Here is a 115343-nt window from a genome sequence, read left to right as displayed (position 1 = left end):
CATTCTCGGCGATGGCGACAAGAGTTCCGCGTCGGTCGTGCTGAGACTCAAACCGGGCCGTACGCTCTCGGCCGAGCAGGTCTCGGCCATCGTAGCCATGGTCGCCGGCAGTGTCGCCAATCTCGACCCGGCGCGCGTGGCGGTGGTGGATCAGGCAGGGCATTACCTGTCGGCATCGGATCAGGGGGGCGGCTCGCCAGCGGAGCAGGAAGTCGGCGCACGCATGCGCGACGACGCGTTGCGCAACATCCAGACGCTTTTGGCGCCAGCCTTGGGCGATGGAAATTTCAGGGCAAGCGTTGCGGTCGAACTCAATCGCGATCGCATCGAAGAAACCCGCGAGCAATATGGCGAAGCGCCCAAGGTGACGCAGGAAGCGACGCGTAAGGAGGACGACGTTGGAGCGCCGGCACTGGGTGTGCCGGGATCGCTGTCGAACCGTCCTGCCGTGGCAAGGCCGGCAAGCGACGCCGGTGAAGGGCCACGCTCGCAGAGAAACGCGACCACGCGTCAATACGCGTACGACCGCAGCGTCGTGCAGACCAGGCGTGCGCCGACGGTCATAAAGCGCATGAGCGTGGCTGTCGTCTTGAACGATGCCATTGCGCCGGCAGGCGGTAAAACGTGGACCCGCGACCAGCTTGCCAACATCGAAAGCATTTTGCGCAACGGGCTTGGTATTGATAGCGAACGAGGCGATCAGCTTCTGGTCTCCGGGTTGAGTTTCCAGCCCGCACCGCCGGTTGAGGAGGTGCCGTGGTGGCGCGAACGCGACAACCTCGTGACGATCGGATCGTATGCCGGCTATGCGTTGCTTGCCCTGTTGGCCTTCCTGCTGGTTCTGCGTCCACTGATCAGGATTTTGCGGCAATGGGTCGCCAAGCAACAGGATCCGCCGCGCCGGGCTGCAGACGAGGCGATGGTGCCTGCGCTGCCCGCACCGGACGACGTGACGGCGATGGCCGGCACAAGTTCTTCCGTGGCACTGCCGCTACTCACAGAAATCAAGCTGCCACCCATAGGTTCAGACGTCGACGTACTCGTCGAGCACCTGAGAGCCATGGTTGGCCAGGACCCGGAACGGGTCGCCGAAGTCATCAAACCCTGGATACGCAAAGATGGACAATCCGATTAGCACGGGCGTGAGCGCGTCGCTGCGCTCGCCGGAGATGACGTCCGTCGAACGAGCGGCGATCGTACTGTTGAGCATGGGCGAGGAGCCGGCGGCGGCCGTGTTGCGCTGTCTGTCGCGCGACGAATTGCTCGACGTCACGCGGGTCATGTCACGCATGACCGGTGTCAAGGCGGACGCGGTGCAGGACACGATCCAGACGTTCTTCGATGCCTACCGCGCGCAAAGCAGCGTGCGAGGCGCCTCGCGCTCGTTCCTGCAGCACTCGCTTGAAAAGGCGCTTGGTGGCGTGATTGCCGGCAGTGTTCTTAACAGCATCTATGGCGATGCAATCGGCCCACGGATGGCCCGCTTGCAATGGGCGCAACCGCAGTGGCTCGCCGAGCGTATCTCGCATGAGCATGTCCAGATGCAAGCCATCTTTCTCGCGTTCCTGCCGCCTGAACAATCGAGCCAGGTGATTCAGGCACTGCCCGACGAGCGCCGGGAACTGGTGTTGCTGCAGATCGCGCGCCTGAAGGAAATCGACTATGAACTGCTGCGCGATCTCGAAGTCGTGGTTGATCTGTGCATCGCGAATCTCGGCATTCAAAGCACGACTGTCGAAGGTGTGCGGCAAGCCGCTGACATCATGACCCGGATGCCGGGCGATCGCGCTCGCATGGTCGAACTGTTGCGCGCGCGCGATCCGGACGTCGTGTCCGAAGTCGAAAACCATATGTACGACTTCTCGATTCTTGCGCAGCAAAGCGACACGGCGATTGCCACGATCATGGAGCAGGTGCCGCTTGAGCAATGGGGGCTTGCGCTCAAGGGCGCAGACGCCAGGCTGGTTGAGACGCTGTTGCGGTCGATGCCGCGGCGCCAGGTGCAGGCCTTCGAAGACATGCGGCGCCGCGTCAGCCCAACGCCGGTGAGCCGCGTCGAGCAGGCCCGGCGCGAGATCATGGAGCAGGTGCGCGAACTGGCTGACGCCGGCGAGATCGAGTTGCAACTCGTCGCCGAGGACGTGATGTGATGAAGCAGTACCGCCGTTATGTCTTCCCTTCGCTCGCACACCGCCTGGGTACTCACGACCCTGCGGACACCGCTGCGGCCGTGCTGCCGTTGTTCGACAGCGCCCCGTCGGAGGCAGCGTTGCAAATAGCGCGCGAGGAGGGTTTTCGCGAAGGCCAGGCGGCGGGCTATGCCGAGAGCAAGGAAGCGGTACGGCTTGAAGCGAAGCGTGCACTCGATGCACTGACCGAGCCGCTTGACGCGATGATCTCGGGTTTTGATTCGCTGCAGGAAGCTTACCGCAGCGAAATGCGTGACGAGATTGCGGGGCTGGTTGAAAAGGTCGCGCGGCAAGTGATTCGTAACGAGCTGGTGCATCGGCCCGAACTGTTGCTCGAGTTCGTCAGCGAAGCCCTGGCCGAGATGCCTAAAGTACCCGCCGTACCCGCGAACGTGGAGGTTCGCCTGAATCCCGGTGAGTATCAGCGCATTCTGGCTGTCGCGCCCGAGCGGGCCGCCGTTTGGCGCCTGGCGCCCGATGCCCGCCTCGAACCCGGTGAATGCCGCGTGAAGGCGGGGGATCGCGAAATGGATGCGGGTTGTAGCCAGCGCCTTGCGTTGTGTATCGAACGGATCAGTGCGCATCTCCAGTCGTCGGCGCCTCCGCGAGACATAACACCGCATCCGACCGGCGAGGCTGTCGACAATGCGTAACGCCGCCATCGACCTCGATCTCGATGTTCCGGTCGCGAGACCTATCGGCCGCCTGAGCGGTGTGTCGGGAATGTTGCTGGAAGCCACCGGCTATGCATTCGAAACCGGCCAGCGCACGCGTATCGAAACCACCTCGGGGGACTGGCTCAATGCACGCGTCGTGGGCTTTCGCGGGGACGTGTCGTACCTGATGCCGCTGCGCAAGCAGACCGGGCTGACCTCGGGTGCGCGCGTGATAGCCGAAGCCGACGAAAAGCCCATCCTGATCGGCCCGGCCTGGCGCGGCCGCATTATCGATGGCCTCGGCGAACCGATCGATGGACGCGGGCCGCTTGCCGGCGAAGTGCCGCTTGAACTGCGCCCTCCGCGCGTCAATCCGATGAAACGCCAGCCCGTGCGTGGCATTCTCGACGTGGGGGTGCGCGCCATCAACGGTGCGCTCACCCTGGGCCGGGGCCAGCGCGTCGGCTTGTTCGCCGGCAGCGGCGTCGGAAAGAGCGTGCTGCTCGGCATGATCACCCGGCAGACGGAGGCCAGCGTGGTGGTCGTGGGTTTGATCGGCGAGCGTGGCCGTGAGGTGCGCGAATTTATCGATCATGCGCTTGGTCCCGATGGGCTGAAGAAAGCGATTGTCGTCGTCGCGCCCGCCGACGAGTCCCCGTTGATGCGGCTGATGGCCACTGAACTTTGTCACTCGATCGCGGCGCATTTTCGTGACGCTGGCGAGAACGTATTGCTGCTGGTCGATTCGCTGACGCGCTACGCCATGGCACAGCGCGAAGTAGCGCTGGCGCTCGGCGAACCGCCCGCGACACGCGGCTATCCGCCATCCGTATTTGGCTTGTTGCCGCAACTTGTCGAAGGCGCCGGAAACGGTGAGGGCAGCGGCAGCATGAGCGCGATTTACACGGTACTCGCGGAGGGTGACGACGAGCAGGACCCGGTCGTCGATACGGCGCGGGCGATTCTCGACGGCCACATCATGCTCTCTCGCGCGCTTGCTGAGCAGGGTCATTACCCGGCGATCGATGTCGCGCGCTCCGTGAGCCGCTGCATGGCGCTGGTGGCCTCCGAGGCGCAGCTCGCCGCAGCGCGCACGCTCAAGGAGATGATCAACCGGCACGCGCAGGTCCGCGACCTGATTCCGCTCGGCGGCTACGTCGCGGGCGCCGATCCGCTGACGGATCGGGCCGTGCATCTCTATCCCCGGATCGAACAGTACTTGCAGCAGGGTGTCGGCGAGGAAGCATCGTTTGCCGACGCGATTTCACAACTCGAGGCGTTGCTCGCATGAACGGCGAACGGACCGTTGTGAGCCTGGCTCGCCTCGTCGAACTGCGCGCGCGGGAGCGCGATCGTCTGAAGGTCGAGCTGGCGAGCAAGGAGGCGCTGCGCGAGCGCTATCGCAGGAGCCTGGAGCGCGTGCAGGACATGGTGACTGGCCTCGGCCAGAGCGGAATGGCGAACCTTGCGCTGTCCATCAATTGCGCCGATTTCAAATCGTCGCTGGTCGAGATGATTCACACGCACCTCAGCGATCTGACCCGGCATGAAGCTGACATGGAAGTGAGTCAACGCGCATTGATGAGGGCTTCGCTGAAACACGAGGCACTCGAGCGCACCCTGTGCAGCAAGCGTCATGCAATCCGGCTCGCTGACGAGAAGCGCGGCCAGAAGCGGCAGGATCAACTGGCGACGCAGGCCTGGTACCGGGCACGCCGCGAAGCCGACAGCATTTATTCGATTCGTTCAAACGAAGGGTCACCATGATCAATCCGAACACTCCTGTTGAAAACGCCCAGGCGCTCGCCGACATGCGTCTCGCTTCGGCGCGCAGCCTCATCAAGATGCAGAGGGCTGACGCGACCAGCGCGAGAGATGCATTGACCAAGTTGCAATCAGCACTCCAGAGCTTTCAGACCGCGCTGGGCAAGCTGCCTTCTTCCGGCGCGGGCGTCGTCAAATACTCCGCCTCTTTATCCGATCCGGCGGTTGGCGGCGCGACAGTCGGCGCGAAGGCGCAGCCGGGCAGTTATACGTTCTTCGTCGAACAGATCGCATCGGCGCACCAGGTGTCGTTCAGCGGCCTCCGGCCAGTGGCTGCGGCCGGTGCCGGCACGCTGACGGTACAGCTTGGCGACGGCGCTGCGTTCGACGTCGACCTGTCCGCCGCCAACGTCGACACCGACGGCAACGTGACGCCCGCCGCACTGGCGCGTGCGATCAACCAGGCCGTTGGCAACGATGGCAAGGTGAGCGCGTCGGTCGTGAGCGTCAACGGCGAACAGCAACTGGTGATGACATCCGGGCAAACGGGTGAGGCAGGGCGAATCACGCTCGATACCACCCAGATAGGCGATGCGGATCTGAAAGGCTCCCTTGATCAGACGAGGGAGCTGAGTGCTGCGCGCGACGCGATTTTCTATCTGGGCGGCCGGGATCAGGGTACGCGCGTCGTGCAGGCAAACAATACGTTTACAGGCGTTGACGGTGTGAGCGTTACGTTTAAACAGGCAATGCGCGACGGTGATAACCCCATCGTGCTGACCGTGGTGATGGACAACGCCGCGACCGCGGACAACGTGCAGCAATTCGTCGATGCATACAACACGCTGACCAAAGTGCTGGGCGATCTGACCGCTAGCGGTGGCAACGGCGCGACGGCCGGGCCGTTTTCAGGCGATGCCGGTATTCGCGCGCTGAAGCAGCAGCTGGACACGATGATGCGACAGACTGTCGACGGCGCGAGCTTGCTCACCTACGGTGTAAGTGCCGATCGAAACGGCAGGCTGTCGGTTGACAAAACCAAGCTCGAAGCGATGCTCGCCAAGAATCCAGCAGGCCTGGAAGCGATGTTCAGCGGCTCCGACATGGCCTTGAGCGGGCGCATGGACAAGTACCTGAAAAGCTGGCTGTCCAGCACCGATGGCCAGATCAAAAAACGTCAGGACTCTGTTCAGTCCGTTCAGAAATCAATTGATAGCAGGAGTTCTTCGCTTGATATCAAGTACGGCCGGATCTACGAACAATATCTTGCGCAGTTCACCAGGGTTCAGAGCCTGAACACCCAGATGGAGCAGACGCTCGCGATGCTCGATGACCTGCCCGTGTTCAGTGGGAGGAAGTAATCATGGATCTGACCGGCTACGCCAGCTACCACTCGGCCAGTCTCGACGCGCGCACCGCGAGTGCGTCGCCGGTGCAACTGGTCATCGTATTGATGGACGGATTGCTGGACGAAATGGCCCGCGCGCGTTCTCACATGGAGAACAGGCGATACGAAGCAAAAGGCAAGAGCATAAACAAATGTATAGGTATCCTGACCGGTCTTAAAAGCGCGCTCGATTCCGAATCCGGCGGCGACGTCGTGACGAATCTCGCGCAGCTCTACGACTACTGCGCGTGGCGTCTGAATGAGGCCGGCTGCACACTGGAGCCGGCGATGATCGATGAGGTCGTGGGTCTGGTGACCACCTTGCACGATGCCTGGCGGGGCGTCGAACAGCGCCACGGATAAAACACATGGACCGGACTGAACATCTGCTGGAACTCGCCGTACGTTTGAGAGAGGCGTCGCTGGAGCGCGACTGGACTGTGCTGACGACGCTCAATAGTGAACTCCGTGAGGTGGTGAGCGACTTGTCCGCAAAGCGGACCTTGAGCGAAACGGAGCGCGATGCACTCGCGCTCGTGAAGCCTACCCACCGCGCGGCGATGGCGGTTCTGAACGCCGAGCTGGAGCGGCTCGCAAGGCAGATGACCGGTCTCAGCGAACACCGCACCGGATGGGACGCCTACATGCGGGACAGCGACGACGGGAGCACGCCCTTATGAGCATGCCTGACGTAATGAGCGCACTGATCGCGCGGACGGGGTTCCATCCCGGCAGTGCGCGTCCGGTCACTGGCTACCCGGCACGCGGCGCAACCGGGCTGGGCAATGGCACAGACCCGCAGGACGTCCTGTTCACGATGGACGGTAACGACCTTGGCGACGCGCCGGACGGAACCGGCGCGCTGTTTGCTGACATCGGCGCGATCGTTTCGGATGCGTCGCATGCGTCGGTGCACCTGATTGCGCAACCGTTGTTGCTGCTACCAGTGGTGCCCGCTGAGGCCTCTGCGACCGAGCCTGATATCGGCATGCCGCTTGTGAATGGGGCGGACCAAGTGATGCCCGCATCCCTCGTCCTGGACACGCCGGCCATGTCTCGGACAGTAGCCCCGCAGCCGCAGGCCGAACCCATGCGTACGCCGTTCGCGACGGCCCTGACGCTGCGCATGGCATCTGCCGACAAGGCAATCGAGGCGCCTGAGATGGCGGGTCAGGATGCAGCCGTCAGCGCTGCAGTGATCCAGCAAGCGGCGCGCGGGGCATCGGGCGCCACGGCGTTGCAGGAGCCGCGCCCAATGTCGGCCACTCGGGCACTGCAGCAACCGGCGGGGGGCGAGCTTGCGCTAGCGGCGATGTCGTCATCACCCACGCCATTCGAAAGCGACGCGCCGCTGAAGCCGTTGCAACCCGCTTCTGTCGAGCCGCAGCAGAAGCTCGTGGCGCTGCTGGGCGAGCGCATCAGCCTGCATGCGGAGCAAGGCGTGCAGCGCGCGGTGATCCGGCTCGACCCATTGATGTCCGGCAACGTGCGGATTGAACTGCGCCATGAGGCGGGAGCCATCCAGATTTACCTGTCGGCCACGAACAGCGATGTCGTGCGGCAGTTACAGGCCATCACCGATGGTCTGCGCCAGGATCTGACCAATCGCCAGTTCACCGACGTGGTGGTGCATGTCTCGGCCACGCGCGCGGGCGAACACGGCGGCGAAGGGCGTCAACAGCGTGACGGCCAGGACCCGCACGCGCAGCGAGAACACCGACCCGGACGCGGCCTGGCCCAGGGGGACCTCACCGACACGGCATTCGAACTTGCCGCTCATCATGCGACGCAACTGGGCCATTGATCTCTCCATGAAGAAACGATACCTCTTGTTAGTGGCGGCGTCAGTGCTGACCCTGTCTGCCGCCGGTGGCCTGATGCTGGCCCGCTCCCATGGCGTCTGGCCGTTCGCCGGCGAAACGCGCGAGAGCGAAAAAGAGAAGCGGCCGAACGCGGCTGATTATCGCTACGTGACGCTCGACAAGCTCATCGTCATGTTGCGCAACCCGGTGGGGGCAACGCGTTCGCGCTATCTGTCGATGGATCTGGTGTTCAGCGTGACGAGCTCCAGCAGCCAGAAGGAGATCCACGAGCAATTGCCGATGCTGCGCAGTGTGGCCTATCGGGCGCTGTCCAAATACACGGTGGAGGATGCCCGCCGCCTGACGGTCGATGATTACGCCGCCGTGCTGATGAGCGCCTATGCGACAGCTTATGGCTCGCCCGCGAACATACCGTTCTCCGACGTGCTGATCGGCAAGTTGATGCTCGAGTGACTGTCATGAACGTTCAGAACCGCACCGAATACGCCAGTGTGCAGCGGACTGCTCATGCCTCCGACGGCGCAGCCGAACAGCGCTGGATGTTCCAGTACGTGCCGCTCGTCAAACGCGTGGTGCGCAACCTGAGTTCGCACGCGGGCGGCGCGATCGATCGCGAAGATCTGGAGCAGATTGGCCTGATTGGTTTGCTCGAGGCGCTGCGCCGATACGGCGAGCCCGATGACGAGTTCCGCCATTTCGCTCAGGTAAGAGTACGTGGCGCGATTCTCGACGAACTGCGGCGCCAGGATTGGCGGCCACGCGGCGCGCGTCAAGGGGCGCATAGGTTGCGTGCCGCGGAACGGGCGTTGCGCCGCGAGCTGGGGCGCGAGCCGACCCGGGCGGAAGTCTGCGCCGCGCTGGACATCGGAGAGCAGGAGTACGAACGACATGTGCAGGATGATGGCGCAGAAGCCTTCGCGAGCTTCGATGCGATGTTCGCGGAGATGGGCGAACGGCTCGACGAACAGCCGGGCCCGGAGGTGCAGGCTCTCAACCGCTGGAGCCTCACGCAGGCGCTGCTCGCACTGGACGCGCGCGAGCAACAAGTGATTCAGCTCTACTACGAATTCGATCTGGGTCACGCCGAGATCGCGGCAACGCTGGGTCTGACGGCCGCAAGGGTGTGTCAGATAAATAAGAGTGCGCTCAACAAGATGAAAGCGCATATGAATCAGGACTGACGCGTCTCGCGCAAAGGAAAACGACTGTGCAACAGATATTTGGCATTTTCGTGGTGCTGGCTTGCGTGCTAGGCGGCTTCATGTTCATGGGCGGGGATTTCTCCATGTTGTGGCAACCGACCGAGCTGGTGATCATCGTCGGTGCGGCAGTCGGTGCAATGGTGGTCGGCAACCCCCGCCACGTGCTGGTGGAACTGGGCAGCCAGATCCGGAAGGTGATGACGTCCGGGAAGGCGAAAACCCACAAGGAATTCCAGCGGCAACTGCTGCTGCTGATGTATGAATTGCTGCAGGTCGGCCGCGATCTGAAGGCGCTCGACGTGCACGTCGAAGCACCGCACGAAAGCGAGCTGTTTCAGCGCTACCCGCTGGTCGTCGCGTCTCCGAGGCTGCTGGCGTTCATCGTGGACAACTTTCGGCTGATGGCGATGGGCAGGATCAGCGCGCACGAACTCGAAGGCGTGCTGGAGCAGGAACTCGAATCCATCCACGACGATCTCGAACAGCCCTCGAAGTCGCTGCGCAAGATTTCCGACGCGATGCCTGGGTTCGGCATCGTGGTGGCTGTGCTTGGCGTCGTGATCGCGATGAGCATTGTGTCCGACGGCGCGACGGCCGGCGAGATCGCCGAGCGGGTCGCGGCGGCCATGGTGGGTACCTTCCTCGGCATATTCTTTTGTTACGGCGTGCTCGATCCGCTGAGTAACGTGATCAAGCAGGTCGTCAAGACCGAGATATCCGAACTGGAATGCGTGAAGGTCGTGCTGGTTTCATTTGCAGGCGGCAAGCCGCCGCTGCTGGCAATCGACAGCGGCCGGCGGCTCGTGCAACTGGTCAGCAAGCCGAGCTTCGCCCAGCTCGAATCCTGGATCAACGAGCTCGACGGAGCGCGCCCGTGAGCAGCGTCCCGGATCGGCCGGATCGGCCGGTGCTGGCGAGGCCGGCGCGGCACAAGGAAGAAACGATCGTCAAGCGGGTCTCGCAGCGCCAGCATGACGATGACCATGGCGGCACATGGAAGGTTGCGTTTGCCGACTTCTGTCTGGCGTTGATGTGCCTTTTTCTCGTGCTATGGGTACTCTCCACGAAGGAGCACGAGACCGCTAAAGGAAAAAGCGCCAGCTCGCGCGGCAGCGTCCTGGATTCGGGTTCAGGCAGCGTGGCTGACGGCAATGGCAGTCCGCAGGCGCCGATGAGCGTGTTCGAGCCGCATCAGCTCGCCGCGCAGGAGGAAGTGATCACCGACGATGAACCAGATGCCGTGGCGAGCGAGAGCGGCACGCAAGAGGCTGAACCAACGCCGCGTGGTGATAGCGAGGCGGAACTGCGTGCCGTCGCCGAGCGGCTGGAGAGGCTGGGTATCGAGGCGAATCTGCTGGGTAACCTGCGGATGGTGATGACGCCGGCGGGCTTGCGCGTGATGCTGCACGACACCGATAGCCAGGGACTCTTCGTACTGGGCAGCGCCGTACCCGACAGGAAATTCGATGCATTGCTGCAGCGGATCGGCGCGCTGCTGGCGAGGGTCGGCAACCCGGTTCTCATCGTGGGTCATACGGACGCCGTGCCGTATCGCGAACAGGGTTACGGGGCGCGCTCGAACTGGCATCTGTCGAGTGAGCGGGCCATGGCCGCGCGCGGCAGCCTGTTGCAAGGCGGTCTGGCCGCCGGCAACGTGCTACAGGTGGTCGGCATGGCCGAGCGCGCACCATTGAACCCGGACGATCCGCGCGGGGCCGTCAATCGCCGGATCGAACTGCTGGTTTTGACGGCGCGGCGCGCGCGCATGATCGAGCAGATGTTCGGCATGCCGCAAGCGGTCGTGCCGCTGATCGACGGTGTGGATGCGGTCTGGTCCGAGCAGACGCCGGAGAACGACGCGCTGCCGGAGAACGACGCGCTGCGCGATCGGATGACACATGAAATTTCGTCAGGGGCGTTTAACTGAATGGCCTCGACGGCCGTCTTGTGGAATTGCCCAAGAGTATTTGTCCATTTTTATGCCGTCTGCAAGCGGAACATCTGACTATGCGAATTACAAACGGCGCGGGCTTACCCGCCATCAACGAAGCACCCGGCGCGCAGATCGCCGAAGGGCCGGCCATAGTGCCGCGCTCCGCATCCGCCGTTCGACCTGCCGGCGATGCCGCGACGCTCAGGCTGAGTCATGCCGAGATGCAGAAGCTGCCCGACGTGGATAGCGAGCGGGTGGCCGACATCAAAGCGGCGTTGCTCGATGGAACGATCGTCTTCGATGCCAGCAGTCTCGCAGCACGAATCGCGCGGTATCACGGAGGTCCGCAATGAGCGTTTCGGCGGCGCTCACGCAGCTTCTTGACGACTTCAACGCGGACCTGCATACCTACCGGCGGCTCGCGCAGATGTTCGACGTCCAGTTCGCAGCGGCCTTGCGTCTCGACGCCGATGCATTGAAGCGGACGGCCGAACAGATCGCGCATGAGGTTGGATTGCTGGACGCGCGCCGGCGCGCTCGCAGCGGCGCCGGCCAGAAACCGCTCAGCATTGCTTACCAACAGACTGGACGGACTCCGGTCACCACAGCCGCTACCGCGCAGCGTGCAACGCTCGATGTATGCCGGGAGGAATGGAAGGCAGCGGTCAAGCACTGCAAGGCACAGGCGGTTCGCAACGGCAATCTGCTGGCGTCCCAATTCGAAATGATGCAAAGACTGCTGCACGGCGAGAAACATACCTATGTTCCCGGCTGAATTCACGGGAAGCCGGTTCGGCGCCGGCTTTGACGACGTAGCGCTGCCGCTTCCACAACCAGCGGCCGGCGGTGGTTTCGCGTCCGCCATCGGCGCGGCGCGGGCGGACATCGTCAATACCATCGAACAGGGATTTGGCTCGACGAGGTCAGCGTCGCAATCGGGCTGGGCCGCAGCGCAACTGACGCAGCATCTTGCGGCGTTCAGCGACGCGCAAGTGATGGCGCGCACCAGCCCCGTGGCCGCCTCCTCGACGGCAACGCTTGATACAACCCGCCAGGCCTTTGTCGATGAGATCGCGCCTTGGGCGGAGCAGGCCGCCAAGGCGCTCGGCACCTCACCGAACGTGATCGCCGCACACGCCGCGCTCGAATCCGGCTGGGGCCAACGGCCGCTCAAGACGCCAGAGGGGACTACGACGCACAATCTGTTCGGCATCAAGGCGGGCGCGGGCTGGAAAGGCGCGACCGTCGATGCATCGACGACGGAATATCTGAACGGAGCCGATATGAAAATCACCGACCGCTTCCGTTCGTATCAGGATTACGGCAGCGCGTTTCGCGACTACACGCGGCTATTGCAGGACAACCCGCGCTACGAGGCCGCATTGAACGCCGGCGACGACGCGGGTGCGTTCGGCCGCGCGCTGTCTCGCGGCGGTTATGCGACGGACGCTGCCTACGCCGAAAAGCTCGCGGGTGTGGCGAACCAGATTCAGTCGATGAACCGTACACGGCCGCAACGAACGGCGCTCGACACGACGGGTGTCGTCTCGGGTAGCGGCGCGCTCCGTTGAGTGTGCGTCGATTGACAGCAAGCGGCTCGGACCTGAGGCTGCGCCCCGTAAAAGCACCTGACGCTTTTGGGCGGTCCGTAGCAACAATATCTGGCGTCGAGCGGGGGACTCAATCAGCGTTGCCCCAGGCAGCGGGCCAGCCCTGCCGGCGCTATTTACTCTTCGGCCGCGCTTGAAGCAGAGGCAACCGGCGTCACGGTGCTCGCGTCGGTCACGCGTGCGGAAATGATCTTGCCCGTCGCGACGTTGCGCACCTGGATCACGTCGTTTTCTCCGCCGTTCTGCATCGCTACGCCGGCAGCGGTGACTTCGATCCGCTGGCTGCGCGCGACGATTCGCACCGGTTGACCTCGCTTGAGCGTTTGCGCGCCGCGCAGGAAGCGTGACTGCACGACCTGTCCGGCGCGCAGCGGGCGACGGCTTGCGCGGCCCGCGATGTCATCGGCATTGTGGATAGCGTCCGGGGTCGCGGCAATGTCGCGCTCCGCCAGCAGCACATCCGCTCTGTCGATCACTTTACCCGCTGGTATCGGAGCGCTTGCGACCAACACCTTGGCTTGCACCTCGGCGCGTACGACGAACAGCGCGGCACGCGCACTGCCGGGACAACGGGCGGCAAAGCGCATTCGTTTTAACCGCGTGGTGTCTGCGGGCGTGATGTCGAATGGTTCTGTACAAACGGGCACGGGCCCTCGGCCCGGCAGGACCGTGACGTCGATGCGAGCGTCCCGCAGTTGCTGCTTTTGCACGAAACCATCAAGCCATGCGCGTGACGCCTGTGTCACCTGTTGCTCCAGGGACGGAGCGGCATGAGCCGACCCGCAAGCGATGATGGCGAGCAGCAATTTGAAGCCGCCAGGAACACGGTAGAGAGACATTGATGTCGGCATCGCAGCGAGTTGGAGTGGATCGCATTATAGGAATGCGCAGCGCCAAACGATAGAGGCGCGTTGCGGAATGCTGGATGTATTTTTTGCCCATTTAGGATCCTTTAAGATTTGTGGCGATCCGAAAACAGGCCCGTTACGCTCGCACCTGTTTTGTCTATAGGCTGCCGCCGTGCCGCACCGCGTCACCACGGCCTCATGGAAAAGGAACCGCACGATGGGACTGAATCTGGAACAGGCGTTGGGCGTTCATCCGGCCGCGCTGAAACTACGGGCGGAGCGCACCGGCATTCTCGCAGCGAATCTCGCCAACGAAAGCACTCCGCGCTATCAGGCCCGCGACATCGATTTTCGCGCGGCGCTGCAGCGAGAGCTCGATACGCCGGGTGATGCCGCTCCGCCGCGCTTTGCGGACAGCGACTCGTTGTATAGGATCCCCAGCCGTCCGTCACAAGATGGCAACACAGTTGAACTGGGCATCGAACAGGCTGCGTTCTCGCAGAACACGGTCGACTTCCAGACGAGCCTCACCTTCCTGAACATCAAGTTCAAGGGCCTCGCCGCCGCGATCAACGGAAATAGCTGACCACCATGAGCTTCAAGGACATTTCACAGATCGCCGGTTCGGCGATGGCCGCACAAACGGTGCGGCTGAACACAGTGGCAAGCAACCTTGCGAATGCGGGCAGCGCAGGCAGTGAAGAGACCGCCTACCGCGCGCGCAAACCGGTCTTTGCGTCGATTCTGGGAGAGGGCGGCGCGCGTGTCCAGGTGCTCGATGTAGTGACCATGAACGATCCGCTGGACAAGCGTTATGAACCCGGCAATCCAATGGCCGATGAACAGGGCATGGTGTTCTATTCGAATGTCAGCCCGGTTGAGGAGATGACCGACATGATGGCCGCGTCGCGGGCGTTCTCGACGAACGCTGAAGTGCTCGCCCGTGTGAAGGGCATGCAGCAGGATCTGCTGAAACTGGGTGAGGGCTGATTATGCAGAGCTATATGGACACCGGTCTTGCACGCAACAACGCACAAGGTGCCGGTGGTTCGCCGCCGGCTGCCAATGCGCCCGCGGACCAGGCTGCAAAACAGGCTTCAGGCGAGTCAGGTTCACTGTCGAACATGTTCACCACACTGCTGGTCGCGCAGATCCAGAACCAGGACCCGCTTGCACCCATGGAAGCAAGCCAGTTCGTCACCCAGTTCGCGCAAATGAGCCAGGTTGAAGCGATGCAGACGCTGGCAAGTTTTTCCGCCGCCAACGCAGCGTCGCAGGAAGGCATGCTGGTGGTAACGCTGGGCTCGCAGGTGGGCTCGACCGTGATGGTCGCGAGCGATTCGATCGAGATGGCCGACACGCCTGTCAAAGGCGGCTTCATGCTCGGTCATGCTGCCGCCGATGCCCAACTCGTGTTGACCGGCCCCGACGGTGCAGAACATCAGATCCCCCTCGGCGCTCAGGCCGCGGGCGAAGTCGGCTTCGAGATCGATCCGGAAAAACTGGGCCTGCCTCCAGGCCACTACACGATGCGCGTGGTGACGGACACGAACGAGAAGCCTCGCATTGAAGTCATGGGCACGCTGCAGAGCGTTCGCCTTGGCGAGGACGGCATCGTCATGTTGAATGTGGCTGGTATCGGCGAGACCGGGACCGGCACTATCACGCGCTTTCTCGGGCGCGCGGAAAGTAACGCCGGGTCGGCAATTTCTCGAAAGGAGCAACAGGCATGAGCTTCAATATCGCACTCTCGGGCATCAACGCCGTCAACAAGCAGTTGAACTCGATCAGCAACAACATCGCGAATACAGCCACATACGGTTACAAGTCGAGCCGGGCCAATTTCACCGCTGCGTACATAGGTACCCAGGCGGGCGGCGTGCAGGTCGGTTCGGTGTCGCAGTCAATGGATCACGGGGGCAACATGCTCCGCACCGAACGCGGCATGGATGCCGCGATCCAGGGCCGCGGCTTCTTCGTGAGTCGCGACATAGATGGCTCGACGCTGTTTTCCCGGGTCGGCATTTTCGACACGGATAAGGAGGGTTTCGTCATCGACACGCTTGGCCGCAAGGTCCAGGGCTTTCCGGCTAATGGGAACGCAATAGCGGGCGACCTGATTGTGCCGACCAGTGCAATCGGGGCCAAGGCGAGCGATTCGCTGCGGTATGCGGGCAACCTGTCGGCCGACTGGAACGAGCCCTCGGTGACGCCGTTCGACAAGGACAAGCCCCTGTCGTACAACGGCTTGTCGGTCTCGACTGCCTACGATTCGCTTGGACGCAAGCACACTCTGACGCAGTACTACATAAAAGGCCCGGGCAACGAGGTGAGCGTGCAATATACGATGGACGGCAACGAGGTCGGCGCAGCGACGACGCTGAGCTTCGATGCCGACGGCAAGTTGACCGCGCCGGCCGACAACGTCCCGCTCGATCTCGGCACGCCCGGCGGAGCCTCGCCCATGAAGCTCTCGCTCAACTACACCGACACCACGATGTTCGCCGGCGAAATGACCACCACCAGGAACACGTCCACCGGCTATGCCGCGGGCAACGTGACGGGTCTGTCGCTTGACGAGAACGGCTCGATCATCGTGCAATACAGCAACGGTGAGAAGGCGAGCGCAGGCAAGCTCGCGATAGCGACGTTTCCTAATGAGAGCGGCCTGGTCGCCGTATCAGGATCAGCCTGGCAAGCCTCTCCCGCAACGGGCGATCCGCTCTATTTCACCGCTGGCAGCAGCATGGCCGGCAAGCTCGCAGTAGGCGCGCTCGAACAGTCGAACGTGGATATGACGTCGGAGCTCGTGAACCTGATGGCTGCGCAGCAGAACTATCAGGCGAACTCGAAGGTGATCACCGCCGAAAACGAAATGATGCGCACGCTGATGCAGGCGTTGTAAGCACCATGGACGCTTTCATCTATACGGCAATGAGCGGCGCGGACCGCGCGCTGCGCGGATTGCAGGTGCGTGCGAACAACCTTGCCAACACGAACACCGGCGGCTTTCGCGCGGACGTGGCGACATCGGAGAGCATGGCGGTGGATGGTTACGGCTACGATTCGCGCCACCTTGCGACGCTGGGCAGCGGCGGGCTCGACAGTACGCCCGGCAAGCTGACCGAGACGGGCCGGCCACTCGATGTCGCCATCCAGGGCGCGGGCTACTTCGCGGTCGAGAGCGGCGACGGGCCGGCGTACACCCGCGCAGGCAGCTTTACGGTGACCGGCGACGGCGCGTTGATGCTGGGCGCGCGCGCGGTGCTGGGCGAAGGCGGTCCGATCATGCTGCCGCCAAACCATGGCGTCACGGTTGGCCAGGACGGCACGATCTCGATCGTGCCCGAAGGGAGTAACGAGACGCAGACGGTTGACCGGCTGATGCTCGTCAACCCCGACCCTACGGATCTCATCAAGAACGAAGCAGGCCTGATCGTGTCGCGCTCGGGAACGAGTTTCGAGCAGGACGACAGCGTCCTGGTGCTGGGCGCGCATCTGGAAAGCAGCAACGTGTCTGCGGTCGAAGAAATGATGCAGACGATGTCGCTGACCCGATCGTTTGAAATTCAGATGCGGCTCTTCAAGGTCGCCGACGAGATGGCGGACGCCGGCAATCGTCTCATTCGCTCATAACCCTCTCGCAGGACAGCAAAGGCAAGGACACGGTCATGAATTACGCCATGTGGATCAGCAAGTCCGGTATTCAGGCGCAGGATGCCCGATTGCAGGCCATCGCCAACAACCTCGCGAACGTCAACACGGTCGGCTACAAGCGCGACCGTGTCGTGTTCGAGGATCTTTTTTATCGCACCGAGCAGCAACCCGGCGGACAGATGAACGACACCGCCAATGCCGCCGGCGCCCAGATGGGCAACGGCACGCGCCTCGTCGGCACGCAGAAGGTCTTTACCGACGGCGCGTTGCAGACGACAGGCCAACCGCTCGACCTTGCGATCATTGGTAACGGCTTTCTGCAGGTCGAGATGGCCAGCGGCGAGACCGGCTACACGCGGGCCGGTCAGTTGCGCCCGAATGAAGAAGGCCGTCTCGTGACCATGCAGGGCCTACCGATCCTGCCGGCCATCACGATTCCGAGAGAAGCAACGGGCATCACGATAGGCGACAACGGCGTGGTCTCGGTGACGACCGCCGGCTCGGCCACCGGCACCGAGGTTGGCCGCCTGCAACTCGCCGGCTTCGTCAACCCTGCGGGCCTGCTCGCCCAGGGAGACAACCTCTACCTGGAGACAGCCGCCAGTGGTGCGCCGACTGAGGGCGATCCGGGCGTCGATTCGCTGGGCAAGATCAAGCAGGGCGCGCTGGAAGGCTCGAACGTCACGGCTGTTGAAGAGATGGTCGAGATGATCGCGGCACAGCGTACCTACGAAATGAATACCAAAGTGTTGAGTGCCGCGGACAACATGATGCAGCAACTGGCGCAGGCGGCCCGCTGATGACCGTGGCGCGCATGGGTGCTTCCATCGCACTGGTATTAAGCGTGCTGGGCCTTGGCGGCTGTGCGGCGATCGGTGTGGGCACATCGGCCGCCGAGCCGGAAGACATGCCGGACATGGCGTTCAATGTCCGCAAGGGCGAGGGCGGCGGCGTGTTCGTGCGAGGCTCCCAATGGTCATTGACGTCCGATAGCCGGGCTTTTCGCGTCGGCGACGTGTTGACCGTGGAACTGCAGGAAGCGACGCAGGCCAGCAAGAAGAGCGATACCAGTATTGGCAAGAGCAGCAGCGCCGTGGTCACGAAGCCGCGCGTATGGGGAGCGGAAGTGCCGATCGATGCCGAACTGGGCGGCAAGCGCGATTTCAGCGGCTCGGGCGCGAGTTCGCAGCAGAACGCGCTGCGCGGCTCGCTCACGGTGATCGTGCAGAACGTGCTTCCGAATGGCTTGTTGCAGGTGCGCGGCGACAAGAAACTGATGCTGAACCAGGGAGAGGAAACCGTACGGCTGTCGGGCTACGTGCGCGCGGCGGATATTGGCACGGACAACCGCGTGTCGTCGCAACGCGTCGCGAATGCGCGCATTCAGTACTCAAGCAAGGGTTCGCTCGCGGATGCGAACGAACCGGGCTGGCTGACGCGGTTCTTCAACAGTCCCTGGTTCCCCTTCTGACAGGAGTTGCCGATGAAACCGAACCGACTGATCGGCATGCTGCTGGGAATGTGGCTCGCGTGTCTTGCCGGGCTCGTCCATGCGCAGGTCGTGGGCAACCTCGTGAACGTCGACGGCGTGCGCGAGAATTCGTTGGTTGGCTACGGTATCGTCGTTGGCCTGAACGGTAGCGGCGACGGGACTCAGGCGAAATACACGGGTCAGTCTGTCACGAATCTGCTCAAGCAATTCGGCGTGCGCTTGCCCGATGGCACCACTATGCGCGCCCGCAATGTTGCAGCGGTGATGGTCAGCGCGACTTTTCCATCGGGTTACCGCAAGGGACAGACGATCGACGTGACGGTTTCATCGCTTGGCGATGCAAAGAGTCTGCGCGGCGGCACGCTGCTGATGACGCCGCTGCTTGCGGCCGATGGCGAAACCTACGCGCTGGCGCAAGGCAACCTGGTGATTCCCGGCCTCGCGGCACAGGGGCGCAGTGGCTCGAGTATCACCATCAATACGCCGACCAGTGGGCGCATCCCGGGCGGCGCGACCATTGAACAGGAGATCAGCACCGGTCTCGACGCGACACCGTCCGTTCACCTGAACCTGAAGCGGCCCAATTTCCAGACGGCGACGAATATCGTAGACGCCATCAACCGCAATTTCAATCGGCCCATTGCAACCACGCTCGATGCAACCTCGGTGCAGGTGGCCGCGCCGGACGAGCCGACGAGCCGCGTGGCTTTTGTCGCCAGGCTGATCGGCATCAAGGTCGAGCAGGGCAGCGATACCCCGCGCATCGTATTTAACTCGCGGACCGGCACGGTCGTTATCAGTCAGGGGGTGACCGTGAAGCCGGCGGTCGTCTCGCATGGCGCGTTGAGGGTGACGATTTCGGAAGGCACGGCGGTCAGCCAGCCGAATCCGTTGGCGGGCGGCACGACGGTTGCCGCGCCGGTCAGCCAGCTCAGCGTTTCGGAGCCCGGTGGACGAGCGTTCCAGTGGCCGGCCGGGGCAAGCCTGCAGGCGATCGTCGACACGATCAACAGCACCGGCGCGACCCCCGACGACCTGATGGCGATCCTGCAGGCCCTGGCTGAAGCCGGCGCGTTGTCCGGCGAACTCGTAGTGATCTGAGGAAGCACGCATGCTTGATATCCCATTCAACCACCCGCTGACGGCACGTGAAGCACCGGCCGCCCGGCCCGGCGAACCTGCTTCGCAGGTGGACGATCCTGCCTACCGTGCAAAGGTCACGGACGCTGCGGTGCGCTTCGAGGGCATGTTCATCGCGCAGATGTTGAACGAGATGCGCAAGGCAACGGCACAGATCAACGCGAACGACGATTCGCCCAAGGATGAGGCCAGCGCCGGCATGCTCGATCACGCGAATCTGCTGGTGGCCGACTCGCTTGCCAACCAGCGAGCGTTCGGCATTGCCGACTGCATCGTCGCGCAGATGCTGCCTGCCAGCGGTCAAACGCCGACCGGGCGCTGACCGGCGTTGCATGCCGCGTCCGCGCAAAGACACACCCGACACTCCCGGCATACCCGTTCCCCCTGGATTTCCTAACCTGACGAGACGCACATGAGCCTCATCCACATTGGCCTGTCCGGCACGCTCGCTGCGCAGGCGGCGTTGAACATGGCTGGCCGCAATACCGCCAACCTGAAAACGCCCGGGTATTCCCGCCAGGGCGTGCTGCTGGCAGCGCATTCGACGGGCGGTGTCGGCGTGCAGTCGCTGCTCCGTTTTTCGGACAACTACAAGACGCAGCAGATGTCGGCCGCGAACGGGCCGTTGGGACAATATAAAACCGCGTCGTCGTATTTCAGCCAGCTGGAAAATGTGATGGACACGGGCGACGGCAGCGTCAAGGCCGGGCTCGATGCGTTCTTCAATGCACTCCAGGAGGTCAGCACCGATCCGACCTCGGGGCCGCTGCGCCAGCAGTTCCTGTCGTCAGCGGATGCGTTGGCCAAGGGCTTTAACAATCTGCAGCAGAGGCTTTCCGGCCAACTTGGCGCCGCGCGGCAGCATGGCGTGGCGGCGGTGGACCAGGTCAACGGACTATCCAGGACCATCGCCGATCTGAACCAGAAGATCGGCGACGGGTATGCAAGCGGCAGCGTGCCGTCCGAGCTGATCGACCAGCGCGATAGCGCAATCGACGCGCTCGCCGGGCTCGTCGAAATTCGCACCTTGCAACAGCCGAGCGGCGCGGTCGACGTGTCGATCGCCGGTGGGCCGCCGCTGGTCGCGGGGTCGCAGGTCGGCACAATGAGCGTGCAAAATCATGCCGACGGGACGTTTTCGTTCTCGCTCAAGTTGGCCGGCACGGCCTATCCGCTGACCGGCGGCACGCTTGGGGGCGAGCTGGGCGCAATTGCGAACTTCGTCGACACGACGCTGCTGCCGCAGATGGAGTCTATCAAGACCCTCGCGGGCGAAATCGCCACGCGCTTTAACGGCACGCTGGCGGCCGGCTACGGCATGAACGGCCAGCCCGGCCAGGCACTGTTCGACTTCGATCCGGCTACGGGCCTGCTCAACGTGCGCGTGGGCCTCACTCAGCAAGACCTTGGTTTCTCGGGCAATCCCGATGAGCCGGGCAACAGCGACAACCTGCTGAAGCTGATCGGCTTGCGCCGCGACAACATCACGTTACCGGGCATTGGCGAGGTGTCGATAGGCGATGCCCTTACGGTGCTGATCGGCAAGGTAGGTTCCGCCAGCCAGCAGAACGAGGCGCTGCTGGGCACGGCCACCAGCATTCGTGACTATGCTGAGGATGCCTGGTTATCGGTGAGCGGCGTGAACATGGATGAGGAGGCCGTGAACATCTCCGAGTATCTGCAGATGTATCAGGCCAACATGAAGGTCATCGCGGTGGCGAACGAACTGTTCGATGCCACGCTGGCGATGTTTTAAGAGGAGCGGCCATGCGTATTGCAAGCAATCATTTCGGCATCAACATGCTCTCGACGCTACGCGCATCGAATTCAAAGATCGCGGACCTGATGGCGCAAACCTCAAGCGGCAACCGGATTCTGCGGCCATCGGACGACCCTATCGGCACGGTGCGGCTCGCGCTGCTCGAACGCGACAGTTCGATGCTGTCGCAGTACCGCGGCAACATCGGTGCGCTGTCGATCCGCCTGCAGCAGAATGAAATTCATCTGGACGGTATGTTGAAGGACGTCATGGAAGGGCACGATCTGATGCTCCGGGCCGCTGACGGGAGTAACAGCCCCAGCGATCTCAACGCGATGGCGGGTCCGCTGCGCACGTTGAAGGACAATCTTTTTCAGTCGGCTAACGCCCGGGATAGTGCCGGCCATTATCTGTTCGCCGGCACGCGCACCGAGACGCCGGCGATGGTCTACGATCCGGCAGCGCCGGTGGGATCGCGCTACCGCTTTGACGGAAACACCGCTCAGCAGCAAGTCGTAATCGGCAACGGCGTGACTCAGGCGGGCAATGTCAGCGTGGAAAATCTCGCCGGGTTGCTGAACCGGATCGACGAAGCGGTGACGGTAATCAGTAATCCGAACGTTGATGCAAACGACCCTGCGACGCGCGCCATCCTGGTTGCAAGTCTCGATGATCTGGACGAGGGCATTGGGTCGATCAGCGCGAAGATCTCGGGCCTCGGGAGCGCGCAGAACACGTTGTCCCTGCTGGACGAGAACCACGCGGCGATGCTTGTTTCCAATGATGAGGCGACGTATATCGTCGGGCAGGTCGATTTCGCCGAGGCGATGGAAGCGCTCAACGGCTATATGACATCGATTCAAGGCACCTACAAAGTGTACGAGCGGGTGACGCAATTGTCGCTGTTCGACTTGCTGTGACGCGAGGCGCGATATGAATGTGCAAGGCGCTTCGGCAAGTATCGTGCGGGGCGAACGCGCGCCCGTCGGAAGCGGCGGCGTAGGCGCTACCGCAGCGATCGCGCACCTGGGCGCAAAGACCGCGTCCGGGCCCGCGCCTTCGTCCAACGTTGCAAGTGCCTCGCGGATCGCATTCGCGGTTAGTCAGACGCGCCTGAACCAGCAGGTCACCGGCTCCCAACGTTCACTGGCGTTCCTCGATAAAGCCGGGCAGCAGTTGCTCGATCTGAAGGGGGCCTTGGCCAGCAGTCTGGCCGGCCGGCCGGCGAGCCGCATGGAAGTCGACCAAGGCTTAAACCGCGTTAACGTGCACTGGAGTGGGCGGCATGCCGCGACGGGCGGCACGCTGGGAAGCGACCTCGCATTTCACGAGGACGGCGCGGCGCCCCAGTTTTTCCGGATTCGCGGGTTCGAGCTGCGCTCGCTGCTGCAGACCGAAAACGCGGAAACGCTTAACTTTTATCCCAAGGGATCAGGCAAGCCGCCGGTGTCTCTGGCGATCAGCGCCGGCCGTCACGACACGGCCACCACGGTCTACCAGCTCGATCGCACGCTTGCGCCGGCCGGCATTCGCGCATCGCTCGATAAAGGCGGCGCGCTGGTGTTCTCGACCGCCGAATACAATTGGCCCGGCTTGCGCGACCATTTGATGATCCGGGGCGGTGGCAGTCGCTTTCCCGGGGGACAGCCCAGCAGAGCTGTTGCCGAAGCGTTGGCGGGCGCCGTCGAGCCGCGGAAGTGGAGCGTCGCCGACCCGATGGCGCAGCGCGCGACGCTGCGCCGTGTGGTGCAGGCACTCGACCAGGTTACGGCAGCCCACACTGCGGTACGCGAGGTGTTCGACAGCGCCAGCGATGCGATTCGGGACGGGGCCCGGGCAGACATGGCCGCGCGGGAGGCTGTGCCGGCCTTTAGCTCGATGCTTGCGCGTAGCGGCGATTTCCAGATGTTCTCGGCGATTGGTTCCGCGTTGCGGCGCGTGACGCGTCAGGGCGTGGTGGCGCTGTTGAAGGCGGGATAGGTGGCCTTCGCGCCTTGATAGGCTGGGGATACCGAATTCATTAGACTGCGCTTCTTTAATAATCAATAACTTGGACTTATCGGATTTATGACGCGAATTTATTAGGCTCGCCGGGGGGAGATTGGCCTGGGTTGCGGTGGTAGTGGAAGGCTGCGTGCGGCCATTCGCCAGCGGCCGCTTTCCGGCAGGCATCCTCTTCACGTCGGTCGGAACTGCATACATGAATGCCATGTGGTTCCGTTGGCCGGAACGCAGTTCCTAACGACGCATGAATTGCCCGGGGCGACAGCCCGTGCGACAATTCGTGCTCGAATACCGCGAAAAACGGCCGTCTGATTGTTTTGCTCTTGAGCTTCGCTATCGGATAGCCGCGTACACGTCACCCAAGCTTCTTCAAGCAAGGTTGGCCAGCGTTTCCCCCGACATATGTCGGACTTCCTATGAACTCTCGCGCGCCCGTGCGCATGTTCGTAGTTACCGGAACGCGCCATGAAAAGCCACCTCGACTCCTTGTATCCTTCGATTCATCCCCGCATCGCCATCATCGGCGCCGGACTTGGCGGATTGACGCTGGCACGTGTCCTGCACGTGAACGGCATCCCCGCGACAATCTACGAAGCCGAAGCATCGCCCGATGCGCGAGCGCAGGGCGGCTTGCTGGACATCCACGAATACAACGGCCAGATTGGGCTGAAGGCCGCTGGTCTGCACGAGGAGTTCCTCTGCCTCGCACTCCCAGGCGAAGATGCCAAGCGTGTCGTCAACAGACACGGCGACGTCCTGCTCGACAAGCCCGGCTCGGGTAGTACAACCAAGCCTGAGGTCGACCGGGGCGCGCTGCGTCGTCTCTTGATCGAGTCCCTGCCTGCAGACGCCATCCGGTGGGGCTGCAAGCTCGCACAGGCGAACCGCCTCGCCGGCGGGCAGCACCACCTGGTATTTGCCGACGGCTCGACGACAACAGATCTGCTGGTTGGGGCCGACGGAGCCTGGTCAAGAGTTCGTCCGCTTGTTTCTACTGCAAAGCCAGCGTACATCGGCACGACCTTCGTGGAGATCAGTCTCTTTGACGGCGATATCCGACACGCAGCCAGCGCGAAGGCAATCGGCAGCGGCACGCTGATGGCGGTCGAGCCGGGCAAAGGCATTCTGGCGCACCGTTACGCGAACGGCACGCTGCACACCTACGTCGCGTTGAACAGGTCTGAAGCGTGGATCGGCGCCATCGACTTCAGTCAGCCCGCGACCGCATTGAAACACCTCGCAAATGAGTTCGAGGGTTGGGCCACCCAACTCCGGGCATTGATCACCGATAGCGACACTGCGCCCGTCGTGAGGCCCATTCATGCCCTGCCGGTCGACCACCGTTGGGAACGCGTTTCCGGCGTTACTCTCGTGGGCGATGCTGCTCATCTGATGTCGCCGTTCGCGGGCGAGGGAGCCAATCTCGCTATTTTTGATGGCGCCGAACTCGGCCAAGCGCTGCGCGACCATCCTGGCGACATAGAGTCCGCGCTGGCGACGTATGAACGGGCGCTCTTTCCTCGCAGCGCCACCTTCGCTGATCAGACGGCTCAGAATCATCGGCGCTTCTTCGGCAACGGCGCTCCTCAAAGCGTGGTGGAGATGTTCTCTGCACGCTAGCCGCATGCCGGGCGGCTGGTCCGGCATAAAGAAGTGGTGCAACTCATCCTTGGTTGAATTCGCTTCTTTGGTGGATCGGGCCAATATCTGCACTTCAGCGAAACCCGTGACAAGTCGGCAGTAACACCAGTCGGCAATGGGACTGAACCTCCGGTTTCCGGCGGTCAACCCCGCGCCCGCGGAAGGCCGCACTGGGTCGGCCAGGGAAGTTCGGCATTCGATCAAGTCCCGTGCTAGTCGGGTCGACCGCGTACTTCCGGGTCCGGCCACATCGGCCCTTCGGGATTGCCCACAATCAGTCGACGTGCAACAGTGAGCCATTGTTGCGGGCAGCGGCGTGACGCCAGTTGACGAAATGAGTGTTGAGTGTTTAGGAATCGAGTGTCCTTGCTACGCCGACACCGGGTCGTGACAGCAAACGCAAATCTTGTTTCCGTCAGGGTCTCGAAAGTATGCACCGTAGTAGTGAGAGTGATATTGGGGTCTCAGGCCAGGTGCCCCTTCACATGAGCCCCCAGTCGCCAGAGCGCTGGCGTGCGCACTAGCAACTGCTCCACGGTCAGGGGCTAGCAGCGCAATCATCTGGCCGTTTCCACAATGAGCCGGATTGCCGTCGTATGGCCGGCCTATCAGGAACAGCGGACGGGGTGCGGACGCTGCCATCCAGCCTGCCCATGGTCTGTCTCTCTCGCAGAACTTCAACTCGAGCCGCAGATCTTCCATAACTGCCGAGTAAAACCTGAAGGCACGATCAAAGTCGGTAACGCCCACAAAAACGTGTGAAATCATTTCCATTTTTCCCGAAGGCGAGCGGTGCTCCCGAGCATCATGATTGCATCAGTTCCTCCGGACCTCAATCATTTGCCCCACGCACCGAACGACTGCTTTCTGTCTGCTCATGGGACCGCTTCGGGTCGCGTACTGCTGGTTGCAGCTTTGTGAAGTTCGGGCCGCATATGCTGGTTGCACGAGGCGCTAACCGGCCATTTTGAGACATTCAATGGCGCGGCTTAAACTGTTGACAATCATTGCTCCCTACGCGCACCGAACAAAAAATGCACGCAATTGAACTATTGAGACCTACGACTGCATTGCTGCCGAGCTACATTTCTGCCCTTGAGGCGGGTTGGTCACCTGACAACGTTCGTAAAGAGGTCGCTGCACGCGAACAATTGCACGCTATCGGAGTGAACGCGGAGGCGTTTGTCGACGGCCTGGATGACCCGACTGCATCGGGCGGCCCGATTCCTTTGCCTGATGGCTCGACTGTCGCCCGCCTGCCAAGCGTTGTCCGATGGGTTTGGGACGGCGAAGTTTGCGGCGCGATCGGATTTCGTTGGCAGGCCGGAACCGCCGAACTGCCGCCGTATGTACTCGGACATATCGGTTTCTCGGTCGTGCCGTGGAAGAGAGGCCACGGCTACGCACGGCAGGCGCTCAATTTGATGCTGGGCGAAGCGAAGCGACAGGGTTTGCCCTATGTCGAGTTAACAGTTGATCCCGAAAACATAGCCTCGCAAAGGGTTATCGCAGCCTGCAACGGTGTCTTGATGGAGCGCTTCAGAAAGACGGCGGCCTATGGGCTCGCTGAGTCTCTTCGCTACCGCATTGAGCTAGACGACTGAGGAACCTGTCGGACTCGGTTCGGCCAAAAACCGCCAATCGACTTTGGCTCGTAGATCGTCAAGAATGCGAGCACCTTTCCATAGGAAGTGAGGATAAATGCGACGGATTCTTGCAATTGGCGGCGGCGGATTTACGACTGAAAAGGAGCCGTCACCCATCGACGCCTATATACAAGAGTTGTTGGGAAAGTCCCGCCCGCGAATCTGTTTTATTCCAACTCCTAGCGGAGATAACGCCGCACAAATCGACAAGTTCCATGCCGCCTATGGAGCGCTAGGCTTCGAAACGTCAAATCTCTCGTTCTTCAACGGATGGGGTTCCAACGTAATTCCCTACACTGACTATAAGCATCGGCTTTTGAGTCAAGACGCAATATTCGTTGGTGGTGGACATCTCCGGTCGGCGCTGGCGGTTTGGCGCGAGTGGAGGTTGGATAGCACTCTTTCCGAAGCGTGGGACCAAGGTATTCTCCTCGCCGGTATGAGCGCAGGCGCCATGTGTTGGTTTGAGACGGGCTTAGGTGGGCCGTTTGAACAGGGGAATTATGGTTTGCAGCGCGGTTTGGGCCTGATTCCAGGAGCTTGCGCAGCCCATTACAGCAACATCAATATTCCAGAGCGACGCGTTAATTTTCTGTCGGAAATGCGCCTTGGAAGGATGCCGCGGACCGTGGCTATCGACGATCGCGCTGCTGTTCTTTTTGCGGATCGCGAGATCGAGAAGGTGGTTTCTTGGGCACCCGGTTCGACTGCTTATCGAGTCGAGAAGATTGACGATGAAATTCTTGAGACGCCGCTAGCCGCTGTTCAATTGCGCGACATCACGGGCCCATGATGCATCGGCCAGTGTGCCAAACCCACGAACTAGATTTCTGGCTTTGGATAGCGTGAAGCGATTTTCAGGGTGGGGTGCCTCCGATCGCGTCAGGCAGACAGCGGCCAGGAGCGAACAGTCAGACCAATGTTGCGAACCGTCAGCAAACGACCTTTGCAATCCTTCGCCTATCTCTCAGCAACAAGTCCTTCAGAATAAATTTTGGTGTAGCGGAACATGCAACATGTTTAAAGCGGCAGGGTACAGCATTGTTAGTACGCTTCCATTCAATTTCCGCATGCGAATCCCAGTGACGAAGCGCTATCACGCGACCCTCCTCAAGGACAAATTCGAACGTGATGTCGGGAAACGCGCTGCTGCGAAATTGCATGCCTACAAATGTTTCGAGTACGTTTGCAGGTTCGCCCGGACTGCATAACAAGATGTCGCCGTCACGACTTAATTTGATGCCGATCTTTACGCCGAAAGGTGTCTCATAGGTACCGACTAGTTTTGCAAGCAACTCCGCATCAGGACGTATCGGCCGACGAACAAACACGGCCTCGGCCTCATCAAGACGCATCGCCGCACGATCGATGTCGCCCAGGGCGCTAGTAAGGAATAAAACCGACCATGCGCCGTCTGCCTCGTCAACTGGGGTGTCGAAACGGTCGTAATGGAAGTGATTCAGGGGCTGGTTGATATGGCGAAAACCGAATCGAAGTTGTGTGCCGTCAGTCGTGATATGCAGCTGTCCGTATGCAGGGTGCTCGTATGAGCCGACATAATCTCCCAAGTCGTGTGATGGGCGCGTATCTGGAACTCCTCGCGGCACCGAGCGTTCCCGCGCCTTGCGCATCGTGTTCTTCTCCTTTACGCCAAACTCGTACAGGCGCGCCGTCCAGTCGGTCGCGTCGAGACCAAGCGCGCGACTATAGAGGTCAAAACCGATCGCATTGCTGAGCGCTGCGCAATGGTCGCCGATCACGAATACGGAGATGCCGATCTTCTCTTTCGGCAAATATGACACCTGCGAATGGAACGCGCGCAAGGCACCGCCATGGCTTGTCAATAGATGCCCGCGAAACACCGCTGTCATCCTCCCCATGCCATAAATGCCATTGAGATCGCACTCGAAGCCTAGAACATCGTTCATTTCGTTTGGCCACGGCAAGCCGGGAGCGAGCGTCGCGTTTAGAACACTCGCAGGGATGAGTTGCTTGCCGTCGATCAGGCCGTCGTTCATCAGCATGATCGACCACCGTGCGATGTCACCCAGGCTCGCGACAATGCTGCCCGCTGGACTGCATTCATCGTCTTTCGGAGCAGGTACTTGCCAAAATTCATCGCTTTCGCGTCGTTCGGAGAAAGGTATCGCGTAGTCCCCTTGGTGATCTGTTTTAGCTTCCCCGTACGTGAACAAGGTCCGGTGCATCCCAAGCGGCGTCAAAATCTCATCCTTGACGAACTGATGCCACGGCTTTCCGCTTATCAACTCGATGATGTGGCCAACCGCCTCGTACATCATGTTGTTGTAGATGATTCGCGATCGCAGCGGAGCGATCGGCTTCATGAACCGGACACGCTCAAAGAGGTCCTTTGTCGAATAGTCCGATCCGTACCAGATCATGTCATAGCGAGGCACGCCGGTTTTGTGCCCGAGCATGTCGCGTAACGTGACAGCGGCGTCGAGTGATTGATCGTAAAATAGCAGACTGGGAACTGCATTGCGAATCGGCTCATCGAAGGTAAGCACTCCACGTTCGACCAGCAACCCTGCGGCGATCGCGGTGAACAGTTTCGTGTTCGACGCAATCGGAAACAGCGTCGAGGCGGTAAACGGCAGCGCATTCGCAGCGTCGCGATGGCCGTAGCCCCGCGCTAGCAATACCTCATCGTTTCTGACAATGCTTACGCCGACCCCCGGTGCGTGCCAGTCGCGCACAAGTGTTTCGGCGTATGCATCGACATCGCCCAAACCTATCTTGCTTGGATCGTTCAGCATCGAACTTCCTTTCAATAGAATGAATCCGTGTAGATCCAGAGCTTCTCGTGAAAACGCGCGACTATCGCTGATGTTAGTGTGACCGCTCTCAGCGGCAGAACTGGACCGGGTCAATCGGGTGCGATCGGCAGCGATAGATTCGCCCCGGGATGGACGCTTCGCTCGCCAACCCATGACCACGGCCGGCCTGGCCGATTTAAGACGATGGGGCGAAGTTCAGCGTTAGTGTCAGAAATTTCGAAAAGGGTCGCACTGAATTGCGGGCCTTTCGTATCGCCTTAAGGACCTGAAGTCACCAATGCTCCGTCTATGATCCCGTTGCTAAGTAAGGCTAACCGCCAGATCGTGAATCCATGTTCAAAGCGAGCCTGGTAGACGTCCCAGCCTTTTCCGCCGACACCTATAAACGTCAGAGTTTGCAGTGTGCCTAGTCGATTTAGCGATTCTCTCAAGCGAGGAAGCTGCTCACGCGTCGCATTCGCCAGTGCCGGGCTCAGTTCCGCATAGTTGGGGTTCCCGGCGACAAGCCCTCCGATCAAGCTCCTAAGGGCCGCTTCGCTGCCCGGCGTAGCCGTCTGGGTTTTGATCTTGTCAGCGACAAAGGCTTCGATCTGCTGTGCGCTCGCCGGATCGATAGGTTGCATGTCGAGCGTGTTTCCAAATTGATGTAGAACCGCCCTCGTCACATGGCCTTGCTGGTCCACGTCGAAGTTGATCGTGCCTTTGACGGATGGAGCGTAGATCTGTGTCGCACTTTCCGGAAAATTCTCGATCGTTCTTTCACCGGTGAACGTGGTCAAGATACGGTCGCCATCCCGCGTAACCCTCAGCACCGAGAATTCGTTTGCCTTATAGGTTCCAACGAAGCGATCAACGATGTCAGGGGCGAGATGGATGTATTGGTGGTCGTCCGATGGCTGGGTCATGTCAGGTGGGCTCACTTGCGCTGCAAAAACTACGAGCGCGGTTGAACTGCATACGAGAAAGGCGGCGGTTATAAATCTGGGCTTAACAGCTTTGTGAGTCATGATGCGCAGCCGTCTTTCCAGGAATGATCGCGATTCCGACATACCTGCGACAGACCCGATATAACGCGACTGGCGCTCGCCGACGGCGATGAGAGTCTCACCGTAGGTCGTGAAATCTTGCCCTCCCTTCAGTACTCGTGCGTCGCAGTCAATCTCGATGGCACATCGAAGCCGTCTTAACTGCCACCAGATCGGGAGATTCCACGGCATAAGCACGATCAGGCACAAGCACATTGCCAGTAGTTGCGGGTCGCCTGCCGCAATGTGTGACTTTTCATGTGAGATAACCGCTGACTGCTGGGCGAGGGATGAGTGTGTCAGCCACGTGGGAACAACGATGCGCGGTCGGATAAGGCCGACGACTGCCGGTCCAACGTTTTCAGAAATATAAACCGCCGTTCCCGCGACCGTACTTGTCTCCCATTTTCTTTTTCTGGAATGCAGGTTTAACGCGCTTACAAAAAGGAGAAACGACAAAGCAAGCGATGCGACACACCATCCGCGCTTAAGTACTGCATCCATTGTTTCCAGCCTGGACGGAGCAATCGTAACGTCGATCCAGGTGAGTGGAGACAAATGTGCGGACGTGACCTGCCTGAGAGCGACTACCTTCTGCGAAACCGTGGGGCTGAAGACTTGGGGTACTTTGATTGATATCGACGACATGGCAGTCGGGATCAACAACGAAGTAATGATTGCAATCAACCAATACCACCGGCTTGCAGCCCTACGTCGGCGGGCTAAGTGCTCGGCGCAAAGAGCGGCTATAGAAAGAACCAATGACACCAAGATCGCATACGCCATCCATGTCAGCATCAAGAGTTCTCCTCGTCGGAGTGTTTGTCCAGCAACTCTCGCATGCGACGAATCTGGTCCGGTTTCAAGTTCCTTTCAGAGACCAGTTGTGCGAATAAAAGCTCAGTCGATCCCTTGAAAAGCTTGCTTGTCAAATGGCGCAGCGCGCTTTTCCGAGCAGCCTGCTGCTTCACTGTAGAGAAGTACCGATGACCACGGCCTTCCTCGGTATGCGAAACGTAACCTTTGGTTTCAAGCGTGCGAAGAATCGTGAGCACGGTTGTGTAGGCAAGCTCATCGTGGAGAGCAACACGGACGTCTGCGACTATCGAAGGTCCCAGCTCCCACAATATCTGCATGACGTCGGCCTCGCGGTCGGTAAGGATGATCTCCAAAAGTACCTCCGTCTACTAAAGGTTTAGTAGATGCTAGCACGCCATTTTTGTATGTCAACTATAAATGTAGTTGACATACCTCAGCAATGCCTCGAAGTCATTCGACCTAGCGCAACGGGATAATTTTGGGCGACGCGTTGGATCCGGTCCGTACACCATGTCGAGGTCAGCTATCGAGAAAGTCGAACGATCGGAGTGGGTCGGACAGCGCCGATCGCCGTCAGCCAGGGTCCGGCCAGACAAAGCAGACAGTCGAACGAAGAATTTCCAACGGATTTGGACGACTGCTCATTTACTTAGAAGCGGTCATCGGCGAATTCAATTCTGAAACAAAGCAATCTCGGAAAGAGATAATCAAGTACATCGATCGCGACAATTTTGTAATACACGGTGTCAATTTCTGCTGAAGCCGGGTTCACTCCAGTTCACGCAAGCTGTCGTGCAGTACTTCGACGCGCTGCAAATGGCTGTTGCTGCGATCGAGCAGCCGCTCCGCGACCAGCGAGCAGATTAGATTGACCACCGCAGTCATACCGGCCTTGCTGTCGAACAGCATCAGGCCGTCCGTGTGACAGCGGATCACCCAGCGCGCCAGTCGCGCGGGTTTGCCTGCAATCACATCCGACATATACACAACCGGCACGCCGGCGTCGGCCAGCGCGGCCGTCGCCAGTCCCACCGCAGGCACACGGCGGCGCAAGCCGATGACGATCGCGAGATCCTTCGCGTTCAGGTCGGCTAGATATTCGCCGATCGTGTCGCCGGGCGCGGGCAGCAACATCACGTCCGAACGGACCTGAATCAGCTCTCGCCGAATCATCGTGGCGACGGTATGGCTATGCCGATAGCCAATGATCGCCACCCGCTGCGCCTGCGCGATGGCGTCGACCACTTCGCTCAGCACTTGCGTATCGAGCGAACGATAGGTGTTCGCCATGTTTTCGACTTCGTGTTGCAGATGCGCCTGGATCACATCGTCGAGTTTCGACCCCGCCGTTTTACGGCCCCTGTTTTGGAGATACAGCGGCGAACCGCCGACCTGTGCCGCGCGCGCAATCGCGCGGGCGTCGTCGTAAGACGCATACCCCAGCTTCTGAAAAAACCGCGTGGCGGTTGCCTTCGACACTTGCGCGCTGGACGCAAGTTCAGTGGCGGTTTGCATCGCCAGTTGCCCTGGCGCACTCAGAATCACGTCCGCAAGCCGTTGATCGATTTCAGACAGTTCGTCGTAACACTCTGCAATCCGGCTTTCGATAGACGCTGGCGGTCGCTTCTCTTTTTTTGTTTGAGCGGTTGGCATTTGGGCTGATGGATAGGGAGTTACGCATCGTGGTGCGGTTTCGGCACCGCAAGCGTGCACGTAGACTTGCCTGCACGGCACGAGTGCAGGGCGGCGCCGTGTGGTATGGGCTTCATTATAGGTCTGCGGGCACGAACGTGAAATGATTGTTTCTCTCAAGGCCATTTAGAAACACATGTTTTCCGATTTAAATTCCTGAAACACGCGTTTCACTGTCTTCACTGGTACGGATCATGCATTACGTCTTGCATCGTCCACCTGTCTACGGGAGTTTTCAAAGATGTCGAAGCGCCGCTTCTCCAGCCTTGCCCTTGCCGCGTTGTTGCCGTTCGCCGCGTTGATCAACACCGTCGCCGCCAGCGCCGATACGCTCGACGACATCAAGAGCCGCGGCACGATGACAGTCGGCATCGATCCAACATTCGCGCCATACGAGTACACCGATGCAAACAACAACATTGTCGGCTTCGATCCCGCGATTCTCGCGGCTGTTGCGAAGCACCTGGGCGTGAAGATCGAATATCAGCGTCTCGCGTTCAGCGGCATCATCCCCGGCCTGCTCGCGCATTCGTTCGATATCGAAGGGTCGGCATTGAACGTGACTGCTGAACGTGCGAAGCGTCTCGCATACGTGGTCCCGACCAGCAAGACCGTCAACGGCGCACTCGTCCGCGCCGATTTCAAGAAGATCCCGGCGAAAGCCACGATTGAATCGCTGGCCGGCCTGACCGCGGCGGTCAAGAGCGCCAGCGCGCCCGAGCAGATTCTCAAACAGTTCAACGAAACGCTGAAGGCCAAGGGCCTCGCGCCGATCACGCTGATCAGCGTGGATAGCGTGGACCAGACGGTCGCCGCCTTGCTGACGCGCCGCGCCGATTTCGTGTTCGACGATATCACCGTGCTGGCCGGCGTGATCAAGCAGAACCCGAGCAAACTCAAGTCGACCGGTGAACTCGGCCCGTCGCAATGGATCGCGCTGGCGACTCGGCCGGACGACACGCGTCTGAACAAGGCGATCAGCGACGAGATCATCGCGATGAAAAAATCCGGCGAACTCGCCCGCCTGCAAAAAGCCAGCCTCGGCGTGAGCTTCGATACGCCGACGTCCGACTTCATTCCCCAGCAGTAACGCCAGCATGCCGAATCAAATGACAGATCCAGTTCAGACTCTCACCGTCAAGGCAGGGCACGGCCGCACTTTCGAAGTGAAGGCCGGCCAACGATTGACGATCATCGATGTCGAAGGGCAGCAAGCCGCCGACTTCGTGGCACTCGTCGCCTCGAACCATACGGAGAAGCTGTCGCCGACACATACGCGCCGACAGCTTCGCACGTTGTTTTTCAATGTCGGCGACGCGCTGTATTCGTCGTTGGGACGGCCGCTGTTGCGGGTCGTCGAGGACACCGTCGGCGTTCACGATGCCAATGTGCCCGCGTGCGACGACACGCGCTTTACGGTCGACTTCAACGTGATCGGGCATCGCAACTGCCTCGACAACATGCACGTGGGTCTCGCGCTGTACGGACTGTCGTCGTTCGATGTGCCCGAGCCGTTCAATCTGTTCCAGAACGGTCCGGTCACCGCCGACTGCCGGATGCAGGTCACCGACCCCACCAGCAAGGCGGGCGACTACATCACCTTTGATGTGCTCGAAGACCTGGTGTGCGCAGTGTCATCGTGTCCGCAGGACATCATTCCCGGCAATGGCCTGAAGGTCACCGACATCGCCATTTCCATCCTGCCCGCGACATTCGTCGCCGCCTGAACGGACTCAATCATGCTGCTTCTCAAAGAACCGCCCGCGCGCGCTGCGCTGCCGCCGCAAATCATCGCCGTGCCAGCCGGCGAAAGCCGCGCCATCGAAGTTAAAGCCGGCCAGATTCTTCGCATCAAGGCCAGGCAACCCGGTGCCGTTGCCTCGATGTTCGCCTTCAGCCGGATTAACGACGACGTCTATATGTCGGTTCATCACACACGCGTTTTCAGCAATTCCTATGTGTTGCAGGCAGGCATGCGAATCGTCAGCAACCGTCGCCGCGCGCTGATGGTCCTCGGCAAGGACACGAGCGGCAAGCACGACTTGTTGCTGCCTGCCTCCACGACCGCCTATCTCGCCGAACACGGTTACGCCGGCCAAACCGGTTGCGTCGAATCGGTTGGCGCGGTGATTGCCACGCTCGGCCTCAAGCCGCCGAAAATCCCCGATCCGATCAACCTGTTCATGCACGTCGCACTGCATCGCGATGGCTGTATCGAGCCGCTGCCGAACACCACACGGGCTGGCGATTTCATCGCCTGCCGCGTCGTCACGGACATGGTATTCATCGTGTCGGCGTGTTGCACAGGCATTGCGGGAAACGACACTCCCGGTGCGCTCGAACTGTCGACCGCAGAAGAACTCGACGAACTCTGATTCCGGGAAAATGCCGCAATGGGCTTCGACCCACAAGTGATCCACAGCCTGCCGGCCTTAATCGACGGCTGGTTGCTGACCGTGGAACTGACGCTGCTCGGCGCGATCGGCAGCGTTGTGTTCGGCCATCTCGCATTGGCGCTGCAACTGACGCGTTGTGCGCCGTTACGCTGGCTTGCGCGCCTCTACATCAGTTTCATGCGAGGCACGCCGGCGCTCGTGCAACTGTTCATGCTGTTTTTCACACTACCGTTGATTGGGCTGGGCGGTCGGCCGATGCTGGCGGCAGCGCTGACTCTGGGCCTGAACAGCGGCGCCTACACGGCGGAAATCCTGCGCGGCAACTTGCGGGTCGTGACGACCGGTCAGTATGAAGCCGCGATCGCGCTCGGCATGTCGCCAATCCGTATTGCGCTGCGCATTGCGTTGCCGCAGATGCTCAAAGCGAGCCTGCCCGCGCTCATCAACGAATTCACGATTCTGCTGAAGACCACGCCGCTCGCGTCGGTCGTTGCCGTCACCGAACTGACGTATGCGGGGCAGATCGTGATCGCTCGCACCTATACATCGACGCAAGTGATGCTGTTGGTCAGCGTCGGCTACCTGGCAGTCGCGCTGCCGGTCATCTACGCCGCACGACGTGTGCAGCGCAAGCCGCGCGAAGCACATGCTCCACGCATCGCAACCGGAGGCAATCGATGACGTTCGACCTCGGGGTTCTGTCGGGCTACTGGCCCGAACTCGTGCAAGGGCTGGGGGGCACGATCTGGCTCTGTGCGGCTGGCGCGGTCATGTCGGGCGTACTCGGCGTGTTGCTGACGATCGGTCAACGTCGCGGCGCAGTGTGGCTGGTCGCGCTGATTCGCGGCTACACCGCCTTGACGCTCGGTTTGCCTTTGCTCGTATTGCTATATGTGACGTTCTTCGTGCTGCCGGAGTTCGGCGTGCTGCTGCCGGCTCCGCTGATCGGCACCGTGACGCTCGCGATCTACTACGGCCCGTACGTCGCCGAGGTGATTCAGGCGGCCATCGCTGCCGTGCCTGCGGGCACGATCGAAGCGGGTGTGGCCATAGGCATGTCGCCGGCGCGAATCGCGCGACGCATCATCGCCCCACAAGCGATGCCGCTGTTGCTACCCACGCTGACCGGCCTGTCGATCGGTCTGGTCAAGGATTCAGCGCTGCTCTCCATGATCTCGGTGCACGAGTTCATGTTTGCCGCGAAGGCCGTCGTGTCTGAGACTTACGCGCCACTGGAAGTCTATTTCGTCGTCGCACTGGTCTACTGGGCCGCGACGTCTGTTATCCATCTGTCGACCCGTCATTGGGAGCGCCGTCTTGGCCGCGCCCAACGGGTCGCTTCGCCCCGGTGAATTACATGAACCCGTCCGGCAACACGACGCCCGTTGCACTGAAGGCCAGCGCCATCGTCAAGTCGTTTGGTCAGAATCGCATTCTCGACGGCGTCGACCTGAGCGTCGCGCGCGGCGAAACGGTCTGCGTACTCGGCCCTTCCGGGTCCGGCAAATCGACTCTGTTGCGCTGCCTCAACTGGCTTTCTCCGCCCGATGATGGGGCGATCTGGATCGGCGACGAGCGTATTGGCATGCGCGAAAATGCGAACGGCTCGATCAGCCCGCGGCCCGACCGCGAAATACGCACGCAGCGCAGCCGGATAGGAATGGTGTTTCAGAGCTTCAACTTGTGGCCGCACATGACAGTGCTCGAAAACGTGATGGAGGGCCTTTTGTCGGTCAAGCGGATGAGCCGCCTTGCCGCGAGCGATCTTGCGGTAGAGGCGCTGCGCCAGGTTGGTTTGAGCGGCAAGCACACGGCGATGCCGGCGAACCTGTCGGGCGGACAGCAGCAACGTGTGGGCATCGCACGCACGCTGGCGATGACGCCGGAAGTGATCCTCTTCGACGAGCCGACCAGCGCGCTCGATCCGGAACTGGTCGGGGAAGTGCTCGGCGTAATGCGAGGTCTCGCCGCAAAGGACACGACGATGATCGTCGTCACGCACGAGATCGGCTTCGCCCGCGATGTTGCCGACCACGTGATCTTCATGGACGGCGGACGCATCGTCGAACAGGGGCCGCCCAAAACGGTGCTGGATACGCCATCGTCGCCCCGTCTCCAGCAATTCCTTTACCGCTTCAACCCGGAAACCAAATGATCATGAGCTACACGAATCAACCCACGTCGACTGTTCCCGCCGGCCACGGCAAAGCCGTCCGGCTGAAAGCAGGCGAAGCCGTACGCGTCATCAATACGCATGGTACCCAGGTGGTGGATTGCTGGGCCTGGAATGCGTACGACCTGAACGAATACATGTGCATGGAAACCACGCGAGTGTGGAACCAGCGGCTCAACCCGGTGGTCGGCGACAGCTTCGTGACCAATCAGCGTCATCCGGTGCTGACTGTCGTCGAGGATACAACGCCGGGTGTCCACGACACTTTTATGGCGGCCTGCGATCGCAAGCGCTACGAACTCCTGGGCGTGCGTGGCTATCATCGCAACTGTTGCGACAACATGTTCGAAGGCATGTTCGAACTCGGCGTCACACCGCCTCGCCAAAATCTTGCGTCGTTCAACATCTTCATGAACATCCGCGTGCAGCCCGACGGCATCACACTGCATACGTTACCCACGGTGACGAAGCCCGGCGAGTTCATCACATTGCGTGCGGAAATGGATTGTTTCGTCGCGTTCTCAGCCTGCCCGCAGGACATTGTCAAGATCCAGGGGCAGGGCGACAACACGCCGAAGCCTGTGGACATTGTCGTGCTCGACGATTTCGAGTCGGATCTGCAGGGCACGCACTCGTGGGTTCCGCTCGCCTGAGCGTCCCCGTTCATCAACCGATCATCTGGCTCAACGATACATGGCTCTACCCACTCTCGATCCCGGCGCCCCTGCCTTTACGCGCACCGGCATCAACCTCGCGGACCCGCGCCTCGGTGCCGAGGCCGTGCTCACCAGCGACGACTTCTTTGCGCCGATGGCGCGCATGCTCGATCCCAATCCGGCCGTTTTCATCGCCGGCAAATACGACGACAACGGCAAATGGATGGACGGTTGGGAATCGCGCCGCAAGCGCGTGGCGGGCTACGATTTTTGTATCGTCAAGTTAAGCGTGGCAGGGGAACTGATGGGCGTCGATATCGACACCAGTCATTTCACCGGCAACTTTCCGCCGGCCGCGTCTATCGATGCTTGCCGTTGCGACGACGATATTCCGCCCGCCCATGCGCCATGGACTGAGGTGCTGGCGGCGACCGCGCTGAACGGCAACGCGCATCACTATCGTGCGATCGATGCAGCCACTCGCGACATCTATACACACGTGCGCCTGAACATCTATCCGGATGGCGGTGTTGCCCGCTTGCGCGTGTACGGCCAGCCTCACCGGGACTTGTCGCCAGGCGTCGAACTCGATCTCGCGTCCGCCATGAACGGTGCGCGAATCGTCGCCGCGAACAATCAGCATTACGGGTCGGCATCGAACCTGCTGTTGCCGACGCGTGCCGCCAACATGGGCGAAGGCTGGGAAACCCGCCGACGCCGCCAACCAGGCTGCGACTGGTGCATCATCGAATTGGCGACGCCCGGCGAAATTAGTCAGATCAGCGTCGACACGGCGCATTTCAAGGGGAATTTTGCAGACCGATGCTCGCTACAAGGCGCGTTCGTCAGAGCCGGAACGGACGAGTCCCTGATTACGCAATCGATGTTCTGGCCGGTGTTGCTCGGCGAGCAAAAGCTGGAGATGGACAGAGTTCATACCTTTGTGTCGACCCAAAGCATGCCTGTTACACATGTGCGCTTCAATATATTGCCGGATGGTGGCGTTTCGCGGCTGAGGCTGATGGGTCGGTCCTCGACCTTATCCAAAGCAAGCCTTCACCGCCATTAATCCGCAATCTACTCGAGACAACTCACGACTCATGCTTAGCGATCGAGTGGCCGCTTTCTTCCAAAGCGGTCTTTGGCCCAAATCCCAGTCTGAGCGACGGCAATGGGTCGAATAGCGCCGATCGCCGTCAGCCAGGGTCCGGCCAGAAACGGCCAGTCGACATCGTGATCTGCTTCGTCGACAATTCCTCACGAGAGGGACGATCCAGAGTCCAGGCGTAGAACCAAGAATTGAACAATCGGGTAACGCAAGAATGACATCCCAAGCAGAAATCTATTTAAAAGATTTTCATCGACGCCGGGCAGGAGCAACGCGCCGGGCCTATGGCAACCACCCTGCGCGATCCACGCATGCAGAATACCCGTCTTCCTATCATGCGCTGGCAGAGCGGGTGCCGAATGATGGGATGTCGCGCACCGTGCTCGATCTGGCATGCGGTGATGGACCACTGCTGCAAATTCTGAACGACAGGGGCAACGCAGGAACGAAGTTGATCGCCCTCGACATGAGCGACGGCGAGTTGAGCGCTGCCCGGGCGGTGCTGCCGCAGGATGTTCGCTTAATCAATGAGCGCGCACAAGAGTTGTCGCTTGATACTGGCTCGGTCGACTACGTTCTGTCGCACATGGCTTTGATGTTGATGGACGACATAGAGCAAGTCATCCGTGAAATTCGTCGGGTATTGCGTGAAGGCGGTAGTCTTTCCGCTGTCGTCGGGCGGGCCTTTCTGACCGGGGAAGTTGGTGAAGTCTTTTTAGACATATTCAGGCCGATTGCGAAGGCGAACCTGACACACCTGCCACTCGGTGACGCGCGCACACGCAGCGAAACCGGTTGGAGCGAACTACTCCAGCATGGTTTCGTTAATGTCGTCTTCGAAGACATCGAAGTTGACTGGACGCCTACGCCCGAGCAGTTATGGTTGGACATGCTGGACACTTACGATGCAGACAGGATGTCGGAAACAGCGCGCGCACAGTTCAAGAGCGAACTATTGTCGGCGTTTGCGCCCATGCAACGCGAAGACGGAACGTTAAAGACGGGATGGGGCCTGCGTCTTATCCAGGCTAGTGCTGCCTAACGGCCAATTTCGGTCACTCGACTCCCGCACGTACATCGGTGACAATCGACAAAAAGGTAAAATCTGGGAGCCGGCAGATGCCCGACATCGTTTTACGCCCCGCTGTCGAACAAGACCGAGACTTCGTAGCATTTGTCACCGAAACATGCATGCGTAGATATGTCGAGCAGACATGGGGGCAATGGCGACCGGATAGTCCCGACGATTTCAACGCGGGCATCCATGAAATCATCCGGGGCAACGGCGAGGAGATCGGATGCGTTGCCTTAATCGATGAACCTGGCGTTCTGGTTTTGAAGACACTTTGCATCTTGCCTGGTCACCAGAATCGCGGCATTGGCGCGGCGTTGATACAGCGGATTATCAAACGCGCCGGTGCCAGCGAAAAGCCGATTCAATTGCGCGTTCTCCGCGTCAATCCTGCTCGACGCTTCTACGAGCGACATGGCTTTGCGGTTACTCATTCCACTGCCGAGCGACATTTCACGGCTTGGTCGCCGCTCTGAGTTCGCCTTGCTGCGGCTAAGTGGTTGGCGGGGGAGCGACACGGCACCGCGAGCTTCAGGGTTCGGCCACGACCGACCGTTCGACGCACCTCGGAAAATCGTTAACGATCTTGATGCGTCGGCGCGCTTAAAGCGACCCGAAAGCAACAGCTTGTAGACTGCGTAACCCTCATGTGGAATTCTGATATGACCAGCCGACGACGAGGCATTTGTTCGAGACCAGTATCGCTTGCTGTTCTGGCGATTTCGACCTTGTTCAGTCAGATCTCCGCTGACGCGGCCCAGCCGACTCTATACCCAGGTGCTGAATGGAGCCGCACTATTCCTGAAGCGGCCGGATGGGATCCGAAGATCTTGACGGAAGCACACGACTACTCGAAACAGATAGGCACGACAAGTTTCATTGCGATCCAACACGGTAGTATCGTCGCGAGTTGGGGTGACATTGACCATCGATACAAGATCTACTCCGCACGAAAGAGCTTGTTGAGCGCGCTCACTGGCATCGCCGTCAATGCCCATCAGCTCCATCTGGACGACACGCTTGGGACGCTGGGAATAGACGACGTGTCTCCGACGCTCACCGATAGCGAGAAGCGAGCTACCGTACGAGACCTACTCGAATCAAAGTCCGGCGTTTACCACGTCGCACTCTATGAAACCGATCGCGAGCGGCGCGTGAGACCGACGCGGGGATCGCATGCGCCCGGCACCTTCTGGTATTACAACAATTGGGATTTCAATGCCCTCGGGTCCATTTACGAAAAGGCCGTTGGGAAATCAATCTTCGAAGCATTCGAAAGTCAGATAGCTGGTCCGTTGGAAATGCAAGACTATCGTGTGAGCGACGGAAGCTACGAGCGAGGTTCGGACTCGTTGCATGCTGCATACCTATTCAAGATGAGCGCGCGCGACCTCGCGCGGTTTGGCTTGTTATATCTTAACGATGGTCGATGGAAAGATCAGCAGGTCGTACCCGCGTCATGGGTCGCAGAGAGTACGACGCCTCACTCCGACGCGATAATGCACGCTGGCTACGGTTATCTATGGTGGACGAGTAGACGTGGTCAACATCTAGACACGCAAGACTTGCCAGCAGCCAGTTTTTGGGCGGATGGTTTAGATGGTCAATTTGTTATCGTAGATCCCGTAGACGACCTCGTCGTTGTTCATCAGACCAACACCCGCGCTCTGTTTGGTCTTTTAGGAAACGGCAACAAAGTCACCGAACAGCAGATGGGACACTTAATGTGGCTAATTCTGACTGCCGCTCACGCGAAAGATCCTGGGCGAGACCCAGTTCTCAGCGGCAGCTAGAAGCCGAGTTTTCAGGCGATGGCTTTGGGCGCTTCTGTGGCATCCGCATACGAAGGGGATTCACTGCATAAGCCAATACCGCAAAAATGAATGGCCGCTTTTGAGGATTTCGAATGACGGCAAGTGGATCGTGAAGTGCCGATCACCTTCCCAGAACGACCACCCAACGGCCACCGCCTTTTTAGACTGTCGCTGCCGATTCCGGGAAGTCCAATCAATTCCGTACTTTCGTGTCTAACCAACTGCGCACTAGTCCAAGTAATTCCGTTTCCCGACAATAGCCTGTGCTGCGCCCGTCAGCGCGGCAACATGTACGGCAGACCGAACCAAGTTAGCGACGGCGTCACCTGCACCCCTTTTCCCTCTACCCCAAGCTTCCAACAATACTCACATCGCGCGCCTCAGGCACCTCGTTATACGAGAGCACGTTCAGCCCCGGCGCGAAAATACGTGCGTAACGCGCAAGAATCGGCCGGATGCGGGGGATCACCAGCAGGAGCGGGGGCGTGCCCATCTGCTTCATCTGATCGCGTATGCCGGGCATGTTGGCCTGAAACTGCGCGAGGACGTTCGGATCGATCGGGAAGTTGTCGAGCGGCACCCTGGTGGCCGCCTGCTCGGCGCGGCTGAGCGCGCCGAGCAGCATGTTCTCCAGCTCGCCCGCCAGACTGTAGCCCTTGATTTCCGACTTGTGTCCCATCAGCGCAGCCACGATCTGCCGGCGCAGCGCGCAACGAACCTCGGCAGCAAGGAGGATCGGATCCTTGGTGGTTTCGCAGGCTTCGACCAGCGTTGTCGCGATGGTCTCGATGTCGCCAAGCGAAACGTTTTCGGTCAGCAGAATACGGAACACGCGGCGCAGCTGGCTGTGCGTCAAGGCTTTGCCAAGCGCGTCCCCAAGCGCCGGCGCGACAGCGCTCAGCCGATCGAGCATCGCCGTCACGTTTTCATAGCTGAACAACTCAGGCAGATGGTCGCGCACGACCTTTGACAAGTGTGTCGCAATGACCGTCGGGGCGTCGACGACCTGATAACCGAGCCCCAGCGCGTGTGCCTTCTGCGACGGAGCAATCCAGGTGACAGGCATGTCGTAGGCGGGATCGGCGCCGGGAATGCCGTCGAGTTCGCTGTAGACGGCAGGCGACGCAATCGCCATCAATTTGTCGTCATACACCTGCGCTTGTGCCACCGTGGCGCCGCTCAGGATGATGGCGTACTGCGACGGCGGCAGGCTGAGGTCGTCACGCACGCCAATGCGAGGTATCAGGAAACCCAACGACTCGGACAGGCTTTGACGGGTCCCGCCAATCCGCTTGATGAGCAGCGCACCTTGCCCTTCATCGACCATGCCCAAAAGCCGGTAGCCGAGCGAGACCGACAGCGTCTCCACGTACGGGATGCTGTTCCAGTCGAGCGCCGCCGGCGCGGTCGCAAGCAGGGCAGCCTGAACCTGCCCGACGTCCTCGCCCGCTTCGGCCGCGGTGATACGGCGTGCCATCCTTCGCCCGACAAACGCCAGCAAAGCGGCAAAGACGAGAAAGATTAACGTGGGCATGCCGGGGATCACGGCCAGCGCGGCCATCAGCGCGGCGCCGCTGTACAGCACCGAGGGTGATGCCAGCAATTGCCTGCCGACCTGCTGTTCGAAATCACCGGCGTCGCTGATCCGCGTGACGATGATTGCGGCGGCGGACGAGAGCAGCAGTGCGGGGATCTGTGCAACGAGACCGTCGCCGATCGTCAGCAGACCATATTGACGGAACGCGTCCGCGACGCTCAGATCATGCATCAACGTGCCGATCGCAAGGCCGCCGATCATGTTGATGATCAGCACCAGGATGCCCGCAATCGCATCGCCGCGCACGAACTTCGAAGCACCGTCCATCGCACCGTAGAAATCGGCTTCGGAGGTGACTTCGGCGCGTCGTTGTTGCGCCTTTTCCTGAGTGATGAGCCCGGCGTTCAGGTCGGCATCGATAGCCATCTGCTTGCCGGGCAGCGCATCAAGCGTGAAGCGCGCCGATACCTCTGAAATCCGCTCGGCGCCCTTCGTGACCACAACGAAGTTGATGATCATCAGGATCACGAAGACGACGAGGCCCACCACGAAGTTGCTGCCTATCACAACGTTGCCGAAGGCCTCGACCACTTGGCCCGCCGCATGCGTGCCGGTATGGCCGTTGAGCAGGACGACGCGTGTCGACGCGACATTCAGCGTGAGCCGCATGAGCGTCGCGGTGAGGATGATGGTCGGGAAAGCGGAAAACTCGAGCGGCCGCTTGACGGAGACGCTCACCAGAATAACCACGATCGCCAGTACGATATTGAACGTGAACAGTACGTCCAGCACGAACGGCGGCAAGGGCAGGATGATCATCCCGAGCAGGATGAGCAGGGCGAGCGGAGCGGCGAACCTGGCGCGGCGCAGGCTTTTCAGAAAAGGAAACGACGCTTTCATGACTCGTGTGTCCTGGTGAGATGGTCTGGAATATCGAAGCCGGCCGGCGGACCGGGGCGGGCGGAGCGCTGGCCGTTACGAAAGGCCTTGATCTGCAATACATAGGTCAACACCTGTGCGACCGCGCGGTATAACGCGGCGGGAATCTGCTGATTGACCTGGCTCGTGTTGTAGATCGCGCGGGCAAGCGGTGGTGCTTCCAGCACCTCGATGCGGCATTCTTTCGCCACCTGACGAATGAACAGAGCCGTCTCGTCGATACCCTTTGCAACGACGTACGGCGCTTGCGCTTTCGAATCGTCGTATTTGATCGCTACTGCGTAGTGGTTCGGGTTGACGATCACCACATCCGCCGTGGGTACCGTCTTGCGGATACCTGCCTGGGCCAGTTGCCGTTGTAACTGACGGATGCGGTTCTTGACCTCAGGTTTGCCTTCGGTGGTCTTGTATTCGTCCTTGAGGTCTTTCTTGCTCATGCGCTGACCGCGCATGAAGATCCATTGCTGCACGGGTGCGTCGATCAGCGAGAACGCGATCAACACGCCGGACAGGGCCAGCACCGAATTCAGCAGCAGATCCGCGCCGCCGAGCAATGCGTCGGCAAGCGGTGTACCTTGCAGGCGCACGAAACTGATCAGGTTCGCCCGGCAGGTCCACCACAACACGACGCCGAGCGCGAGCGCTTTGAGAATCGTCGTGGCAACCTGGATGTAGTGCTTGGCCGATACCAGCCGTTTGAGGTTGCCCAACGGACTGAGCCGATTGGCCTTGGGCGCGAAATGACCAGGCGTGAAACTCCAGCCGCCGGGAAAGAGCGAACCCGCGACAATGCACAGCGGTACCGCGGCGAGCGGCAACGTCATCTTGCCAATCATCATCAGGACGCTGAAAAACAGCATGGAGGCGACGTTGTCCGTGGCGTTCTCGCCGCTCAGGTCCGCGAACGACAGCGCAAATAGCCTGCGGCAGTCTTCGAGCCAACCGGGAACCATGATCACCAGCAGCTTGAGGCTGACGAACACGCCGATCGCGGTCGCCATGTCTCGCGAGCGGGCGATCTGACCTTTTTGCCTGGCGTCGCGCAGCTTCTTCGCGCTTGGTTTCTCTGTCTTGTCAGCCGCGCCTGCTTCGCTCATGACAGCTCCGTGCGCGGCGGCAGCGCGAGTTGGTCCAGCAGATTGAGCACATGGCTGATCATCTGGTTGAAATGGTCCGGCAGCGAAGGCATCAGTAGCGTGAGAAGGAGCAGGCCGAACATCGTCGTGACTGAAAAGCCGAGCGCGAACAGGTTGAGGGTCGGTGCCACGCGGTTCAGGAAACCGAGGCCGATCTGCATGACCATCGTGGCGAATACCACCGGCAGCGAGAGCGCAAGTGCCGCCGAGAACATCCACGCGAGCGCCAATGCGAGCCGTTTGAGCGCGCCTGTGTCGAAGGCGAGACTGCCCACCGGCCAGATATGAAAGCTCTTGACCAGTATTTGCGTGATGAGGAGATGCCCGTCCACTGCAAAGAACAACAGGATGAACACCACGTACATCAGGCTCGACACGACATCGGATGACTGCCCATTCAACGGGTCGTTGATCTGGGCCATCGACAGGCCCATCTGCGACGAAACCGTTGCGCCGAATATCATTAGCGCGGCCAGCACGAGATGAAACACGAAACCGAGCATTCCGCCGATCAGGATTTGCTCGGCCATGGCGATACTGCCTTGCAACGAAAGTGGCTCGACCGCCGGCATTGCCGGCAACCCGGGCACGATCACGACGGCCAGCAGCAGCGCCAGCATGATCCTCGCTCGCATCGGGACCATGACCTCGCCGAGTACCGGAGCGCTGAGGAGGGCCACCACGATTCTGCAGAACGGCCACATGATCGTGGCTACGAGCGGCTGCAACTCCCGGAAAACCTGCTCCATATCAGCCGGCGATGTGCGCCGCACGCTGAAAAATATCGACGCAATAATGCATCAGGCGGTCGGCGATCCACGGTCCAGCCACGCCCAATGCGACCAGCGTGACAAGCAGACGCGGCAGGAAACTCATGGTCTGCTCATTGATCTGCGTAGCGGCCTGGAACATGCTGACAAGCAGACCGGTGATGAGCCCCGGCGTGATCAGCACGATCACGATCAGCATCACGAGGCGCAATGCGTCGTTCGCAATATCCGCGGCCAGGTCCGGCGTCAACATCAGTAGCTCCGCACGCTGGTGATCAGCGTGTTGACCGTGAGCGACCAGCCGTCGACGAGGACGAACAGAAGCAGTTTCAACGGTAACGAGACAACCAGCGGCGACAACATCATCATGCCCATTGCCATCAGAATGCACGCGACGATGATGTCGATCACGAGAAACGGAATGAACAGCATGCAACCAATCTGGAAGGCCGTTTTTAATTCGCTAAGAACGAACGCCGATAGTTTCACGAGGAAAGCGTGATCTTCCGGCTTCTCGACGGGCTGCGCGCCGGAGAGCTTCGCCATATGGGCCAACGTGGCTTTGCTGGTTTGCGCGAGCATGAACCGCGACAGCGGTGCGCCGGCCGTGCGCAGCGCCTCCTGCATGCCGATCTTGTCCTGGTCGTAGGGCAGGAACGCCTTGGTCCAGATTTCCTCGCCGACCGGGCGCATGGTAAGCAGCGTGAGCACCAGCGCGACGCCGGTAACTATGCGGCTCGGCAGACCTTGTTGCAGTCCGAGCGCCTGGCGCAGCAGCGACAACACGATCACATAGCGCAGGAAGCTCGTCATGGTCATCAGCAGCGCGGGTAGCAGCCCGAGCAGCGTCATCAGCACGAGGATCTGGGTCTTGACCGTGAACGGCGCCTCGCCGCCCGTGCCGCTCGATAGCGTAAGCGAATCGGCATACGCCGGCAGCGACAGCGCGAGACCCGCGCCTAGAACCAGCAGGCTCGGAAAGTAGCCGCGGCGGGTGCGAAGCGTCATTGCGCGAGTGTCTTGAGGTCGTCCAGCGCGACGATCTTCAAACCGTAGTTCTCGCCCGACACAACCACTTCCGCCGTGCCGATGGCCGTGCCGTTGACCTTGATCACGAGGGGTTCGCCCGCCAGCCGGTCGAGCTCAAGCACCGATCCGTGTTCGAGTCCGATCAGCTCGGATAGCGGCAGTGTGGCGGAACCTACTTCCAGGGTAAGGCGCACCGGAATCTTGTCCAGCATGCGCTGCACACGGGGCACGCGCGCCCCGGAACCTGCCGGATGGCCGGAGTCCGGCGTCATGCCGTCGGAGGTGTCAGAGGTGTCATTCGGGCCCAGATGGATATCGTCGTCAGGATTCATGTCATTCGACATCTTCGAAAGAGGTGAGCCAAAGCGATCCGCCTTGTTCGGCGATCACAGCCCGGTACAGACGCGATCCTTCCACGAGCACTTCCGCTGTGTCGGAAACACGCACCGGAAGAATGTCGCCTGGCGCCAGATTGAACAGTTCGTCGAGCCGCAGGTCGCGAGACAGCATGCGCACGCTTACCGTGATGGGGATGCGTTCGGCGAGGGGTGAATGACGCATCGCGTTAAACGATGAAGCCGGCGACGCAGAAGCGCGCGCCGGTGCGACGCTCGCGAACAGCCGGCTTAGCCAGGCATCGTCGAGCGTGAATTCGAGCGCGTCGGCGAGGCCGATAGCCGGCTCCCGTATCTCGACGCGGATCACACGGCGGCCGCGCTCGGGCGGAGCCACCGGCTTGGTCAGCAGCGTCAGGTCGGGCGACGGCTCGATGCACGTGATCAGCGCATCGAGCAGCGCCGTGCTGATCAACGCGCCGAATCGATGTTCGGTTTCGGTTTCCGGGGTGGCATCGTCGAATAGCGTCGAGCCTTTGTTGCCGTAGTGGCAATCGAGCATCGCGAGCAGCATGCGCCTCGCGATCTTGACGGCGACGCCTCCGGTCGGCGACTCAATGCCACGCCAAACGGCTCCGCCCGACGGTGCAGCGCAAGACGCAGTGCTCACGCCGCTGACAGCGAATGCCGCGCCACGCCGCCGGTTGAAGCGGCTGCTCAGGACACGGTCGACTTGCCTGCCCAGGCGGCCATTGAAATCATCGAGCAGGTGAAATGGCCTGCCGAGCGTGCACGGGTCCAGCACAACCGGTTGGCTGGATGTGAAAGATCCGATGGAAAGTTGATTTGATCTCGACACGGATGGGCTTCTCGATGAACTCGACGAAGCCGTGATTCTCAGGGTCGCGCCGTGGACGCGCGAAGAGTCTTAACAAAATCTAAAAAAGGGGGAGTGGCCTCGACAGGCATTCGCGAGAAGACACAAGAACAGGGCCGATCCGCGCGGGACGGATCGGCCCTGTTCAGTAACGCCGTGGAGACGTTATTGGAGGAGCGACAGAACCATCTGGCTCATGCTGCCGCTTTGCTTGAGCATCGACGTGCTTGCCTGCATGAGGATCTGCTTCGAGGTCATGTTGGCGCTTTCGGCCGCATAGTCGACGTCCATGATGCGGCCTTGCGCGTCGGTTGTATTGCTCGACATATTCGCAAGGTTGTTACTGATGTGATCGAGGCGGTTTTGCGACGCGCCGAGCGCCGAGCGCATCTCGCCGACGGCCTCGAGCGCATCGTTGATGGTGTCAATCATCGCGTTTGCGCCGTTGGCCAGTTCCGTGCCTGCGTTGCCGGGGGCGCCATAGTTCGCACTGACTTCCCCAAAGCTTTCGGCGAGCGCCGTCAGCAGCTCGCCGACGTCCACTTCCATCGTTTCCCCGGCGCTTGCGCCGATCTGGAACGTCATTGCCCCGCTCAGCTTGCCAGTTTCATCCAGCAGCTTTTCACCGCCGTAGGCCGTGTTCGTCATGATGTTCGCGAGTTCGGCGCCGAGCGCGTCGAATTCGGCCTGCATCGCGTCCTTGTCCTTGGCGGTCGACGAGGCATCGGCGGCCTGCGTGGCCAGGTCCTTCATTCGCAGCAGGATGTTGCCGGTTTCATTGAACGCGCCATCGGCCGTTTGCAGCATGGACATGCCATTTTGCGTGTTCTGCATCGCGACGGCCATGCCGCGTGTCTGCGCGGCGAGCCGTGTAGCGATCTGCAGGCCGGCGGCGTCGTCCTTTGCCGAGTTGATGCGATAGCCCGTGCCGAGGCGGGTCATCGAGGTGTCCAGCGCCGAGCGCGTATTCGCCAGAGTGTTCTGGATGGAAAGGGAAGCCGAGTTCGTGTGAAGGCTCAACATGAGCGGGTGACTCCTTGAAGGTCTGTCGGGAAAAGGATTGCCGCCTGATGCGAAAGTAAAGATGACGACGCCTTCACAGAACGACCCTCGGGAGGAAAACATTAAATGCGCGTGATGACAGACCCTGTTTGTTGCCGCGAATAGTTGCCGCCAATTCAAGCATGTAATTATTATGTAATGTATATTTCATTTTGCTTGTGTAGAGTTTGCCGGTCGCCGCGATGATTCCGAGAGCATGGCGTGCGACATGCGCAGTCACTATGCGTCCTGAGAGGACGACAGAAAAATGAGCGCCGCGGAATTGATGCGGCGACGAGTAACAGACCAAATATCAAAGATTCGCTCACCGGCAAGCATTGCGGTTCGGGCGAACCGGGGTGTGATTCATGAACAAACAGAAAAATAAGCAGAAAAGGCTCGCAGGCGTGCGGGCAGAGTCCAACGTTGTGCTGCGCACGTGGTCAGCCGTGCGGATGCGACTTCGCTCGCCGGATACGTCCCCGTATCCGGCTGCGTCGCTATCGCTACTTCTTTAAACACGAATCCCCGAATTCAGCGTGGTTGCAGAATTTCTGCCAGGACACTGTGCTCCGCACAGTTCGTCCCTATTTTTCGTTTTCCGATTTATTTAACGCATCACGCGACTACATTGGGAGAGTCATGCGCATTGGCATACTCGAAGACTCGGTCGGACAGGCCCAGACCGTGGCGACCTGGCTCAAGGCAGCCGGCCACGACAGTGTTATCCGGCACGACGGCGACAGTTTTATCGACTTGATCCGGTCCGAACCCCTGGACATGCTCGTGCTCGACTGGGATGTACCCGGCACGTCAGGCATCGGCGTTCTGCGGTGGACGAGAAAAACGCTGTCGAACACCTTGCCGGTTATTGTGCTGACCCAGCATGACGGCGAGGAGGATATTGTTCATGGCCTGAACTGCGGGGCGGACGACTATCTCGTCAAGCCGGCCCGGGAACGCGAGCTGGTGGCACGCGTCAACGCTCAGGCACGCAAATACTACCCCGACGCTGATCGGCTCAAACAGATGAGGGTGGGGAACTACACGTTCGATGTCGACGCGCGTAGCGTGCAGATTGACGAGGCCAGCGGGACCCGCGACATAGCCCTGTCAGTGCGGGAATTCGATCTTGCGCTGCAGCTCTTCCACAATCTGGGGCGCATCGTCACAAAAGACGCACTCATCAAGCAAATCTGGGGAGCCATTGACAGGAAATACGATGCGTCACTGGCCACCTATATCAGCAAACTGCGCAATGTACTCGGGTTGTGTTCGAGGAACGGCCTTGTGATCTCGACCGTCTACAGTTTCGGTTACAGGCTGGAGCGCGTGCGAACAATCTGATCCTTTAGCCAACGACACGCCGGCCGCCGGCGTGTCGTTGGCATCGCGGGAAAAAGCATCTCCCATCTCGTTTCGCCCGAACGTCGCTCACCAATCAGCCACCAATTACGCGGTACCGTTATGGCCCTCACGCGATTTTCCACCAGCGGTTCGTCCAAGCGGCGGATCCGCAAAATTGTCTTCACCGCAGTGATGCTGGTGCTCGCCGCCCTGAGCTGGTATCCCGGCGGCGCCACGATGTCCGGCGCGCTTGACCGGGTTTTGTTCGATACCGTGACGCGCTTGTTCGCTCATCCGGCTTCGAACAAGGTCGTGGTCGTCAACATTGACGAACCCTCGATGCGAGAGATCGGCGCCGCGGGCCTGGCTGATTCCTACGCACCACTGATCACCCGATTGCACGATGCGGGTAGCGTCGCGCTGGATCTGATGATCACGCCGCGCACGGACACCATCGACCTGACAGACGCGATGGCGAAACACGGCAGGGTCGTATTGCTGGCGTCGGCGGGAACGGATGGGGTAGGCATCGATCTTAAAACGCCATTGCAGGCGGAACTGAAGAAGAACGCGGCAGCGGTGGGTCACGGCGAAGTGACGATGGGCCATTACGGCGTCGTGAGCGGCTTCATTCCGAATCACGCCAACGGTTCGACCCTGGAACGGCACATCGCTTTGGAAGCGGTCCGTGTAGGGGGCGAGGTCTTGCCGTCCGGCATGCTCGAAAGTTATCTGCGACCTTATGCCCAGTCGGTCAGCCAACACATGACGAACGCCGTGTTGCTGATGCTGCGGGGCGTGGCGGACATTCCGCAATATTCCTATGCCGATGTCGTGCGGGGCCGGATTCCCTCGTCGAGCCTTGCCGGCAAGATTGTGTTCGTCGGTCATTCTGTCTGGCGCGGCCAAGGCGTCTTCCAGACGTCATCACTTGACGCGCAGACCGTGTCGCGCGCGCAACTCGACGCGTTGATTGCTGAATCCCTTGTCAGCGGGAACCTGGCCCGGGAAGTGCCGGGGATTGTAGCGGTACCGTTTTACGTCGCCATGGCATTGGTCATGGTGCTGATCTGCAGCTTCACTCAGGGCCGGCGAATGCATGCCGCGGCGGTTGCCTGGGGCGCGCTGCTGTTCGCCATCCCGATCGGGCTGCTCGCTCTGTTCCACTATTGCTTAAGTATCGGCCTTTTGCCAATCGTTTGCGTGCTGATTTATGCGTTCCACGCGTGGGATCGGCTTGCCAGGATGGTCGACGTGTTGCGGCGCGAGATCCGCAAATTACGCGCGATCTCGACAGCGATCGGCGCGACGGAGCCCGCTGCGTCGGACTGGATCTCGGGTCTGGAGACCGGCGATTCGCTCAACGATGTCAAAACCGCCATGCGCGAGATCCGGTCGTGGCAGAAGATGTACGTGAACCTGATCAACCGCCTGCCGTGTCCCGTTTTTCTCGCGGTGAATGACCGCGTGACGGTCTGCAATGCGAAAGCGGCCGCGTTGATGGCTGGGTGGGATTCGTCCGCCGGAGCCGACTCGCCCAATCCGGTTGCGTCGCCGATGCTGAGAATCGAGCGATTGGTCAGCGAGTATTCCGTGGCGACGGAATCGACCAGTCACGAGGTCGATCTGGATGGCCGTGAACACATACTGCTATGCGTACCGTACATGTCATTCAGTCCGGCCGCTGCGGAAGAGCGCGTGCTCCGCTTGATTTGCCTCGTCGATATTTCAGACGTCAAGGACGGCGTGATGCATGACCGGTTGATGTTAAGGCACGTCGCGCACGATCTGCGTAGTCCGCTGACAACCATGCTGGCGCTCATCGAAGAACGCGCGGCGGAAAGCCAGGAAAGCGTGCCGCAAAGCGATCAGCAATTCCTGGCCGATCTACGCCGGCAAGCCGATTATTCGCTGCGGGTGGCGAAAGATTTCATGCAGTTGTCGCGTGCGGAGCAGCTTGACCGGGACGCGTTCTCGCCTATTACACTCTACGACGTGGCCGTTGAAGCGATGGATCAGGTCTGGTCGACGGCGGAGCGCAAGTCGGTCCAGTTGATTGGACCGATTGGGCAGATTGCCGACACGCTCGTGATGGCCAGCAGCGACATGTTGATCCGGGCGGTGGTCAACGTGCTGGACAACGCTGTCAAGTATTCGCCGTCACATACATCGATTCGGATCGGGATATCCAGGGCAGGGCCAGCCTCGTTCGAACTGTATGTGATCGACGAGGGAATCGGCATCTCGGGCGAAGCCATGACGCGAATATTCGAGCCGTTTTTTCAGGTGGAGACCCATCGCGATGTCGCAGACGGCCTGGGACTCGGCCTGGCATTCGTCAAGGCCGTTATCCAGCGACATGGCGGATCTTTGAGCGTGACGAGCGAATCAGGGATGGGCACGGAGTTTCGTATCGTGCTGCCGGCATTCACCGCTGGAGTGTTCGGGGTGGAACCTGACGCAGGAATCGTTGCAAGCCAGGCGGTTCCATGCCTATGAGTCCGGCGCGGCCTCCCCGGGGCCGAGTGTGCGAAGATCGCTCGTCATAGTCAATCGGGGGCCGATATGGATCGTCTGCAAACGATGCAGGTTTATGTGCACATCGTTGAAGGGGGCAGCTTTACGCACGCGGCGCAAGCGTTGCAATTGCATCGTCCCGCCGTTTCGAAGGCGGTCCAGCAACTCGAACAGGAACTAGGGATCAGGTTGCTTAATCGCAGCACCCGCAAAGTCAGCACGACGGCCGAGGGAGAGGAGTTCTACAAGCGTTGCCTTGAGGTTCTGGCAAGCGTCAATGATACTTTTGCGAGCTTTTCCCAGCAGAGGGTTCTACCGAAGGGACGTCTGCGCTTCGACGTAGCCGTGACCCTGGCCAAGGCGATCATCATCCCCGCCTTGCCGGCATTTCAGCAGAAGTACCCCCAAATCGATCTCGTGCTCGGCGCGAGCGACCACCCGGTCGATCTGATCAGCGGCGGTGTCGACTGTGCCGTGCGGCTCGGCGAGCACAAAGATTCCAGTATCGTGGCACGCAAAATAGGCGCGATCCCAATGGTCACGTGCGGCTCGCCGGCCTATCTTTCCCGCCACGGCGTGCCGCACACGCTCGACGATCTTCGCAGGCACAAGGCGGTGAATTTTTTCAGCGGACGTAATCGCAGGGTGATGGAATGGGCGTTCTGTCCTGGCGGGGAAAGCGTCACGTTGAAACTCGACAGCGGCATCCAGACCGACGACTCCGAAGCGTTCCTGTCGTGCGGTCTGGCAGGTTTCGGTTTGCTGCAGGGGCTTCGACCGTCCCTTCAGCCCTATATCAGTTCAGGTCAATTGATCGAGGTCCTGCAGAATGTTGCCACCGTTCCGAAGCCGGTCTCGATCATGTATCCGAGCAGAACGCATCTGCCAACCAAGGTCCGGGTGTTTATCGATTGGTTATCCGAACTAATAGGGCGTCAATATCCTGCCTGAATTGATTGTTATCATTTCAATAACAATCAGTAACGGCTATAGCCGTATATCGTAAGCAATCCACGGTCTACAGTACCTCATCGTCAGATGCCGGCCTCGGGTGACTCCTGCATGAGTTGATTGCATGAGTGGATCGCCCGAGCCGGTCATCCCGTCTCGATTCGATGAAGGAGTGCCACGATGGATCTGCAACTTAGCGGTAAGACCGCGCTCGTAACAGGCGCAAGCCAGGGTCTCGGCCGGGCAATTGCCAAAACACTTGCCGCCGAAGGCGTGAAAATATTGGTCACGGCTCGCAATGAAGCGTTGCTCGCGAGCTTGAGTCATGAAATTGTCGAGGCCGGGGGCGTCAAGCCCGAAGTCCTGCTTCAGGACTTTATGGCTGCCGATGCGCCGGAGCGTATTGCCGCCGCGGCGATGTCCCGGTTGGGTCATGTCGATATCCTGGTCAACAACGCGGGCGGCAGCAGACCCATGGACATCGATGCGCCCGAAGAACAATGGGTCGAAGGCATGACGCTGAATTTCGATCGTCATCGGCAGTTGACGCAGAAGTTGCTGCCGCAATTCATCGAGCGTCGTAGCGGCTCGATCCTTAACCTCTCGGGCAATCTCGAACCCGAGGTGGTCAACGCCGCGATGGTGGCCAAGGCAGGGCTGGTTGTATGGGCCAAGGGGCTTTCCGAGCAACTGGGGCAGTACGGCGTCACGGTCAACTGTGTGCAACCGGGCTTGATCGATACTGCGCAGATCCGCCGGCTTTATCCCGGAGATGAGCGCCGCAAGTTCGCCGAGCGCGAGATTGCACTGGGAGACTTTGGCGAACCCCAGGACGTCGCCAATGCGGTGACGTTTCTCGTCTCGCCCCGCGCCCGGTACATTACCGGCACGGTGTTGCTCGTAGACGGCGGTATGCGCCGCTACTCATTCTGAACGGGAGACGAACCACTATGTCCAGAGCGATCCGTTTTCATCGTATTGGCGGTCCTGAAGTGCTTCAGATTGACGATGTCGAGGTATCGGCACCGAAGGCACACGAGGTCCAGATCCGCGTCAAGGCCATTGGTATCAATCGCGCCGAGGTCATGTACCGAACCGGTCAGTATGTCATCGAGCCGCGTTTCCCAGCGGCTTTGGGATACGAAGCGGCCGGCGTGGTCGAATCGGTGGGCGAGGGCGTTACCAACGTTGCGGTTGGGGATCCGGTGAGTGTGATTCCTGCCTTCTCTTTCGCGGAATATGGCCTGTATGGCGAGTTGGTGAATGCGCCGATGCACGCGGTGGTGAAGAATCCCGCCGGCCTGTCCTTCAAGGAAGCCGCTGCAACCTGGATGATGTTCACCACAGCTTACGGCGCGCTGATCGAAATGGGCGACCTGCAGGCAGGGGAGACCGTACTTATCGGGGCGGCGTCCAGCAGCGTTGGACAGGCGGCGATTCAAATCGCCAACATGGTCGGCGCTACGCCGGTTGCACTGACCCGGAGCACTCAGAAACGTCAGGCGTTGTTGGACGCGGGAGCGGCGTATGTGCTTGCAGGCAACGATCAGGACCTGCAGGGACAGGTGATGGAAATCAGCCACGGGAAAGGTGCGCGTATCGCCTTTGATCCAGTGGGCGGGCCGGATGTGGCGAACCTTCTCAGGGCTCTCTCCAGGCAAGGTATATTTTTCCAGTATGGCGCCCTCGACTCGCGCGACATTTCAGTTCCGGTGATGGACTTGCTGGGCAAGCACTTGACGTTGCGCGGTTACGAATTGTTCGAAATTACCGGTGATCCGCAGAAGCTGGAACGGGCAAAGGAGTTCATCACTCGTGGCTTGTCTGTTGGCGCATTGAGACCCAACATCGACCGCACGTTTGCATTTGAAGAGATCGCCGAGGCGCATCGTTACATGGAGTCGGGCAGCCAGGTCGGGAAGATCGTCGTGACGCTGTAGCCGGTCTGCGGACCAGGATCACGGCGCCGCTGATTCGTATCAGGACCGGCGCGGCCTGCCGCCTCATTTCCAGTTGGCCCGGAAATTTGGAGGGAACCTTCGGGTCAATGCACAGATCGGGTACGAGACGTTCGGCAAGTACCGTTGAACGATGGACATGGGTTGATCAGTGCCATTCGACACGCTCGCCAGGACGCCAGGCCTACGGAAAAGTCCAGATATTGAGGACACCCTTACGTCTAAATCGAGTCCCCTATATTTTTTTAGTCTCTCAGGTTCGGTTTCCCCCCGGGCACCGAACCTTTTACGCCGGAGTTCGCTCCGGCGTCTTTTTCACGTCACGATCACCTCACGATACCCAGGCAGTTCCAGCATGCTGGACGGGACGTTCACCTCGAACGGTCTTTCTACGTCGCCGTGACGTGCATGAAATCGCTGATGATTTTGGCGATCAAGAAGAATTACTCGTCTCGCTTTATGCTTAGTCGAGCTAAAGCGCGCAGACACAACCGGACAGGCCCAATTCAATGCCACGTTTGGCCCTCAAGTTTGCAGGGCGACATACCGTTAACCCTGATGAGTTGTTCGCGCCAAGGGGGAGCCACCTGGCGGCCGCAGCGTAATTCAACGGGGATCCATAGACATGTCCATAGTGCCGGAAAAACGCCCTCAACCGTCGGAAGGCGCGGTCATCGCTGAGTTGACCAGCGAAGTGCGCAGGATATCCAGCGATAAAATCGCGGATATCGACTTGATTAACCGGGAGGCGACTTATCTCGCGATCAATGCGCTGATCGAAGCAGCCCGCGCCGGAGAAGCGGGCCGGGGTTTTGCCGTTGTGGCGAATCAGGTGAAGAACGTGTCCGCCCGGATCGGACAACTAACCGGCGAACTCGGCAAGGAATTGACCACGCTCAGCGAGCGCATGGTGACCGAGCTGGAGCGACAGCAAGGCCAGCGGCTCACTGACCTTGCACTGAATATGATCGACGTGATTGACCGGAACCTCTACGAGCGGTCGTGCGATGTGCGCTGGTGGGCAACCGATGCAGCGATTGTCGATTGCATGACGGCCGACTCTGCGGCCGCCGCCGAGCATGCATCCAAGCGACTGTCGGTCATCCTCGACAGTTATACCGTCTACCTCGACATCTGGGCGCTGGACCTCCAGGGCCGTGTCATTGCGAACGGGCGATCTTCGCAATTTCCAGTCGCCGGCACAACGAACGCAGCCCAGCACGAGTGGTTCACCGCGGCGCTTCGTACCCGCTCGGGCGATGATTACGCGGCGGCTAATATCGACACGGTCACGGAGTTGAACGGCGCGCAGGTGGCCACCTATGCGACGGCGGTTCGGCAGGGCGGTGCGAGTGATGGAAAGGTAGTCGGCGTGCTGGCCGTATTTTTCGACTGGGCCAAGCAGGCGTCGGCTGTGGTGAATGGCGTCAGGTTGATCGGCGAAGAACGGGCGCGAACCCGTTGCATGATCGTCGACGGCAGTGGCCGGGTGATTGCCGACTCCGCCAAAGCGGGTCGCGAGGGTGTCCGTTTCGACCTGCCGACGGGTGCCGCAGACACGGGAACCTACCGTACGGCTCGCGGTGCGCTGGTCGGATACGCGCTGACACCCGGCTATGAAACCTATCGCGGCATGGGATGGTTCGGGGTGATTGAGCAACAGCCAAGTCACGCATCGTAATCGGGAGTCGAGGGAATTGAGCGAGTTGAGCGGTTGAGTGCGCGTTGTCAGATTGCTCGGCCGGTTAGTCAAGGTTAGAAAAGGTTAGAAACGCGGTCAGGAACGCGGCAGCATCCGGCATTGTTGAAAAACAGCATAATCCGCAAGATAATTTTGTTTGTCAGGCCCATGTCCCCCCCTTAATCTTGCTCGCATAGCGGATGCGAACAAGGCAAGCAGACATGACCGACGATTCATTGAACGGCTGGATCGGGAACACCGAAGTACTGACCGATACGCTGGACCCAGTTCGTTTCAATGCGGCGGCGGCCACGCTTTCAGCCGACATTTCCGGCACACTGCGCGACAGGATCTTGCCGCCGCTGTGGCACTGGATGTACTTCTGGTCGCCCGCGGCGCAGGATGCTCTAGGCGACGACGGCCATCCGCGCAAGGGAGGGTTCTTGCCGCCGGTCAAGTTGCCGCGCCGCATGTGGGCGGGCGGAAAACTGATCTTCCGGGACTCGCCCGTGATCGGAGACACGCTGACGCGGACCTCGACCGTGAGCGCTATTCGCGAAGCGGTCGGCACGTCCGGGCCGCTCGTATTCGTCACGGTAAAGCACCGGCATACACGCGAAAACGTGCTGCTGATCGAAGAGCAGCAGGATATTGTGTACCGCGGCTCAGGGGGGGGATCGCTCGCGGCCTCTCAACCGAAGAAGGCGCCGGCCAACCACGACTGGACCCGCAGTTTCACTCCCGACCCCCGCTTACTGTTCCGCTATAGCGCGCTGACGTTCAACGGCCATCGTATTCATTACGATCGCGACTACGCGATCCGCCAGGAAGGTTATGCGGGTCTGGTCGTGCAAGGCCCACTGGTTGCGACCTTGCTCGCCGGTTTCGCGCAACACCATCTTCGACAGCCCCTATCCAGCTTTGAGTTTCGGGGCATCCGGCCACTCATGGATGGCGCTCCCGTCATGCTGTGCGGAAAGCCCGCGACTGACGGCACGGGCGCGCATCTCTGGACCCGGGACGCCGAGGGGTTCGTCACAATGGAAGCGACCGCGACGGTCGGGACGGCAGACTTCCGATCATGAGCTATCCCTTTCTCGACAAAGTCCGGGTAATCGAAAGTTCTGCATTTATTGCAGCGCCGCTTGCAGGGCTGACGCTGTCGCAGTTCGGCGCGGACGTGATCAGGATCGACATGATCGGCGGCGGTATCGACTATGCGCGCATGCCGTTGGCGCCCTCGGGACGCAGCCTCTACTGGACCGGTCTCAACAAGGAAAAGAGGTCCATTGCAATCGATATCCACCAACCTCGCGGCCGCGAACTCGTTCAGCAACTGGTCACGGCGCCCGGCGACGGGGGCGGAATCCTGCTGACCAACGTGGGTGTCCCATGGCTCAGTCATGCAAATCTCGCGGCGCTTCGCGAAGATTTGATCAGTTGTACCATACAAGGTAACTTCGACGGTTCAACGGCGGTGGACTATACGGTGAACTGCGCAACGGGCTATCCGTTCGTGCAGGGTCTGGGTGAAGCTCCGGTGTCCAGCACGCACGAGACGCCGGTGAACAGCGCGTTCCCCGCCTGGGATGCGTGCTGCGCGTATCAGGCGGCGTTGGCGGTGACGTGTGCCGTGATGGCGCGCCGCGCGACGGGCACCGGTGCGGAGCTCAAGCTCGCCCTCTCTGACGTTGCATTCTCGATGCTTTCTCATCTCGGCATCATGACCGAAGCCGAAGTGCTGGAGCGCGAGCGCGAGCCTATCGGTAACTTCATCTACGGTGCCTTCGGGCGGGACTTCGTAACGCGCGACGGCAAGCGCGTGATGGTTGCCGGGATCTCGGCGGGACAGTGGAAAGCCCTTGTGGGCGCATGCGAACTCGGCGAGGCGATCGCAGAACTTTCCGCGCGGCTGGGCCATGACCTGACCGACGAGTCGCATCGATACGAAGCGCGCGAAGCTATCGCGGCACTCATGGAGCCGTGGTTCGCCGCGCGTTCCTATGAGGAGATCGCGCAGCGTTTCGATGCGCAGCGCGTCTGCTGGGGGCCCTATCGCAACGTGCGGGAACTGTTGCGGGAGGACGGGCGCGTTGGCGCAAACAACCCGTTATATCAGCGCATACGCACGGAGGGCGTGGGTGATCATTGGGCCACCGGCACGCCGGTGCGCGCCGAAGGGCTGACGCGTGGTGAACTGCGGCCCGCGGCTCTGCTTGGGCAGCATACCGACGAGGTGCTGAGCAGCGTGCTAGGCCTGGATGGCGCCGCCGTTGGCAAGCTTCACGATGCCGGCATTGTCGCCGGTCCGCAGGCGGACCCGACGGTTCGCCGTTGATTGCGTTCTGATGTCTTCATTCTATTTTCGAGCCGCCAGACCATGGACGCCGCGTTGACCCGCTCCTATCTCTTCGTTCCCGCGACTCATCCAGCGCGTTTTGCCAAGGCGGTTGCGTCCGGCGCGGATGCGGTCATCATCGATCTGGAAGATGCCGTGTCCGCCGAGGCGAAGGACGATGCTCGCGACGCTGCCCGTCTGTTCTTCGATGCGGGGGGCCAGGCGCTATTACGAGTGAACGCCGTGGACACCGCATGGTTCACGCAGGACATGGCGTTATGCGCGTCGACGGGCGTGACCGGTATCGTATTGCCGAAAGCCGAGGGCAGGCAGGAACTCGATGCCGTACAAAGCGCCTTGCATGCACCCAAACCGCTCTTGCCGATCATCGAAACCGCTGCGGGTATTGCGAATGCAAAGAGCATAGCCGGCCATCCTCAGACAGCGCGGCTGCTCTTCGGGACGGTCGATTTTTGTCTCGACCTGAACTTGCAAGGCGATGGTGAGGAACTATTGTTCTATCGATCTCAGCTCGTGCTTGCCTCGCGGCTTGCGAATATCGGCACGCCCGTTGACGGTCCGGCACTCTCCATTCACGAGCCCGATGCCTTGCAGCGCGCCTGCGAACACGCGAGGCGCGTCGGCTTTGGCGGCAAGCTCTGCATTCATCCCGCGCAAGTGGCCGATGTGAACCGCTGGTTTTCTCCCTCGGACGCCGAGGTGGAGTGGGCGTCGCGCATCGTGGATCGAGCAGAGAGCGGCGCGGGCGCATTTTCACTCGACGGCAAGATGGTCGATGCACCGGTTATCGAACGGGCCGCGAGGATTCTCAGCCGTGCACGCGCCGCATAAAAAAAACGTCTGGACCACTGCGAGGACTACATGCAGCAATTTCGGCTGGACGGCAAAGTGGCGCTCGTGACGGGCGCGGGTGAGGGGATAGGCGCCGCGATTGCAGTGGCGTTCGCGGGTGCGGGCGCGGACGTGATACTCGTGGCGCGGACACGCTCGAAGCTCGAATACGTCGCTGAACAGGCACGCAAGGCTGGATCGGGGCGCATGGTCGTGGCGCCATGCGACGTCACCAGCAGCCAGGCGATGCGCGCATTGATCGGCGGCCTGCCGGCGCTCGATATCGCGGTCAACAACGCTGGTACCAATTTTCCGGGGCCCTTCGTCGATGTCTCCGCGGACAACCTCGAGACCATGCTCACGCTGAACGTACGCTCGTATTTCGTCGTTGCGCAGGCGGCGGTCAGAAAGATGCTGGAGAGCGACTCGACCCGCTCCGCAGGACGCAGCGTCATCAATATCTCGTCGCAGATGGGGCATGTCGGCGCGCCCGAGCGCAGCGCTTACTGTATGACCAAGCATGCGGTCGAAGGCTTGACGAAAGCCATGGCCGTCGAGCTTGCGCACTGCAACATCCGCGTCAACAGCATTGCACCGACCTTTATCGATACCCCTTTGATACGCCGTATCGTGGACACGCGCGAGAAGCATGCGGCGCTTGTCTCGCGCATACCGCTCGGGCGTCTGGGCTGCGTGGAAGACGTGGCGAGCGCAGCAATTTATCTGGCGTCTCCGGCTGCCGCGATGATCACCGGCACGTGTCTTTTGACCGATGGAGGCTGGACCGCGCAATGAATCCATGCTGCACGATTGATCGGCTAAGCCGAAGAATCGTCAAGACTAATGCGATAGTAGGCGCACGTGTCCGTGCGTAAAGTACGGACATTCGGGTGAACATTCCGTTTGATCGATAAAGAAGGGGCGCGGCAGGCGAGATGGCTACGACTACACAATACGATTACATCGTTGTCGGTGCGGGGTCTGCGGGATGTGTGCTGGCGAACCGGTTATCCGCCGATCCCGCTACCCGCGTGCTGCTGCTGGAGGCAGGTCCCGCCGACGACAAATTATGGATACGGATTCCCGCCGGCATGACGCGACTGATCTCCGACCCGAAGGTGAACTGGCGATATTCCACCTGCAAGGAACCGGGCCTTAATAATCGCGTGCTTGCTTGCCCACGCGGCAAAACACTCGGCGGTTCAAGCTCCATCAACGGCCTTGTCTACATGCGTGGCCACCCGGACGACTACGACCACTGGCGCGATCTGGGCAATCGCGGCTGGGGCTGGTCCGACGTGCTGCCGCTCTACAAGAAAAGCGAAAGTTACGAAGGCGGCAGCAGTGCTTTTCACGGCAGCACCGGCGAGCTGAGCGTGGAAAACCTGAAATCGCCGCATGCGGCGTCGCGGGCGTTCGTGGAATCCGGGCAACGGATCGGCATTGAGCTGAATCGCGACTTCAGTGGCGCGACGCACGAAGGTATCGGTTATCTGCAATTGAACCTTCGCTCGGGCGTGCGTGAATCCGCAGCCACCGCGTTCCTCAATCCGGTCAAGAAGCGCCCTAATCTTGAGATCTGCGTGAACGCACGCGTGCAGTGTGTGCTTACCGAGGGACGCCGCGCGACCGGGGTCCGCTTCATGGCCGATGGCGCCGTCAGGGAAGCGAGCGCACGCGAAGTCATTTTGTCGGGCGGAGCGATCAACTCGCCTCAGCTTCTCATGCTCTCCGGTATCGGACCGGCCGAGCAATTGCGCTCGCTGGGTATCAACGTTGTGCACGACCTGCCCGGTGTGGGTGAAAACCTTCATGACCACACCTATGTGCATTACCTCGCGCAGGTGTCGCCTGAGTTTTCAATCAACCGGAAAATCTCGTCGAACCTGCGGCTCCTGCCCCACGTGCTGCACTACATGGCGACGCGTCAGGGCTTATTGACAAGCGCTGCAGCGCAGGTCGGCGCGTATCTTCGCTCGGACCCTCGCCAGGGCCGTCCTGACCTGCAGATGCAGTTTCGCCCTTTCAGCATTCTCGTGCGCAAGGACGGCACGATTTCGGCCGAGAACATACCTGCGGTCACGGCGTCGTGCAGTCAGAGCAGGCCGGAATCGCGCGGGCGTCTCTGGCTCGATTCGCCGGACCCGATGGCGCCGCCGCAAATATTGTTCAACTACCTGACGGCGCAGACCGATTGCTGGGTCCTGATGGCCGGCGTGCGGTGGATGCGCAAGGTATTTGCAGCCGAGCCGTTTTCCAGTCATGTCGTGAGGGAGACGGTGCCAGGTCCCGGCGTCAGTTCGGATGAGCAGCTGATGGCGTATCTGCGTGCCAATGCGCAGCCCATGTACCACCCGGTCGGAAGCTGCAAGATGGGAAGCGACCCCATGGCCGTGGTGGACGACCGCTTGCGCGTGCATGGCATTGACAACCTCCGCGTGGTCGACGCCTCGATCATGCCCAGCATCACGTCCGGCAACACCAACGCGCCCACCATCATGATTGCGGAAAAGGCGTCGCAAATGATTCTGGAAGACGGGCGGCGCGGTCCGTCCGAGATTCGCGTTAACGTGTCCGAGCATGCCTGAGCTTAGCCGGGCGTTCTGAAAGCCACACCATCAAAGTATTTATTCGATCGATTTAAATATGCTTAGTACTACCTATAGGAGATGTAAATCATGTTTGTCGAGGAAAGAATCTATACGATCATCCCGGGGAAAACGCCTGATTTCCTGAAGCTTTACGAGGAAGAGGGCATGGCAATCCAGGCGCGCCATCTTCCCGCCATGGTGGGGTATTACTCATCGGATATCGGCACGTTGAACCTGATCGTGCACTTGTGGGCATTCGACGACATCAACCAGCGGGTGGCGCTGCGCGCCCAGATGGTCGCCGACCCTGACTGGCAGGACTATCTGAAGAAACTGATGCCTTTGATCCTGCATCAGGAATCACGCATGCTGCGTCCCGCACCGTTCTTCGAGGGCAGGTTGCAGACGATCATCGATGCAGGCAAGAAGAGGATCAACACGCAGGCTGCCTGAATGGCGCAAGCGCGACTGCCCGCTCACGTTTTTACTCCATACTCCTTATGAATACGCTGAAAAACAAGGTTGCAATCGTGACGGGCTCGACCAGTGGAATTGGTCTGGGCATCGCGCGATGCCTGGCTCAAGCCGGTGCCGATGTCATGCTCAACGGCTTTGGCGACGCCCGGGACGTCGAGTCTCAACGTGCGGCCCTTGCCGCGGAGTTTGGTTGCCGCGTCGCTTATAGCGCGGCCAATATGGCCAGGCCCGCGGAGGTCCGCGAACTGATCGCGCAATGCACGCGTGAGCTGGGACAGGTGGATATCCTGGTGAACAATGCGGGCATCCAGTTCACGGCGCCTGTCGACGACTTTCCCGACGAGAAGTGGGACGCCATTCTCGCGACCAATCTATCGTCGAATTTTCATTCGATCAAGGCCGTACTGCCGCAGATGAAAGCGCGCAACTGGGGCCGCATAGTGAATATTGCATCGGCGCATGCGCTGGTGGCGTCGGTGACCAAGTCTGCGTATGCAGCGGCAAAACATGGCGTGATCGGGCTGACAAAAGTGGTGGCGCTCGAGACCGCGCGAACCGGCATCACGTGTAATGCAATCTGTCCCGGCATGATCCTGACGCCGCTGGTGCAGAAACAAATCGACGACTGGGCCGAGCGCGACGGGATATCGAAGGAACGGGCGCAGGAGCTCATGATCGCGGAGAAGATCCCCACGGGCCAATTCCAGACGGCTGCGCAAATTGGCGCGTTGGTCGTGTTCCTGTGCTCCGAAGCAGCGGGGCAGATTCGAGGCGCGGCCATGCCGGTGGATGGTGGATGGACGGTGCAGTAAAGCCAGGCACATCGTCCCAGGCCGTTGACCGGGGCGATGTCTCAAAGATGGCGTGCGCGCGCAGCTTGCCCGCGTGGCAGCAGCACGGTGTAGTCCAGATCCAGGACCACGCTGGGGTGATAAACCGGCACGCCGTCGACTTCCAGAAGCGCTCGCTCGACGCTCGAAGGCGTTGTGTTCTTCAGACCGATCAGGCGCAGGCGAAGCGCAGCAACGTCGGTGCGTCCGGGCAGCTTCCATTTGTCGATGACTTCAGAATAGGCGTACAACGTATCGCCGGCGACGGTCGCCGCGACGTGGGTGCCGGCGTTGATCGCGAGAATGGACAGTACGTTTTCGAGCCCGTCGTAAGCGAGCGCGCGGCAAACGGAGATGACGTGGCCGCCATAGACCAGCCGGCGACCCACACGTGTGTCCGTCATGGCCAGGGCGTCGAAGTGAGGGCGTGCATTGTTCTGATACAGCCGCGTGGCAAGCATGTGCTCCGCCTCCTCGACGGTCGCACCCGACGGATGATTGATGCGTTCACCTACCGCGTAGTCCTCCCAGAAGTCGAGAGACCCGGTCGTCTCGCCGAGTTCCTGCAGCGCCTCGCTTGAGCGCAGGCGCGCATGCGGCAGCAGTTTGTCAGTGGGAACAAATGCCGACAGCGCCGGTACGTGACGCTCTTTTGCAGATGTCTCGCGGGTCGGCTTACGCGACGTGCCGTCGGGGGGGGAGCGAGTTTCCGGGTGCAACCCCTTGTGCACCCGCTTATGCACCATCACCCATCGCACCCAGCTTATGACCGGATGATCGTCCTCGCGGTATGCAGTGGAGCGGACATACACCACCCCGCTCTTGCCGCTCGCATTCTCTTTCAAACCGATCACCACGCTCTCGCAGTGGAGCGTATTGCCGGCATACACCGGGCACAAAAAACGTGTTTCCGCATAACCCAGGTTCGCGATTGCGTTCATCGAAATGTCGGGAACGGTTTTGCCGAAAGCGATGTTGAACACGAGCAGGTCGTCGATAGGACGGCTGGTGAAACCGAGCTTTTGCGCGGCCGTTGCCGATGAGTGCGTGATGGCGCGGCTGCCTGTGAGCGCGATGTATATGGACGCGTCACCCTCGGTGATGGTGCGCGGCGTGCCATGCCGGATGACTTGGTCGAGATGGAAGTCTTCGAAGAAATTGCCGCGGCGTTCCTTGCCTGCCATGGTGCCGTTCCTCGCTTATGAAAGTCGCGTACCCGCCGGATGCGAGCCGAATCGTGTCGGGTGACTTTAAGCTGAGAGCAGCCTGCGGACAAACGAGGTTATTGCGTTGATTATGCGGTTTATCCGCTTAATCCCCATCAGATTCAATCAAGTGCATAAGCGGGCTTTGCCGTGACCGGGCCGCCAATCAGTTGCTTGAGCAGTTGAACGAGCCGCTCTGAAGCGGGCGACAAGCTTCGGCCGCGCGTGGTGATGACAGCGATCTGCCGCGCTAGCGGCGGGTTGACGATGCGCAGCACATAGGTGGTGGGATCAAGTTCGGCAGGCAGTGCGATCTCCGGCAGGATCGCGGCGCCGAGGCCCGCATTGGCCATCGAAATCAGGGTCTGCGCCTGAGTGAACTGATAACGGGTGGTGAACGAAAGATGGCGCTCGGACATGATCTCTTCGAGCATCGAGCGTAAGGCCGTGGCACGGTTGAGCACCAGCAGCGGCATGTTGGTGAGCGTGGCGAGGTCGATGGTTTTGCGGCTCGTCGTGATGAAGCGTTTGGGTACGAGCGCATAGAACGCGTCGGTCAGCACGGGCTCGAAATGAAATTCAGGAACATTTACAACGGGGCCGATGCCGAAGTCGACCTCCCGCTTGCGGACGCTGTCAAAGAGCGCTTCCGAGGTCAGCTCGCGCACAAAGATATCGACCCCCGGATACTCCCGCTCGAACTCGGCGAGCACCAGGGCAAGGCGCGTTTCGGCGATGGTCGGTGAACACGAAAGCGATACACGTCCGCGCCGGATGTCGGCGAGTTCCTGAATCTTGCGCAAGCCCGAATCGACTTCCAGCAGCGCTCGTTGTGCGCACTGCAGCAATTCCTCGCCTTCGTCGGTCAGACGCACGCTGCGCGTCGTCCGGTGAAACAGGTCGACGCCGAGCTGAAGTTCCAGTTGTCGGATCTGAGAGCTGATTGCGGACTGTGACTTGAAGGATTTTTCCGCTGCGATACGAAAGCTGCCATGCTCGCCGACCAGGATAAAAGTCTGCAGCAGTTTCAGGTTGATGTTCTTGAGCGGCTTGATGGAGGGCTTCATTCGACACCGGAGGGAGGGTCGGGAAAACCGCATAATAAGCGCGATTGCCCAGAAAGTGTGGGCCTCTGCGCACACTACAGATTTACCCTTATTCCTCGCACGCCAACGGCTTGCGCCACCCGTTTGCTTTGGATCACTGAAAGCCGAATGTTACATCAAGCACGCTTCTTCATCTCTCGGGAAGCCGCTTGCAGTCTGGGTTTGAAACGCATTCCAGCTCCTTGGGAAAGCCATTTCATTATGCGGTTGGAACGCATAATAATGAAGATAAATGCGTTTGTCGGGCCCAAATCCCGGTCGTAAAGTCTGTGTCCATTGGAGTGGCAAGTCTTCGAACCGTTAAAGGACAAGGACAAACGATGGCATTGGACAAGTCAGCAGCAGCGCATCCCGTGGACGATCGCACCAGCGCGCCGGCAGCGCTTCGCGACCTCAAGGTCCTGGACATAGCGACCTTCGTTGCGGCTCCTTTTTGCGGCACCATTCTTGCGGATTTCGGTGCTGAGGTCATCAAGATCGAACAGCCGAAGACGGGGGACGCGCTGCGTCAGTTCGGCACCATCACCGAATGCGGCGACAGCCTCGTATGGTTGAGCGAGTCGAGGAACAAGAAGACCATCACACTCGATCTTCGTAAGCCCGAAGGTGCCGATGTATTCCGCAAGCTCGTCGCGCAGTCGGATATCGTGCTTGAGAATTTTCGTCCCGGAACACTGGAACGCTGGGGACTCGGCTTCGAGGCGCTACGCGAAATCAATCCCGGCCTGATCATGCTGCGCATCAGTGCGTATGGACAGACAGGCCCGAAACGGGAAGAGCCGGGTTTTGCGCGCATTGCTCACGCATTCGCGGGACTTTCCTATCTCGCCGGAGAGTCCGACGGACCGCCAGTCGTCCCCGGCTCGACCTCGATGGCCGACTATATCTCGGGCATGTGGGGCGCCATCGGCGTGCTGACCGCGTTGCGTGCCCGTGACCAGAGCGGCAGGGGGCAATTCATCGATATCGGTCTGTATGAATCGGTGTTCCGCCTGCTCGACGAGATCGCGCCTGCGTTCGCCAAATACGGTTCCGTGCGCGGTCGCATGGGGGCGGACACGGTCAACGTCGTACCGCATAGCCACTATCAGACGGGCACGGGAGAATGGGTTGCCCTTGCCTGTACCAACGACAAGATGTTCGAGCGGTTGACCGTCGTCATGGGCCGTCCTGAACTGTACGAAGAGCTCAGGACAAGCGTTATCCGCGTGGCGAATCGCGACCGGGTCAATGCGCTTGTCGCCGAGTGGATGGCGGGATGCACGTTGCAAGAAGTGATCGACAGGACACGTGGAGGCGGCGTGCCGTGCGCGCAGATTTACTCGATTCGCGAGATATTCGAGGATCCGCAGTATGCGGCGCGCGGCAATCTGCTGAAGGTAGACGATCCGCGCGTGGGTCCGCTGACCGTGCCCGCCGCCGTACCGCGGATGTCCGAAACCCCGGCCACGTTCAGGCACGCCGGTCGTGCACTGGGCGCTGACAACGCCGAGATCTATGCAAAGTACCTCAATCTGACCGATGAAGATTTGCAGGTGCTGACCGATCTGGGCGTGATCTGACAATGGCCTTCCAGTCAGGAGTAGCGAGCATGACCATGACAACAACAGCAGTGGCGGGACTCGAGCGTTACCGGATGTATATCGGTGGAGAGTGGGTGGATGCAGCAAGCGGCGAGACCTTCGACACGGTCGATCCCTACACGATGCAAGCCTGGGCCACGCTGCCACGCGGCGGCAAGGTTGACGCGCAGCGGGCGGTGGAAGCGGCCGACGAGGCATTCAATTCAGGGGCGTGGCCGGCCATGAAAGCGAGTGCGCGCGGCTTGCTGCTGCATCGGCTGGCGGATCTCATTGCGCGAGACGCCGACAAGCTGGCGCGGATCGAAGTACGCGACAACGGCAAACTGATCACGGAGATGCGGGCGCAAACCGGCTATCTGCCCGAATACTTCCGCTACTTCGGCGGCCTGGCCGACAAGATAGAAGGTGCTGTTCTGCCGATCGACAAGTCCGACACATTCAACTACACGTCGCACGAACCGCTTGGCGTGTGCGTGGCGATCACGGCCTGGAATTCTCCGCTGCTGCTGGCGGTCAACAAACTTGCACCGGGCCTCGCGGCAGGCAATACCTTCGTTCTGAAGCCGTCCGAGTACACGTCGGCGTCGGCGCTTGAAATGGCGAAGCTCTTTGAAGAAGCCGGCTTTCCCCCGGGCGTGCTCAACGTGGTGACAGGCTACGGCGCGGAAGTCGGGGCGCCGCTCGTCGAGCATAGGAAAGTGGCGAAGATCGCTTTCACCGGCAGCGAGTTCGGCGGCCAGAAGATCTACGAAGCGGCGGCCCGGGACTTCAAGCATGTCACGCTGGAACTGGGCGGCAAGTCGGCGAACATTGTCTTCGCAGATGCGAATCTCGACGACGCCGTGAAGGGCGCCATCTCGGGCATATTCGCGGCCACGGGCCAGACCTGTGTGGCGGGTTCGCGCTTGCTGGTGCACGACAGCATCTATGACGAATTCGTCGAGCGGCTTGTTGCATTTGCCAGCAGCGCGCGCATGGGCGATCCGTCGGATCGTGCGACACAGGTGGGGCCGGTCACCACTCCGCCGCAATACAAGAAGATCCTGGAATACATCGATATTGCCCGCAGCGAGGGCGCTCAATGCCGGCTGGGCGGCAATGCGTCCACGCGCCCGGAATGCGGTGCGGGACTCTTCGTTGAACCGACCATTTTCTCGGAGGTGCGAAACGACATGCGCATCGCGCAGGAAGAGGTATTCGGGCCGGTACTCAGCTGCATTCGTTTCAAGGATGACGACGAGGCCGCGGCAATCGCCAACGACAGTCTTTACGGACTTGCCGCTGGTGTCTGGACCTCGGACCTGCGCCGTGCACTCGAATTTCCCAAGCGGCTGAAGGTCGGCATGGTGTGGGTGAACATGTACCGCGCGGTCAGCTACATGTCGCCATTCGGCGGCTACAAGCGTTCTGGCATCGGCCGTGAAAACGGCATGGACGCAATCCGCGAATACCTGCAGACGAAGAGCGTATGGATCAGCACTGCCAAGGAAACACCCGATCCCTTCGTGATCCGATAAAGCCTGATCATTCTTCTACTCAGCCAGAGATTTTCATGACAACTCGACCAGCCGAAAACCCGACCATGCAGCAGTTCAGGATCGACCAGCGTGTCGCGCTCGTGACCGGTGCGGGGCGCGGCATTGGTGCGGCAATTGCGCAGGCGCTCGCCGATGCCGGTGCCGAAGTCGTACTGGTGGCGCGCACGCGCGGCCAACTCGAAGAAGTCGCCGCGCAGATCGCGAGCCGCGGCGGACGCGCCCATGTACACGTCTGCGACGTCACCGACTCCGCCGCGATCCGCGCGGTGATCGATGCACTGCCTGCCCTGGACATCCTCGTGAATAACGCGGGCACCAACATTCCGGAGCCGTTTGTCGATGTCACCGACGACCACCTCGACGTGGTCCTCGACCTGAATGTGAAGGCGTACTTCGTTGTCGCTCAGGCCGCGGTGCGGCGCATGTTGCGCGATGAAGGGCGAAGCGTTCGGGGTGGCGCTGTCATCAATATCTCTTCGCAGATGGGACATATAGGCTCGCCCAACCGCACGGCCTACTGCATGACGAAGCACGCGGTGGAAGGCTTGACCAAAGCCATGGCGATCGAGCTTGCACCGCAGCGCATTCGTGTCAACAGCATCGGGCCGACCTTTGTCGATACGGCGTTGGTGCGCAGCATCGTGGATACGCCGGAGAAACGTGAGTTCCTGGTGTCGAAAATTCCGCTGGGGCACATGGCGGACGTACGCGATATCGCGGCGGCGGCAGTCTATCTCGCATCGCCCGCCGCAGCGATGGTCACGGGCGCGTCGCTGCTGGTGGATGGCGGCTGGACCGCTCAATAAGCAACCCGTTAAACCGTAGTCATACCGTCTGGAGTGCATGAATGAGCAGAACATACGGACGATTCGTCGTCGAGCAAACCGGTGCGCCCGATGTCATGCGCTGGGTTCAGGAACCGGCGCAGGCAGTGGGAGCCGATGAAGTGCGCGTGCGCCATGAAGCGATCGGCGTGGATTACATCGATACCCAGATCCGTGCGGGCGAGATGCCTGCCACCTTGCCGACCGGCCTGGGTTTTGCAGCCGTCGGCATTGTGGAGGAGACGGGCTTGAACGTGAAGCATGTGAAACAAGGCGATCGGGTCGCTTACATGTATTTCACGGCGGGCAGTTATGGCGAAGAACGCGTGGTGCCGGGCGAGCGTATTTTCCGCCTGCCGGATCAAACGCTCGCGCCTGATCTTGCCGCCGGCGCATTGTTTCGCGGCCTGACGGCGTGGTACTTGTCGACGCGGCTGCGCACCATCAAACGAGGAGATGCGGTGCTCGTGCACGCGGCAGCCGGAGGTGTTGGCCTGATGCTGACGCAGTGGCTGACCCATCTCGGCGCGACGGTGATCGGTACGGTCAACTCGCAGGAAAAGGCCGATGTGCTGCGTGAATTCGGTTGTCCTCACGCGGTGGTGATCCCGCAGGAAAGTTTCGTCGACAAGGTGCGCGAGGTGACCGGCGGCAAGGGCGTTGCGGTCGTTTATGAAAGCATCGGCCGGGAAACCTTCGAGGGTTCGCTCGATTGTGCCAGCCGTTTCGGCCTGATCGCGTCGTTTGGCTGGCCATCCGGCGATCCGGGACCGGTCTCGCTGATGCATCTGCGCAGCAAGGGTTCGCTCTTCATCACGCGACCGACCGTGACCCAGTACACCGCGGACGCCGCCGATTTTCGCGAGGGCGCCACCGCGTTGTTCGGATTGATCCAGGACGGCACGCTGCGCGTGAAGGTCGGCAATGCGTATCCGTTGAAGGACGCGGCCAAGGCGCATACGGACATTGTGGCGGGCAGGACGGTCGGCTCCGTCGTGCTGACGGTGTAGGACCCAGGCAGTTCTTCATTACCGGAGACAGGCAATGCTATTAAAAGACAAGGTGGCCATTGTGACGGGCTGCGCTTCCATGAAAGGAATCGGCTTTGCCACGGCGAAGCTGTTCTCCGAGCAAGGCGCGCGCGTGGCCATGATCGACCTGAACGAGGATGCCGCCAGTGCGGCGGCCACGGCTGTTGGCAAGCAGCATCGGGGCTTTGCATGCGATGTGCGCGACGCGGCGCGTTGCGAGCAAGTGGTGAAGGACATCCTCGAAACGTTCGGGACAGTCGACATCCTCGTGAACAACGCCGGCGTCAGCCAGGCGAACCGGCTCATGGACAGCACCATGGACGACTACAACCTCGTGATGGACGTAAGTGCGCGGGGCACCTTCAATATGTCGCGCGCGATCGTGCCGCATTTCCGCACGCGTAAGAGCGGCGCGATCGTGTGCATGGGGTCGCTTGCCGCGCAGCGAGGCGGCGGCGTGCTGGGGGGCCCGCACTACGCGGCGGCGAAGGGCGCGGTGCAGACGCTCGCCAAATCAATGGCGCGTGAACTCGCCCCCGACGGCATTCGTGCCAATGCAATAGCCCCGGGGTTGATCGACACGGAATTGCTGCTGGGAAAGATCACCGAAGAAGGCAAGCAAGCCGTTGCCGCCAGCACACCGCTCGGAAGACTCGGTACCGCGCAGGATGTCGCAAACGTCTGCCTGTTCCTTGCTTCCGATCTATCAGGTTATGTGACGGGTGTCGTACTGGACGTCAACGGTGGCTTTCACATTCACTGACGCCCGCATTTCAGAAGAGATTCAGAAGAGATACACGCAGCTTGAAATAGAGGTAGTTGATTTAATAATAAGGATAACGATTTGTTTGGCAAGCCGTGGAAACCCGGGTCTCGCCGGACTATCGAACAGGACGTGGCGAAGCGCCGGCATCCCCGTCGTCATGGCCGGGGTAAAGAGCGCGCCAACCGGGATAGACAGAGGCTCTCGAATCAGCCGCGGCGCCAATATCAGGCGCAATGCGGCGAGAAGATGGCTCACGCATCCGCTGGAACCCATGCAGTTACAGGAGACAAAATCATGCTGATCAACACAAAATTGCGTTTGCTTACCGCTGCTCTCGCAGCGAGCCTGACCGTCGCGGCGCACGCGGCCGACCCGATCAAGATCGGCGTATCCGGGCCGTTTACCGGCGGCTCGGCGCCCATGGGCCTTTCAATGCGAAACGGCATCAAGCTCGCGGTCGATGAAATCAACGCGGCGGGCGGCGTGCTGGGGCGGCCGCTCCAGATGGTCGAGCGGGACGACGAAGCCAATAATGCGCGCGGCTTGCAGGTCGCGCAGGAACTGGTCTACAAGGAGCACATAGCGGCGGGCGTCGGCATCATTTCGACCGGGGTGATCCTCGCGAGCCAGAAGGTCTACCAGGACGCGCAGATTCCGTTGCTGACGCCCGGCCCGAGCGGCACGTCGGTGACCAAGGTCTTCATGACCCCGGCCTATCCGAAGAGCTACATTTTCCGGGTTTCGCTGGTAGACCGGATCCAGTCCGCAATGATCGCCAACGAGGCCGTGGTGAAGGACCACTACAAGCAGGTCGCCATTTTCGCGGATTCGTCGAACTACGGTCAGCTTGGACGGCAGGACATGACGGCAGCGCTCGCAAAGCTTGGCGTCACACCGGTCGATGTCGAGAAGTGGAATCAGGGTGACGTCGACATGACCTCGCAAGTGCTGCGCGCGAAATCGGCGGGTGCGCAAGCCATCCTGACCTACGGCGAGGGACCTGAACTGGCGCAGATCGTGAACGAGATGGCGAAGCTCGGATGGAAGGCGCCGATTATCGGTAGCTGGACCTTGTCCATGCCTAACTATATCCAGCTCGCCGGGGCGAACGCGGACGGTACGCGCTTCCCGCAGACTTTCGTGGCGAATACGTCGCCGCGCCGCAAGGAGTTCGTCGAGAAATACAAGAAGGCCTATCACACGGACTACATTCCGGGCGCGGTGTGGGCGGCCCAGGGCTATGACGTGACGTATCTGATGGCGGCCGCCATGAAGCAGGCGGGTACGACCGACGGTCCGAAAGTGCGCGACGCGCTCGAGGATCTGCACGAGAAGATGGACGGCCTGATCATGACCTATGACCATCCGTTTTCGAAGACCGATCATGACGCTATCCGGGATGCGTCCGTGGCGGTCATGGCGCAGATCAAGAACGGCGTGGTCGTGAAGATAGACGACAGCCAGGCACAGGCCGCGCGCTGATCCGCAGAGGTGCTTCTCTTCAGGACTCAGGTTGCAGGCAATGCGTCCTGCCGGCGCGGCGAATCTCCGGACGCCGCCGCGCCAGTCATTCCCAGTCGCAGCTTTCGAGGTAACGAGGCATGAACGTCATCCTGCAAATCATTGTCAGCGGATGTGCCGTCGGAATGATCTACGCGGTCACCGCGTTTGGTTACCAGCTCACGTTCGCTACGTCCGGCACCATGAACTTCGCCCAGGGGCAGGCGCTTGCCATCGGCGCGTTGATGGGGCTCACGATCCTGCAGCATGTCGGCAACTACTGGCTGATGATCCCGATCGTGCTCGTGATGGGTGCGATTGTCGGCGTGATCACCGAGCGTGTCAGCGTACGCGCGGCTATCACGGCAAAAAGCGAAGGCTGGATCATGGCGACCATCGCGCTGGGCATCATCATGACAAACCTGGCCGAGAACATCTGGGGCACCGACGACCTGAAGTTTCCATCGCCGCTGCCGGATACCCGCATCACAATCTGGGGCGCGAGCATCCTGCCGATGGAACTCCTGGTGATCGCCGGCGCGCTCGCCCTGATGGCCGCGGTAGAAGTGTTCAACCGCAAGACCATTTATGGCCGCGCGGTGGTGGCCACCGCGAGCGACGCCGATGCAGCGGGCCTGATGGGTATCAATACGCGCCTGGTCGTGACGTTCTCGTATGCGCTGTCGTGCATGAGCGCAGCCTTTGCCGGCATCCTGATCGCCCCGCTGACGGTTGCCGGCGCGGACATGGGGGCCACGCTCGGACTCAAGGCGTTTGCGGTCGCCATCATCGGCGGCCTGACGTCGGGCATGGGAATCATTGCCGGCGGCGTGATTCTCGGCGTCGCCGAAACGTTCACAGGCTACTACGTGTCGAGCGGCTATAAGGACGTGCCCGGCCTGCTGTTGCTGCTCGCGGTTCTGGCGATCAAGCCCGCCGGCCTCTTCGGCAGAACTTCAATCAAGAAGGTGTAAACATGGGGCAATCGAAGAAGCTTGCAGCATGGCTTGTGCTCATTGGTCTCGCGGCATTCCCGTTGATTAGCCAGAACCCGTATTACACGCACTTGCTCGTGATCATCGGCATTTACTGCGTGGTGGTTTTCGGACTCGATATTGTGGTGGGCTATACGGGCGAAGTATCGCTCGGGCATGCGGGCCTTTTTGGTATCGGCGCTTACGCCACCGGCATCCTGCTCACCACGGCGGGCCTGTCCTTCTGGATCGCGATTCCCTGCACCATTGCGATTACCGCGCTCTCCGGCGTCGTCCTCGCTGTACCGGCACTGCGGTTGACCGGTCCCTATCTGGCGATGGTGACGCTGGCGTTCGGCACGATCGTCCAGATCCTGCTCAATGAAATGGACTTCCTGACCAATGGCGCGCAAGGTCTCGCGATCAGCAAGCCGGTCGTCTTCGGCCATCTGGTGAGCGCCACGGACTTCTACTACGTAGTGCTGGCCGTTGCCGTACTCGCGATGCTGGTGGTGTCGCGGATCATGTCCTCGCACTATGGCCGCGCGTTTCTCGCGCTGCGCGGCAGTCCGGTCGCGGCTGACTGCATGGGTGTCTCAGTCTACCGCTACAAAGTGATCGCATTCGTGATCAGCGCGGCGTTTGCCGGACTGGCCGGTTCACTGTACGGATTGTCCGAGGAATACATCGCGCCGAACACCTTCTCCATGGAGCTGTCCACGCTGTTCCTGCTCGCCGTTACGCTTGGCGGAAAACGCTCGCGGGTGGGCACGGTGATCGGTGCGTCGACCATTGTGATCCTGCCTAACCTGCTGTCGGATATCGGTCTGTTTCGCGGCTTGACCGTGGTGATTGCCGTCGTGGTCGCCGTGCTCGCACTTCACGCCTATCGCAGCAAACGGGCCACCACGCGCGCGCTTCTCGCGCCGGTAGTCGCGGTCGCCGCTTTTGTCTGCTTCGCCTTCACCGTCAGCGATATCGTCAGCCAGCGCCTGACGATCTTCGGGCTGATGATTCTGGGCGTGGTGTATTACCTGCCGGAGGGTATAGCGGGCTACTTCAGGGTACTGACACACAGCCGGGTTGTGGCCAGGCCACTGCGGGCAGCGGCGGCGGATAGCGGCGTGGCGCGCGAGGTGCCGCAGGAAGAGCTGTGGGGAAGCGCGGCGCCGCGCTCGGGGTCTCCCGCGGATTGCCTGCTCGACCTGTCAGGCATTGTGATGCAGTTCGGTGGCCTGCGCGCGCTGAACGACATCTCTCTCAAGGTGATGCGAGGCACGGTGCATGGGCTGATCGGGCCGAACGGCTCAGGCAAGAGCACGATGATGAACGTGCTCACCGGCGTGTACGCGGCGACCGGCGGCAATATCGACTTCAACGGCGAACGCTCGAACGGGCTGACGCCTTCGAGAATCGCGCGTAGAGGCATTGCGCGCACCTTCCAGAACGTCCAGTTGTTCGGCGAGATGAGCGCGCTCGAGAACGTGCTGGTCGGACTGCACCAGACATTTCATTCCAATCTGCTCGACGTGATAGTCGGCACGCCGCGTTTTCGCCGCGAGGAACAGGCGGCGCGTGCTCGCGCGGTAGCGTTGCTCGGCTTTGTCGGCATGCAGGACCTGGCGGCCGAGCAGGCGCGCAATCTTCCATACGGCAAGCAGCGCCTGCTCGAGATAGCCCGGGCGCTCGGTACGTCGCCGTCGTTGCTGCTCCTCGACGAACCCGCCGCCGGCCTGCGCCCTGCCGACTTGCCGGAACTGCGGCAGATGATTGAAAAGATTCGCGGACGAGGCATTACCGTGATCCTGATCGAACATCACATGGACCTGGTAATGGCCATTTGCGACCGCGTTTCCGTACTTGATTTTGGCCAGAAGATTGCGGAGGGCGCGCCCGCCGATATATCCGGCGACCGCCGCGTGATCGAAGCGTATCTCGGCGCACCGGCGACGCCGCCCGGCGCGGCCATCGCCAGCCCGACTGCTGCTTAGGAGACACGCAATCATGCTCAGGATCGATTCCATCCATGCGGGATACGGCACCACAGAAGTGCTGCACGGGATTTCACTCGAAGTAGGCAAGGGGCGCGTGGTCAGCCTGATCGGTTCGAATGGCGCGGGTAAGACAACGACCATGCGCGTGATCTCGGGCATGTTGCGCGCGCGTGCGGGCAGCGTCGCGCTCAACGGGCAGGACATCACGCATTTCGAATCCTTCAAGGTCGCCCGGCTCGGGCTCGCTCACTGTCCCGAAGGCCGCCGTGTCTTCCCTACCTTGTCGGTCAGGGACAACCTCGAACTGGGCGCGTTCGCGCGGTTCGTGGGCAAGCGCAGGAAGGGCGACATCAAACGCGATCTGGAGCGCGCGATGGATCTGTTCCCCATCTTGAGAAAACGGGCGGCGCAGCAGGCGGGCACCCTATCCGGTGGTGAACAGCAAATGCTTGCAATGGCGCGCGCCATCATGCTCGATCCTGAAGTGGTGCTGCTCGACGAGCCGTCGATGGGGCTCGCGCCCTTGCTCGTGGACGAAGTGTTCAGGACCATTGAGCGTCTCAAGCAGGACGGCGTGACGATGCTGGTCGTAGAGCAGTTTGCGGCCGCGGCGCTACAGGTGAGCGATTACGGTTATGTGCTCGAGAACGGCAAGGTTGCCATAGAAGGGCCGGCTGTCACCTTGCGTGACAACAAGGCGGTGCAGGCCGCGTATCTGGGCGGCATGCATTGAAGCAGGGATCAGTATCCAGGGATCAAACCACGCATGCGAATGCGATCAAGGAGAGGGACGTGAACCAGCATCAGTTGCAGGAAGCCGCCAGCACGCTTTTGAAGCATGCCCGCAACCGCACGCGGCTCGCCGCGTTACCCGACGCTGTCAGGCCCGCCACCCGGGCCGAAGCGTACGCGGTTCAGGGAGAGGTCGCGCGCCTGTCCGGGCGCCTCGTGGCCGGGTGGAAGATCGCCGCGACGAGCAAGGCGGGGCAGGAGCACATTGGCGTGGAGGGTCCCATCGCGGCGCGGCTTTTATCCGAACATGTGATTGCCGGCGAACTGACGGTGCCGATGAAATCGAATGTGATGAACGTCGCTGAAGCGGAATTTGCCTTTCGCATGAAGTTCGCGTTGCCGCCGCGCGGCCGGCCGTACGAGATCGACGAAGTGATGGACGCGGTCGATACGCTTCACCTCGCCATCGAAGTACCCGACTCGCGTTATGAGGACTTTGCGCGAGTCGGCGCGCAGCAGTTGATCGCCGATGCCGCGTGCGCGCTGTGGCTTGTCGTCAGTCCCGCGGTTGCAGATGGCTGGCGCGCCACCGATCTCGTGTCGCACAAGGTCGTGGCGTATCGCAACGGCTCGCTTGCGGGCGAGGGAAGCGGCGCGAACGTGCTGGGCGACCCGCGCATCGCGATGGCGTGGCTCGCCAACGAACTGAACAGCATCGGCGAAGGCCTGCAACCCGGGCAGCTCATCACCACGGGCGCGTGCGTAGCCCCCATGGCAGTCGCGCCCGGCGACACGATGAACGTTGACTTCGGCACGTTCGGCTCAGTCGAGGTGTCGTTTTCATAGATGCACAGCGTCATGATCAACGCCGCGGATGGTTCGGCCGGCAAGGCCACGCCAAGCCGCCACGAGACAGGGCGAATTCACAGGAGACAGGCGACATGGACCTCACGCTTACGGAAAGCCGCGCGCGGCTGTCGGGCAAGGATAAACGGGCGATTGCCGGCGCGGTTGCCGGCACGGTGTTCGAGTGGTACGACTTCGTGCTGTACGGTTCGCTTGCAGATGTCATCGCGGCGAATTTCTTTACCGGGATTGAACCGGGTACCGCCTTCATCTTCGCGTTGATGACGTTCTCGGTCGGCTTTGTCGTGCGGCCGCTGGGCGCTGTGATCTTCGGGCGTCTCGGCGACATGATCGGACGCAAGAAGACGTTCATGACCACGGTCATGCTGATGGGACTGGCCACCTGCGCGGTCGCGCTTACGCCCGGCTACGCTTCCATTGGCGTGGCTGCGCCGATCATCCTCGTGCTTTCGCGCATCCTGCAGGGGTTCGCCGTCGGCGGCGAATTCGGCGGCGCGGCGACTTACGTGGCCGAACATTCGCCGCAGAACCGCCGTGGCCGCAATACGTCCCTGATCCAGGCGACGGCTTCAACCGGCTTGCTCGGGGCGCTGATCGTCACCATCGCTACGCGCATTCTCACCGGACCCGACTTCGCGGTCTGGGGCTGGCGCATTCCGTTCTCGATATCGATTCTTCTGCTGATCGTGTCGCTCGCGCTGCGCAGAAAAATGGACGAGTCGCCCGCGTTCGAGCGTGCCCGTGCCGCGGGCGTGCTGTCCAGAAGGCCCGTGCGGGACTCGCTGCGCGGCAAGAACCTGGCCAAGGTCATGGTGGCGCTGTTCGGAATCTGCGGCGGCATGACGGTGGTCTGGTACGTCGTGGTGATCTATCCGCTGTTCTTTCTCACGCGCGTGCTCAAGGTCGACGCCAACGTGTCGAATCTGCTGGTTGCAATCGCCATGCTGGCTGCCATTCCCATGCTTTACGGCTGCGGCGCGCTGTCCGACCGCTTTGGACGCAAGCCTGTCCTGCTGATCGGCTATCTGCTCGCGGCGCTCACGATCTTCCCCGTGTTCCGCGCCATCACGCATTATGCGAATCCCGCACTGGAGCAGGCGCAGATAGCGAACCCGGCCGTAGTCCATGCCGATCCGCACGCGTGCGCATTCATGTTCGACCCGGCGGGGGTGCGAAGTTTCAGCAATGCCTGCGATATCGCGAAGAAGACATTGAGCGCCGCGTCGGTCAATTATTCGGTTGTCGGAGGAGGCGCCAGTGAGTTGACCACGGTCACGATCGGCAACGACGTGATCCGGGGATTTGATGCCACCGGTCTTGACGCCGCCGGCCTGAAGGCGAAGGCGACCGACTTCAGCCACGCGCTGTCAGCGGCATTGATCAAGGCGGGCTATCCGCAGAAAGCCGCGCCGCAGCAGTTCCATTTTGGCGCGGTTTTGCTGCTGATGCTGCTCCTGATCTTCGTCATGAGCCTGACTTACGCGCCAATTGCCGCCATTCTGGTCGAGATGTTCCCGACCGAGTTGCGATATACCTCGATGTCCATTCCATTTCACGTGGCGAGCGGGTGGATCGGCGGGCTGCTGCCCGCGTTGTCGTTCGCCATTGCCGCCGCCCAGGGAAATATCTATGCGGGCCTGTGGTATCCCATGTTCTGGGTGGGACTGGCGCTGGTGGTAACGGCGTTTGCCTACCGCGAGTCGCGCGGCGTCGATATCTTCAGCACGAAGGCCCCTGGATCGTAGGCGCCTTCGTGCAAAGATGATTTCGACGCAGGGCGCTGTTGCCGCAAAGGGCGCAGACCTGGAATCGGATCCAGGCCCGTCCGCGCTGAGAGAGGCTGGTCATCGAACGCGGGCTGGCGGGCCTGGAAATATCCTAGTCAAATGGACCCATCTTATGAAAATCCGCGCTGCTGTCCTTGAACAGTCCGGCCTGCGTACTCCGTACGCCGAAACCAAACCGTTGCGGGTCCAGCAAGTCGATCTGGCTCCGCCAGGGCCGGGCGAAGTACTGGTAAGGATCGTCGCTGCAGGTATATGTCACTCGGATCTTTCCGTGGTAGACGGGGTACGTCCACGGCCTCTCCCGATGGCGCGGGCATTGTTGAGGAAGTCGGACCGCAGGTGCATGACCTCGCGAAGGGGGATCACGTCGTATCCGTTTTTGTTGCGAGTTGCGGTCACTGCCTGCCATGTGCCGAAGGACGGCCAGCCCTGTGCGAGCCGGGTGCGCTCGCCGGTACAGCGGGCACATTGTTAGGCGCGGCGAGAAGGCTTTCCAGGAATGGCGAGCCCATCAACCACCACTCCGGCATATCCAGCTTTGCCGAATACGCCACGGTGTCCCGACGTTCGCTCATCAAGGTGACGCCTGACATCGAGCTTGAAGACGCGGCTTTGTTCGGTTGTGCAGTCTTGACCGGTGTGGGGGCCGCCGTTAATTCGGCGCGGGTTCAGCTTGGCTCTACCGTGGCGGTGATCGGCATGGGCGGGGTGGGTCTGGCCTCGCTTCTGGGTGCGTTAGCGGCCGGAGCACAACGGGTCATAGCGATCGACACAGTCGACAGCAAACTCGTGAGCGCTCGTGCGCTCGGTGCTACCGATACCTTTAACGCGAACAGCGAGGGTGTCGTCGAAGCGATCCGCGATCTCACGAACGGAGGGGTTGAAATCGTGCTGGAGATGGCGGGCGCCGCGAGCGCGCTGGAGCTTGGTTACCGCATCACCCGGAGGGGCGGACAACTCGTCACAGCGGGGCTGCCATCGCCGCGGGCCATCTTTCCGATTCCCGCGACCTCGCTCGTGGCCGAAGAGAAAACCATTCGAGGGTCCTACATGGGTAGCGGCGTACCGCTACGTGACTTGCCCAGATACATCGAGCTGTACCGCCGCGGCCGGCTTCCTGTGGACCGCCTGGTCACCCACCGGCTGCCGCTGGACGATATCAACCTCGGCATGGACCGCCTCAGGGAAGGAACGGCAATACGCCAGATCGTGACGATGTAGTTCGTCGTGCCGAAGTGCGTATCCCCAATCAGCTTCGCCGGATCAATGCCGACATGCATTGCATGAGCCGGCGAGCGAGTGATTTGCACCCGCGCCAGCAGCGCGATTGGGCGCTTCAATACTGCGGCGAGCGCCGGACTCAGCAAACGTGCTTCTCCAAAGGGTAAACGAGATGGCGACAAGAAAATGATTGCGATAACATCTCAATACCGTACCCAGCACCGAATCCCCGTTATTTTTGACCCAGAATGATAGCGATAACATTCATAAATAAAAACTCGTGGAGACATTGATGAAGACGATAGGAGCCGTTGCGGTTGCCGAAAAATCGGCCGTCGGACGATACAGATGGACCATTTGCGCGCTCATGTTTTTTGCGACGACGATCAATTACATGGATCGTCAGATGCTGGGGCTGCTCGCGCCTTTGCTGCAAAAAGACATTGGCTGGAACCAGATCCAGTACGCGCAGACCGTGATGGTATTCACGGTCGCCTATGCGGTGGGCCTCGCCACGTTCGGCCGGATCGCGGACCGCCTCAGCACCAAGAAGGTCTACGGCAGCGCGATGGCCATGTGGAGCCTGGCCGCCATGCTGCACGCGGTGGCAACGACCGTCCCGGGCTTCGCGGCCGTGCGCGGTTTGCTCGGCTTCGGCGAGGCGGCCAACTTCCCGGTCGCCATCCGTACCACGGCTATCTGGTTTCCGAAAAAGGAGCGCGCGCTGGCCACCGGCCTGTGGAACATGGGCGCCACCATCGGTGGGATCGTTGCGCCGGCGTTCGTGCCGATCGCCGCCGTGATGTGGGGCTGGCGCGCGACGTTTGTCGGGGCGGGGGCGGCGGGTTTGGTCTGGCTGGCGGTGTGGCTGCTGGTGTACCGTCCTCCCTCGGAGCATCCGTCGGTATCGAGCGGCGAGCTGGAATACATCAACTCGGATCGGGACGAAGACAGTGTGCAGTCCGTGAGCTGGCTTTCGGTGCTGAAATACCGCGAAACATGGGCGTTCATTCTCGGTAAGTTGCTGACCGATCCGGTGTGGTGGTTCTATTTGTTCTGGCTGCCCAAATGGCTCAATGAATCACGGCATATCGACATCGGCCATCTTGGACTGCCATTGATCGTCATTTACGCGATGGCATCCGGTGGCAGTGTTGCGGGCGGATGGTTGTCGTCGCGCCTGATGAGCCGATCCAATAAGCCCAACGTCGCGCGCAAGGTCACGATGGGCATCTGCGCGGTGTGCGTCTTGCCGATCGCCACGCTCTCGCACTTTCAAAGCCTGTGGTACGCGGTGTTTGCTGTCGGTCTTGCCGCAGCGGCGCATCAGGGGTGGTCCGCGAATCTGGTCACCCTGGTGGGCGACGTGTTTCCGCGCCGGCTGGTGGGCACCGTGATTGGCATTGGCGGCGTGGCGGGCATGATCGGCTCGTTCTTCTACTCGGGCGTGATTGGCGAGACGTTGCAGCGCACCGGCCAGTATTGGGCGCTCTTCGCTGTCGGTGCATCGGCGTATCTGGTCGCGCTCGGCATCATTCATCTGCTGATGCCACGCATGACGCCCGTGAAATTGAGTGAGCAACACGCGAGCGCTGCATGAAAGCTGGCCTCACGGCAGGCGTTCGCGAATAATCGCGAACCCGTAACGTAACCAGGGAATCACGACATGGCAGACACCCCGCCCGAACAGGGCTCGACCGGCAAACCTTTCCACCGCCTGTTGCTCACCGGCGCCGCAGGCAATCTTGGCCGGCAATTGCGCGGTGCGCTCGCCGCGTGGGCCGACATCGTGCGCGTCAGCGACATCGCGCCGCTTGGCGAGGTAGCGGCGCATGAGGAGGCGTCGGTCGTCGATCTCGCCGATGAGCACGCGGTTCATGCCCTGCTCGAAGGCGTCGATGCAGTAATTCACCTCGGCGGCATTTCCGTGGACGCGCCGTTCGACGATCTGCTCGAAGCCAATATTCGCGGCCTGTACAACCTGTACTCGGTGGCGCAGAAGCAGGGCGTGAAGCGTATCGTGTACGCCAGCTCGAATCATGCGGTGGGGTTTCATCCGGTGACATCGGTGGTCGATATCGACGCGCCGTTGCGCCCCGACAGCCTGTACGGCGTGACGAAGTGCTTTGGCGAATCGCTGTCGCGTTATTACTTCGATCGCTTCGGTCTTGAGACGGTGTGCCTGCGGATCGGCTCGTCGTTCGAGCAGCCGAAAAATCCGCGCATGCTCGTCACGTATCTGAGCTATCGCGACTTTATCGAACTGGTGCGTTGCTCGCTGTTCACGAACCGGGTTGGGCACGCGATTGTCTATGGCGTGTCCGACAACCCCAGAAAGTGGGTGGATAACACGAAGGTGGCGTTTCTCGGTTTTCGTCCACAGGACAGTTCGGCGCAGTTCGAGCATCTGTTCCCGGTCACGGCACCGGACTCGAACCTCGATGACCCGGCCCAGCGTTTCCAGGGCGGCCCGTTCGCGCTCGCCCGTCCGATGGAGCCGCAACGATGAGCGCGGCAGCGGTCGTGCGTGCGGAGCGGATCGAGGGCGCCGGGTCCGCGCTGGTCGGCGAAAGTCCGGTATGGCGGAGCGCGGAACAGGCGCTTTATTGGGTCGACATTCCTGCGCGGAAGATCCTGCGTTGGCGTGTTGAGGCGGGTGAGCGGTCGGAATGGCGGTTGCCGGAGCAAGTCGCCTGTATCGCGTTCGACAGGCACGGCACCGTGCTGGCCGGCTGCGAAACCGGACTCTTCGCGGTGGCGCTGACTGAAAGTACTATAGGCGACGAGGCCGGAGAAAACGCGCCCGGTGTTGAACCGCTGCCGGTCACACAGCGTAAGCTTGCTGCACCGGTTTTCCCGTTAGCGGGCATGCGTTTTAACGACGGACGCTGTGATCGCCAGGGGCGCTTCTGGTCCGGCACGATGCTACAGGACACGGCGGCGGCGAATCCCGCTGGTGCGTTGTATCGATTCGATGAACGAGGCGTACTGTCGGCGCCGGTCGTCAATGAACTGATCGTACAGAATGGCCTTGCATGGTCGCCCGACGGCAGGACGATGTACCTGTCCGATTCGCATTCGTCGCGCCGCGTGATCTGGGCATTCGATTACGACGTCGAGACGGGCGAGCCCCGCAACCGGCGGGTATTCGCCGACTTGCACCATTACACCGGCCGCCCTGATAGCGCCGCGGTGGATGCGCAGGGTTGCTACTGGATTTGCGCGAACGACGCCGGGCTGCTGTTGCGCTTCACGCCGCAAGGCAGGCTCGACCGGCAGATTGCTGTGCCGGCGTCGAAGCCGTCGATGTGCGCATTCGGCGGACGCAATCTGGATACGCTGTTCGTGACTTCGATCCGTCCGGCGCAGGGCGCCACGGAGCACGACGGCCAGTTGTTTGCGGTGCGTCCTGGCGTGAGTGGTTGTCCGGAACCCGACTATGCTGGCGAGCTATGAAACGATGTGCGGCCGGGCAACGCGCCGCACCGCTATGCGAAGCTTCGACGTCGCTTGTACGGCGTCTCGCGTGCGTTGCCGGAGGGCGCGTGGCGTGAGGTAGACTCTGGTTCGCGCACAAATCGGAAGAATGGCCCGAGAAGGATGTGTTGTCCTTCTGGCTATTCCTGCGTAACCGCTGTGCAGCCTGTGAATCAGACTATCAATGCCCAACCCAAAAGAGAAAATGGTCCCGCTTGCCGGCAAGCGCTCGCGTGGCGGGCCACGGGATATTCGTTTAACCGAAGTCGCGACGCTGGCGCGCGTATCGCCGATGACGGTATCGCGCGCGCTGAACAATCCTGAGGTTGTCGCGTCCGAAACGCTCAAACGTATCCAGCTTGCGGTCCAGCAACTCGGCTATGTGCCGAACCGGCTGGCCGGCAGCCTGTCGTCGTCCAGATCGCGGCTTATCGCGGCCATTGTGCCGACCGTGACGCATTCGCTGTTCGCCACCTCGATTCAAATGTTCAGCACCGCGATGTCGCGCGCGGGCTACCAGGTGTTGTTGGGCCTGAGCGGATACAGCGACGTTGACGAGTGCCAGGTGCTCGATGCATTGCTGAGCCGGCGCCCGGAAGGATTGCTGCTGATCGGCGTGGCGCGGGGGTCGGCGCTGCGGGCACGGCTGCTGGACGTCGATATTCCAACGGTCGAAACGTGGGGCATGACCGACATGCCAATCGACATGCTGGTCGGCTTCTCGCACTACGACGTCGGTGTCGCCGTGGCGGAGCGTTTTCTGGCGCGCGGCAAGCTTCACCCTGCGATCATCTCGGCCAATGACGAGCGCGCGACGGCCCGTCGCGAGGGCTTCATTCAGACCATGGCGCGTCAAGGTATCGACAACGTCGCGCAGGTCCTCGTCAAGCCACCCAGCTCGGTGGCGGAGGGGCGCAGTTCGCTCGCCACGATTCTCGCGGAGCGCCCGGATGTGGACGCGGTGTTCTGTGGCTCCGATCTCCTTGCGCTGGGTGTGCTGAGCGAGGCGAGAACTCGGGGCCTGGACGTGCCGTCGCGGCTCGCCGTCTGCGGTTTCGGCGATCTGGAGTTCTCGGCCGACCTGGTGCCGGCGCTGACTACGGTCCAGATGGACGGTGGCCGTATCGGCATGACGGCGGCGCGTTGTCTGATCGACCGGCTCGACGGCTCGCCGGCGCGGCCGAAGATCGATATCGGCTTCACGCTGGTCGGACGCGAGACAGCCTGAGGGCGGTCGTGCACAACACGCGGTTCGGATGAGGTAGAGGGTCTACCCTTAATTCTTCGCAGAAATGTTTGCGCTATCATTCGACGTCGACGAGGAGCGTAACCAAAGAGTGTTATTTGATCCCAAAAATGTTATCGCTATCATTCGATGCTGATTTTCTGGGGTAACAGGAATCCTTCGGGCAGCCCGGGAAGTTATCAGCGCGGCGCAGCGTGAAGTGGTGGCGCGCCGCGTACACAAAGATTCGATCGATGAACAGATCGTGATTGCGTGGACCACGCGTATCTCGTGGGCCACGCGTTGGCATTTACAAAAACAGGATGAAGGAGACTCGTAATGAAAAAGCACGCAAACATGAAGGCATTTCTGGTCGCTGGCGCGGCGCTCGGTGCAGGCGCGGTCCATGCGCAAAGCAGCATGACCTTGTATGGTGCGTTGGACGACGCGTTCGTCTACTCCAATAACCAGAAGGGCCATTCGAACGTGTATCTGCGCCAGGGCAATCTGTATGCGTCGAAGTGGGGTCTGCGCGGCGTGGAGGACCTTGGTGGCGGCACCAGCGTGATCTTCGACTTGCAGAACGGTTTCGATCCGAATTCAGGCGCGCTGTCGTCGTCCACACAGATCTTCAACCGTGAAGCGTTCGTCGGGCTGCAAAACCAGCATTACGGGACGTTCACGATGGGCCGTCAGTACACGCCGTACTACCTGTTCGTCGGGCCGCTTGCGTCGAGCAACTGGTTGACCGGGGCAACCGGCGCGCATCCGGGCGATATCGACGGTCTCGACACGACGATTCGCATCAACAACGCGCTGGTCTATACGACGCCGATCTGGTACGGCGTGCAGGCGAGCGGCATGTACGCCCTCGGCGGGATTGCGGGCAGCACCGGCCGGGGCCAGACAATCAGCGCCGGCATCAAATATGCGTCCGGCCCGATCGGCCTTGCCGCTGGCTACCTGCGCATGGACAACGCGCAACAGACCACGGGCTTCGACCCTGCATCGACCGGCAGTTTCGGCACGTCTTCGCTGAACGCAGGCTATGTGTCGGCGAAGGCGGTCCAGCACGTTGCGGCCGCGGCCAGCTACACGATCGGCGACCTGATGATGGGCGTGACGTACACGAATGTGGAATACGTGGCAGCCAGCCAGTCGATTTTCCGCGACACCGCCGTCTTCAATACCTATGCGGCGGTTGCGGCGTATCGCTTCACGCCGGCCATCGATGTGGCGGGCGCGTACTCGTACACAATGGCGTCGAAGGCGAACGGCATCACCAGCGCGGCGCGCTATCAGCAGTATTCGCTCAAGGAGGCTTATCACTTGTCGAAGCGCACTTCGCTGTACGCGCTGCAGGCGTATCAGCGCGCGAACGGCCAGACGCTCGGTGCGAATGGCGCGGGCAACATTGTCGACGCTACGCCGTCTGTCGGCGATTCGCAGAACGCCACACCGTCGTCGACGAATTCACAGTTTGTCGGCATGGTGGGGATCGCAGTCCTGTTTTAGCCGGGTGAGGCCGACGAGGATGCGTTCGCGTTCCTCGTCGGCACCGGCACTCAATGTCTTATGGGCAGCAACGACGGGTGCACATCGCGACTTATTCATCGCATTCCTTATTAATGTATCCGATACCCCTGTCAGTGCCGTCGCGCTGGAATTGTTGCGCCACGTTGCTCGACGGCATGACGGGTCGTCCATTGGAGTGACCGATAACGATGCGTAATCGTTGGTGCGACAAACGTATGATGTTTTTGCCAGATGACAACACCCGCGCGAAAAATTGCGGATAGAAGCCATCTGGCGACTAGTCAATCAAAGCTGAGAATGACGCAAACGGACAACCGGCGACCTCTCAAGCGGGGCCGACCGGGCGGCGTTGCGCGGCTTGAGCGAACATTTCGCTGAATTGATCGAGCACGGTGAGCTCACCCCGGCCGGCGCGCGTGATGCGATAGAACGAGAACTCGACTGCGGGACGCATCTGATCGACGCGCACCCGATAGTGCTGGCAGATGTGTTCGCAGAACGAGGGCATGACGGCGACGCCGAGCCCCGCATGGGCCATGGCGATCGCCGTCTGCATATGAGCGACCACGATGCGTTTTCCAGAGGTCACTTCTTCCTTGGCAAGCGTCGCCTCGATCAGTCTTTGCAAAGGGTTGTCCTTCGGCAACGTAATCAGCGGCACACCGTCCAGCGCACGCCAGTTACCTTCCGTGGCATGTCCTACCCTGGAGTTATCCAGCGCCGAAACGGCCACCAACTGCACGGGAAACAGCGGAACGCGGTCGATTCCCGAGAGCTGGGAGAAGAAGATGCCAAACGCGGCATCCAGATCGCCTTCCTCCACCATTCGGTGCAACTCTGACGGTGGCCGGTCGACGAGTTCGATCTGCGATTGCGGATGCGCTTGTGCGAAGCGGGCAAGAACAGGCGGCATCAAGCTCGCGGCGATCATCGGCGTGCATCCGAGCAGCAGAGAAGCCTGCTTCTGGCGGCCAAGTTCGTTCAACTCGATGACCGACTTTTCCAGGGTCTCCACGATCTTGACCGCGGTTGGAAAAAACATCCGGCCCGCATCGGTCAGCGCCACCGTGCGCGTGGTCCGCTCGAGCAAGCGGCATTGCAATTGCGTTTCGAGTTCGCGGATGATGGCACTGAGCGCGGCCTGGCTCAGGTGCATGCTCTGCGCGGTCTTGGTGAAGCTGGATGCGTTTGCAACGCCGAGAAAAACCTTGAGCTGCTTGAGGGACAAATTCATCTGAGACGTTTCCTTCGTGTATCGGACGATCCGAGCGTGTGTGAATTCTACTCGTCCCGCCGGCACACGAACCGCTCAGGCGAGGCGCAGCCAATGCGCCTCAGCCCTGATCTCAACTCTTTACTGGCGCATCGCCTTCACGCAAACCCGTAACGCCCTTCTTCATCGCGGTTGAGCGGGCGCTTCGCTGCGACATCTTCCAGCCAGCGCACTATTTCACGGCCATCCCGCGTGCCGGTTGCCGCCATCAAATCGACGAAGCGCTTCGGCCCGTCGTCGAGCGCTGCTTCCAGCGATTCAAAACGCGCGCCCGCATAGGCCGGCGGCGTTGGCACGCGATGTTCGAGCGAACGTTGCGTGCCGGGCTTGAGCAACGGCAAGGTGAGATCGAAGCCGGCCTTCGCGGTCTGCGTGGCGCCGTTGAGCGAAGGATCGAGCGGCATGGCTCGCAGGCCGCTTTGCAACACCAGGTCACGGTCCGCCTGGAAGCGGGTAGCGAGCGCCCAGTCCATTTGTTCGTCGGAGAAGATATCAATATCCGGGTCCACGACGAACACATGCTTCACGTTGGCGAGCGACGCGAACACGGCGGCGATCGCGTTGCGTGCTTCGCCCGGCACACGCTGCTGCATGGCGACGCGCACGTTGAACATGCCGCCGGTCGCGGGTCCGGCATAGACCGCCGTGACTTCGCGCACGGCGGTTTCGAGTGCGCGCCAGACGGTGACTTCGGTTCGCAACGCCGCGAGCTGGGCGGTATCGGTGCGCGCCATGCTGCGGCCACCGATGGTGCAGGTCTGAAATATCGCGTTGCGACGATGCGTGATGGCGGTGAGGTGAAACACCGGATTCGTCTTGATGCCGCCGTAGTAGCCGAGAAATTCGCCGTAGGGGCCTTCGGGGTCTGAATGGCCGCGTTCGTCGAGATAGCCTTCGAGGATGAACTCGGCATCGGCGGGCACGCGCAGGTCGCTGGTCACGCATTTGACGACGCCCATCGGCGCGCCCCGCAGCGCGGCAACGAGTTCCAGTTCATCGGCGGGGATTCGCATGGTGGCGCCAACGTGATCGATCGGATGCGTGCCGACGGCAAATGCGATCGGCAAGCGTTCGCCGCGTTTGGCGTGCGCGATGGCAATGGCGCGCAGGTCCGACGGCGCCACCAGATCGATCCCTGCGGTGCGGCGACCGCGCAGCATCAGGCGCCGCACGCCGACGTTGGTCCATCCGGACTCCGGATCAACGACAAAATCAATCGATGCCGATACATACGGTGCGCCATCGAGATCGTGTTGAAGATGAATGGGCAGCTTGGTGAAATCACATTCATCGCCGGTGAGCACGACTTGTTGAACGGGCGCTTCCTCGCGACTCACTTCCACGAGTTGCCCCTTGGAACGCAAACGCTCGCGCACGACGTCGAGCAACTTGTCCGGCGTGGTGTCGAAGGCCTTGGCGAGGCGCGACCGGCTCGCGGTCACATTGCCGGCGAGCGAGATGCTGTCGCCCGATGGCCGGCTGATCCAGACCGCGCGCGCGTTGCCTTCCATCAGCGCTGCTATGTCGGCTAGTTCCACCGGATTGTCGTGACGCTCGAGTTCGTCCCCATCGAGTGATTCGAGAAAGCGGCGCAGCCCGAACCGTTCCAGATCGGGCGCGCTCGCGCCGGTTGCGGTGTGTGGAATCTCAGCGCGGGGTTTCAATGTCGTAGTCCTTTAGTTCAACTCGGGTTCAACTTTGGTTCAATGTCGAGTACGTGACCCGCCATTCAGAAACGTGCCGATAAAGCCGTGGCGGCCAGATGCGCTGCAAAACCGCTGGCGCTCGCGGCCGGCATTTCCGGCGCCAGATGCAGGAACTGCTTCACGGCGCGCAGCGTGACGGCGCTGCATGTCAAAAGGGTCGCCGTGAGCGCGTCGGCTTCGGCATCCAGTTCACCCGACGCCACCACGTGGCTGATCAACCCCGCTTGCAGCGCTTGCGTTGCGCTCAGCGAGGCGCGGCTAAGCACCATGTGCGCAACCGTTTTCAACGGCACGCGGCCAATCAAGGCGGACATGACGAGCGTCGGCGGAATGTCGCGTTCCATTTCGGGAATCTGGTAGATCGCGTCGTCGGCGCTCAGCGTGAGATCGCACACGCCGGCCAGCGCGCAGCCTACACCAATCGCCCGGCCGCGCACGATGGCCAGCACCGGCACGCGCACGGCCTTGAGTGCATCGTAGAGTTCGAGCGGCGGCGCGGCCACGATCCGCCGCAGCGTTTCGGCGGAGGGCCTGGAGTCGGCAGCGGGCATGGGCGACTCCCTGCCCGTGCAGAAATCAGCGCCACTGCTGCGGATGCGCACGAGCTTCACGGCGTCGTCGAGATGGCTGATAGCGTCTATGATTGCCGTGCTCATGGTGGCGTTGAGCCGGTTGCCGTTGTCCGGACGATCGAGCACGACGTCGAGCACGTCGCCATGGCGCTGGATTGAAACGAGTTCAGATGACATGAGCGCTTCCTTGCTTGCGATGAATGAATTCCCACACCACGACAGGCGTGGCGGGCATGGCGAGTTCGTCGTTGCCGAAGGGTCTAAGGGCATCGGCGAGCGCGTTGAAGATGGTCGCCGTGGCGGGCGTGATGCCGCTCTCGCCGCCACCTTTGACCCGTAGCGGATTACCGCTCGTCGGGTCTTCCGTGAGCTCGACGCGCAGCGGCGGGACGCTGCCGGCGCGCGGCATGCCGTAGTCCATGTATGAACCGGTCAGCACTTGCCCGCTGTCGCGATCGAGATAGCAGCCTTCCGACAACGCCTGGCCAATGCCTTGCGCAAGTCCGCCATGCACCTGGCCTTCGACGATAAGCGGATTGATCGGCTGGCCGACATCGTCGACCGATGTGTAGTTGAGCAACGCGACAATGCCGGTATCCGGGTCCACCTCGAGTTCGCAGATCGCCGCGCCCGTGGGGTGCGCGGGTACACGTCCGTTGAATTCGGCTTCGGCGTAGAGCTTCTTGATCGACGGATCGCCGGGCATGCCGTCGGACGCCACGTGGCCCGCGAGCGCGAAGAGACTCGCTTGCTGACCCGAAGCGGGGTGGCTGAACCTGCCCTCGGCGAAGTCGATGCATTCCGGCGTCGTATGGAAGAGCGCAGCCGCTATACGCTTGCCGTGGGCGACAATCTGCGAGGAGGTATCGACGAGCAACATGCCGCCCAGCCGCATGGTCCGGTCCGAATGACTGCCGCCGCCGATGCTCACGAATGCCGTGTCGCCGGTGCGCAATCGCACGGCCGACATGGGTACGCCGAGATATTGCGCGACCACTTGTGCGAAGGTGGTTTCGTGACCTTGCCCGGTGGATTGCGTGCCTGACACGAGATCCACCATGCCTTCCGGCAAGACCGTCATCTCGATGCGTTCACGCGGCGCGCCCACCGGCGACTCGATGTAATTCGCCATGCCGATTCCCCGTAAGCGCCCATTCGCGCTGGACGCGTCGCGTCGCGCGGGGAAACCGTTCCAGTCGGCGAGTTCGAGCGCGCGTTCCATGTTGCGCATGAAATCGCCGCTGTCATAGGTGAGGCCCATCGGACTCCGATACGGCAGCTTGTCGTGCGTGACAAGATTGCGCCGGCGCAACTCGGCGCGTTCAATGCCTAATTCAAGCGCCGCCAGATCGAGCATGCGCTCGATCACATGCGTGGCTTCAGGCCGGCCGGCGCCGCGATACGGCGCCGTGGGCACCGTATTGGTCAGGACGGCGCTGACATGTACAGCGGCCACGGGCACGTCGTAGACAGTTGTCATGATGCGTGTGCCGTTGGACATCGGCACATAGGAGACGGTGTGTGCGCCGACATTGCCGATCCATTCGTTGTCGATGGCGAGAATGCGTCCCTCCTTCGAGAAGCCGATCGCAGAACGAATGATCTGGTCGCGTCCCTGATAGTCGGACAGAAACGCTTCGCTGCGATCGCTCGTCCATTTGACGGGACGCGCGACGTGACGCGCCGCCCAGACCACCGCAATCTGCTCGACGTAGACAAACGAGCGCGGCCCGAAGCCGCCGCCGGTGTCCGGACACACCACGCGCAAGCTGGCGGGCGGCACGTTGAGCGCGGCCGCAATGCACAGCTTCTGGCGCACCGCGCCCTGACTGCCCGAGATCAGCGTGTACGTTTCGGCAGTTGCGTCGTAGCAGCCGATAGCACTGCGCGGCTCCATCTGGCAGTTGACGAGGCGGCTGTTATGAAACTCGCGCCGCACGACGAGAAATGCTTTAGCGATAATTTTTTGCGCGGCTTCGCGGTCGCCGATCTGGGTCTGGAAGCACAGGTTTCCCGGCGCTCCGTCCCAAAGCTGTGGCGCCTGCGGTTGCATTGCATCGGCGCCGTGCACGACTGCGTCGATCACGTCGTAATCCACGTCGATCAACTCGGTCGCGTTGCGTGCCTGAAGCGGCGTCTCGGCGATGACCATGGCGATTGCCTCGCCGACATAGCGCACCTTGTCGATCGGCAGCGGGATGTGGCGCTGGTTGAAGATCGCGCCCGTGCTGGACGTGAGGAAGGCGGGCTGCGACGAGATCACGGCATCGGCCGGATTGGGGATGTGATCCACGCCTCTAAAGCCCGCGTCCAGATAATCCTGGCCGAGCAGCACGGCGAGAACGCCGGGCGCCTCGACGGCCGCCGTGATGTCGATCGAGCGCAAATGTGCATGGGCATGCGGCGAGCGCAGAAACGCGGCGTGTGCCTGGCCGTCGACGTTGATATCGTCGGTGTAGTTGCCCTGGCCTGTTACGAAGCGCCGGTCTTCCACGCGTGGAATAGGTTTGCCGATCATGACTTGCCGCTCCCCGCTGCTTCGAGTTCCGGGTACATCTCCCGCGCGGCGTGCCGCACCGATTCGATGATGTTCACATAGCCCGTACAGCGGCAGATATTGCCTTCCAGCGCGTGGCAAATATTGGCTTCACTGAGCGAAGGCGGCTTTCGGAGGTAGAAGTCCACCGCCATGATCATGCCGGGTGTGCAGAACCCGCACTGCAACCCGTGACACTGTACGAACGCGTCTTGCACAGGATGAAGCGTCTTGCCCTCCGGCGCGGCGAGCCCCTCGACCGTGACCACGCTGCCGCCGCTCGCCTGCGCCGCGAGGATGGTGCAGGACTTCACCGCGACGCCATCGAGATTGACCGTGCACGCGCCGCACTGGCTCGTGTCGCAGCCAACGTGGGTGCCAGTCAGCCGGCAATTCTGGCGTAGAAACTCGACGAGCAAGGTATGGTCAGGCACCTTGTAGCGAACGTCGGCGCCGTTCACCTGCAGTTGAACTTCGATCATGATTTGTTTGTGTTCCTTGAACGAACGCAGTGAGCCGACCACATGCACCGGCTTATGCACCGCAACGCGTTACTTGACGACGGCTTCACTTATGTTGGCGTTGAACCGCTTGAAGAACTCGGCGGCGAGTTTGTTGGCGACCGACGTCACGAGGCGCGAGCCGATCTGGGCCAGCTTGCCGCCAACTTGCGCGTCGGCAACATAGGTGAGCAGGGTGCCTTCGGCTGCATCCGCGAGCGTGACCGTGGCAGTCATCTTGCCGAAGCCGGCGATCCCGCCTTCGCCGCCGCCGACGATCTTGTAGCCCTCGAGTTCGACTCGTTCCGACAACACCAGCGTGCCCTTGAAGCGCGCCTTGACGGGACCGACCGATGCCACCACGACCGCCGCATATTCGTCGTCGCTGACCGGCGTGAATGCCTCGCATCCGGGTACGCACGCCTGTAAGACGGCGGGGTCGTTCAAGCCTTTCCACACCAGTTCGCGCGGCGCCGCAATAGTCTGCGATCCGGTAAATTCCATGTTCGTCTCCTGATTAGTTTGACTGGACGCCGCGCGGTTGCAAAAGTGCGTGAAGCGCGCGGCGTGTGTAGGTTTTTATAAGGTGCGCACGATACGCGGCAGAGCCGTTCGCATCGTCGGGAAGATTCGACGGATCGACTTCAAGCGCGTCGATGGCCGCATCGGAGCAGTCCGTTTCCAGCGCGCTTTCCGCGTCGGACCAGCGAAATACCGACGCCCCCGCGCCCGTCACTGCAACGCGAATGCCCGTGGGAAACTGCGCGATAAACACGCCGACCACCGCATAACCCGACGCCGGATGCCGGTACTTCGCATACGCTGCACGCTCGGGAACAGGGAACTCGATTGCGGTGATCAGCTCACCTGCGTCGAGCGCGGTATCGAAGGTATCGATAAAGAAGTCATCGGCGGCGATCCGCCTTGCCGATGTCACGACGATCGCGTTGAGCGCGAGCACGGCGCTCGGATAATCGGCCGCCGGATCGTTATTCGCGACGGAGCCGCCCAGCGTGCCGCGATTGCGCACTTGCGGATCGGCGATGATTCCCGCCAATTGCGCCAGCGCCGGTATCGCCTGGCGTACCTCAGGCGATGCAGCGACGTTCGCGTGAGTGGTACTTGCGCCGATGCGCAGCACACCGTTCGCTGTCTGCACGCCGCGCAGTTCCGGCAGCCGCACGAGATCCAGCAGATGCGTCGGCGCGGCAAGGCGCTGCTTCAGCGTGGGAATCAGGGTCATGCCTCCGGACAACGGCCGCGCTTCCTCGTGCTCGCCTAGAAGCGCAATGGCCTCGGTCAGGGATTCCGGCCGGATATAGATAGTCTCGTACATGCTTGTCTCCTGCGGATTGCGGCGCCGGACTATTGACGCGCTGTCCGGTCTTACGCCCGCTTCAAATAAATTTCCAGCGCCGTTGCAAGGGCGACCGGTACTTCGTGCATGGGATAGTGTGCCGCATTCGGCAGGATTTCCATCTCGGCGTTGCGGTACCACGTAAGCCACGTGCTGCGCATCAGCTCAGGAGTCAAAGTCGGATCATGCTCTCCTATGAACACTTTCACCGGTACGGCGTTGCCCGCCACCTCCGCCGACATGTCGCTTGCCGCCCATTGCGGCAGATAACCCGCGAAGGCTTCGGGTCGCGACAGGCGAGCCGATTCCTGTGCGAGGCGGGTGCTCCACGCCGGCGACAAACGCCTGGCCGTAGAAAAGTCGATAATGCCCGCGCGCACGGTGATGTCATCGACCGCGCGTTCGAACCCAGCCAGCCGCGCAGCATCCATTCGTGATCCACATGCAGGCACCGCCGCGATGCCCACCATCCGCTCAATCCGTTCAGGCGCGGCGAGCAGCACTTTCTGCATCGCCATGCCGCCCATCGAATGGCCTAGCAGGCTGAAACGCTGCCAGTCCAGGTGATCGGCCAGTGCGACTACATCGGCGGCCGCTTCAGCGAACGTGTACTCGCCGTCGCGCTCGATGGAACGGCCATAGCCGCGATAGTCGAAGAAAACGTAGGTGAACGCGTCCAGGTCGAGCGCCGGCAGTATCGGCGCCCAGTCGGCGGAACTGCCGAACCAGCCGTTCATCGCGAGCACTTTGCGCGGGCCATCGCCTACTTTCAAAAATCCGTTGAGTGCAGTCATTTTTCGCCTGTATGCAGGGCGTGCGCTGCGACAATGCGGCCGCGGCATTCGCCGAATCCGATCGATACCGCGCCCGGATGGCTGGCACGCGCGGTCAGCGTGATTTCATCGCCGTCTTCGAGTGCAATGCGGGTCTCGCCGCCAGGCAGTTGCAATGGGTCCTTGCCGGCGTTCGTCAGCTCGGTGAGGCAGGCCCGCGAGACATCTTCCGCGCCTGAAATGGTGCCGCTGCCGAGCAGGTCGCCGGTGCGCAGGTTGCAGCCGTTGCTGGTGTGATGCGCGATCATTTGCGCGAACGTCCAGTAGAGGTTGCCCAGATGCGTGAGCGTGATGCGTGCCGGCGCTGTACCCGCTGAGCGCATGCGCGCAGTGCTCAGATACGCTTCCAGTTCAATATCGATACCGCCCGCACGGCGGTCCGCTTCGCCGTCGAGATGCGGCAGCGCGGCGGGGTCGCCGGCCGCGCGCGCCGGTGCCGCAATACGAAACGGCGCAAGCGCCTCTTCTGTCACGATCCACGGCGACACGCTGGAATGAAAGCTCTTACCAAGGAAGGGCCCCAATACCTGTTCGAACCATTGAATGCTTTTCGCGGACCAGTCGTTGAGCAGGCAGTAGCCGAACACGTGGTCGAGGGCGCGCTCGATATTGATCGGTTGTTCGGGATCGTTGCCGCGCCCGATGAGCGCCGCCAGTTCCAGTTCGAAGTCGAGCGCCGGCGCGGGACCGAAGCGCACTTGACCTTCCGCGTCGCGATATTGGCCGTACGGGCGCCGCACATTGCCGCCGCTCACGCGAATCGACGAAGCCCGGCCATGATAGGCGATAGGCAGCGACTTGAACGCAGCCGGCAGCGGATCAGCCAGACCCTTGAAGCGTCCATGCCGCTCGGTGTGATGCAGCGACGTCAGAAAGTCGGTGTAATCGCCGATATCGCATGCGAGCCGCATCTCGACATCGGACATGCGTGGCAGGATGAGGGTTTCAAGCTCGCGCAGACGGCCAGGCAGCGGCGTATCGCGGCTCAGCAGGCCAGACAGCGCGTGGCGCAGCGCCGACGCGTAGCGGGGCTCGAGCGCCATCAGATCGTTGAGCGTGCCGTTCCCCGATGCTGATGCCGCCGTGCAGGCGATCAGCGCATCGCCGTCCACGAGCCGGGCTTCTGCCAGCGCGTGCAGGTCGACAATCTGCTCGCCGATGGCCACGCCCGTGCGCGCGCGGCCATCGCGGGTAAATGCGCCGAAGGGCAGATTCTGAATCGGGAAGTGGCTGCCGGGCGCGTTGGCTGATTCGATCCAGCTGCGGCGCTCGGGATCATGTGTCGGATTCAATGAAATCATGCCGGCCGCTTCTGCAGGTTTGCGGTTTCCTCGGTCCATGCGTCGAGCGTGAGACGGGCGTCGGCTCTAAAGCCCGCCAGTTGCTCCGCGGGCGCAGTCGGTACGGTCAGTTCGAGGCGGATGCCGTTGGGATCGAAGAAATAGATGGACTGTACAAAATGATGATCCGTCGCACCCAGCACCTCTACACCGGCGTCCAGGAGCCGCTTCTTCATGAACTCGAGTTCGTCGAGCGCGCCGAGCCGCAACGCGATGTGGTTGACCCAGGGCGGCGTATTCGACGACGGCAACGCGGCGGTGTTGTCACCGAGATCGAAGAACGCGATGTTCGAACCGTCCGCCATTTCAAAGAAGAGATGCACGTACGGGCAGTATTCGCCGGTGCTCGGCACGTGGTCCAGACGAATGACGTGGACCAGCGGCAGACCGAGCAGGTCTTCGTAAAACTTGCGCGTCTCTTCAGCGTTACGGCAACGCCACGCGAAATGATGCAGGCCTAGAACGGGCGGAAGCTTGGACATTGTTTGTCTCCTTGATGACCGGGAAAGCGGGTTAGATTTCGACCGTGTCCACGTTGTATTCGAACAGCCAGTTGTACCGTTCCTTCACGCGTTCCTCGGTCCATTCCCGATCGACATACGCGGCGGCACCCTCAGCGTCGGCGAGTTGAGGATTATGAAAGCGAGTGGCATTGGCGGCCGATCCGCGCACGACACGTGCTGTTCGCTCCAGGCGCAACTCCGCATAACGCGCAAGCGCCCGTGCAAGATCTGCACCGTAGCGTTCGAGGCATCTTGCAAGCAGGTAGCCATCTTCTATGGCCATGCCCGCGCCTTGCGCGAGGAACGGCAGCGTCGGATGGCACGCGTCGCCGAGCAGCGTCATGTTGCCGGAGGTCCAGTTGTTCATCGGCTCGCGGACCATGAGCGCCCACTTGTAGGGAATATCGATAGCGGAAATCAGCGTGTGAACGTCCTCATGCCATCCTGCGAAGTCGCCGTGACATTCTTCGAGCGTGCCTTGTTCGGACCACGATTCGACTTCCCAGCCGGACTTTTCCACTGCACCGACGAAGTTGATCAGCGTGCTGCCGCGCAACGGATAGTGGATGACGTGGGCACCCGGGCCAACCCAGTTCGCGCCGTAGGGCACGCGCAGATGGTCCGGCAAGCGGCTTGCGTCAATCACGCCGCGCCATGCCATGACGCCGGAGAACACGGGCTCGTCCGGGCCGAACAGCGCGCGCCGCACGGTGGAGTGAACGCCGTCCGCACCGATCAGGAGGTCCGCTTCGTAGATCGCACCGCTCACGGTATGCACGGCCACCTTGCCTGAGCCTGCCTCCTGATGCACCGATGCCACTTTCTCGCCCAGCTTGATGGTGTCCGGGCTCAACGCGGCAACGCCCTCGGCGAGCGCCCGGTGCAGATCTGCGCGATGCAGCGTGAAGTAGGGGTAGCCGTAGATTTCCCGCGACTGCGTGCCAAGGTCGAACAGCCGCCATGTCTGTCCGGTGTTCCAGAGCCTCACCCGCTTGCCGAGGGGTTCGCATGCATCGTGCTCTAGCGTTTCGCCTATGCCGAGCTGATACAAAACCCGCGTTGCATTCGGACTCAATTGAACGCCTGCGCCTATTTCCTTGAGTGCCTGCGCCTGTTCGAGAATCGTGACGTCAAAGCCCTTCTTTAACAACGCGAGCGCAGCCGTCAATCCGCCAATACCCGCTCCAGCAATAATTATTTTCATTCGTCTACCGATTTGTTTATCGTGAAAGTCGGTGTAATCGAGATTATTTATGAATCAATCGATAATTCTGATTAATCGTTCACTCACTCGATGCCTGATTCAGTTACTTTAAAACAACCGTCCGTCGGGATGAAGCAAATTAAACCGAATGAGTTATCACCGAAATTTGATAATCGTGGAATCGGCGTGATTGAATTCGGCATGGCGATGGCGTCCGCGGATAAACCCGGATTACCGGAATGAAAACAAAATGTAATTCGGGATCTGGAAGCCTGGAAGTCCGGGCGCGGCGTTTAAACGCCCCAGCGACGCACGGTATTTGCCTCCAGGCCGAACAGATCGAGCACGCGGCCGAGCGTGTGGTCGACCATATCCTCGATCGATTCCGGGTTCGCATAGAAAGCCGGCACGGGCGGATAAACAATCGCGCCGGCTTCCGTGACCGAGGCCATGCTGCGGATGTGGCCGAGGTGCAAGGGCGTCTCACGTACCATCAGGACGAGCCGCCTGCGCTCCTTGAGCATGACGTCAGCGGCTCGCGGGAGAAGGGCTCCCGTAATGCCCGTCGCGATTTCGGAGAGCGTCTTGACCGAACACGGAGCGACGATCATGCCCATCACCGGATATGATCCGCTCGAAATCGCGGCTCCGATGTCGGCGTTCGTGTATGCGACGCTGGCCATTGCGCGCACGTCGGCCACGCTGTAGTCCGACTCGTGCGCGAGCGTGACCTGCGCCGACCGGCTCATGACGAGATGCGATTCGATTTCCAGTTGTCTTAGCAACTGGAGCAAACGCACGCCGTACACGACGCCTGACGCACCGCTGATACCGACGACCATGCGCCGCGGAGGGATTGTTTTGGATTGCATTACGTTCTCCGATTCCACTGTCAATGCTTTTTCGATCCGCATTCACATTTGCGGCGGATAGTAGCACGCTGGCGCTAAAGCAAAACATGCTTAATCTCTTTAAAACGGTTAATCGGTAAAAACCCTTGTCAAGTAATCGGATTCTTCGATGAATCCATCGATAATTCGTGATTCAAATGCGGATCTGTCTTCGCTACACTCCGAGCTGCGTACAAAACCGCCTTGCCCGAAATTGCAAAGGTCTTGTGCGCTCAGGTTCATCCGACATCAGAGCGGAATAACGTAAATAATAATTGGAGACGTCTTTGAAAAAGCGATTTTTGATCGGCTGCAGCGTCGCCGTGTTTAGCGCGCCCGTATGGGCGCAGTCTTCGGCCACGCTCTATGGGAGCGTCGACGTCGGGGTGGACTATGTATCGAACTCTCGCGGCACCCACCTGTTCCAGGAGTCGGCGGGCAAGCGCACGCCGGATCGTTTCGGGTTTCGTGTCGTCGAAGATCTGGGCGGCGGCAATTCGGTGATTGCGCGGTTGGAGTCGGGCTTCCTGACCAACACGGGCGCGCAGATCAACCCCACCAGTTTCTTCAACCGGATCGCGCTGGTGGGCCTCACGAACAACAGCTTTGGGACGGTAAGTGCAGGCAACATTCCCGACTACATCTATGAGTACATTGGTGCGATCAACAACTCGGTTCCCGGCATTTCATCGTTCTACACCGTGGGGAACCTGGATGGCCTCGCGAACACGCACGCGCTGGTCAACTCGGTGAAATACGATACCCCGAACTTCTATGGCTTCCAGGCCGGTGCGATGAACAGCTTCGGCGGCCAGGCGGGCAACTTCAGCTCGGGGCGGCAGTACAGCATCGGTGCGAAATACGCGCAAGGGAGCCTGAAGTTCGGCGCGGCCTACACCATGTCGCACAACCGTACCGCGGACGTGTTCGGTACCTTCGGCCTTACGTCGCTACTGGGACAGCAGTTGCAGCAGGGAACCCTGTTCAACGCGGCACGCTATAGCACGATCGCTGTGGCGGGCTCCTACGTGATCGGCCCGTTCACGCCGCATCTGACGTTCACCGACGTCAAGCTACAGAATGCGAAGGGAAGTGCCTCGGAGCGCAACTATCAGGCGGGCGTGAACATCGACCTGACCGGCGAACGGATTTACGTGCTGGGCCTGTCTTATAACCGCTCGCTCTTTGAGGACCTGACGTTCAACCAGTACAACCTATTCCTCACCTACTACCTGTCGAAGAGTACGCAGGTGTACGCGGGTGCGGGGTTGCAGCGTGCCTCGGGACCGAACGCTCAAGCGGAACAGTTTGGCTACCAGCCCTCCAGCACTGGCAGCCAGACCGTGGCGCGCATCGGTATCAATCACTTGTTCTGAGAGCGCCCAGGCCGGATGTGGCGTCCGGCTCGACGGGATAGGCGGTTTCGTTCGCGGCTTTGTTCACTGTTTTCGATTGCATGATCACAAATTTTTGATTCTGTCGTAACGCAAGGCGCTTTATATTCACCTCGGCCCGATGGTCGAGCCCCGGAGAAGAAAAACGAGTGAATGCCGGGGCAGCCGAGGCGCATCTGACAACGAGGTCCATGGAAGACATGCAAGCAGATCGAACTTTCAATATCGCGGATTTGGTGGAAGAACAGAAGATCGGCCGTTTTGCCGTCGGTCTTTTGTTCTGGTGCTTTCTTGTCATGCTGATGGACGGCTACGACCAGACCGCCGTTTCATTCGCGGCGCCCGCGCTCATCAAGGAATGGCATGTCAGCCGCGGCGGATTCGGGCCCGTGTTCGGCGCCGGCCTGTTCGGTACGCTCATCGGTTCGTTCTTGTTTGGGTACCTCGGCGATCGTCTCGGACGCAAGAAGGCCATCGTGACCGGCACCCTGTTTTTCGGGGTGCTGACGGTGGCGTCGGTATGGAGTACTTCGCTCGACCAGTTAATGCTGCTGCGTTTTCTCGCGGGACTCGGGATGGGCGGCGTCATCCCGAACTCGGTGGCGCTGGTGGCGGAATATGCGCCCAAGCGGTTGCGCGCGACGTGGGTCACGCTGATGTTCTCGGGGTTCTCGATCGGCGCTGGATCGGGGGGGCTGGTGTCGTCGGCGTTGATCGGGCGCTTCGGCTGGCCGGTCATGTTCGTGGTCGGTGGCGTCGGCTCTCTGCTTGTCGGCACGTTGTTGATGTTCGTGCTGCCGGAGTCCGCAAAACTGCTGGTGGTCAAGAGGCGCAGCCCGGAGATCGTGGCGCGGCTCGTTGTCCGTCTGCGACCGGAGCTGACCATCCCGGCCGACGCGCGTTTTGTCGCCGATGAAGTGGCGCAAACCAAAAAGCGCTTCGTATTGAAGCTGATTTTCTCCGACGGCTTGCGCGCCATCACGCCGTTGCTGTGGATTGTATTCATCGCCAATTCGATGGCGCTCTATTTTCTCCAGAACTGGCTGCCGATCCTGATGGAAGGCGTCGGTGTCGGTGCCCAGCATGCCAGCTTGATTACCGCGATGTTTTCGGTTGGCGGCGTGCTCGGCGGCCTGATTCTTTGCCGCTATGTCGATCGTCACGGCGTGTTGGCGGTGATCGCGCTGCCCGCCATCGGCTGCCCGATTGTCGCGTTGCTGGGCACGGGAATGTCCGAGACGTGGCTCACTATCGCCGTGTTTTTCACGGGCTTTTGCGTGGTCGGCGCGCAGTACGGGCTCTATGCGGTGGCCGGGATGATCTATCCCACGTCGTTTCGTTCGGCGGGTGTCGGCAGCGCGATTTCGATCGGGAAGATCGGCTCGGTGTCGGGGCCGGTTATCGGCGGAATGCTGCTCTCCATGCATTTGCCTATATCGGACCTGTTCTATGCGGCGACGGTTCCATTCGTCATCGTCGCGGGTTTTTCGGCCGTGCTGGCGATCCTGTATCGCGCCCGTTTCGGCGCCGATCACGCAGCGGGCGTCGTGTCGTCCGAGCCGGTCGAGCACTCAGTCAAGCCGTCGTGAGCGCCTGCCGGTAACGGCTTTTGTTAATTGACCGAGAAGGGAAGTTGATGGGCCGTACTCTCTATGACAAGATCTTCGAGGCCCACACGATCCGTACCCAAGCGGACGGCATGTGCCTGCTGTACATCGACCGGCATCTGATCAACGAGGTGACGAGCCCGCAGGCGTTCGAGTCGTTGCGCCTTGAACGGCGCATGGTGTGGCGGCCGCGCGCGAACTTTGCGGTCGCCGATCACAACGTGCCGACAATCGGCCGCAAGGAAGGTATCACCGACGAAATCTCGCGGATCCAGGTCGATGCCTTGCGCGCGAACTGCGCGGCGAGTGAGATCGTGCATCTCGGCATGGATGACGAACAGCAGGGCATCGTCCATGTCGTCGGTCCCGAATTAGGCATCACCTTGCCCGGTATGACGATCGTGTGTGGCGATTCGCATACCAGCACTCATGGAGCGCTCGGTGCACTCGCCTTCGGAATAGGGACCTCGGAGATCGAGCACGTCCTCAGTACGCAAGCGCTGCTGGTCCGGCGCAGCAAGAATCTGCGGGTGACAATCGATGGCCGTTTACCGGCAGGCTGCAGCGCGAAAGATCTCGCGCTGGCGGTGATCGGCCGTATCGGCACGGCTGGCGCGACAGGCCATGCGATCGAGTATGCCGGCGCGGTGGTGCGAGATCTGTCGATGGAAGGGCGCATGACACTCTGCAATATGTCGATAGAAGCGGGCGCCGTGGCCGGGCTGATCGCCGTTGATGCGACCACTCTGCAGTACTGCCGGGAACGTCTCTACGCGCCGCAAGGTAGTGACTGGGATCGCGCGGCGTTCGAATGGACGGCGTTGCAGTCGGACCCGGATGCTCGATTCGATGCCGAAGTCACGATGAATGTGTCTGGGCTGTCGCCCCAGGTTACGTGGGGCACGTCGCCGGACATGGTTGCGGATATCACCGGTGCGGTCCCCGATCCTGCTCTTGTCGACGAGCCGGGCCGGCGCGCGTCCTGTATGCGAGCGCTCGACTACATGGGGCTGACGGCAGGCACTCCTATCGAAAGCATTGCGCTTGACAAGGTGTTTATCGGCTCATGCACGAATGGACGGATAGAGGACCTGAGGGCTGCGGCGAGCGTGTTGCGCGCGATGGGCGGTCGTGTTGCTTCCACCATCAGACTGGCGCTCGCGGTCCCGGGTTCAGGCGCGGTCAAGCGTCAGGCGGAAGCCGAGGGATTGCACGCCGTCTTCATGGCGGCCGGCTTCGAGTGGCGCGACCCCGGTTGTTCGATGTGTCTCGCGATGAACGCCGACCGGCTTGAGCCGGGCGAACGGGTTGCGTCGACGTCGAACCGTAACTTCGAAGGTCGCCAGGGTGCGGGCGGGCGCTCGCACCTCGTCAGCCCCGCGATGGCAGCCGCCGCCGCGCTACGCGGGCATTTCACCGATATCCGTACGCTTGCCGTGAATGGGACGCTGCAATGATCGAACCTTTTTCTCACCACACCGGGGTGGTGGTGCCGCTGGATCGCGATAACGTCGACACCGACGCGATCATGCCCAAGCAATACATGAAGTCCATCGCACGGTTGGGATTCGGTCCGTATCTCTTCGACGAATGGCGTCATGAGGATGTCGGCTATTACGGCAAACCAGCGAGCGAGCGTGTCGTCACGGCTGGTTTTGTCATGAATCAACCGCGTTACGCCGGCGCGTCGGTCCTGCTGACACGACGCAACTTTGGTTGTGGCAGTTCACGCGAGCATGCGCCGTGGGCGTTGTTTCAATACGGCTTTCGCGTGCTGATAGCCGAAAGTTTTGCCGATATTTTCTATAACAACTGCTGCAAGAACAAGATGCTGCCCGTTGTGTTGAATGCTAAGGACATAGAAATGTTACTGGCACAAGTCGACGCGGTTCCGGGTTACGCACTGAAGGTCGACCTGCCGGCTCAGACGGTGACCACGCCAATTGGTACCAACCTGCATTTCGATATTGCGGCCTCGGTCAAGACGCGGCTTCTGGAAGGCGTCGACGACGTGGACGCCACTTTGTTGCTGGCGTCGGAAATCAAGGCGTTCGAGGACCGGCGACTAAACGAGAGGCCCTGGTTGTGACGCTTTAAAGTGACTCTGGTCATAACGTTGCTCAGGTGGTGCGCCGACACGCGCTCCATGTTCTAGTCGCCGGATTTTGATGTGCCGCTCGTTGACGCGCCGTAAGCCGCGGACTCGGTTTGGCTTTGCGTGGCCAGTTTCTGTTGAGCCCGCTGCAAGCTTTCCGGGTAATCAAGCTGGTCGTTCGCGGCTGGATCGAATCCTGCCTGCTTGAACTGGATAAACTCGGCCTTCACGTCAGCGCGCGTGGGCGTGCCGTTGTCTTGAGCTATGGCGAAAGCGGGGAATACTAATGCGATGGCAAGTGCTACTGATGAAAAAAATAACTTGGTCATTTTATGTTCCTGCGAGCGGTGGTAGTAGTAGCAACATCGTTTTCGATGCAGCATTCTATTAGTATAACTACCAATTGCCTTTTTTTAAAATTAAATAATTGCAGGAAATTACATTTTGACCAGCGCCGTGCGACGACGCTTGACTGGCTTTAGATGCCATCGCCTTGATCCGTGAGCCTTGCTCCGGATTCGGCCAGTACGACTCCCGTGTGTTCTCCTAGCGCCGGAATCCGAAGGTCGGGTTGGCCGGGTTCGCGCAAGAAGCGGATGGGCGTATTAAGGTGCAGATCGCCGTTTTTGTCGGCGAGCAGCATGCCCCGTTCATGCACATGCGGATGCCGCAGGGCCTGGGCGTAATCGACAACAGGCGCAACGCCAATGGATCGTGCTTCCAGCCATTCCATCCACGCCGCCAGAGGTTTGCGTCTGAACGTTTCTGCCAACACCTTTCGCAGCGGATCTTGTGCCGTTCCCGGCTCGCCCAGCGCTACGCTCATCAGCTCGGGGTGCTCGAGCGCACCAAGCAGGGCCTTGGCAAAACGCGGCTCGCCGGCGCCAAGACAGAGCCATTCACCGTCAGCGGTCTCATAGGGCTCGAGCATCGCATGGCCAAGTCCGGGCGTGGACTCATGTCGTCCTGCCACGAGTGCACCGAATAGGGCGCCTGGACGCGCGCTTAGAGCGACATCGTGCATGGACACGTCCAGATAGTCACCGAGACCCGTTGTCCGTGCTGAAAGCAATGCCATCAGAATGCCGGCGAGTGCACTGTGGGCGCTGCACCAGGACGCCACGGAGACTGGCGGGATGACCGGCTTATGGTTGTCATCGCGGGGCAAGATACCCGCCAGCGCCTGCACGGCGGGATCGTGGCCTGCCATGTCGCGCAATGGACCGTCCTGACCAAATGCGGTGACCGAGCAATACACAAGCCGCGGATTGATCTGTCGCGCGATGGCTTGGCCGATGCCAAGCCGCTCGGCTACACCGGGGCTGAATGATTCGATCAAGACGTCCGCGTCACGAATCAATTGCTGTGCCAACTCCCGGCCGTGCACTTGCTTCAAGTCGAGCACGACGCTGCGCTTGCCGCGGTTCAACACTGAAAAAGAGTCACCAGTGTTTTGCGTCGTGCGGCTGCGGCGGCCGCCGCGCGTGGGGTCACCCTCCGGCGCTTCGATCTTCGTCACCTCCGCGCCGTGGTCCGCCATGATCGCGGAAATCAACGGGCCGGCCATAAACCGGGAAAAGTCCAGTACGCGGATGCCTGATAGTTTCAAACCGAACCCTGTCGTGAAAATATGGAAAAGCGCACCATCGGTCCGCGTTGTGTTGTGCGGACCGAGGGTGCACCGGCTGCAAGCGATGCTCAGCGGCCCGTGAACTTGGGCGGACGCTTGTCGAGGAAAGAACGGATGCCTTCGGTGGAGTCACTCGATCCGACCAGCGACGACTGCGCGAGGCGCTCGAACAGCCGTCCTGTTTCGGTATCGACGTTCTGGCAGGTATTGGTCACATGCTTGGCGATGCCCACCGCGAGCGGCGCGCCGCGCATCAGCAGCCGCGCGAATTCGAATGTCTTTGCTTCGAGCTCTTCGTGCTCGACTACGGAGCGCACGAAACCCATGCCGCGGATTTCATCCGCGTCGACGGTGCGGCCGGTCATCACCAGGTCCTTGACGTTTTCAATTCCAATCATCTGGATCATGCGCGAGCACGCGCCAGACGCCGGAATCACGCCGATAAAAATTTCCGGCAGCAGGAAAGTCGCGCGATTGGACGCGAACCGGAAATCGCACGATGCCGCAAGTTCAATCCCCCCGCCCGCGCAAACACCATTGATGGCCGCGATGACCGGCTTCTCGATCGCTTCGAGATCGTCGAGCATGTCGTGGTTGGCGCGCACATAAGCGCGATAGTGCGGCAGCGGCATGCCACGTTCGCCTTGCAGTTCCTTGACGTCGCGGCCAGCGCTGAAGCCGCGGCCCGAGCCGGTAATCACGATGACCCGCACGCTCTCGTCGTAGTTCAGCCGCCACATCGCGGCGCGGATTTCTCCGATCATCGCGGAGTTGAAGGCGTTGAGTTTATCCGGGCGGTTCAGCGCGAGTTTCGCGACGCCTTCCACCGGCATTGTCACTTCGATGGTTTTGAATTCATCGTTTTCCACCAGATATCCGCGCGGCCCTGCGGCCCGGTTCAATGTCCAATCCATGTGTGTCTCCTTCAGGGTAGTTTAAGAAAAACTGCTTCGTTTATCGGACTGCTGCAAACTGATCGCGGAGTTCGCGCTTGAGAATCTTGCCGACGCTGTTCATCGGAAAGGTGGTGACGAAATGGACGGCTTTCGGGGACTTGTAGCCGGCAAGCTGCTTGCGAGCGAATCCGATTAATTCGCTCTCCGATATATCCTGTCCTTCGTGCAGAACGACTACGGCAGTCACGGTTTCGCCCCATTCGTCACTGGGCAAGCCGATCACGGCGACGGCCTTGACGCACGGATGCTCCGACAACACCGCTTCGACTTCCGCTGACGAAACGTTCATGCCGCCCGTCACGACCATGTCCTTGGCGCGGTCTACCGCGAAGAGAAAGCCGTCGTCGTCGAGATAACCAATGTCACCGGTGTAGACCCATTCGCCCCGCAGCGTTTTCGCGGTGTCTTCCGGGCGGTTCAGATAACCGGAAAAATTGCTGGGTGAACGCACGGTGATCTCGCCGGGTTCATTGCGCGGCAGCGGCGTGCCGTCCTGCAGGTTTCGAATACAGATTTCCGCATACTTCGCGGGGCGGCCGACCGACGCCAGCAACCGCGCCGGGTTCTCCAGCAGCAGTGCCTCACGATGATGTTCCGGCATCAGGTAGGACACGAGACCTCCCATCTCGCCACCGCCGAAGCCCTGGTAAAAGCCGCAAGGGAAGATGTCGAGCGCGCGCCGGATAGTGCCCGGCGGCATTTTCGAGCCGGTATAACCGAACAGTTGCAACGAGTCGATGTTGTAGGTGCCTTTTCTGAGTTCATCGCCGAGCCGGCTCATCATGGTCGGCACGCCGCAGGTATGGGTTACACCGTGCGTCTCGATCTTTTGGAGCGCATCCCGCGGGTCGAAATCGCGCGTCAGCACGTTGGCGACGCCGTGATAAGCCGCAGCGATTGCCATCCAGATGCCGGCGCCCGAAAAGAGCGGCAGCATCTGCAGGAACGGGCCTGTGCTCGAGACGGGAATTTGCGAGAAAAAATTGTCTATGCTGGAGAGGATCTGGCGATGCGTGCCGAGACATCCTTTGGGCGCGGCGGTCGTGCCGCTGGTATAGCGGATCGTGCGGATTTCGTCGGGATCAATATTGACGGTGACCGTATTCTCGTCGCCGCGTTCCTCAATACCCTGGTAACTCAGCCATCCTGGCGACACGGCCGCCTCGCCGCGGACAATCACGGTAACGCCGGGGCGCGTCAGAATATCCCGTAACCTGTCGACGAATTCCGCATCGACAATAATGGCGTTCGGCTTGGAATCGTCGAGCAGGACCTCGATCTCACCCGTCGTCAATCCGTAGTTGACCGGCACAGCCAGCATGCCCGCCTTGGCGATGGAAAATATCATCTGAACCGCTGCCGCGCCGTTGCGGATAACCGTCGCGATCCGGTCGTTCTTGGCAAGTTTGATGGCCGCCAGCCCGTTGGCCGTGCGGTTAGTGCTTCGATCGAACTCGCTCCAGGTAAGCGCGCGGTCATCTTCAATGAGCGCTACCGCGTCGGGTGAGATCTTCGCGTTGCGAACGACAAGATCCCCGACTCGCAGATTAATCATCTTACGTCTCCTTCTCAGTATTGGCATGTAATTCGGCAAGGCAGATCGTCATGTTATATCCGGTCGTATATAACGAGAATCAAATTATTCGCGTTAGTCCATAGCGATCACCGAATAGTTGTACTGCATTGGGCAGCCAGGACGGGGCCGGTCCTGGCCGCCTGACGTACCCACTTATCAGCTTGTTCGATGGTTTGATAAAAAAATGGTGATTCAGTGTGCGGATTGCATCGGCTACACTCGAACCGCATTCTTGCAGGCGGCCCGCGCCCCGCCGGGGCAGGCGTGACTAAATAAAATATTCAGTAAAATATTCAGGAGACGAAATGCCGTTAATCCACGCGCGTCCGCTTTGGGCGGTGAGTTCATGTTGAACGTTTCCCAACTCGTACAGGAACAGAAAGTCGGGCGTTTTGTGATTGCGCTACTGGCGTGGTGCTTTCTGATCGTACTGCTGGACGGATACGACCAGATCGCGATTGCGTTTGCAGCACCCGCTATTGCCCAGGCGTGGCATGTCAAGGCAAGCAGCTTCGCGCAGGTATTCGGCGCGGGACTGTTCGGCGTGCTGATCGGCTCGTTGTTGTTGGGATTCGTTGGCGACCGGTCGGGCCGCAAGCGGGCCATTATCTACGGTTCCTTATGCTTTGGAATACTAACCATGGCATGTGCGTGGGCTCAATCGATCGATCAGCTTATCGTATTGCGGTTTCTCGCCGGTATCGGGATGGGTGGCGTCGTGCCGAACGCGGTCGCGCTGGTGGCCGAATACGCACCGAAGCAGCGTCGTGCCACCTGGGTGACATTGATGTTCTCGGGATTTTCAGTCGGAGCGGGAGGAGGGGGCGCCGTCTCATCGTGGCTGTTGCCTCATTTCGGGTGGAGCGTCATTTTTTTGTTCGGCGGCGCGGCCGCGGTACTGGTCGCGCTGGCGTCGATCTTCGCGCTGCCCGAGTCGATTCGGTTTCTGGTGCTCAACCAGCGAGACCCGGCGCTGATCAAGCGGCTCGTGCGCCGCATGGACCCGAATCTCGACGTGTCGAAGGTCACAACCTTCGTCCTGGACGATGAACCTGTGGCGCGTGCCGGACCGCGCGCTCTGTTCGGCGGACCGCTGCGTTATGTGACGCCGCTGCTGTGGGTGGTTTTCATCCTTAACTCGCTGGCGTTGCATTTTCTGCAGAACTGGCTGCCGCTGATTTTCGGTATTGCGGGGATTGCACCTCGACAGGCGGCAATCGTCGCGATGATGTTTCCGGTGGGCGGGACCATTGGCGCGCTCGTCCTCAGCCGTTTTGTCGACCGTCACGGCATGGCGGCTATCGTGGCGCTGGCCGCGCTAGGTTGCCCGATCGCTGCATCGCTCGGGCACTCCATGCCGCAACCGTTGTTGATGGCTGCCGTGTTCATGAGCGGCGTGTGTGTGATCGGCACTCAATTCGGTCTGTATGCGCTCTCGGGCATCATCTATCCGACTTCGCTGCGTTCGGCCGGGGTAGGAACGGCGATAGGCATTGGCAAGCTGGGCTCCGTCGCGGGCTCAATGCTCGGTGGCGTGCTGCTCGCGATGCATCTGCCCATCGACCGGCTGTTCATCAACGTGTCGATCGTGTTCGTGTTCATCGCGGGATTTTCAGTGATACTTGGCTGGTCGCACCGGGTCAGCAAGGACTTGGCCGCCGCAGCCATACATCCTTCCATATGATGACGCGCAACCAGGGCGGCCGGCGCCCTGAGGCCCAGCGGGTGTCCTGATCGACTCGGCGGCATGGAAGCGCGCGTGGCGTTTTTTTGCGAGGCCGCGATAGCGCACCTTGCTGAACCGCCACAGCCGCTTGAGCACCGCAAAGACGTGCTCGACCCGGGCACGTAGCTTCGGTTTGTCGTGGTTCTTCGTGCGGTTCTTCGTGCGTTTGGCGTCATGGACTTCACCACGGCGTTTGCGCACACGCCAGTGAGTGAAATCCTTCGCTTTCGAGACCTTGCCGGGCGCACCGATGATGGTGGCAGCCCCAATGATGCTATGCCGGGTGATGCTGACCGGCAGGCCTCCCCAAACCCGCGAATGCCGTGGCGCCCGGCTCTCATTGGTATTGCCTGTTAAATCAGGAACAAACCTATGCGATTTGGCGGCGGGGACCATTTTGCACAGTCGTCCGAACCCAATACGAATGCAGCCATTAATTTGATAGACAATCTGCTTAATAAATAATTAAATATGGCTTACTGACATTTGCGTCAGTTTCGAGCCATTAATGGCTGGCCGATATCTGCTGATAAAAAGAGCAAAAAAAAGCGCGACTAAAAAGTCGCGCTATCAAGAGTACATGCCTGCTCTCGGAAAGCAGCGAATTGATTTTAGCCTCCCAATATCGATTCGCAGTCGCCATTTTCAACAATCAGTTATTTCTGTTTCATCAAGAATTGATTTTGTAATTATTTTGTAGTGTTTTTAACGCAACGGTTATTGTCGCAGATGTACAACATATAAAGATTGACTCTCACTCGAAAGTCCGATTTCCGGAAAAGCAGCCTTGCTGGCAAAGGATTTGACGCATTTAGTCCACTATTTATAATATAGAAATTGATTATTGCGCCGTTCTGAAACTTAATGGGACAACAGCATCTTTTACACTGTGCTCGCTTCTCACACGTGTATCTGGTTGTTGATACCTGAATCATTCGCAAGTGTCTCTCGCGGCACGGCGGACTGAAAGGATCCTTAAAGCTTGGGCCGAGAGGCCCGAATTGCTCGGAGTTACTGAAATGAAAAAGACCCTCATGGTCGCGGCCCTGACAGGCATATTCGCAACCGCCGCTCACGCCCAAAGCAGCGTAACGCTATATGGCTTGCTCGACGCGGGGCTGACATACACGAATAACCAGGGCGGCGCGCACAATTTCAAGGAATCGAGCGGCTCCATCAACGGCAGCCGGTGGGGCTTGCGTGGTTCTGAAGACCTCGGTGGTGGCCTGAAGGCAATCTTCACGTTGGAAGACGGCTTCAACATCGCGAACGGTACGCTGGGTCAAAACAGCCGCATGTTCGGCCGCCAGGCGTACGTCGGTTTGTCGAGTAACCAATACGGCACGGTCACGTTGGGCCGTCAGTATGACTCCGTGGTTGACTATCTCGGCCCGTTGGCTCTGACCGGCACGCAGTACGGTGGTACGCAGTTCGCCCACCCGTTCGATAACGATAACCTCGACAACTCGTTCCGTATCGACAACTCGATCAAGTACCAAAGCATGAACTACGCAGGCTTCAAGTTCAGCGGCTTGTACGGCTTTTCGAACGACGCAGGCGGCTTCTCGAACAATCGTGCCTACAGCTTTGGCGCATCGTATAACTATGGCCCGTTGAACGTTGCCGCCGGTTACATGCAGATCAACAACAGCTTGACGGGCAACGTGCTGTCCAACCCGACGAATGGTGCTTTGGGCGGCGATTCGGCCTTCATAGCAGGGCTGCAACGCACGTTCGGCGCTGGCTTGAACTACGCGTTTGGTCCCGCGACGGTTGGCTTCGTATTCACGCAAACGAAGCTGCAAGATGCGTCCTCGATCACCTCGCAACAGACCGGCGGCAGCGCCAACACCCAGATCGGCAACTATGCACGCTTCAACAACTATGAGTTGAACGCCCGTTACAACCTGACGCCGACGTTGGTTCTGGCTGGTGAAGATACGTGGACGGACGCGGTCATCGATGGTCAGAAGCCGTCGTTCAATTCGCTCGGCCTGGGGACGTACTACTATTTGTCCAAGCGTACGGACGTCTACCTGCAAGGCGAATATGTCCACGCGATCGATCTGGGCGGCGTAGCGGGTATCGGCGCACCGATCAACGGTGTCGGCATGTCATCGACTCCGAATCAGCTCTCGGCAACGATCGGCATTCAACACCGCTTCTAAGAGCAGTGCTTCCAGGCGGCGGCTCGAGCTTTAAAAAAGCCGTACTGTTGTAGAAGGCGCCGCCTGGCGGCTCATGCTGTTCGTTGGGGCTACGTGAACGTCGCGTAGAGGGTTGTCCAGGCACATACCTGCTGTGGGTGGCCTGGATTTCGTTGTGCGTGACTACACGGGAAAAGCAAGAGCATCTACAGGTCCACGACCTGCCATGCATTGATCGACCTGCTGTGCGATCCGATACGTTCGAGGCGTCCCCGAACGAGACCTCCCGAATCGTGGTGACACGTGCTGCTGCATCAATGGTGTGGCCGAGAAGCAGTCCAGACGCATCACTAAGGTACTGGGCGGAAATCCGCTGCCCGTGGCGACTTGCCAGCGCGACAAGAGCCTGAAATAACCCCATCAGATTGCGTACTCATGCTGCGCAACATGGCCAGACACCCTGGTTGACGATGTCCAATTCTTTGGCGTTATCACCGCCACCGCCGTCACGACCAGTTCGGTCCGCTCTCAACCTACGAAGTTCTCCGTATTCCGCGATGCCCCTTCATTGGCAGAAGAGTGGGACCGTGGTCTTAATCCATTTCTTTCATTATGCTGTCAT

General features: G+C 60.7%; 109 protein-coding genes and 2 pseudogenes (1 of these 111 running past the window's edge). 78 read left to right on the top strand and 33 right to left on the bottom strand.

The window, feature by feature from the left end; all coding sequences use genetic code 11:
- The 16 genes from fliF to HB376_RS07230 all read left to right on the top strand — a co-directional run.
- On the top strand, positions 1–1135 hold the 3' portion of the coding sequence (fliF, locus tag HB376_RS07305) for a flagellar basal-body MS-ring/collar protein FliF (RefSeq protein ID WP_346730454.1). 506 nt of this gene lie to the left of the window's left edge; 1135 of the gene's 1641 nt are visible here — the last part of the coding sequence; its start codon lies beyond the left edge, outside the window; the stop codon is at positions 1133–1135.
- Complete coding sequence (locus HB376_RS07300; RefSeq protein WP_213762761.1) at positions 1119–2150, top strand: FliG C-terminal domain-containing protein; 1032 nt, start codon at positions 1119–1121, stop codon at positions 2148–2150. The genes fliF and HB376_RS07300 overlap by 17 nt, the downstream gene beginning before the upstream one ends.
- Positions 2150–2842: a FliH/SctL family protein gene (locus HB376_RS07295; RefSeq protein ID WP_213762760.1), complete on the top strand. Its 693-nt coding sequence runs from the start codon at positions 2150–2152 to the stop codon at positions 2840–2842. Before HB376_RS07300 ends, HB376_RS07295 begins: the two co-directional genes overlap by 1 nt.
- Complete coding sequence (gene fliI / locus HB376_RS07290; RefSeq protein ID WP_213762759.1) at positions 2835–4136, top strand: flagellar protein export ATPase FliI; 1302 nt, start codon at positions 2835–2837, stop codon at positions 4134–4136. Before HB376_RS07295 ends, fliI begins: the two co-directional genes overlap by 8 nt.
- Positions 4133–4612: a flagellar FliJ family protein gene (locus HB376_RS07285; RefSeq protein WP_213762758.1), complete on the top strand. Its 480-nt coding sequence runs from the start codon at positions 4133–4135 to the stop codon at positions 4610–4612. The genes fliI and HB376_RS07285 overlap by 4 nt, the downstream gene beginning before the upstream one ends.
- Positions 4609–5970: a flagellar filament capping protein FliD gene (gene fliD, locus HB376_RS07280; protein WP_213762757.1), complete on the top strand. Its 1362-nt coding sequence runs from the start codon at positions 4609–4611 to the stop codon at positions 5968–5970. Before HB376_RS07285 ends, fliD begins: the two co-directional genes overlap by 4 nt.
- Positions 5971–5972: 2 nt before the next feature.
- Entirely contained in the window at positions 5973–6359 is a 387-nt protein-coding gene (gene fliS, locus HB376_RS07275) for a flagellar export chaperone FliS (protein WP_213762756.1), read from the top strand.
- A gap of 5 nt (positions 6360–6364) precedes the next feature.
- Positions 6365–6676 (top strand): hypothetical protein, encoded by a 312-nt coding sequence (locus HB376_RS07270; RefSeq protein ID WP_213762755.1) that lies wholly within the window; start codon positions 6365–6367, stop codon positions 6674–6676.
- On the top strand, positions 6673–7800 hold the full coding sequence (locus HB376_RS07265; RefSeq protein ID WP_213762754.1) for a flagellar hook-length control protein FliK: 1128 nt from the start codon (positions 6673–6675) through the stop codon (positions 7798–7800). The genes HB376_RS07270 and HB376_RS07265 overlap by 4 nt, the downstream gene beginning before the upstream one ends.
- Entirely contained in the window at positions 7778–8272 is a 495-nt protein-coding gene (locus HB376_RS07260; protein WP_213762753.1) for a flagellar basal body-associated FliL family protein, read from the top strand. The genes HB376_RS07265 and HB376_RS07260 overlap by 23 nt, the downstream gene beginning before the upstream one ends.
- Before the next feature lie 5 nt (positions 8273–8277).
- The gene (locus HB376_RS07255) at positions 8278–9000 is read left to right on the top strand and encodes a FliA/WhiG family RNA polymerase sigma factor (RefSeq protein WP_213762752.1); all 723 of its coding nucleotides are present in this window, start codon (positions 8278–8280) and stop codon (positions 8998–9000) included.
- A gap of 26 nt (positions 9001–9026) precedes the next feature.
- Positions 9027–9899 carry a flagellar motor stator protein MotA gene (motA, locus tag HB376_RS07250; RefSeq protein ID WP_213762751.1) on the top strand — a complete coding sequence of 291 codons (873 nt, stop codon included), beginning with the start codon at positions 9027–9029 and terminating at the stop codon, positions 9897–9899.
- The gene (locus HB376_RS07245) at positions 9896–10948 is read left to right on the top strand and encodes a flagellar motor protein MotB (RefSeq protein ID WP_213762750.1); all 1053 of its coding nucleotides are present in this window, start codon (positions 9896–9898) and stop codon (positions 10946–10948) included. The genes motA and HB376_RS07245 overlap by 4 nt, the downstream gene beginning before the upstream one ends.
- A gap of 80 nt (positions 10949–11028) precedes the next feature.
- Positions 11029–11307 (top strand): flagellar biosynthesis anti-sigma factor FlgM, encoded by a 279-nt coding sequence (flgM, locus tag HB376_RS07240; RefSeq protein WP_213762749.1) that lies wholly within the window; start codon positions 11029–11031, stop codon positions 11305–11307.
- Positions 11304–11729 (top strand): flagellar export chaperone FlgN, encoded by a 426-nt coding sequence (locus tag HB376_RS07235; RefSeq protein WP_213762748.1) that lies wholly within the window; start codon positions 11304–11306, stop codon positions 11727–11729. The genes flgM and HB376_RS07235 overlap by 4 nt, the downstream gene beginning before the upstream one ends.
- Positions 11716–12525, top strand: a complete 810-nt coding sequence (locus HB376_RS07230; RefSeq protein ID WP_213762747.1) for a glucosaminidase domain-containing protein — start codon at positions 11716–11718, stop codon at positions 12523–12525. Before HB376_RS07235 ends, HB376_RS07230 begins: the two co-directional genes overlap by 14 nt.
- A 155-nt stretch (positions 12526–12680) precedes the next feature.
- Here the strand turns inward: HB376_RS07230 and flgA are convergent, their stop codons facing one another.
- Positions 12681–13403, bottom strand: coding sequence for a flagellar basal body P-ring formation chaperone FlgA (flgA, locus tag HB376_RS07225; protein ID WP_213762746.1), 723 nt, complete (start codon positions 13401–13403; stop codon positions 12681–12683).
- Between the two features lie 226 nt (positions 13404–13629).
- Between flgA and flgB the strand changes: the two genes are divergently transcribed.
- From flgB to HB376_RS07160, 13 genes are all read left to right on the top strand, one after another.
- Positions 13630–13998, top strand: a complete 369-nt coding sequence (gene flgB, locus HB376_RS07220; RefSeq protein ID WP_213762745.1) for a flagellar basal body rod protein FlgB — start codon at positions 13630–13632, stop codon at positions 13996–13998.
- Positions 13999–14003: 5 nt separating this feature from the next.
- Entirely contained in the window at positions 14004–14402 is a 399-nt protein-coding gene (gene flgC, locus HB376_RS07215; RefSeq protein WP_213762744.1) for a flagellar basal body rod protein FlgC, read from the top strand.
- A 14-nt stretch (positions 14403–14416) separates the two neighbouring features.
- Positions 14417–15145, top strand: coding sequence for a flagellar hook capping FlgD N-terminal domain-containing protein (locus HB376_RS07210; RefSeq protein ID WP_213762743.1), 729 nt, complete (start codon positions 14417–14419; stop codon positions 15143–15145).
- Positions 15142–16317: a flagellar hook-basal body complex protein gene (locus HB376_RS07205; RefSeq protein WP_213762742.1), complete on the top strand. Its 1176-nt coding sequence runs from the start codon at positions 15142–15144 to the stop codon at positions 16315–16317. The genes HB376_RS07210 and HB376_RS07205 overlap by 4 nt, the downstream gene beginning before the upstream one ends.
- A 5-nt stretch (positions 16318–16322) precedes the next feature.
- Positions 16323–17048 (top strand): flagellar basal body rod protein FlgF, encoded by a 726-nt coding sequence (gene flgF, locus HB376_RS07200; protein ID WP_213762741.1) that lies wholly within the window; start codon positions 16323–16325, stop codon positions 17046–17048.
- A gap of 35 nt (positions 17049–17083) precedes the next feature.
- Positions 17084–17869: a flagellar basal-body rod protein FlgG gene (flgG, locus tag HB376_RS07195; RefSeq protein WP_213762740.1), complete on the top strand. Its 786-nt coding sequence runs from the start codon at positions 17084–17086 to the stop codon at positions 17867–17869.
- Positions 17869–18540 carry a flagellar basal body L-ring protein FlgH gene (gene flgH, locus HB376_RS07190; protein WP_213762739.1) on the top strand — a complete coding sequence of 224 codons (672 nt, stop codon included), beginning with the start codon at positions 17869–17871 and terminating at the stop codon, positions 18538–18540. The genes flgG and flgH overlap by 1 nt, the downstream gene beginning before the upstream one ends.
- A 36-nt stretch (positions 18541–18576) precedes the next feature.
- The gene (locus HB376_RS07185; protein WP_276572807.1) at positions 18577–19662 is read left to right on the top strand and encodes a flagellar basal body P-ring protein FlgI; all 1086 of its coding nucleotides are present in this window, start codon (positions 18577–18579) and stop codon (positions 19660–19662) included.
- A 10-nt stretch (positions 19663–19672) separates the two neighbouring features.
- On the top strand, positions 19673–20023 hold the full coding sequence (locus HB376_RS07180; protein ID WP_213762737.1) for a hypothetical protein: 351 nt from the start codon (positions 19673–19675) through the stop codon (positions 20021–20023).
- A gap of 90 nt (positions 20024–20113) precedes the next feature.
- Complete coding sequence (flgK, locus tag HB376_RS07175) at positions 20114–21457, top strand: flagellar hook-associated protein FlgK (RefSeq protein ID WP_213762736.1); 1344 nt, start codon at positions 20114–20116, stop codon at positions 21455–21457.
- Between the two features lie 11 nt (positions 21458–21468).
- Positions 21469–22380: a flagellar hook-associated protein FlgL gene (flgL, locus tag HB376_RS07170; protein ID WP_213762735.1), complete on the top strand. Its 912-nt coding sequence runs from the start codon at positions 21469–21471 to the stop codon at positions 22378–22380.
- Positions 22381–22393: 13 nt separating this feature from the next.
- Positions 22394–23440, top strand: a complete 1047-nt coding sequence (locus HB376_RS07165; protein WP_213762734.1) for a hypothetical protein — start codon at positions 22394–22396, stop codon at positions 23438–23440.
- 489 nt (positions 23441–23929) lie between these two features.
- Positions 23930–25084, top strand: a complete 1155-nt coding sequence (locus HB376_RS07160) for an NAD(P)/FAD-dependent oxidoreductase (RefSeq protein ID WP_213762733.1) — start codon at positions 23930–23932, stop codon at positions 25082–25084.
- 390 nt (positions 25085–25474) lie between these two features.
- Here the strand turns inward: HB376_RS07160 and HB376_RS07155 are convergent, their stop codons facing one another.
- On the bottom strand, positions 25475–25873 hold the full coding sequence (locus HB376_RS07155) for a VOC family protein (RefSeq protein ID WP_213763029.1): 399 nt from the start codon (positions 25871–25873) through the stop codon (positions 25475–25477).
- A gap of 266 nt (positions 25874–26139) precedes the next feature.
- Here HB376_RS07155 and HB376_RS07150 point away from each other — a divergent pair, with 266 nt between their 5' ends.
- On the top strand, positions 26140–26709 hold the full coding sequence (locus HB376_RS07150) for a GNAT family N-acetyltransferase (protein WP_213762732.1): 570 nt from the start codon (positions 26140–26142) through the stop codon (positions 26707–26709).
- A gap of 97 nt (positions 26710–26806) precedes the next feature.
- Positions 26807–27544, top strand: coding sequence for a peptidase E (locus tag HB376_RS07145; RefSeq protein ID WP_213762731.1), 738 nt, complete (start codon positions 26807–26809; stop codon positions 27542–27544).
- A gap of 139 nt (positions 27545–27683) precedes the next feature.
- Here HB376_RS07145 and HB376_RS07140 read toward each other — a convergent pair whose 3' ends face one another.
- From HB376_RS07140 to HB376_RS07125, 4 genes are all read right to left on the bottom strand, one after another.
- Positions 27684–29528, bottom strand: a complete 1845-nt coding sequence (locus tag HB376_RS07140; RefSeq protein ID WP_213762730.1) for a serine hydrolase — start codon at positions 29526–29528, stop codon at positions 27684–27686.
- A gap of 278 nt (positions 29529–29806) precedes the next feature.
- Complete coding sequence (locus HB376_RS07135) at positions 29807–31372, bottom strand: M56 family metallopeptidase (protein ID WP_213762729.1); 1566 nt, start codon at positions 31370–31372, stop codon at positions 29807–29809.
- On the bottom strand, positions 31372–31746 hold the full coding sequence (locus HB376_RS07130) for a BlaI/MecI/CopY family transcriptional regulator (protein WP_047895418.1): 375 nt from the start codon (positions 31744–31746) through the stop codon (positions 31372–31374). Before HB376_RS07130 ends, HB376_RS07135 begins: the two co-directional genes overlap by 1 nt.
- Positions 31747–32161: 415 nt before the next feature.
- The gene (locus tag HB376_RS07125; protein ID WP_213762728.1) at positions 32162–33046 is read right to left on the bottom strand and encodes a MurR/RpiR family transcriptional regulator; all 885 of its coding nucleotides are present in this window, start codon (positions 33044–33046) and stop codon (positions 32162–32164) included.
- 280 nt (positions 33047–33326) lie between these two features.
- Between HB376_RS07125 and HB376_RS07120 the strand changes: the two genes are divergently transcribed.
- The 11 genes from HB376_RS07120 to HB376_RS07070 all read left to right on the top strand — a co-directional run bounded on the left by HB376_RS07120 (position 33327) and on the right by HB376_RS07070 (position 42283).
- Positions 33327–34175 carry a transporter substrate-binding domain-containing protein gene (locus HB376_RS07120; protein WP_011494413.1) on the top strand — a complete coding sequence of 283 codons (849 nt, stop codon included), beginning with the start codon at positions 33327–33329 and terminating at the stop codon, positions 34173–34175.
- A 19-nt stretch (positions 34176–34194) separates the two neighbouring features.
- Positions 34195–34812 carry an urea carboxylase-associated family protein gene (locus HB376_RS07115; protein ID WP_213762727.1) on the top strand — a complete coding sequence of 206 codons (618 nt, stop codon included), beginning with the start codon at positions 34195–34197 and terminating at the stop codon, positions 34810–34812.
- Positions 34813–34824: 12 nt separating this feature from the next.
- On the top strand, positions 34825–35460 hold the full coding sequence (locus HB376_RS07110; protein WP_213762726.1) for an urea carboxylase-associated family protein: 636 nt from the start codon (positions 34825–34827) through the stop codon (positions 35458–35460).
- Between the two features lie 18 nt (positions 35461–35478).
- Positions 35479–36162 (top strand): amino acid ABC transporter permease, encoded by a 684-nt coding sequence (locus HB376_RS07105; RefSeq protein ID WP_213762725.1) that lies wholly within the window; start codon positions 35479–35481, stop codon positions 36160–36162.
- A complete protein-coding gene (locus tag HB376_RS07100) occupies positions 36159–36833 on the top strand; it encodes an ABC transporter permease subunit (protein WP_213762724.1) in 675 nt (224 codons plus the stop codon). The genes HB376_RS07105 and HB376_RS07100 overlap by 4 nt, the downstream gene beginning before the upstream one ends.
- A gap of 5 nt (positions 36834–36838) precedes the next feature.
- The gene (locus tag HB376_RS07095) at positions 36839–37636 is read left to right on the top strand and encodes an amino acid ABC transporter ATP-binding protein (protein ID WP_213762723.1); all 798 of its coding nucleotides are present in this window, start codon (positions 36839–36841) and stop codon (positions 37634–37636) included.
- A 2-nt stretch (positions 37637–37638) separates the two neighbouring features.
- Complete coding sequence (locus HB376_RS07090; protein WP_148223132.1) at positions 37639–38307, top strand: urea carboxylase-associated family protein; 669 nt, start codon at positions 37639–37641, stop codon at positions 38305–38307.
- Positions 38308–38347: 40 nt separating this feature from the next.
- Complete coding sequence (gene alc / locus HB376_RS07085; RefSeq protein ID WP_213762722.1) at positions 38348–39379, top strand: allantoicase; 1032 nt, start codon at positions 38348–38350, stop codon at positions 39377–39379.
- A 253-nt stretch (positions 39380–39632) separates the two neighbouring features.
- A complete protein-coding gene (locus HB376_RS07080) occupies positions 39633–40460 on the top strand; it encodes a class I SAM-dependent methyltransferase (protein ID WP_213762721.1) in 828 nt (275 codons plus the stop codon).
- A 77-nt stretch (positions 40461–40537) separates the two neighbouring features.
- Complete coding sequence (locus HB376_RS07075; protein ID WP_213762720.1) at positions 40538–40966, top strand: GNAT family N-acetyltransferase; 429 nt, start codon at positions 40538–40540, stop codon at positions 40964–40966.
- 186 nt (positions 40967–41152) lie between these two features.
- On the top strand, positions 41153–42283 hold the full coding sequence (locus tag HB376_RS07070; protein ID WP_213762719.1) for a serine hydrolase: 1131 nt from the start codon (positions 41153–41155) through the stop codon (positions 42281–42283).
- A gap of 364 nt (positions 42284–42647) precedes the next feature.
- Here the strand turns inward: HB376_RS07070 and HB376_RS07065 are convergent, their stop codons facing one another.
- The 8 genes from HB376_RS07065 to HB376_RS07030 all read right to left on the bottom strand — a co-directional run bounded on the left by HB376_RS07065 (position 42648) and on the right by HB376_RS07030 (position 49950).
- Complete coding sequence (locus HB376_RS07065) at positions 42648–44741, bottom strand: flagellar biosynthesis protein FlhA (RefSeq protein ID WP_213762718.1); 2094 nt, start codon at positions 44739–44741, stop codon at positions 42648–42650.
- On the bottom strand, positions 44738–45877 hold the full coding sequence (locus HB376_RS07060) for a flagellar type III secretion system protein FlhB (protein ID WP_213762717.1): 1140 nt from the start codon (positions 45875–45877) through the stop codon (positions 44738–44740). Before HB376_RS07060 ends, HB376_RS07065 begins: the two co-directional genes overlap by 4 nt.
- Entirely contained in the window at positions 45874–46665 is a 792-nt protein-coding gene (gene fliR / locus HB376_RS07055; RefSeq protein ID WP_213762716.1) for a flagellar biosynthetic protein FliR, read from the bottom strand. Before fliR ends, HB376_RS07060 begins: the two co-directional genes overlap by 4 nt.
- A gap of 1 nt (position 46666) precedes the next feature.
- Complete coding sequence (locus HB376_RS07050) at positions 46667–46939, bottom strand: flagellar biosynthetic protein FliQ (protein WP_213762715.1); 273 nt, start codon at positions 46937–46939, stop codon at positions 46667–46669.
- A complete protein-coding gene (gene fliP, locus HB376_RS07045) occupies positions 46939–47694 on the bottom strand; it encodes a flagellar type III secretion system pore protein FliP (RefSeq protein WP_213762714.1) in 756 nt (251 codons plus the stop codon). The genes HB376_RS07050 and fliP overlap by 1 nt, the downstream gene beginning before the upstream one ends.
- Entirely contained in the window at positions 47691–47987 is a 297-nt protein-coding gene (gene fliN / locus HB376_RS07040; protein WP_213763027.1) for a flagellar motor switch protein FliN, read from the bottom strand. The genes fliP and fliN overlap by 4 nt, the downstream gene beginning before the upstream one ends.
- 61 nt (positions 47988–48048) lie before the next feature.
- Positions 48049–48909 carry a FliM/FliN family flagellar motor C-terminal domain-containing protein gene (locus tag HB376_RS41680; RefSeq protein ID WP_213762713.1) on the bottom strand — a complete coding sequence of 287 codons (861 nt, stop codon included), beginning with the start codon at positions 48907–48909 and terminating at the stop codon, positions 48049–48051.
- Positions 48910–49092: 183 nt separating this feature from the next.
- Positions 49093–49950 (bottom strand): flagellin, encoded by an 858-nt coding sequence (locus HB376_RS07030; protein ID WP_213762712.1) that lies wholly within the window; start codon positions 49948–49950, stop codon positions 49093–49095.
- Between the two features lie 660 nt (positions 49951–50610).
- On the opposite strand from HB376_RS07030, the gene HB376_RS07025 reads away from it, so the two are divergent.
- From HB376_RS07025 to HB376_RS06965, 13 genes are all read left to right on the top strand, one after another.
- On the top strand, positions 50611–51315 hold the full coding sequence (locus HB376_RS07025; protein ID WP_213762711.1) for a response regulator transcription factor: 705 nt from the start codon (positions 50611–50613) through the stop codon (positions 51313–51315).
- Between the two features lie 120 nt (positions 51316–51435).
- Positions 51436–53814: an ATP-binding protein gene (locus HB376_RS07020; RefSeq protein ID WP_213762710.1), complete on the top strand. Its 2379-nt coding sequence runs from the start codon at positions 51436–51438 to the stop codon at positions 53812–53814.
- Positions 53815–53880: 66 nt separating this feature from the next.
- On the top strand, positions 53881–54783 hold the full coding sequence (locus HB376_RS07015) for a LysR family transcriptional regulator (RefSeq protein ID WP_213762709.1): 903 nt from the start codon (positions 53881–53883) through the stop codon (positions 54781–54783).
- Positions 54784–54963: 180 nt separating this feature from the next.
- On the top strand, positions 54964–55716 hold the full coding sequence (locus tag HB376_RS07010; protein WP_213762708.1) for an SDR family oxidoreductase: 753 nt from the start codon (positions 54964–54966) through the stop codon (positions 55714–55716).
- 17 nt (positions 55717–55733) lie between these two features.
- Positions 55734–56723, top strand: coding sequence for a zinc-dependent alcohol dehydrogenase family protein (locus tag HB376_RS07005; protein WP_213762707.1), 990 nt, complete (start codon positions 55734–55736; stop codon positions 56721–56723).
- Between the two features lie 643 nt (positions 56724–57366).
- The gene (locus HB376_RS07000; protein WP_213762706.1) at positions 57367–58422 is read left to right on the top strand and encodes a cache domain-containing protein; all 1056 of its coding nucleotides are present in this window, start codon (positions 57367–57369) and stop codon (positions 58420–58422) included.
- Between the two features lie 221 nt (positions 58423–58643).
- Complete coding sequence (locus HB376_RS06995) at positions 58644–59507, top strand: MaoC family dehydratase N-terminal domain-containing protein (RefSeq protein ID WP_255631209.1); 864 nt, start codon at positions 58644–58646, stop codon at positions 59505–59507.
- Entirely contained in the window at positions 59504–60760 is a 1257-nt protein-coding gene (locus HB376_RS06990; protein ID WP_213762704.1) for a CoA transferase, read from the top strand. The genes HB376_RS06995 and HB376_RS06990 overlap by 4 nt, the downstream gene beginning before the upstream one ends.
- A 42-nt stretch (positions 60761–60802) precedes the next feature.
- A complete protein-coding gene (locus HB376_RS06985) occupies positions 60803–61612 on the top strand; it encodes a CoA ester lyase (RefSeq protein WP_213762703.1) in 810 nt (269 codons plus the stop codon).
- Positions 61613–61642: 30 nt separating this feature from the next.
- On the top strand, positions 61643–62407 hold the full coding sequence (locus tag HB376_RS06980; protein ID WP_213762702.1) for an SDR family oxidoreductase: 765 nt from the start codon (positions 61643–61645) through the stop codon (positions 62405–62407).
- 140 nt (positions 62408–62547) lie between these two features.
- Positions 62548–64200, top strand: a complete 1653-nt coding sequence (locus tag HB376_RS06975) for a GMC family oxidoreductase N-terminal domain-containing protein (protein ID WP_213762701.1) — start codon at positions 62548–62550, stop codon at positions 64198–64200.
- Between the two features lie 90 nt (positions 64201–64290).
- The gene (locus tag HB376_RS06970) at positions 64291–64656 is read left to right on the top strand and encodes an NIPSNAP family protein (protein ID WP_213762700.1); all 366 of its coding nucleotides are present in this window, start codon (positions 64291–64293) and stop codon (positions 64654–64656) included.
- Between the two features lie 47 nt (positions 64657–64703).
- Positions 64704–65492 carry a 3-hydroxybutyrate dehydrogenase gene (locus HB376_RS06965; protein ID WP_213762699.1) on the top strand — a complete coding sequence of 263 codons (789 nt, stop codon included), beginning with the start codon at positions 64704–64706 and terminating at the stop codon, positions 65490–65492.
- Positions 65493–65533: 41 nt separating this feature from the next.
- On the opposite strand, the gene HB376_RS06960 is transcribed toward HB376_RS06965, so the two are convergent.
- Positions 65534–66694, bottom strand: coding sequence for a MaoC family dehydratase (locus HB376_RS06960; RefSeq protein WP_213762698.1), 1161 nt, complete (start codon positions 66692–66694; stop codon positions 65534–65536).
- Positions 66695–66837: 143 nt separating this feature from the next.
- On the bottom strand, positions 66838–67782 hold the full coding sequence (locus tag HB376_RS06955; protein WP_213762697.1) for a LysR family transcriptional regulator: 945 nt from the start codon (positions 67780–67782) through the stop codon (positions 66838–66840).
- A 359-nt stretch (positions 67783–68141) separates the two neighbouring features.
- Between HB376_RS06955 and HB376_RS06950 the strand changes: the two genes are divergently transcribed.
- The 17 genes and pseudogenes from HB376_RS06950 (at position 68142) to HB376_RS06870 (ending at position 88855) form a co-directional block, all read left to right on the top strand.
- Positions 68142–69383 carry a CoA transferase gene (locus tag HB376_RS06950; protein WP_213762696.1) on the top strand — a complete coding sequence of 414 codons (1242 nt, stop codon included), beginning with the start codon at positions 68142–68144 and terminating at the stop codon, positions 69381–69383.
- Between the two features lie 35 nt (positions 69384–69418).
- Positions 69419–70921 (top strand): aldehyde dehydrogenase, encoded by a 1503-nt coding sequence (locus tag HB376_RS06945; RefSeq protein WP_213763025.1) that lies wholly within the window; start codon positions 69419–69421, stop codon positions 70919–70921.
- A 35-nt stretch (positions 70922–70956) separates the two neighbouring features.
- Positions 70957–71748: a glucose 1-dehydrogenase gene (locus HB376_RS06940; protein ID WP_255631208.1), complete on the top strand. Its 792-nt coding sequence runs from the start codon at positions 70957–70959 to the stop codon at positions 71746–71748.
- A 41-nt stretch (positions 71749–71789) separates the two neighbouring features.
- The gene (locus HB376_RS06935; RefSeq protein WP_213762695.1) at positions 71790–72776 is read left to right on the top strand and encodes a quinone oxidoreductase; all 987 of its coding nucleotides are present in this window, start codon (positions 71790–71792) and stop codon (positions 72774–72776) included.
- 34 nt (positions 72777–72810) lie between these two features.
- The gene (locus HB376_RS06930) at positions 72811–73560 is read left to right on the top strand and encodes an SDR family NAD(P)-dependent oxidoreductase (RefSeq protein WP_213762694.1); all 750 of its coding nucleotides are present in this window, start codon (positions 72811–72813) and stop codon (positions 73558–73560) included.
- Between the two features lie 297 nt (positions 73561–73857).
- Positions 73858–75045 (top strand): ABC transporter substrate-binding protein, encoded by a 1188-nt coding sequence (locus tag HB376_RS06925; RefSeq protein ID WP_213762693.1) that lies wholly within the window; start codon positions 73858–73860, stop codon positions 75043–75045.
- Positions 75046–75164: 119 nt separating this feature from the next.
- On the top strand, positions 75165–76037 hold the full coding sequence (locus tag HB376_RS06920) for a branched-chain amino acid ABC transporter permease (RefSeq protein ID WP_213762692.1): 873 nt from the start codon (positions 75165–75167) through the stop codon (positions 76035–76037).
- Between the two features lie 2 nt (positions 76038–76039).
- The gene (locus HB376_RS06915; RefSeq protein WP_213762691.1) at positions 76040–78028 is read left to right on the top strand and encodes a branched-chain amino acid ABC transporter ATP-binding protein/permease; all 1989 of its coding nucleotides are present in this window, start codon (positions 76040–76042) and stop codon (positions 78026–78028) included.
- Positions 78029–78041: 13 nt separating this feature from the next.
- Positions 78042–78764 (top strand): ABC transporter ATP-binding protein, encoded by a 723-nt coding sequence (locus tag HB376_RS06910; protein ID WP_213762690.1) that lies wholly within the window; start codon positions 78042–78044, stop codon positions 78762–78764.
- 59 nt (positions 78765–78823) lie between these two features.
- Complete coding sequence (locus HB376_RS06905) at positions 78824–79609, top strand: fumarylacetoacetate hydrolase family protein (RefSeq protein ID WP_213762689.1); 786 nt, start codon at positions 78824–78826, stop codon at positions 79607–79609.
- Positions 79610–79704: 95 nt separating this feature from the next.
- Positions 79705–81375: an MFS transporter gene (locus HB376_RS06900; RefSeq protein ID WP_213762688.1), complete on the top strand. Its 1671-nt coding sequence runs from the start codon at positions 79705–79707 to the stop codon at positions 81373–81375.
- 154 nt (positions 81376–81529) lie between these two features.
- Positions 81530–82638: pseudogene (locus tag HB376_RS06895) on the top strand (zinc-dependent alcohol dehydrogenase family protein).
- A 292-nt stretch (positions 82639–82930) separates the two neighbouring features.
- Positions 82931–84238, top strand: a complete 1308-nt coding sequence (locus HB376_RS06890; RefSeq protein ID WP_213762687.1) for an MFS transporter — start codon at positions 82931–82933, stop codon at positions 84236–84238.
- 66 nt (positions 84239–84304) lie between these two features.
- Complete coding sequence (locus HB376_RS06885) at positions 84305–85147, top strand: NAD(P)-dependent oxidoreductase (protein ID WP_213762686.1); 843 nt, start codon at positions 84305–84307, stop codon at positions 85145–85147.
- The gene (locus HB376_RS06880; RefSeq protein WP_213762685.1) at positions 85144–86094 is read left to right on the top strand and encodes an SMP-30/gluconolactonase/LRE family protein; all 951 of its coding nucleotides are present in this window, start codon (positions 85144–85146) and stop codon (positions 86092–86094) included. The genes HB376_RS06885 and HB376_RS06880 overlap by 4 nt, the downstream gene beginning before the upstream one ends.
- Positions 86095–86299: 205 nt before the next feature.
- Positions 86300–87343, top strand: a complete 1044-nt coding sequence (locus HB376_RS06875) for a LacI family DNA-binding transcriptional regulator (protein ID WP_213762684.1) — start codon at positions 86300–86302, stop codon at positions 87341–87343.
- A 336-nt stretch (positions 87344–87679) separates the two neighbouring features.
- Complete coding sequence (locus HB376_RS06870; protein ID WP_213762683.1) at positions 87680–88855, top strand: porin; 1176 nt, start codon at positions 87680–87682, stop codon at positions 88853–88855.
- Between the two features lie 346 nt (positions 88856–89201).
- Here the strand turns inward: HB376_RS06870 and HB376_RS06865 are convergent, their stop codons facing one another.
- The 12 genes from HB376_RS06865 to HB376_RS06810 form a co-directional block, all read right to left on the bottom strand.
- A complete protein-coding gene (locus tag HB376_RS06865; protein WP_213762682.1) occupies positions 89202–90110 on the bottom strand; it encodes a LysR family transcriptional regulator in 909 nt (302 codons plus the stop codon).
- 137 nt (positions 90111–90247) lie between these two features.
- A complete protein-coding gene (locus HB376_RS06860; protein WP_213762681.1) occupies positions 90248–91813 on the bottom strand; it encodes a UbiD family decarboxylase in 1566 nt (521 codons plus the stop codon).
- A 65-nt stretch (positions 91814–91878) separates the two neighbouring features.
- The gene (locus tag HB376_RS06855) at positions 91879–92604 is read right to left on the bottom strand and encodes an enoyl-CoA hydratase/isomerase family protein (RefSeq protein WP_213762680.1); all 726 of its coding nucleotides are present in this window, start codon (positions 92602–92604) and stop codon (positions 91879–91881) included.
- Positions 92594–94945: a xanthine dehydrogenase family protein molybdopterin-binding subunit gene (locus HB376_RS06850; RefSeq protein ID WP_213762679.1), complete on the bottom strand. Its 2352-nt coding sequence runs from the start codon at positions 94943–94945 to the stop codon at positions 92594–92596. Before HB376_RS06850 ends, HB376_RS06855 begins: the two co-directional genes overlap by 11 nt.
- On the bottom strand, positions 94942–95445 hold the full coding sequence (locus HB376_RS06845) for a (2Fe-2S)-binding protein (RefSeq protein WP_213762678.1): 504 nt from the start codon (positions 95443–95445) through the stop codon (positions 94942–94944). The genes HB376_RS06850 and HB376_RS06845 overlap by 4 nt, the downstream gene beginning before the upstream one ends.
- A gap of 69 nt (positions 95446–95514) precedes the next feature.
- Positions 95515–95967: a carbon monoxide dehydrogenase subunit G gene (locus HB376_RS06840; protein ID WP_213762677.1), complete on the bottom strand. Its 453-nt coding sequence runs from the start codon at positions 95965–95967 to the stop codon at positions 95515–95517.
- 13 nt (positions 95968–95980) lie between these two features.
- On the bottom strand, positions 95981–96799 hold the full coding sequence (locus HB376_RS06835; protein WP_213762676.1) for a xanthine dehydrogenase family protein subunit M: 819 nt from the start codon (positions 96797–96799) through the stop codon (positions 95981–95983).
- 50 nt (positions 96800–96849) lie between these two features.
- Positions 96850–97614, bottom strand: coding sequence for an alpha/beta hydrolase (locus tag HB376_RS06830; protein WP_213762675.1), 765 nt, complete (start codon positions 97612–97614; stop codon positions 96850–96852).
- Complete coding sequence (fahA, locus tag HB376_RS06825; RefSeq protein ID WP_213762674.1) at positions 97611–98954, bottom strand: fumarylacetoacetase; 1344 nt, start codon at positions 98952–98954, stop codon at positions 97611–97613. The genes HB376_RS06830 and fahA overlap by 4 nt, the downstream gene beginning before the upstream one ends.
- Positions 98951–99475, bottom strand: coding sequence for a VOC family protein (locus HB376_RS06820; protein WP_213762673.1), 525 nt, complete (start codon positions 99473–99475; stop codon positions 98951–98953). Before HB376_RS06820 ends, fahA begins: the two co-directional genes overlap by 4 nt.
- 31 nt (positions 99476–99506) lie before the next feature.
- A complete protein-coding gene (locus HB376_RS06815; RefSeq protein WP_213762672.1) occupies positions 99507–100700 on the bottom strand; it encodes an FAD-dependent monooxygenase in 1194 nt (397 codons plus the stop codon).
- Between the two features lie 293 nt (positions 100701–100993).
- Positions 100994–101572: a UbiX family flavin prenyltransferase gene (locus HB376_RS06810; RefSeq protein ID WP_213762671.1), complete on the bottom strand. Its 579-nt coding sequence runs from the start codon at positions 101570–101572 to the stop codon at positions 100994–100996.
- Positions 101573–101877: 305 nt separating this feature from the next.
- On the opposite strand from HB376_RS06810, the gene HB376_RS06805 reads away from it, so the two are divergent.
- The 4 genes from HB376_RS06805 to leuD all read left to right on the top strand — a co-directional run bounded on the left by HB376_RS06805 (position 101878) and on the right by leuD (position 106680).
- Positions 101878–102966 carry a porin gene (locus tag HB376_RS06805; protein WP_213762670.1) on the top strand — a complete coding sequence of 363 codons (1089 nt, stop codon included), beginning with the start codon at positions 101878–101880 and terminating at the stop codon, positions 102964–102966.
- 218 nt (positions 102967–103184) lie between these two features.
- Positions 103185–104573 carry an MFS transporter gene (locus tag HB376_RS06800; RefSeq protein WP_213762669.1) on the top strand — a complete coding sequence of 463 codons (1389 nt, stop codon included), beginning with the start codon at positions 103185–103187 and terminating at the stop codon, positions 104571–104573.
- Between the two features lie 47 nt (positions 104574–104620).
- A complete protein-coding gene (gene leuC, locus HB376_RS06795; RefSeq protein WP_213762668.1) occupies positions 104621–106048 on the top strand; it encodes a 3-isopropylmalate dehydratase large subunit in 1428 nt (475 codons plus the stop codon).
- Entirely contained in the window at positions 106048–106680 is a 633-nt protein-coding gene (leuD, locus tag HB376_RS06790) for a 3-isopropylmalate dehydratase small subunit (RefSeq protein ID WP_213763022.1), read from the top strand. Before leuC ends, leuD begins: the two co-directional genes overlap by 1 nt.
- A gap of 62 nt (positions 106681–106742) precedes the next feature.
- On the opposite strand, the gene HB376_RS06785 is transcribed toward leuD, so the two are convergent.
- From HB376_RS06785 to HB376_RS06770, 4 genes are all read right to left on the bottom strand, one after another.
- Entirely contained in the window at positions 106743–107015 is a 273-nt protein-coding gene (locus HB376_RS06785; protein ID WP_213762667.1) for a DUF4148 domain-containing protein, read from the bottom strand.
- 149 nt (positions 107016–107164) lie between these two features.
- Positions 107165–108295, bottom strand: a complete 1131-nt coding sequence (locus tag HB376_RS06780) for a CoA transferase (protein WP_213762666.1) — start codon at positions 108293–108295, stop codon at positions 107165–107167.
- An 89-nt stretch (positions 108296–108384) separates the two neighbouring features.
- Positions 108385–109230, bottom strand: a complete 846-nt coding sequence (locus tag HB376_RS06775; protein WP_213762665.1) for an enoyl-CoA hydratase/isomerase family protein — start codon at positions 109228–109230, stop codon at positions 108385–108387.
- Positions 109231–109270: 40 nt separating this feature from the next.
- Positions 109271–110827, bottom strand: coding sequence for an AMP-binding protein (locus HB376_RS06770; RefSeq protein WP_213762664.1), 1557 nt, complete (start codon positions 110825–110827; stop codon positions 109271–109273).
- A gap of 367 nt (positions 110828–111194) precedes the next feature.
- Between HB376_RS06770 and HB376_RS06765 the strand changes: the two genes are divergently transcribed.
- Positions 111195–112532, top strand: coding sequence for an MFS transporter (locus HB376_RS06765; protein WP_213762663.1), 1338 nt, complete (start codon positions 111195–111197; stop codon positions 112530–112532).
- An 84-nt stretch (positions 112533–112616) separates the two neighbouring features.
- Here HB376_RS06765 and HB376_RS40805 read toward each other — a convergent pair.
- Positions 112617–112832: pseudogene (locus tag HB376_RS40805) on the bottom strand (transposase); the annotation flags it as partial.
- 761 nt (positions 112833–113593) lie between these two features.
- Between HB376_RS40805 and HB376_RS06755 the strand changes: the two are divergent.
- A complete protein-coding gene (locus tag HB376_RS06755) occupies positions 113594–114742 on the top strand; it encodes a porin (protein WP_213762661.1) in 1149 nt (382 codons plus the stop codon).
- The last annotated feature ends 601 nt before the right edge of the window (positions 114743–115343 follow it).

This window comes from Caballeronia sp. dw_19, assembly GCF_018449515.1.
Classification (GTDB): domain Bacteria; phylum Pseudomonadota; class Gammaproteobacteria; order Burkholderiales; family Burkholderiaceae; genus Caballeronia.
This window is presented reverse-complemented; position numbering and strand designations above follow the sequence as displayed.

Coding starts and splice junctions, on each gene's coding strand:
- HB376_RS07210 (WP_213762743.1), top strand. CDS start 14,417: ATGGACACCGGTCTTGCACGCAACAACGCACAAGGTGCCGGTGGTTCG.
- HB376_RS07125 (WP_213762728.1), bottom strand. CDS start 33,046: ATGCCAACCGCTCAAACAAAAAAAGAGAAGCGACCGCCAGCGTCTATC.
- fliN (WP_213763027.1), bottom strand. CDS start 47,987: ATGACGCCGGACTCCGGCCATCCGGCAGGTTCCGGGGCGCGCGTGCCC.
- HB376_RS06935 (WP_213762695.1), top strand. CDS start 71,790: ATGAGCAGAACATACGGACGATTCGTCGTCGAGCAAACCGGTGCGCCC.
- HB376_RS06960 (WP_213762698.1), bottom strand. CDS start 66,694: ATGGCAGGCAAGGAACGCCGCGGCAATTTCTTCGAAGACTTCCATCTC.
- HB376_RS07095 (WP_213762723.1), top strand. CDS start 36,839: ATGAACCCGTCCGGCAACACGACGCCCGTTGCACTGAAGGCCAGCGCC.
- HB376_RS06900 (WP_213762688.1), top strand. CDS start 79,705: ATGGACCTCACGCTTACGGAAAGCCGCGCGCGGCTGTCGGGCAAGGAT.
- flgC (WP_213762744.1), top strand. CDS start 14,004: ATGAGCTTCAAGGACATTTCACAGATCGCCGGTTCGGCGATGGCCGCA.
- HB376_RS06830 (WP_213762675.1), bottom strand. CDS start 97,614: ATGACTGCACTCAACGGATTTTTGAAAGTAGGCGATGGCCCGCGCAAA.
- HB376_RS07155 (WP_213763029.1), bottom strand. CDS start 25,873: ATGATTTCACACGTTTTTGTGGGCGTTACCGACTTTGATCGTGCCTTC.
- HB376_RS06975 (WP_213762701.1), top strand. CDS start 62,548: ATGGCTACGACTACACAATACGATTACATCGTTGTCGGTGCGGGGTCT.
- fahA (WP_213762674.1), bottom strand. CDS start 98,954: ATGATTTCATTGAATCCGACACATGATCCCGAGCGCCGCAGCTGGATC.
- HB376_RS06965 (WP_213762699.1), top strand. CDS start 64,704: ATGAATACGCTGAAAAACAAGGTTGCAATCGTGACGGGCTCGACCAGT.
- HB376_RS06845 (WP_213762678.1), bottom strand. CDS start 95,445: ATGATCGAAGTTCAACTGCAGGTGAACGGCGCCGACGTTCGCTACAAG.
- HB376_RS06865 (WP_213762682.1), bottom strand. CDS start 90,110: ATGAATTTGTCCCTCAAGCAGCTCAAGGTTTTTCTCGGCGTTGCAAAC.
- HB376_RS07100 (WP_213762724.1), top strand. CDS start 36,159: ATGACGTTCGACCTCGGGGTTCTGTCGGGCTACTGGCCCGAACTCGTG.
- fliS (WP_213762756.1), top strand. CDS start 5,973: ATGGATCTGACCGGCTACGCCAGCTACCACTCGGCCAGTCTCGACGCG.
- HB376_RS06945 (WP_213763025.1), top strand. CDS start 69,419: ATGACAACAACAGCAGTGGCGGGACTCGAGCGTTACCGGATGTATATC.
- HB376_RS07180 (WP_213762737.1), top strand. CDS start 19,673: ATGCTTGATATCCCATTCAACCACCCGCTGACGGCACGTGAAGCACCG.
- HB376_RS06950 (WP_213762696.1), top strand. CDS start 68,142: ATGGCATTGGACAAGTCAGCAGCAGCGCATCCCGTGGACGATCGCACC.
- HB376_RS06890 (WP_213762687.1), top strand. CDS start 82,931: ATGAAGACGATAGGAGCCGTTGCGGTTGCCGAAAAATCGGCCGTCGGA.
- HB376_RS07015 (WP_213762709.1), top strand. CDS start 53,881: ATGGATCGTCTGCAAACGATGCAGGTTTATGTGCACATCGTTGAAGGG.
- HB376_RS07025 (WP_213762711.1), top strand. CDS start 50,611: ATGCGCATTGGCATACTCGAAGACTCGGTCGGACAGGCCCAGACCGTG.
- HB376_RS06815 (WP_213762672.1), bottom strand. CDS start 100,700: ATGAAAATAATTATTGCTGGAGCGGGTATTGGCGGATTGACGGCTGCG.
- flgM (WP_213762749.1), top strand. CDS start 11,029: ATGCGAATTACAAACGGCGCGGGCTTACCCGCCATCAACGAAGCACCC.
- HB376_RS07135 (WP_213762729.1), bottom strand. CDS start 31,372: ATGCTGACATGGATGGCGTATGCGATCTTGGTGTCATTGGTTCTTTCT.
- HB376_RS06880 (WP_213762685.1), top strand. CDS start 85,144: ATGAGCGCGGCAGCGGTCGTGCGTGCGGAGCGGATCGAGGGCGCCGGG.
- HB376_RS06765 (WP_213762663.1), top strand. CDS start 111,195: ATGTTGAACGTTTCCCAACTCGTACAGGAACAGAAAGTCGGGCGTTTT.
- flgL (WP_213762735.1), top strand. CDS start 21,469: ATGCGTATTGCAAGCAATCATTTCGGCATCAACATGCTCTCGACGCTA.
- HB376_RS07075 (WP_213762720.1), top strand. CDS start 40,538: ATGCCCGACATCGTTTTACGCCCCGCTGTCGAACAAGACCGAGACTTC.
- HB376_RS06800 (WP_213762669.1), top strand. CDS start 103,185: ATGCAAGCAGATCGAACTTTCAATATCGCGGATTTGGTGGAAGAACAG.
- fliD (WP_213762757.1), top strand. CDS start 4,609: ATGATCAATCCGAACACTCCTGTTGAAAACGCCCAGGCGCTCGCCGAC.
- HB376_RS07235 (WP_213762748.1), top strand. CDS start 11,304: ATGAGCGTTTCGGCGGCGCTCACGCAGCTTCTTGACGACTTCAACGCG.
- HB376_RS06920 (WP_213762692.1), top strand. CDS start 75,165: ATGAACGTCATCCTGCAAATCATTGTCAGCGGATGTGCCGTCGGAATG.
- HB376_RS06970 (WP_213762700.1), top strand. CDS start 64,291: ATGTTTGTCGAGGAAAGAATCTATACGATCATCCCGGGGAAAACGCCT.
- HB376_RS07065 (WP_213762718.1), bottom strand. CDS start 44,741: ATGAAAGCGTCGTTTCCTTTTCTGAAAAGCCTGCGCCGCGCCAGGTTC.
- HB376_RS07160 (WP_213762733.1), top strand. CDS start 23,930: ATGAAAAGCCACCTCGACTCCTTGTATCCTTCGATTCATCCCCGCATC.
- flgK (WP_213762736.1), top strand. CDS start 20,114: ATGAGCCTCATCCACATTGGCCTGTCCGGCACGCTCGCTGCGCAGGCG.
- HB376_RS06855 (WP_213762680.1), bottom strand. CDS start 92,604: ATGTCATCTGAACTCGTTTCAATCCAGCGCCATGGCGACGTGCTCGAC.
- HB376_RS06925 (WP_213762693.1), top strand. CDS start 73,858: ATGCTGATCAACACAAAATTGCGTTTGCTTACCGCTGCTCTCGCAGCG.
- HB376_RS07110 (WP_213762726.1), top strand. CDS start 34,825: ATGCTGCTTCTCAAAGAACCGCCCGCGCGCGCTGCGCTGCCGCCGCAA.
- HB376_RS07030 (WP_213762712.1), bottom strand. CDS start 49,950: ATGTTGAGCCTTCACACGAACTCGGCTTCCCTTTCCATCCAGAACACT.
- HB376_RS07020 (WP_213762710.1), top strand. CDS start 51,436: ATGGCCCTCACGCGATTTTCCACCAGCGGTTCGTCCAAGCGGCGGATC.
- HB376_RS06915 (WP_213762691.1), top strand. CDS start 76,040: ATGGGGCAATCGAAGAAGCTTGCAGCATGGCTTGTGCTCATTGGTCTC.
- HB376_RS07050 (WP_213762715.1), bottom strand. CDS start 46,939: ATGTTGACGCCGGACCTGGCCGCGGATATTGCGAACGACGCATTGCGC.
- HB376_RS06775 (WP_213762665.1), bottom strand. CDS start 109,230: ATGGATTGGACATTGAACCGGGCCGCAGGGCCGCGCGGATATCTGGTG.
- HB376_RS06990 (WP_213762704.1), top strand. CDS start 59,504: ATGAGCTATCCCTTTCTCGACAAAGTCCGGGTAATCGAAAGTTCTGCA.
- HB376_RS07115 (WP_213762727.1), top strand. CDS start 34,195: ATGACAGATCCAGTTCAGACTCTCACCGTCAAGGCAGGGCACGGCCGC.
- HB376_RS07070 (WP_213762719.1), top strand. CDS start 41,153: ATGACCAGCCGACGACGAGGCATTTGTTCGAGACCAGTATCGCTTGCT.
- HB376_RS07005 (WP_213762707.1), top strand. CDS start 55,734: ATGTCCAGAGCGATCCGTTTTCATCGTATTGGCGGTCCTGAAGTGCTT.
- HB376_RS06930 (WP_213762694.1), top strand. CDS start 72,811: ATGCTATTAAAAGACAAGGTGGCCATTGTGACGGGCTGCGCTTCCATG.
- HB376_RS07285 (WP_213762758.1), top strand. CDS start 4,133: ATGAACGGCGAACGGACCGTTGTGAGCCTGGCTCGCCTCGTCGAACTG.
- HB376_RS06885 (WP_213762686.1), top strand. CDS start 84,305: ATGGCAGACACCCCGCCCGAACAGGGCTCGACCGGCAAACCTTTCCAC.
- HB376_RS06955 (WP_213762697.1), bottom strand. CDS start 67,782: ATGAAGCCCTCCATCAAGCCGCTCAAGAACATCAACCTGAAACTGCTG.
- HB376_RS06810 (WP_213762671.1), bottom strand. CDS start 101,572: ATGCAATCCAAAACAATCCCTCCGCGGCGCATGGTCGTCGGTATCAGC.
- HB376_RS07090 (WP_148223132.1), top strand. CDS start 37,639: ATGAGCTACACGAATCAACCCACGTCGACTGTTCCCGCCGGCCACGGC.
- HB376_RS06755 (WP_213762661.1), top strand. CDS start 113,594: ATGAAAAAGACCCTCATGGTCGCGGCCCTGACAGGCATATTCGCAACC.
- HB376_RS06820 (WP_213762673.1), bottom strand. CDS start 99,475: ATGTCCAAGCTTCCGCCCGTTCTAGGCCTGCATCATTTCGCGTGGCGT.
- alc (WP_213762722.1), top strand. CDS start 38,348: ATGGCTCTACCCACTCTCGATCCCGGCGCCCCTGCCTTTACGCGCACC.
- HB376_RS07205 (WP_213762742.1), top strand. CDS start 15,142: ATGAGCTTCAATATCGCACTCTCGGGCATCAACGCCGTCAACAAGCAG.
- HB376_RS06980 (WP_213762702.1), top strand. CDS start 61,643: ATGCAGCAATTTCGGCTGGACGGCAAAGTGGCGCTCGTGACGGGCGCG.
- fliI (WP_213762759.1), top strand. CDS start 2,835: ATGCGTAACGCCGCCATCGACCTCGATCTCGATGTTCCGGTCGCGAGA.
- flgF (WP_213762741.1), top strand. CDS start 16,323: ATGGACGCTTTCATCTATACGGCAATGAGCGGCGCGGACCGCGCGCTG.
- HB376_RS07230 (WP_213762747.1), top strand. CDS start 11,716: ATGTTCCCGGCTGAATTCACGGGAAGCCGGTTCGGCGCCGGCTTTGAC.
- HB376_RS07140 (WP_213762730.1), bottom strand. CDS start 29,528: ATGCTGAACGATCCAAGCAAGATAGGTTTGGGCGATGTCGATGCATAC.
- HB376_RS06870 (WP_213762683.1), top strand. CDS start 87,680: ATGAAAAAGCACGCAAACATGAAGGCATTTCTGGTCGCTGGCGCGGCG.
- HB376_RS07000 (WP_213762706.1), top strand. CDS start 57,367: ATGTCCATAGTGCCGGAAAAACGCCCTCAACCGTCGGAAGGCGCGGTC.
- HB376_RS07295 (WP_213762760.1), top strand. CDS start 2,150: ATGAAGCAGTACCGCCGTTATGTCTTCCCTTCGCTCGCACACCGCCTG.
- HB376_RS06785 (WP_213762667.1), bottom strand. CDS start 107,015: ATGACCAAGTTATTTTTTTCATCAGTAGCACTTGCCATCGCATTAGTA.
- fliR (WP_213762716.1), bottom strand. CDS start 46,665: ATGGAGCAGGTTTTCCGGGAGTTGCAGCCGCTCGTAGCCACGATCATG.
- HB376_RS06995 (WP_255631209.1), top strand. CDS start 58,644: ATGACCGACGATTCATTGAACGGCTGGATCGGGAACACCGAAGTACTG.
- HB376_RS07260 (WP_213762753.1), top strand. CDS start 7,778: ATGCGACGCAACTGGGCCATTGATCTCTCCATGAAGAAACGATACCTC.
- flgH (WP_213762739.1), top strand. CDS start 17,869: ATGACCGTGGCGCGCATGGGTGCTTCCATCGCACTGGTATTAAGCGTG.
- HB376_RS07010 (WP_213762708.1), top strand. CDS start 54,964: ATGGATCTGCAACTTAGCGGTAAGACCGCGCTCGTAACAGGCGCAAGC.
- flgG (WP_213762740.1), top strand. CDS start 17,084: ATGAATTACGCCATGTGGATCAGCAAGTCCGGTATTCAGGCGCAGGAT.
- HB376_RS07165 (WP_213762734.1), top strand. CDS start 22,394: ATGAATGTGCAAGGCGCTTCGGCAAGTATCGTGCGGGGCGAACGCGCG.
- HB376_RS06840 (WP_213762677.1), bottom strand. CDS start 95,967: ATGGAATTTACCGGATCGCAGACTATTGCGGCGCCGCGCGAACTGGTG.
- HB376_RS06770 (WP_213762664.1), bottom strand. CDS start 110,827: ATGATTAATCTGCGAGTCGGGGATCTTGTCGTTCGCAACGCGAAGATC.
- HB376_RS07080 (WP_213762721.1), top strand. CDS start 39,633: ATGACATCCCAAGCAGAAATCTATTTAAAAGATTTTCATCGACGCCGG.
- HB376_RS07120 (WP_011494413.1), top strand. CDS start 33,327: ATGTCGAAGCGCCGCTTCTCCAGCCTTGCCCTTGCCGCGTTGTTGCCG.
- HB376_RS07265 (WP_213762754.1), top strand. CDS start 6,673: ATGAGCATGCCTGACGTAATGAGCGCACTGATCGCGCGGACGGGGTTC.
- HB376_RS07255 (WP_213762752.1), top strand. CDS start 8,278: ATGAACGTTCAGAACCGCACCGAATACGCCAGTGTGCAGCGGACTGCT.
- HB376_RS06835 (WP_213762676.1), bottom strand. CDS start 96,799: ATGTACGAGACTATCTATATCCGGCCGGAATCCCTGACCGAGGCCATT.
- HB376_RS07270 (WP_213762755.1), top strand. CDS start 6,365: ATGGACCGGACTGAACATCTGCTGGAACTCGCCGTACGTTTGAGAGAG.
- flgA (WP_213762746.1), bottom strand. CDS start 13,403: ATGTCTCTCTACCGTGTTCCTGGCGGCTTCAAATTGCTGCTCGCCATC.
- HB376_RS07150 (WP_213762732.1), top strand. CDS start 26,140: ATGCACGCAATTGAACTATTGAGACCTACGACTGCATTGCTGCCGAGC.
- HB376_RS07105 (WP_213762725.1), top strand. CDS start 35,479: ATGGGCTTCGACCCACAAGTGATCCACAGCCTGCCGGCCTTAATCGAC.
- flgB (WP_213762745.1), top strand. CDS start 13,630: ATGGGACTGAATCTGGAACAGGCGTTGGGCGTTCATCCGGCCGCGCTG.
- HB376_RS07060 (WP_213762717.1), bottom strand. CDS start 45,877: ATGAGCGAAGCAGGCGCGGCTGACAAGACAGAGAAACCAAGCGCGAAG.
- HB376_RS07145 (WP_213762731.1), top strand. CDS start 26,807: ATGCGACGGATTCTTGCAATTGGCGGCGGCGGATTTACGACTGAAAAG.
- leuC (WP_213762668.1), top strand. CDS start 104,621: ATGGGCCGTACTCTCTATGACAAGATCTTCGAGGCCCACACGATCCGT.
- HB376_RS06850 (WP_213762679.1), bottom strand. CDS start 94,945: ATGATCGGCAAACCTATTCCACGCGTGGAAGACCGGCGCTTCGTAACA.
- HB376_RS07185 (WP_276572807.1), top strand. CDS start 18,577: ATGCTGCTGGGAATGTGGCTCGCGTGTCTTGCCGGGCTCGTCCATGCG.
- HB376_RS06875 (WP_213762684.1), top strand. CDS start 86,300: ATGCCCAACCCAAAAGAGAAAATGGTCCCGCTTGCCGGCAAGCGCTCG.
- HB376_RS06940 (WP_255631208.1), top strand. CDS start 70,957: ATGACAACTCGACCAGCCGAAAACCCGACCATGCAGCAGTTCAGGATC.
- HB376_RS07300 (WP_213762761.1), top strand. CDS start 1,119: ATGGACAATCCGATTAGCACGGGCGTGAGCGCGTCGCTGCGCTCGCCG.
- HB376_RS06910 (WP_213762690.1), top strand. CDS start 78,042: ATGCTCAGGATCGATTCCATCCATGCGGGATACGGCACCACAGAAGTG.
- fliP (WP_213762714.1), bottom strand. CDS start 47,694: ATGACGCTTCGCACCCGCCGCGGCTACTTTCCGAGCCTGCTGGTTCTA.
- HB376_RS06985 (WP_213762703.1), top strand. CDS start 60,803: ATGGACGCCGCGTTGACCCGCTCCTATCTCTTCGTTCCCGCGACTCAT.